Source organism: Arthrobacter senegalensis (assembly GCF_059091765.1).
In genome coordinates this window covers 172,127-284,145 of sequence record NZ_JBNHGZ010000003.1, presented here as the reverse complement: position 1 = coordinate 284,145, position 112,019 = coordinate 172,127, and the positions used below count along the sequence as shown (strand labels likewise).

The window sequence follows — 112,019 nt, the reverse complement described above, 5'->3', positions numbered from 1 at the left end:
TGGACGAACGCCCGGCCGCGGCGCTGCCCGACTTCACCGACGGTGCCGTCCAGGTGCGCGGCAGCGGCCTGGCCATGGGTGCGTCGCTGGACGACGCGCTGAACGGCCTGCTGGGCCAACTGGGGCCGGACGGCTACGTGAGCGTGCAGGCCTACCTTGACCGCTTCGGCCAGGCCGAGTTGGAACGGATCCGGCCCCTGCTGGCCGAGGCGACCGGACGGCCCGTCACCTTCGGCTGGGGCCCGCGGTTCCTGCACTCCACCGGGCAGTTCCACAAGGGCGGGCCGGGCATCGGTGTCTACCTGCAGCTGACCGGCGAGGCCGCGACGGACATCCCCATCCCGGGACGCGAGTTCAGCTTCGGCGAACTGATCGATGCCCAGGCCGCCGGAGACGCCAACGTGCTGCGGGAGGGCGGCCGCCCCGTCCTGCGCCTGCATTTGGCCGACCGGGCCGCCGGTGTGCGCCAGGTGATGGACGCGGTGTCCCGACTGGCTGGAAAGCAGTAATGGCCCCTTCCGAACGACGGCGGCGTCCGGCCAACCCTCTCCGGGACCCGCGCGACCGTCGGCTCGACCGCATTGCCGGCCCCTGTTCCCTGGTGCTGTTCGGGGTCACCGGAGACCTTGCCCGCAAGAAGCTCATGCCGGCGGTGTACGACCTGGCCAACCGCGGGCTGCTGCCGCCGAGCTTCGCGCTGGTCGGTTTTGCCCGCAGGCCGTGGGACGACGACGAGTTCGCGGCCCAGGTAAAGGAATCGGTGCAGCGGCATGCCCGCACCCCGTTCCGCGAGGACATCTGGACGCACCTGGCGGCGGGCATCCGGTTCGTCCAGGGCGCGTTCGACGACGAGGATGCCTTTGAGCAGCTCCGCGGCACCCTGGAAGAGCTGGACGAGCAGCGCGGGACGCAGGGCAACCACGCGTTCTACCTCTCGATTCCGCCCAAGGCCTTCGAGCAGGTGTGCAAGATGCTCTCCTCGCACGGCCTGGCGCAGGCACCGGAGGAAGTTGACGGCATGCCCTGGCGGCGGGTTGTCATTGAGAAGCCCTTCGGGCATGACCTTCAGTCCGCACGCGAACTGAACAACATCGTCGAATCGGTCTTCCCGCCGGACGCGGTGTTCAGGATCGACCACTATCTGGGCAAGGAGACGGTCCAGAACATCCTGGCGCTGCGCTTCGCCAACCAGCTGTTCGAGCCGCTCTGGAACGCGAACTACGTGGACCACGTGCAGATCACCATGGCGGAAGACATCGGGATCGGCGGCCGCGCAGGCTATTACGACGGCGTCGGGGCGGCGCGCGACGTCATCCAGAACCACCTGCTGCAGTTGCTCGCCCTGACCGCCATGGAGGAACCCATTTCCTTCAACGCCGAGGACCTGCGGACGGAAAAGGAAAAGGTGCTGGCCGCCGTCAAGCTCCCCGAGGACCTGTCGGCCCATTCGGCCCGCGGCCAGTACACCGGCGGGTGGCAGGGCGGTGAGAGAGTGGCCGGGTACCTGGAAGAAGAAGGCTTCAACCCGGACTCGGTCACCGAGACCTATGCCGCGCTGCGGCTGGACATCCACACCCGGCGCTGGGCCGGCGTGCCGTTCTACCTGCGTGCCGGCAAGCGCCTGGGCCGCCGGGTCACGGAGATTGCGGTGGTGTTCAAACGCGCGCCGAACCTGCTGTTCCCGAACCACCACGAGGACGACTTCGGCCAGAACGCGGTGGTGATCCGTGTCCAGCCGGACGAGGGCGTCACCATGCGCTTCGGGTCCAAGGTGCCCGGCACGCAAATGGAGGTCCGGGACGTCACCATGGACTTCGGCTACGGGCACGCGTTCACCGAGTCCAGTCCGGAGGCCTACGAACGGCTGATCCTGGACGTACTGCTCGGCGAGCCGCCGCTGTTCCCCCGCCACCAGGAAGTCGAGCTGTCCTGGAAGATCCTGGACCCGTTCGAGGAGTACTGGGCCAACAGCCGCACCCGGCCGGAGCCCTACTCCCCCGGCAGCTGGGGACCGGCGTCGGCCGATGAGCTGCTGGCCCGCGACGGACGTACTTGGAGAAGGCCGTGATTAAAGAGCTCAAGGACACCACGACGTCGAAGGTCTCCAAGGAAATCGTGGCCATGCGGGAGCAAGGCGGCGTTGTGGCCCTGGGGCGCGTGTTGACCCTGGTGGTCGTGACCTCGCTCGGTTACGAAGAAGAGGCCATCTTCGCCGCCAACGCCGCGAGCCGGGAACATCCCTGCCGTATCATCGCCCTGGTGGATGCCGGGTCGGAGGCGGAGACCAAGCTGGATGCCCAAATCCGGGTAGGCGGCGACGCCGGAGCGGCCGAGGTGGTGGTGCTGTACGGCTACGGCCAGCTGGCAGCCGAGAGCGAGTCCCTCGTGGCCGCGCTGCTGCTGCCCGACGCCCCGATCGTCGCCTGGTGGCCGCACGGCATGCCGAAGGATGCTTCTCGCACGTCCATCGGCCGGATTGCGCACCGCCGCATCACCGATTCAGACAAGGAGCCGGACCCGCAGCAGGCGCTGTTCAGCCTGCGCGAGACCCATACCGCCGGCGACACGGACCTGGCCTGGACGCGGCTGACCAGTTGGCGCGTGCAGCTGGCCGCCGTCTTTGACCAGCTGGAACCTGCCCCGGTCACCTCGGTTGCCGTGGAGGGCGCGTCGGACTCCCCCAGCACGGTCCTCTTGGCGGCGTGGCTGACGCTGGCACTGAACGCGCCGGTGACCATCGTGGAGGACACGGCGGGGACCGGCATCAGGGGCGTGCGCATTTCACGGACGACCGGCGACATCCAGATCCTGCGTCCCGGCCCGTCCGTGGCCGAACTGATCATGCCCGGCCTGCCGGTGCAGCGTATTACGCTGCCGCGCCGCCCGCTGGAGGAATGCCTGGCTGAGGAACTGCGCCGGCTGGACCCGGACGAAGTGTTCGGCGAGGTGCTGATACACGGATTGCCCCGAACCAATTTGAGGAGCGTGCGCCGCAGTGACCGCTGAACCACACGTCATAGTCCACCCCGACACCGCCGCCGTCGCCGGCTCGGTGGCCCGGAGGCTGGTGGAGCGCCTGGCGGCGGCCCAAGCCGCCCACGGCGACGCCACGGTGGTGCTCACCGGCGGCAGCCTGGGCATCAACACCTTGAAGGCTGTAGCCGCCGTCGATACCCCCGCAGGCTTCGATTGGTCCAAGGTGAACATCTGGTGGGGCGACGAGCGGTTCGTCCCCAAGGACAGCCGCGACCGCAACGAACGGCAGGCACGCGAAGCGCTGCTGGACGCGCTCCCCCTGGATCCGGCCCGGGTGCACCCCTTCGGGGCCACCGGAGAACACGCCGACCCCGACGCGGCCGCCGTGGCCTATTCCGCGGCGCTGCGCCAGGCCGCGGCCGAGGAGGGCACCAGCGGCCCGGTGCCGAGGTTCGACGTGCTGCTGCTGGGCGTCGGGCCGGATGCGCACATCGCATCGTTGTTCCCCGAGATGGGCGGCATCCGCGAGGAAGAGCGGTCCGTCATCGGCGAGACCGATGCGCCGAAACCACCTCCGGAGCGCGTGTCCCTGACGCTCCCTGCGATCAACTCCGCGGACGAGGTCTGGCTGGTGGTGGGCGGCCAGGACAAGGCCGGCGCCGTGGGACTCGCCCTGGCCGGCGCCAATCCGGTGCAGGTTCCCGCCGCCGGTGCCCGCGGGCGCAAGCGCACCGTGTGGCTGCTGGACCGGGACGCCGCGTCCAAGCTGCCCGACGCACTGCTGTCTGCGGCCGAGAGAGGCGACGGCTGACAGCGGTTGCTCCGGGCGCCGGCCGGGCCGGCGGGTTCGACCGCTAGCGCGCCTCCCGGCGCCGGCGCCGCAACTTCTCGAGCGCCTGTTCCACCACGGCCTCCGCCTCGTCCGGGCTCCGCCGTTCCTTCGCGTACTCCAGATGGCTCTTATAGGGCTCGTCGCTGCTGCGGGCGTCGGTGACGTACGCGCCCGGTTCCCTGGCCGCCGTCTGGCCGCAGTGCGGGCAGTCCCAGGACGGCGGGATGTCGGCTTCGCTCAGATTGGCAAAGACCGGCGTGGTCTCGTGTCCCTTCGGACACCAATACGTGACGGGAACCTTGGTCACCGGAACTACCGTCCGCCCGGTCACGGCCTGCCAGCCTGCGAGCCCGGCACCCGATTCGGAGCCCACCCGGACCGCGCGGAAAGAATTCGACGGATCAACCATGTTTGCTCCCCCGCTGAGAAGAATCGATGCCCCCTGCATCGGGCACCAGTCTACGGGGCGAACAGCGAAGGGTTAAGGGGTTGGGCCAAGTCGTCGGCCCGCCGGTCCCGGACAGCGGAGCCGGGAGCGGCGCCGGGCCCCGGAAGCGTCGGTCAGGATTCCGCGCTGAAACGCATCATGAGGCCCAGGGCCACGATGACCGTGCCCCAGACCAGCCCCAGGACCACCGTGAACCGGTTGAGGTTGCGCTCCGCGACGCCGGACGATCCCAGGCTGGTGGTCATGCCGCCGCCGAACATGTCGGACATGCCGCCGCCGCGCCCCTTGTGGAGCAGGATGAGCAGGGTCAGCAGCAGGCTCGTGATGCCGAGCAGGATTTGCAGCGTGATCTTCAGAGCTTCCACAGTGGCCTTTCGTCAGCTGTCGGGATATCCCAGTGGCGGGCAGACATCACTTTGTCAGCAGGTGTTGTTCGAACCTGACAATATTAGCAAATTCGCCTGCATCCAGGCTGGCGCCACCGACCAACACGCCGTCCACGTCGCGCTCGTTCAGGATCGCGGCCGCGTTCGCCGCCTTCACGGAGCCGCCGTAGAGCAACCGCACCCCGGCCGCCACGCTGTCATCGAAGAGGACGGCCATCTCCGCGCGGATGGCGGCGCACATCTCCTGGGCGTCCTCGGGACCGGCCACTTCCCCGGTGCCGATCGCCCACACCGGTTCGTAGGCGATGACCAGTCGGGCGGCCTGACCGGCGTCCAGGCCTGCCACATCGGCCCGCAACTGACCCAGCGTGTGCTCCACATGGTTCCCGGCCTGGCGCACCGCGAGGCCTTCGCCGACGCACAGCACCGGGGTCAGCTTGTGCCGGTAGGCCGCCTTCAGCTTCCCGTTGAGCAACGTGTCGTCCTCGCCGTGGATCTCGCGCCGCTCGGAATGCCCGACCAGCACGTACCGGCAGCCCAGCTTGGCCAGGAACTGCCCGGAGATGTCACCGGTGTAGGCGCCGGCGTCGTGCGGCGAGAGGTCCTGGGCGCCGTAAACCAGCTTCAGATCGTCGCCATTGACCAGCGTCTGCACGCCGCGCAGATCGGTGAACGGCGGGAACACGGCGACCTCGACCCGGGCATAGTCGTGCCGGGCATCGCTGAGCGTCCACGCTAGTTTCTGCAAGAGGGTGATGCCCTGGACATGGTCCATGTTCATCTTCCAGTTGCCGGCGATCAGCGGGGTGCGGTCGAACTTTCCGTTGGTCGAGCTGGTCACTGAGGTCTCCATCTGTCGGGGGCGCCGCGGTGGACGCCGTGCTGAGCGGTGTGGCGGGGCAATCCGGAGGCGCCGCGCGGCGGCGCGGGCCTGGGCGATGCCGGCATCTCCTGCCGCCGGGGGCAGGAGATGCCGCTCGATCAGTTCTCCAGTGCCGCCAGGCCGGGCAGGGTCTTGCCCTCGAGGTATTCGAGGCTGGCGCCGCCGCCGGTGGAAATGTGTCCGAAGGCGCCGTCGTCAAAGCCGAGGGCACGCACAGCGGCGGCGGAATCGCCTCCGCCGACGACGGTGAAGCCGTCGCTGCCGGTGAGGGCCTTGGCGACCGTGCGGGTGCCGTTGGCGAAGGCGGCGAACTCGAACACGCCCATCGGTCCGTTCCAGAAAACGGTGTTCGCCGAGTGGATCTGGTGGGCGAAGGCCTCGGCCGACTCCGGGCCGATGTCCAGGCCGATGCCGGCGGAGCCAAAGGATGCCGACTCGATGCTGTCCGCTGGAACTACTTCCCAGGCCGCATCGGCGGCGAACTTCTCGGCGACCACGATGTCGGTCGGCAGGATGAACGTGCAACCCAGTTCCTTGGCGCGTGCGAGGTAGCCGCGCACGGTGTCCAGTTGGTCCTGCTCCAGCAGGCTGGAGCCGACCTTGTAGCCCTGGGCCGCCAGGAAGGTGAAGACCATGCCGCCGCCGACCAGCAGGTAGTCGGCCTTGCCCAACAGATTCTCGATCACGGCCAGCTTGTCCGAGACCTTGGAACCGCCCAGGACCACCACATACGGCCGCTGCGGCGCCTCGGTGAGCTTGTTCAGGACCTGGAGCTCCGTTCGCACGAGGTCGCCCTGGTAGGCCGGAAGCCGGCGGGCAATGTCGAAGACCGAAGCATGCTTGCGGTGGACGGCACCGAAGGCGTCGTCCACGTAGGCTCCGTCGGCGCCGGTCAGGGCGGCGAGTTCGGCGGCGAAGGCCTCCCGGTCGGCGTCGTCCTTGCTGGTTTCCCGGGGGTCGAACCTCACGTTCTCCACCACCAGCACTTCCCCGTCCTGCAGCCCCGCGGCCGCCTCCCGGGCGGCCGGGCCCACCGTGTCCGCGGCGAACTTGACCGTGACCGGTGCCAGTTCCTTCAGCCGGGCGACGGCGGGGCGCAGCGAGAACTTCTCTTCGGGTGCGCCCTTGGGGCGGCCTAGATGGGCCGTCACGACCACCCGCGCCCCGGCTTCCGCGAGCTTGACAATGACCGGCAGGGACGCCCGGATCCGCCCGTCGTCGGAGACCGCCAGGTCCGGGAGTTCGCCCTCCAGGGGGACATTCAGGTCCGAGCGGACCAACACGTGGCGTCCGCGGACCCCGGCGGCCAGCAGGGCATCAAGAGAATGTGCAGTCATTTCTTCCTTCGTGCGGAGGACGGGACGGGCGGGACCTAGGCCAGCTTTGACGCAATCAGAGCTGTCAGGTCCACCAGGCGGTTGGAGTAGCCCCACTCGTTGTCGTACCAGCCAACAACTTTCACCTGATTACCCATTACCTTAGTCAGTCCCGAGTCGAAGATCGAAGACGCCGGGTCTGTGACGATATCGGAGGACACGATGGGGTCCTCCGTATACGTGATGATCCCGGCCCAGTGCGGGTCGCCGGCGGCCTCCTTGAACGCAGCGTTGACCTCTTCCACGTCGGTTTCGCGGGACACGGTGACGGTCAGGTCGGTCATCGAGCCCGTCGGCACGGGCACACGGACCGCGAAACCGTCCAACTTGCCCTGCAGTTCCGGCAGGACCTGCCCGATGGCCTTCGCCGCGCCGGTCGATGTCGGCACCAGGTTGATGGCCGCCGCCCGGGCGCGCCGCAAGTCCCGGTGCGGCCCGTCCTGCAGGTTCTGGTCGGCGGTGTAGGCGTGGATGGTGGTCATGAGGCCGTGCTCGATGCCGAACTTCTCGTGCAGCACCTTCGCCATGGGCGCGAGGCAGTTCGTGGTGCAGGAGGCGTTCGAAATCAGGTGGTGGGAACCGGCGTCGTACTCGCCGTCGTTGACGCCCATCACGATGGTGATGTCCTCGTCCTTGGCCGGAGCCGAGATCAGGACTTTCTTCGCCCCGGCGTCGAGGTGCTTCCGGGCGCCGCCGCCCTTGTTGAACCGGCCGGTGGATTCGATCACGATGTCGACGCCTAGGTCGCTCCACGGCAGCGCGGCGGGTTCCTTTTCGGACAGGACGCTGACCTTCCGGCCGCCGACGATCAGGTTGCCGGCATCCACCTCGACCGTTTCTGCCAACACGCCGAGCACGCTGTCGTATTTGAGCAGGTGGGCCAGGGTATGCGCATCGGTCAGGTCGTTAACCGCCACGACCTCCAGATTTGTGTACTGCGCCAGGACGGCGCGGAAGTAGCTGCGGCCGATCCGGCCAAATCCGTTGATTCCAACTCGAGTAGTCATGAGCCTCTACCTCGTGGATGGGCCGTGACCGGAAGGGCTCCCCCGGTCCGTGCCCTTGTTGTTGGCCTGCTGGCCGGGTGGTCAGCGCGGAAGCGCCGGTGCGGGCGGCGGCGAAGCGGGCGGCGACGTCGGCCCGGTGGACGGTACCGGCGCGGTGTCCGCGCCGGCCCCGTGGCTGGCATGCATGAAGTCGTTCAGTTCCATGATCCTCGCCCGGACGCGCCGTTCCAAGGCCGCGCAACCGTGGCCGGGGTGCAGTTCGTGCGTGCCCATGGTTCCCTCCAAACTGACGTGCCGTGCCTAGTCGTCCAGCATCTCCGGCGTCACGTTGGCTTCGGTCCCCGGGATGCGCAGCTCCAGCGCCCGCTTGTCCGCCATGGCCAGCAGGCGGCGGATCCGGCCGGCGATGGCGTCCTTGGTCATCGGCGGGTCCGCCAGGCGCCCGAGCTCGTCCAGGGAGGCCTGCTTGTGCGCCACCCGGAGTTCACCGGCGTAGCGCAGGTGCTCCGGCACCTCGTCGTCGAGGATCTCGAGGGCACGCTCCACGCGCGCGCCCGCCGCGACGGCGGCCTGGGCCGAGCGCCGCAGGTTGGCGTCGTCGAAATTGGCCAGCCGGTTCGCGGTAGCCCGTACTTCCTTGCGCATCCGGCGTTCTTCCCACACCATCAGCGCGTCATGCGCGCCCATCCGGGTCAAGAGCGCCGCGATGCTGTCGCCGTCGCGGATGACAACCCGGTCCACGCCGCGCACCTCCCGGGCCTTGGCCGCGATCCCGAGCCGGCGGGCCGCGCCCACCAGCGCCAGCGCCGCTTCCGGGCCGGGACAGGTGACCTCCAGGGCGGAAGAGCGGCCGGGTTCGGTCAGCGAACCGTGCGCCAGGAAGGCTCCGCGCCAGACCGCCTCGGCATCGGCCGCCGAACCGTTGACGACCACGGAGGGCAGGCCGCGGACCGGCCGGCCGCGGCCGTCCAGCAGGCCGGTCTGCCGGGCGAGGGACTCCCCGTCCTTCACCACGCGCACGACGTAGCGGTTCCCGCGGCGCAGCGCACCGCCGGAGACCACGATGATGTCGCCGCTGTGGCCGTACACTTCCGAGATGGCGGTGCGCAGCCGCCGGGCGGTCGCAGCCAGATCAACTTCGGCCTCGATGACGATGCGGCCGGAAATGATGTGGAGTCCGCCGGCGAAACGGAGCGTCGACGAGACCTCCGCCTTCCGGACCTGGGACTTCTTGATGTCAAGGCGAGCGAGCTCATCCTTGACTGCTGCGGTCAGCGCCATGCACCTTGTCCTTACCTAATCCTTGTGGCCTTCGAAAATGTCGTGGTAGGCACTCGCCAGTCTCAACGGATCGTGTACGGGGCGTCCGCCTGAACTTCCTACTCTACCGAAGACCACGCGTGCTCCCAGCGCGGCCGCGGCATCCTCGAAACGCCCCTTGTCGTCAATCACGGCCGGATCGGCCAAGACCACGTCGAAACGCATCCCGGGGGCGCAGCGCCTCACCGCGGCCAGGTGGTCCGAGGCCGTCATCCCGGACGTTTCCTTGGTGTCCACCGACAGGTTCATGGTCAGGCAGCGGCGCGCCGGGGTGTCGCAGAGCGCCTCGCGCATCTCCTTCAGCATCAGGTGCGGCAACACCGAGGTGTACCAGGAGCCGGGCCCGAGGATCACCCAGTCGGCATATTCGACGGCGTTCAGTGCCTCGACGCAGGCCGGGGCGTCGTCGGGCAGCAGGCGCACGTCGTGGACGTGGCTGTTGCGTCCGGCCGCCGCCAACCGCGACTGGCCGGAGATCAGTGCGGTGCGCAGCCGCCCGTCCTCGCCCTCCACCAGCACGTCGCCCTCGATGGTCAGCGGCACGGTGGCCATCGGCAGCACCTCCCCGCGGGCCCCCAGCAGGGCGCCGGCCCACTTCAGGCCGGCAACGGGGTCGCCGAGCAGCTCCCACAGGGTCACAATCAGCAGGTTTCCGAGGGCGTGGTTGTCCAGCGACGGCTCGGCGCCCGGGGATGACTTGAAGCGATGCTGCATCACATCGCGCCAGGTCCGCCCCCAGTCGGTGTCATCGCACAGCGCCGCGAGGGCCATCCGCAAATCTCCCGGCGGGAGGACGCCGAACTCCTTGCGCAGGCGGCCGGAGGATCCGCCGTCGTCAGCCACCGTGACGATGGCTGTCAGTTCCGTGGTGAGCAGCCGCAGCGCGCCCAGCGAGGCAGAGAGCCCGTGCCCGCCGCCCAAAGCCACCACGGAGGGAGGCGCGCCGCTCTTCCCGGTCCGGCTGCGGGAGGTCCCCGGGGCGGGAACCAGCGGCATCGGTCCGGTCAGGATCGCCACTATTCGCGCCCCAGGTCCCGGTGCTGGACGGTGACTTTGACGCTCGGCAGCTGGGCCAGCCGCTTCCCGATTTCCTCGGCGACCGCCACGGAGCGGTGCTTGCCGCCGGTACACCCGATGGCGATGGTGCCGTAGTGCTTGTTCTCGCGGCGGTAGCCCTCCAACACCGGCTCCAGCGCGTCCACATATCGGTTGACGAATTCATCGGCCCCGGAGTCCACCAGCACGTAGTCGCGGACCTTCTCGTCCAGCCCGGTGTGCGGGCGCAGCGCGGGGACCCAGTGCGGGTTGGGAATGAAGCGGGCGTCGGCGACGAAGTTGGCGTCCACCGGCAGCCCGTACTTGAAGCCGAAGCTGACCACGTTGATGCGCAGCACGATCGGACCGGATTCGGTGAAGAGTTCCGTGATGGCAGTGGCCAGGGCGTGGACGTTCATCTCGGTGGTATCCACCACCAGGTCGGCCGAGTCCTTGAGGCTGCTCAACAGTTCCCGTTCGGCGGTGATGCCGTCGGATATGCGGCCGTCACCCTGCAGCGGGTGCGGCCGGCGGCCCTGTTCGAAGCGGCGGACCAGGACGTCCCCGGAGGCGTCCAGGAACAGCACCCGGTAGTGGATGCCGCTGGCCGCCAGGGCATGCAGCGCCTCACGGATGTCGCGGAAGAGGCTCTGGCTGCGCACGTCCACGACCACGGCAAGCTTGGGCAGCGACTGCGGCATCCGCGAAACCAGTTCGGCCAGCGTGCCCAGCATCTGCGGCGGCAGGTTGTCCACCACGTACCAGCCGTGGTCTTCGAGGGCATGCGCCGCCGTGGTCCGGCCGGCCCCGGACATGCCGGTGACCACCAGGAGTTCGGATTCCACCGGCTTTTCCGGCGTCAAGTCCTCATCCACCGTCATCGTCATTCCATCCATCCCGACCCCCGCTCCTCGATTCAAGCTCTAGCCTAACTAAGATTCGATGATTTCGCCGGTCGCCATATTTACCGCCGGCGCGGGCTCCTCCGCGGCACCGGCAGCTAGCTGGCGCTTCAAGGAAGCCGCCAGCGCCGGGCCGATGCCCGGAACCTGCTGCAGCTCTTCGGCGCTGGCCGCCTTGAGTTTCTTGGCCGAGCCGAAATGTTTCAGCAGCGCCTTGCGTTTCGCCGGCCCGAGGCCCTGGATGCCGTCCAGCACCGAGACGGTCATGGCCTTGCCGCGCTTCTGCCGGTGGTAGGCAATCGCGAAACGGTGGGCCTCGTCGCGGATCCGCTGCAGCAGGAACAGGCCCTCGGACGAACGCGGCAGGATCACGGGGAAATCGTCGTCGGGCAGCCAAACTTCCTCCAGCCGCTTGGCCAGGCCGACCACGAACACGTCGGTAATACCCAGGTCCGACAGCGCGCGGGAAGCGGCGGCCACCTGGGGCGGCCCGCCGTCCACCACCACCAGGTTGGGCGGATAGGCAAACTTGGTTTTGGGCGCCGGCGTGAGCGTCTCTTCAAGCACGACGGCGGTGTCCGCGCCGTCCCCGGCAGGGGTTTCGCCTGCATCGGCGGCCGCCGGGATGCCCTGGTGGCCTTGTTCCGCCAGATAGTTCCGGAAGCGCCGGCTGATCACGTCATACATCGCCGAGGTGTCGTCCCGGGCGGCCTCGCCGGTGATCGCGAAGCGGCGGTAGTCGGACTTCTTGGGCAGCCCGTCTTCCACCACCACCATGGAGGCCACCACGTTGGTGCCCTGCACGTGGGAGATGTCGTAGCATTCGATCCGCAGCAGCGCCACGGGCAGATCCAGTGCCTCCTGCAACTGCTGGAGGCCGGCCGAGCGCGTGGTAATGTCGCCGGCGCGCCGGCTCTTGTGCAGGGCCAGGGCCTGCTCGGCGTTCTCCCTCACGGTGGCCAGCAGGGCAGCCTTGTCACCGCGTTTCGGCACGTGGATCTGCACCCTGCTGCCGCGGAGTGCGCTGAGCCAGGCCTGCAGTTCGGCGGCATTCTCCGGTTCCTGCGGCAGCATGACCTGGCGCGGGATCCGGTCCGGCCCGTCGGCGTCCCCGTAAACCTGCTGCAACAGGTGTTCGGCCAGGTCGGCGTCGCTCTGGTCCTCGACCTTTTCCACCACCCAGCCGCGCTGGCCGCGGATCCTGCCGCCGCGGACGTGGAACACCTGGACGGCCGCCTCCAGTTCGTCCTGGGCCAGGGCGAACACGTCGGCGTCGGTGTCTTCAGTGAGCACCACGGCATTGCGTTCGAAGACCCGGCGCAGCGCGGCGATGTCGTCCCGGTGACGCGCCGCCGTCTCGTAGTCGAGTTCGGCCACCGCCGCGGCCATCTTCTTTTCGAGGTCCCGGATAAACCGGTCGGCTTCCCCGCCCATGAACGCGCAAAACTCGGCGGCCAGGGCCTTGTGGTCCTCGGGCGAAATCCGTCCCACACAAGGCGCCGAGCACTTGTCGATGTAGCCCAGCAGGCACGGCCGGCCGGTGCGCTGGGCCCGGTTGAAGACGCCGGTGCTGCAGGTGCGGACCGGGAAAACCCGCAGCAGGGTGTCCACGGTCTCGCGGATCGCTTTGGCCGGGTAGTAAGGACCGAAGTACTTCACGCCCTTGCGCCGCTCGCCGCGCATCACCTGCACGCGCGGGAACTTCTCCCCCATGGTCACGGCCAGGTAGGGATAGGACTTGTCGTCCCGGAACATGATGTTGAAGCGCGGTGTGAACTCTTTGATCCACGTGTACTCGAGCTGGATGGCCTCCAGTTCGCTGCCCACGATCGTCCACTCCACCGAAGCCGCCGTGTGCACCATCGCATGGGTCTTGGGCGGCAGGTTCTTGGGGCTGGCGAAGTAACTGTTGAGCCGGGACCGCAGGTTCTTCGCCTTGCCGACGTAGATCACCCGCCGGTGCTCGTCCCGGAAGCGGTAGACGCCGGGATTGGTCGGGATCTCCCCCGTCCGCGGACGGTAGGAAGCAGGATTAGCCATGGCCGGTCACTCCCTTCCTCGCCTGGGCCCTGGGTGCCGTCCGGCCGGTCAAGCCGACGGCGTCTTGTTGTAGCTGTTCGAGCGTTCCTGGCCGGTCAGGTCGGCGATCGCGTCCATGATCTGGTCGGTGGCCGACCGGCGCGCCGGCAACGAGTGCTCCGGCCCGGTCCGCTTGAAGTACAGCGGCTTGCCGATCCGGACCGTGAAATGGCTCGGCCGGATCATCATCCTCCCGGCGGGCTGCAGCTGTTCGGTGCCGATCAGCCCGACCGGCAGCACCGGCGCCCCGGTCGTGAGGGCCAGCCACCCCACGCCGGTGCGGCCCCGGTAGAGCTTGCCGTCACGGGACCGTGTTCCTTCAGGATAAATCCCGAAAGCCTCGTTGCGGTCCAGTACGTCCAGGGCGCTCTGCAGCGCGGCCACGCTGGCGGCCTGTTCGCCCCGCTCCACCGGTATCGAGCCGACGCTGTGAAAAAACCACCGCATCGCAGCACCCTTGGGACCGCGGGTGGTGAAGTATTCGGCTTTGGCGAAAAAGGCCACCTTCCGCGGCATCATCGCCTGGATGATGACGCTGTCGAGGAAGGACAGGTGGTTCGGTGCCACAATCACCGGGCCGGTCGCGGGAAAGTTCGCGATGCCTTCAATCGTCGGCCGGCAGCTGAGCCGCAACCCGGCCCGGAACGAGGCGCGGGTCGCTTCGAACGTCCTCATGCGGCCGGTCCGGGGCGTCCGGCCAGGGCGCCCTCGGGCTCGGCGGCGGTCAGCCGCCCAATAGCGGCCTCAAGTTCTTCGGCGGTATCCACGACGACGGCGGCGCCGGCGGCTTCCAGTTCCCCGGGGGCTGCGAAGCCCCAGCCGACCCCGACGGCGGGGATGCCGAGCCGGAGAGCAGCGGCCGCGTCGTAGAGCCGGTCGCCCACCATGACCACCGGGCCGCACGCGTCGCTGAAAGCGTCCAACGCGGCCTGCAGGATCGGCACCTTGCCCAGTCCGGGTTCCGCCGGGGCGGGATCGTCGCCCTCGGCTCCGTAAATCCCCGCAAAGTACTGCTCCAGGCCCTGCAGCCGCAGCAGCTCCCGCGCCAGCCCGGTCGGCTTTTGCGTGGCGACGGCGAGGATCGCGCCGGTGGAGAGGAGCCGCTCCAGCAGGCCGGTGATGCCCGGGTACACGCGGCTTGCCGCCATTCCGGACCGGCGGTAGCCCGCCCTGTACAAGGCGATCACCTCGCCGAGCCGGTGCTCCGGGACGCCGGCGCCGCGGAGGGATTCACCCAGCGGCGGCCCGACCAGGGATCCGAGTTCTTCCTGCGGCGGGACCGGCAGGCCGGCCGCCGCGAGGGCGCCGGCTATTCCGGTGGTGATGGCACCTGCGGGGTCAACCAGGGTTCCGTCGAGGTCGAAAAGTACCAGCGCAGGCAATTGAGTCACCCGGGCATTTTCCCACAGATCCGCGGATCCGCCGGAATCCATTCCTGCTGGGGAATACCTTTTTCCGTCCGGCAGGCTCACTGGTGGCCGAGCGCCTCCGCCAGAAAGCGGCCGGTGTGGCTTCCCTCGACTGCCGCCACCTGCTCGGGAGTGCCGCTGGCGATGATCTGGCCGCCGCCGGAACCGCCCTCGGGCCCCATGTCCACAACCCAGTCGGCGCTCTTGATCACGTCGAGGTTGTGCTCGATGGTGATCACCGTGTTGCCCTTGTCCACCAGCCCCTGCAGCACCTGCAGCAGCTTGCGGATGTCCTCAAAGTGCAGGCCGGTGGTCGGCTCGTCCAGCACGTAGATGCTCCGCCCGTTCGAGCGGCGCTGCAGTTCGCTGGCGAGCTTGACGCGCTGGGCCTCCCCGCCCGACAGCGTGGTGGCCGGCTGTCCGAGCCGGACGTACCCCAGGCCGACGTCCACCAGGGTCCGCAAGTGGCGGGCGATCGGGGTGAACGCGGCAAAGAATTCCGCTGCTTCCTCGATCGGCATGTCCAGGACTTCGGCAATCGTCTTGCCCTTGTAGTGGACTTCCAGCGTCTCGCGGTTGTACCGCGCGCCGTGGCAGACCTCGCACGGAACGTAGACATCGGGCAGGAAGTTCATCTCGATCTTCAGCGTGCCGTCGCCGGAGCAGGCCTCGCAGCGCCCGCCCTTGACGTTGAACGAGAACCGGCCGGGCAGGTAGCCCCGGAGCTTCGCCTCGTTGGTCTCGGCGAACAGTTTGCGGATGTTGTCGAAGACACCGGTGTAGGTGGCGGGGTTGGAGCGTGGCGTGCGGCCGATCGGGCTCTGGTCGACGTGGATGACCTTGTCCAGCTGGTCCACGCCTTCCACCCTGGTGTGCCGGCCGGCAACATGCTTGGCTCCGTTGAGCTTGTTCGCCAGCACCTTGTAGAGGATGTCGTTGACCAAGGTCGATTTTCCGGAGCCGCTGACGCCGGTGACCGCGGTGAAGATTCCCAGCGGGAACGAGGCATCGATGCCGCGGAGATTGTTTTCCCGGGCACCCACCACCTTGATCTGGCGCTTCTTGTCCATCTTCCGGCGCTTGGCCGGCAGTTCGATGCGGCGCCGGCCGGACAGGTAGTCACCGGTGATGGAACGCGTGTTGTCCAGCAGTTCCTGAAGCGAGCCGGAGTGCACCACTTCGCCGCCGTGCTCGCCGGCGCCCGGTCCGATGTCCACTATCCAGTCGGCCTCGGCGATGGTGTCCTCGTCGTGTTCCACCACTATCAGGGTGTTGCCGAGGTCGCGCAGCCGTGTGAGGGTCTCGATCAAACGGCGGTTGTCCCGCTGGTGCAGGCCGATGGAGGGCTCGTCGAGCACGTAGAGCACGCCCACCAGGCCGGAGCCGATCTGCGTGGCCAGCCGGATGCGCTGGGCCTCCCCGCCGGACAACGTGCCGGCGGCGCGCTCCAGGTTCAGGTATTCCAGGCCCACGTCCAGGAGGAACCGCAGCCGCGCCTGGATCTCGATGAGTACCTGGTGGGCGATCTGGGTTTCGCGGGCCGAGAGCTCCAGGCCCGCGAGGAACGAACTCGCCTCGCGCAGCGGCAGGGCAGACACATCCGCGATGGACTTGCCGTTGATCAGCACGGACAGCGACGCGGGGTTCAGCCGCGCGCCGTTGCATTCCGGGCACGGGACCTCGCGCATGTACTCCTTGTAACGGTCCCTCGCCCACTCGGACTCGGTTTCCTCGTGCTTTCGGTGGATGTACTGGAACGCGCCCTCGAATCCGGTGCTGTATTTCCGTTCCCGGCCGAAGCGGTTGCGGTACTGCACCACGACCTTGAAGTCCTTGCCGTGCAGTACGGCCTCCCGGACCTTCTTCGGCAGGTTCTTCCATGGCTCGTCCATGGAGAACCCCAGCTCATGCGAGAGCCCTTCGAGCAACCGCGTCCAGTACTCCTGGGTGGCTTTGCCCAAGGACCACGGGGCAATGGCGCCCTCGGACAGGCTCCGGTCGGGATCCGGGACCACAAGGTCCACATCTACTTCAAGCTTGCTGCCGATACCGGTACAGGCCGGACAGGCGCCGAACGGATTGTTGAACGAGAACGAGCGCGGCTCGATCTCGTCGATGGCGAGCGGGTGTTCGTTCGGGCAGGCAAGGTGCTCGGAGAAGCTACGCGTACGGCCCGGGTCGTCCTCGTCAATGTCGACGAAATCGGCCAGCACGCGGCCCTCCGCGAGGGCCAGGGCGGTTTCCACCGAGTCGGTCAGGCGCTGGTGGATGCCTTCCTTGGCCACCAGCCGGTCCACCACCACCTCAATGGTGTGCTTGTACTGCTTCCCCAGCTTCGGCGGTTCGCTTAGCTGCACCTGCTTGCCGTCCACCTTTGCGCGGGAAAAGCCCTTGGTGCTCAGTTCCTTGAACAGGTCGACGAACTCGCCCTTGCGCCCGCGCACTACCGGGGCCAGGATCTGGAACCGGGTCCCTTCGGGAAGCTCTTGCAGCTGGTCCACGATTTGCTGCGGGGTCTGCTTTTCCACCGGTTCACTGCACTGCGGGCAAAAGGGGCGGCCGACGCGGGCCCACAGCAGGCGCAGGTAGTCGTAGATCTCGGTGATTGTTCCCACGGTGGAGCGCGGGTTGCGGCTGGTCGATTTCTGGTCGATCGAGACCGCCGGCGACAGGCCCTCGATGAAGTCCACATCCGGCTTGTCCACCTGCCCCAAGAACATCCGCGCATAGGAAGAGAGCGATTCCACGTACCGGCGCTGGCCCTCGGCGAAGATCGTATCGAAGGCCAACGACGACTTGCCCGAGCCGGACAGGCCCGTGAAGACGATCATGGCGTCGCGGGGCAGGTCCACGCTGACGTTCTGCAGATTATGCTCGCGGGCGCCCTTGACGACCAGCCGGGACATATCCGCGGAGCGGGAAACGGAGGTGGCAGACTCGGAATCGGTCGCCGGGACGGACGCTTCGCTTGCTTTTAGCACGGTATCTACTCTAATCGAAAATTCGTTCGAACTTGTATTACATCGGTCACGGCGGACGGCACCTGCGGACAGAGAGCGTCCGCAATCGTCGGCTCCCCGGCCGGCGCCAGACGACGCATGATGCCGCCTACTTGATGCCGTGGCGCTCCAACGCGGCCTTGGCGGCGGCGAGTGCTTCCTTGCCGCCGATCCCTTGACCGTGAACGGCGCGGGCGAATGCTTCGGCGGCATCGCCCAGTTGTTGCCGGGCCTTGCCGGCTCCGGCGCTGACCACGGTGCCGGCCCGGCCGTGGGTTTCCACCCGCCCGGCAGTTTCAAGCTCCCGGTAGGCGCGTGCCACGGTATTCGGGACCACACCCAGATGGTCGGCCAACCGCCTGACGGGCGGCAGCTTCGTGCCTACCGGGAGTTCGCCGGCATCGGCCGCTTCGATGATCCGCAGCCTCAACTGCTCGAAGAGCGGCACGGCGCTGTCGCGGTTCATCCGCCAGTCAAACTCGCTCGCTTCCATCGTCTGCGCCCGCTCCTCGTCGTGTCCCCAGCATCGCGCTGCCTGTCCGCTGCTACAACCAGAATGACATCCTGAGCCGTCCGGGTCGACTGTCGGTAGGCTGGGAAGCATGTTGCTTCACGAAGATCCTGCAGTCACCATCCGCGGTATTTCCGTTTCCGAGATGGACAACAACGTCTATCTGCTGACGGCCAAGGCTTCCGGCACCCAGGTGTTAATCGACGCCGCCGATGACTTTCCGGCCATCCGGCAACTGCTGCGCGAGGGCGCCGCGGATGCCGGGCGGCCGGCCGAGGTTGCCCTGATCGTGACCACGCACAGCCACTGGGACCATGTCCGGGCCCTGCCGGAGGCGGTGGCCGCTACCGGCGCCAAGACGGCGGCCGGCGTGGAGGATATTCCGCAGATCGAGGTGCGGACCGATGTTGCGCTCGAGCATCAGGACGTTGGCCGGTTCGACGGATTCTCGTTGGAAGCCATCAAGCTGCGCGGGCACACGCCGGGTTCCGTGGCGCTGCTCTACCGCGCACCCGAGGGTCCGCCGCACCTGTTCACCGGAGATTCCCTGTTTCCGGGCGGGCTGGGCAACACGCAGCAGGATCCCGAACGGTTTGCAACCCTCTTCAACGATGTGGCCGAACGGGTGTTCAACTACCTGCCCGACGACACGGTGGTCCATCCGGGCCATGGCGCCGGCACCACCCTCGGGGCAGAACGGCCCCACCTGGACGAGTGGAAATCGCGCGGCTGGTAGGGCGCATTCAACCCCGACAGACGTGGACGTTGGGGGGAATCCCGCCTGCCGGGGCTCTCTAATTCTAGCGCCGCGGGCTGCTTTCGCTCCCTTGCCACCCGAGGAAGGATGGCAGGCTGCCCCTGTCAGGCCAGGAAGGACGGCAGGCTGCGTTCCGCCGCGGAGTACGTGGCGGCGTCCGGAATCTGTCCCGCCATAAAGCGGTCCACGAGCCGCGGATCCACGTACGACTTGCGGGCGACGGCGGGCGTATTGCCCAGCCGCTCCGAGACGGCGTGCATGGCTGCGACCACGGCCTTGCGCCGTCCGGTGAGATTCGGCCTGCCGGTGTAGCCGGCCAGTGCCACGGCGGCCGTTACCGTTCCCTGCCACGTCCGGAAATCCTTGGCACTGAACTCCGGCCCGCAGAGTTCGTGGATAAACTCGTTCAACTCCGACGCGCCCAGCCCCGACCAGTCTCCGGTGCCGTTGCGGTAACCGATGGCCGGATCGTCGGCCTTCAGGGTCCGCACCGCCGCCAGCTGGACGGCGATATCCGGATCCTTCAGTTCCACGTCCCACTGCAGTCCGCTCTTCCCGGGAAAATGCAGCCGGACGGTATCTTCCCGCACCTGCACGTGGCGAACCAACAACGTCGTAACCCCGTAGGATCCGTTATCTTCGGCGTAGACTTCCGAACCGATCCGCAACGACGCGCTGTCCAGCAGGCGGAAGGCAACGGCACAGGCCACTGGGCGGGTTCGTTCGCCGGACCTCAGCAGCCTCGTCACCTTGCGGCGCGCGGTGGTCAGGGTGGCTCCGAACGCCAGGGAGCGGTCGAACTTTTCCCGATCCCTGAGTTCCCGCCAACGGGCATGGTAGATGTATTGCCGCCGCCCGGCGTCGTCGGTTCCCGCGGCCTGGATATGCCCGTTGGGTGCCGGGCAGATCCACACATCCGACCACGCCGGCGGGACCGCCAACGCCTTGATCCTTCGGAGCTCGTCCCCGGCAGGCCTCGAACCGTCGGGGTTGCGGTAGGAAAACCCCGTCCCGTGGCGCCGGCGGGTGATGCCGGGTGCACGGACGTTGCTGCGCCTTAGCCTCAGACGGGCACCTCCATCTTGAATCCGCAGCTGCAGCGAAGGATTTCGACGTCGACCCGCACGGTCGGGAGCGGCCCGGTTTCCGGGGAGCCTGCATCCACGGGATCAACGATGGAGTGGTCGATGCGTTCCACCGGCTGCATGGGCTCCCCGCAGTGCATGTAGCCCTCGGCGCCGAAATCGATTCCGACGCTCTCGGATTCCGTGGCCGGCACCTTGAAGGTTTCGTGCCCGTAGTAAGCGTCGCAGCGGCTGCACCAGTAGCTGACGTCCCATCGCGGCAGTGCGGGCGCCCCGGCCTGCGGCGGCAGCAGCGTTACGGCATCGAAGACCAGGTACTCGTCGGTGCTGCAGGCAGAGCACGAGGGATCGGGCAACGCGCTTCCCGCTTCCCGGTCCTGGCCGGCATGGGCACTTGAACTGTCATTGGCAATCATGATCGTCTGCCCTTCCAATCTGCAATCCAACTAATGATAAGTATACTGTTTGTAACCCATCATACTGAGGTTGGAAAAGCAGCATAAGCGCCGCGGCGGCGCCCCCGGAAGGGTCTACGGCCACCCGCGGCACTGGCCGCTTGGATCAGCCGCCAGGGAAGTAGCCCCGGGCGGGGCTAACTGGTGCCGTCATACAGCGAGTCCGGCGGTTCGCCCCCAGGTTTGCCGTACAGGCCACGGACCCGCCGCTTGCTGGCCTGCAGCGCGTCCCTGCTGTCGCGCCGGTCCAGTTCGACCCGCAGCTCCTCCAGGCGGAACTCGGTCTCGGGGTCGGCCGCGCCGAACTGGATGCTTTCCCGCTCGAGCTGGCGCATGGCCCTGCCGTACAGTGCCAGCAGTTCGGGGTCGCCCAGGGGAGCCAGATCCATGGGAAATTCGTCGGCGGGTGACAGATGGCGGTGCCGCATCAGTTCCGCCCCAAACCGAGGAAACCCCCTGCATACCGACCGGCATCGGACCTGTCCATGCGCAGCCTCCAGATAGCCCGGGAGCCGATTCGGCTCCAACTGCTGCGAGCTTACAAGCGCTTCCCCCCTCCGGCAACGAATGACTGTATTATCGCGCCGGCGCGGTTAATTTTACGCCTTGGTCTTGACAGGCGGCAGCCCGGGATGCCGTGGGCATCCCGGGCACCCGTCCGCCGGGGCGGCGGAATGATTATTCGTCGTAGCGTTCTTCCCGGATGGTTCCGAACGGGACCTCCTCGGTCGCCATGGCTTGCACTTCGTTGGGGAGGAAGCGGACCAGCACGCCGCGATCGCCTTCGGCGGCCGATTGCTTCAGCACCGGCAGGATCGCGTCGGCCTGGGTCGGCTCACATCCGGCCAGGTACTTGGCATACGCCTCCGGCAACTGCTCCGACATCATGGCCGCCGGGATCAGTAGGAGATGAACTCGACCAGTTCACCCACCCGGTCCTCCGGATAGTTGCGGGCGACGTCGGCCTGGCTGAGTATTCCGACCAGGTCGTGTCCATCGATGACCGGCAGCCGGCGCACCTGATGGTCCTGCATGGTTCTGATGGCCTCTTCGATGCTGTCGTCCGCGCCGATGGTCACCGGCTTGCCTTGGCCCAGTTCGCCCGCTTTCACCTCGCGCGGGTCCCGCCCGTCGGCCAGGCACTTGATCACAATGTCGCGGTCCGTGACCATGCCCTTGAGCCTGTTGTCCTCACCGCAGATGGGCAACGACCCCACGTCGAGGTCGCGCATTTTTTGCGCGGCCAGCTCCAGCGTCTCGTTCTCGCCAATGCATTCAACACCACCGGTCATGATTTCCCTTGCGGTTGTCACGGATATCAGTCCCTTCAGGTAGTTCGAGCCGCTTCGCGCACCGTCCGGCCAGCGGGGACGAGCACGCCAAGCTGATCTATAAGGTTACTTACAATTACCACAGGGCGCGGGGGAATTGAAGGGCGGCCCGCGCCTTAAGCCACGGAGCCCCCGTGAACCAGCGGCTCACGGGGGCTCAGTGACAAAGGAACCGGATCAGCGCCTGGCGCCGCCTTCGGTGTCGTCGGCAACACGGTCGGCGTCCTCGTTCAGGTGGGCCTTGGCGTCGGCGATCTTGTCCTTGGCCTCGCCCTCGACCTGCTGGCCCTTGCCCTTCAGCTGCTGGGACTTGTCATCCCTCGCCTCGCCGACGGCTTCGTTGACCTTGCCGGTCACCTTGTCCTTCGCAGCATCGAACTTGTCGCCCATACCCATATCAGCACCTCTTTCGGTTCAGGTTTTCCTACAGGTCCAGCCAGAGTATCGCGCCGCGGGCCAAGTAGAAAGCTTGCTGACCTTCGGGCCGGTTCGCCCGGGGCTGACCCTTCGCGCTTCCGGATCCTCACGGGAGGGCAGGCCCCTACCCGGCTGTACGACCCGATGCGCGACAGCGTAGGGTGGCATCACGATCAGCATACTGACCATACCGGCCGCTCCCCGGCCACGCCTTCCACTCCAGTGGAGCACCAACGGTGCCGGCGGAGCCTTCACAGCGGCCGTTAGAAGGGAGCCAGACATGACGGATCAGTACACCTTCCAGAATCCGGTCGACCGTTTTCCCAGCATCTCGCCGCCCAAACAGAGCCAGCCGGAGCCCGGGCTGGACAAAGAGCTGGAGCCCGAGACCGACCGCGGCGAAGAGTCGTACCGCGGCACCGGCAGGCTGACCGGCCGCAAAGCCCTGATCACGGGAGCGGACTCCGGCATCGGCGCCGCCGTCGCCATCGGGTTCGCCCGCGAGGGAGCCGACGTCGCCCTCTCCTACCTTCCGGCGGAGGAATCCGATGCCCGGCACGTCGCTTCGGTCATCGAGCAGGATGGCCGGAAGGCGGTGCTGCTTCCGGGCGATATTTCCGATGCCGAGGCGTCCCGCGAGCTGGTCGCCAAGGCGGTGGAACAGTTGGGCGGGCTGGACATCCTGGTCAACAACGCAGGGCGCCAAATCGCCGTCGAGAAAATCGAAGACATCAGCGACGAACAGTTCGAGGACACGTTCCGCACGAATGTTTTTGCCATGTTTTGGATCACCAAGGCGGCCGTGCCGCACATGGCGCCGGGCTCGACGATCATCAACACGACCTCGGTCCAGGCCTACAATCCCTCGCCGGTCCTGCTGGACTATGCCTCCACCAAGGCGGCCATCAACAACTTCACCAAGGGTCTTGCGCAGCAGTTGGCAAGCCGCGGCATCCGGGTCAACGCCGTGGCCCCCGGCCCCTTCTGGACCCCGTTGCAGGTCAGCGCGGGACAGCCGAAGGAAAAGCTGCCGGAGTTTGGCAAGAACGTTCCCCTCGGCCGCGCCGGGCAGCCCACAGAACTGGCGCCGGCCTACGTCTACCTGGCCTCGCCGGAGTCGAGCTACGTTTCCGGCGAGACGCTGAACGTCAACGGCGGAACGCCCACGCCGTAGAAGCGAAACGCCCGGCCTTCGAGGACCGCCCCTGCGCCGCCCACCGGGCCGCGGGGCGGTCGTCCGGAGGAAAGCGGAGAACAGAAGACTCAGCCGAGCTTGCGTCCCACCGCGAAGATCCGGCGGAATCCGAACACGGTTCCGTGTTCGCCGGCCGGGTAGGCGTCGCGCAACAGCGTGGCGTACTCGGATTCGAACTTGGCCGCTTCTGCCGCCGGCAGGGCGGCCAGGACGGGGCGCAAACCGGTGCCCCTGACCCACTCCAGCACCGGGTCCGGCCCATGGAGCAACTGCTGGTAGGTCGTTTCCCAGACGTCGGCGTCACAGCCTTCGTCCCGTAGCAGCATGAGGTAGTCCTCGGGTTCGGAGACCGCGTCCTCGTGGCGAAGCACCCCGTCCAGCCGGCGATGCCACCGCGGCGAGCCGGCGAGCGCCCGCATGAGCGCGTGCGACGGCGCGGCGAAGTTGCCGGGTACCTGCACGGCGAGCCAACTGCCGGGCTTCATGGCGCGCAGCCAGGAACGCATGAGGTCCTGGTGCCCGGGCACCCACTGCAGCGCTGCGTTGGACACCAGCACGTCCAGCTCCGCCGGAGGGGTCCAGGTCCGGATATCCCCTGCCACGAATGCCAACCTGGCTGAGGTGTGCCGCTGCTGTGCCTGCCGGATCATCTCGGGCGAGGAATCCACTCCGGTGACGCTGGCGGCGGGCCAGCGGTCGGCGAGCGCCGCCGTCAGGCCGCCCGGGCCGCAGCCCAGATCCACCACCACTGCGGGGTCGTCGGCGGCGATCCTTCCGGTCAGGTCAAAAAACGGCCGGTCGCGGTAGCCTGCGAATTCCACATACTTCTGCGGGTCCCAGTGCATGGGCAGTACGTTACGCCACGCCCCCGCCGGGGCACGCACCGGGTGCCCGCATGGCGGGGCACAATCACCGCATAAGCTGGAAACAACATGAATCTTCTCCAGCTCCTGCCGGGCACCGGCACTGCCTCAGATCCCGACGACGTGTACACCTGGTTCACCGAGTGGGTCGAATCCCGTGGAATGTCGCTCTACCCTGCCCAGGACGAAGCGGTCATGGAGTTGGTCACCGGCAACAACGTCATCCTGGCTACCCCCACCGGGTCGGGGAAGTCGTTGGTCGCGATCGCGGCCCACTTCCACGCCATGTCCGCCGGGACCGTCAGCTATTACACGGCACCTATTAAGGCGCTCGTGTCGGAAAAGTTCTTCGCCCTGTGCGACATCTTCGGCCCGGAGAACGTCGGCATGGTCACCGGCGACTCGTCGGTCAACCAGGACGCCCCGATTATCTGCTGCACCGCCGAGATACTGGCCAACATCGCGTTGCGCGAGGGCTCCGCCGCGGACCTTGGCACGGTGGTCATGGACGAGTTCCACTACTACTCCGACCCGCAGCGCGGCTGGGCCTGGCAGGTGCCGCTGCTGGAACTGCCGCAGGCGCAGTTCCTGCTGATGTCCGCGACGCTGGGCGACGTGACCCGGTTCGAGAAGGAACTCACCGACCTCACCGGCAGGGCGACGGTCACCGTCAGTTCGGCCGAACGCCCCATTCCGCTGCATTACTACTATGTGCAGACCAGCGTGCAGGAGTCGCTGGAGGAACTGCTCTCCACCAAGCAGGTACCCGTCTACGTGGTGCACTTCAGCCAGTTGGAAGCCATCGAGCGCGCACAGAACCTCATGAGCATCAACGTCTGCACCCGGGAGGAGAAGGACCGCATCGCGGAACTGATCTCCGGTTTCCGGTTCGCGGCCGGATTCGGCAAGACCCTCAACCGCCTGGTCCGGCACGGCATTGGCGTCCATCACGCGGGCATGCTGCCCAAGTACCGGCGGCTCGTGGAGCAGTTGGCGCAGGCCGGGCTGCTGAAGGTCATCTGCGGCACCGACACCTTGGGGGTGGGCATCAACGTGCCCATCCGCACCGTGCTGCTGACCGCCTTGAGCAAGTACGACGGCGTGCGCACCCGCCTGCTCAACGCGCGCGAATTCCATCAGATCGCCGGGCGCGCGGGCCGGGCCGGCTATGACACGGCGGGCACCGTCGTCGTGCAGGCCCCGGAACACGTGGTGGAGAACACCAAGGCGATGGCCAAGGCGGTAGCCAAGTTTGGCGATGACCAGAAAAAACTTCGCCAAGTGGTGAAGAAGAAGCCGCCGACCGGCTTCGTGAGCTGGGGCGAACCGACCTTCCACAAGCTGGTGGAGAGCGATCCCGAACCGCTGACGTCCAGCTTTACCATCAGCCACGCGATGCTGCTGAACATTCTCGAGCGCCCCGGGGACCCGTTCGCCGCCGCCAAACGGTTGCTGACGCGCAACCACGAAACTCGCGCATCCCAGCTGAAGCTGATCAAGAAGGCACTGGGCATTTACCGGGAGCTGGTGGTTTCCGGCCTGGTGGAACGCCTGGACGCTCCGGACGAGAACGGGCACCTCGTCCGACTGAAGGTGGAGCTGCAGCCGAATTTCGCGCTGAACCAACCCCTTTCCCCGTTCGCCGTGGCCAGTCTGGACCTGCTGGACCCCGAAGACGGCGGCTATGCCCTGGACGTGGTCTCCATCATCGAGGCCACGCTGGAGAAGCCCCGCCAGATCCTGTCCGCGCAGGAGAAGAAGGCACGCGGCGAAGCAGTGGCTGCGATGAAGGCCGACGGCATCGAATACGACCAGCGGATGGCCCTGCTGGACGAGGTCACCTACCCGCAGCCGCTGGCCGAGCTGCTCGAGGCCGCCTTCGAGACCTACCGCCACGGTGCGCCCTGGCTGGGCGATTTTGAACTTGCGCCGAAGTCGGTCATCCGTGACATGTACGAACGGGCGATGAATTTCGGCGAGTTCGTGCAGTTCTACGGGCTGGCCCGCAGCGAGGGCATAGTGCTCCGCTACCTGACCGACGGCTACAAGGCACTGCGGCAGACCGTGCCGGCCGAGGCCCTGCGCGAGGACCTGGCCGACATCATCGCCTGGCTGGGCGAGCTGGTGCGGCAGGTCGACTCCAGCCTGCTGGACGAGTGGGAAGAACTCGCCGCGGGCAAGGGCGCCGCAGATCTGGCGGCCGAGCACGCCGCCGAGTCGGTGTTCACGCAGGAGCCGCCGAAACTGACGGATAACATCCGGGCCTTCCGCGTGATGGTGCGCAACGAGTTGTTCCGCCGGGTGGAACTGTTCGCCGAGGAGCAGGAAGAGGACCTCGGTGCCCTGGATGCCGATGCGGGCTGGGACGCCGACCGCTGGGCGGACGCCATGGACGCCTACTACGAGGAGTACGACGACCTCGGCATCGGGCCGGATGCGCGCGGACCGGCGCTGCTGATCATCGAGGAGCAGCCGGCCGTCTGGAAGGTACGGCAGATCTTCGATGACCCGGCCGGCAACCGGGACTGGGGCATCAGCGCCGAGGTGGACCTTGCCGCCAGCAACGAGACGGGAGCGGCCGCGATCCGGATTCTCGACGTCGGACCGGCCGGCGGCTGAGGCCGGCGGGTCGGCCCGATGCGAGGGCCAGCGGGGCGCACGACTGCTGCCCGGGCCGGCCGGCGGCTTCCGCTTGCAGGCGGTTGGCAGCGACCCTAGGGTGGTAAGCACACTTACCTTCCGCGGGGCGCGGTCCGCGCTCCCCCGGGCGGCGCGACAGGCGGACAAGCGTGAAAGCACTGACCTGGCAAGGCAAACGGAAGCTGAGCGTCGAGCAGGTTCCGGACCCGGTGCTGCGGGAACCCACGGACGCCATCATCAGGGTCACCTCCACCGCCATCTGCGGATCCGATCTGCACCTCTACGAGCTGTTTGGCCCGTTCCTGTCGCCCGGCGACGTCCTGGGCCATGAACCCATCGGGATCGTCGAGGAGACCGGAAGTGCCGTGCCGGGGCTCAAGCCCGGCGACCGGGTGGTGGTTCCCTTCAACATCGCGTGCGGGCGCTGCCACATGTGCAGCCGGGGGTTCCAGTCGCAGTGCGAAACCACGCAGGTCAAGGACAAGGGTTCAGGCGCCGCATTGTTCGGCTACACCGAGCTCTACGGCTCCGTTCCGGGCGGGCAGGCCGAGTTCCTGCGCGTCCCGCACGCGGACTACGGCCCCATCAAGATCGAGGACAGCCAGGCGCCGGACGAGCAATACCTGTTCCTCTCCGACATCCTCCCGACCGCGTGGCAGGCGGTGGCCTACGCCCAGGTTCCCGACGGCGGCACGCTGGCGGTTTTCGGGCTCGGGCCGGTCGGTCAGTTCGCCGCCCGCATCGGCCGCCACCTGGGCCACCGCGTGATCGGGATCGACCTTGTTCCGGAGCGGCTGGAGATGGCCCGCAGGCACGGCGTCGAGACCCTGGTGTGGGGACCCAAGATTGCCGACGAGCTGCGTGACGCGACCCGGGGCCGCGGTCCGGAGTCGGTGGTCGACGCCGTCGGCATGGAGGCGCACGGCGCGACGGCGGCGGCCACCGCGCAATTCGCCGTCGGACTCCTCCCCGACCCCGTGGCCAGGAAGCTGATGTCAACGGCGGGCCTGGACCGCCTCTCCGTCCTGCACGCCGCGATCGACGCCGTGGCCCGCGGCGGCACCATCTCGCTGTCCGGCGTCTACGCCGGCCAGGCCGACCCCATGCCGATGCTGACGCTCTTCGACAAGCAGGTCACGCTGCGGATGGGCCAGTGCAACGTCCGGCGCTGGATCGACGATGTGCTGCCGCTGGCGGCTGATCCGGCGGATCCGCTCGGCGTCGGCGACCTGGTCACGCACACGGCCCCGCTGGACCAGGCCCCGGAGATGTACGAGAAATTCCAGAAGAAGGACGACGGCTGCATCAAGGTGGTGCTCAAGCCGTAGCGCCCGCTCCGGGACGCTAGGCTTTTGTCATGTCTGTGATCCGCCCGGCCGACGAAGCCGATGTCCCCGTTATCCTCGACCTGATCCGCGACCTGGCCGTGTACGAGAAGGAACCGTACGCGGTCAAAACCACGCCCGAACAGCTTAAGGACGCCCTGTTTTCCGCCCGGCCGTCGGTCTTCGCGCACGTCGCGGAAGACGACGGCGGTGTGCAGGGTTTCGCGCTCTGGTTCCGGAACTTTTCCACGTGGGAGGGTGTGCACGGCGTCTATTTGGAGGACCTGTATGTACGGCCCGAGGCTCGCGGACGAGGTTACGGCAAGGCCCTGCTGCAGACGTTGGCCAGCCACGCGGTGGCTTCCGGGTACGCCCGGGTGGAGTGGTCGGTACTGAACTGGAACCGCCCGTCCATCGACTTCTACCGCAGCCTCGGCGCCCGGCCGCAGGAGGAATGGTCGACGTTCCGGCTGGCCGGCGACGCCCTCGCCTCGTTCGGCTCGGGCGCCGGCCGGGTGCACCCGTGACCGGACACCGGGTGACCGGAACGCACCGCATCCGCGGCATGCGGACGGCCGGGTATTTCTTTGACGTGCCGCTCGACCATGCGGATCCGGACGGCGAAACCCTCGAGATCTTCGCCCGCGAGTATTCATCCCTGGAACACGACGACGGCGCCGCGGCGCGTCTGCCGTGGCTGCTGTTCCTGCAGGGCGGGCCCGGCGGCCGAGGCAACCGGGTGACGTCGTTGTCCGGCTGGATGAAGGAGGCGGCCAAGACCTTCCGCATCCTCATGCTGGACCAGCGCGGCACCGGCCTCTCCTCCCCCGTGAACCGGCAGACGCTGCCGTTGCGCGGCGACGCGGCGGCGCAGGCGGCCTTCCTGGCCCATTTCCGTGCGGACTCGATCGTGCGAGACGCCGACCTGATCCGGCAGGAACTCGGCAGCGGACCGTGGAGCATCTTCGGGCAGAGCTACGGCGGCTTCTGTGCGCTGACCTACCTCTCCCTCGCACCCGAGGGGCTGCGGGAAGTGTTGATCACCGGCGGCCTGGCCCCGCTGGCGGGAGGAGCCGAGCAGGTCTACCGGGCCACGTTTCCCCGGGTGGAAGCACGCAACCGGGAATACTTCGCCCGCTACCCGGAAGACCGGGCCCGGGTCACCGCCGTCGCACGACACCTGGAATCGGTGCCCGAATACCTGCCGTCCGGCGAGCGACTGACCACCGGCCGGTTTCAGATGGCCGGGTCGTTTTTGGGCGGCAACACCCGGATCGACGCCCTGCACTACCTGCTGGAGGACGCCTTCGTCCCGACGCCGTCCGGCCGGCGGCTCTCGGATACCTTCCTGGAGCAGGTCTCCGCGCTGGCGGGCCGTGCTTCCAACCCCCTATATGCCCTGATGCACGAATCCATCTATGCCCAGGGCGAAGCGACCGGGTGGGCGGCGTGGCGCGTGCTCCGGGAGTTCCCGCAGTTCGCCCCGGAGGCGGACGAGCCGCTGCTCACCGGCGAGATGGTCTATCCCTGGTACTTCGAGCAGGACCCGGCCCTGGTGCCGCTGCGGGAGGTGGCCGAGCTGCTGGCGGCGAAGTCGGACTGGCCGGCGCTCTACGACGCCGACCGGCTGGCCGGGAACGACGTCCCCGCCGCCGCGGCCGTCTATCGCGACGACATTTACGTGGAGCGCGGCCTGTCCCTGGAAACGGCCGCGCGGGTGAAGGGGCTGCAGGTCTGGGAAACCGGTGAGTTCCATCACGACGGCATTGCGGACGACGGCGAGGCCGTCTTCCGGCGCCTGCTCGGCATGGTCCGGGGCTGACTGCCGTCCCTCACGGCCCGGCAAACGTGCCCGAATGCGCTTTTACCCGATGGCTCACGATGGGCTCCTGTCGCCGGCACCCACGCCTGCCGGGATGCCCCGGCTGCGGGCGGCGAAAGCCATCGCCAGCAAGACGCAGGCAACGACGGCGGCCGCCGCGTTCAGGCCGCCGAACCCCAGGGCGGCCAGCAGCGGGCCGGACAGGGCTGCCCCCATGGCCCCGGCGGCGCCCATCAGCGTGTCGGACAGGCCTTGGGCCGGCACGCGGCCGGACTCCGGCACCGACTCGGCCAACAGCGTGGAGCCGGCAATCACCGAGGCCGACCACCCCAGGCCCAGCAACACCAGACCGGCACCCACCAGCCACGTGTCCTGCTGTCCCACCCCGGCCAGCGCCGTCGCGGCCAGGAGGACCAGTTGCCCGCCCGCTATGGTGCGGGTTCGTCCCAGCCGGTCGGTCAGCCAGCCCATCAGCGGCGAGAGTGCGTACATGCCGGCCAGGTGCAGCGAGATCGTGAAGCCGATGATGGCGAACGTGTCTGTCTGGCTGTGCTGGTGCCCGCCGGCATGGTCCAGCGCCTGCAGGTGCACGGGCGTCATCGACATCACCGCTACCATCACCAGCTGGGCGCCCACCACGGACGCCAATCCGAGCGCGGCCATGGGATGGTGCCGGATCGCCGCCACGCCCGTCCGCAGGGTTCCGCGGTGGTTGACCGGCAGGGCTTCCCCGCCGCCGCGTGCACGCGCATAGCCCAACGGGTCCGGCCGCAGGCCCACCAGCAGCAGCGCCGCGCCGATGGCCATGCCCGCCATCGAGAACAGGAATGGTCCGGAGGATTCGGGCAACCCGAGCGCAGCGCCCAATTCGGCGCCCGGGCGGATCAGGTTGGGGCCGGCCACGGCACCGACCGTGATGGACCAGACCACGAAGGCCAGGTCCCGGCCGCGATGCTGTGGCACGGCCAGGTCCACCGCCGCGAAACGGGCCTGCAGGTTGGCTGCGTTGCCGACCCCCAAGAGGGCGGAGCCGGCCAGCAGCACCGCAAAGGATCCGGTGACCGGTGCCAGCGCCATCAACGACGAACCCAGCAGGGCCAGCAGCAGACCGGTGACCAGCGCCCGCCGGCGTCCGGAACGGGCGGCGACACCGGCCAACGGCAGCGCCGCCAGCGCGCCCGCCAGTGCTATCGCCATCGTGGACGTTCCCGCCAGGGCCTCGCTGCCGGTGAGCTCCACGGCCAGCAGCGAGCCGATGGCCAGCCCGGCGCCGTGGCCCAAGCCGCTGAACAGCTGGGCCAGGGACAGGGAAACAACGACGCGGCGCTGAACGGCCCTCGTGCGAGGGTCTGCGTTCAGCGCCGCGTCTGGTTGCTGGGTCACACGCCGATCCTAGTCGACCTGCAACCGGTTAAACCGCCGTTACTCGGTGTCGGACTTGGCGCGCTCAGCCTCCGACTGGACGCGCTCAGCGTTGGACCGGGCCGGCTCGGCGTCGGCCCGGGCGGCCTCGCTGTCGGCCCTTGCGCGCTCGGCGTCCTTCGCCAGCCGCGCATCGATGGCTGCCTGACGGCCGGCCGGGCTGAGCAGGCTGGCCACCGTGGCGACCACCAGGGTGCCGATGATCACTCCGAGCGACAGCTGGGTGCTGATCTCCGGGACCCACTCGACGTGCTGGCCGCCGTTGATGAACGGCAACTCGTTCTCGTGCAGCGCGTGGAAGATCAGCTTCACGCCGATGAAGGCCAGGATGACCGACAGCCCGTGCTTGAGGTAGACCAGGCGGTCCATCAGGCCGCCCAATAGGAAGTAAAGCTGGCGCAGACCCATCAGCGCGAAGATGTTCGCCGTGAAGACGATGAACGCGCTCTGGGTGAGGCCGAAGATCGCCGGGATGGAGTCAACCGCGAACAACAGGTCGGTCATGCCGATGGTGATGAAGACCATGACCATGGGGGTGAACAGGCGCTTGCCGTCGACCGTGGTCCGCAGCTTGTTGCCGTCGTAGTGCTCGCTGACCGGCAACTTCTTGGTCAGCCGGGAAATCAGCCCGGACTCGGAGCCCTCTTCCTCGTCCTCGCCCGAGTCTGTTGCCTGCTTCCAGGCGGTCCAGAGCAGGAACGCCCCGAAGATGTAGAAGACCCAGCTGAACTGGGCGATCAGCGTCGCGCCCAGCAAGATGAAGATGCCCCGCAGGATCAGCGCGATGATGATGCCGAACATCAGCACTTCCTGCTGGTACTTCCTCGGCACGGAGAACCTGGCCATGATGATGATGAAGACAAACAGGTTGTCCACGCTGAGGCTGTATTCGGTGATCCAGCCCGCCACGAATTCCTGGCCATAGTCGGGGCCGGCCTGCCAGAACAGCATGCCCGCGAAGATCAGCGCCAGGGTGACGTAGAAACCGACCCAGAGGCCGGCTTCCTTCATGGACGGCTCGTGCGGCCGCTTGACCACGTACAGCAGGTCGAACAGCAGGATGGCGCCCAGGACCACGAAGGACGTGATCTCAAAGGACAGCGATAATTGGTCCGACACGGAACCTTGCCTTTCACAGAAGATGCCGCGCGGGTGCGGTGCGCGGGTGCGAGTGTTCGCCGCAAGTCTCTCCGCCTGCCGCTCTGCGGCCAGGCCACTGCGCCCGGCGGGGCGTCGATGCCCCGCGTGTTGACGTCCACAGTGTTCGGGATACTCCCCTACGCTCGGTCAAGTGTAGCGCAGGTGCGCGACACGACGGCGGGTGCGCACCGCCGTCGTCGTTTCACCGCCGGAAGTCCGAGCGGCAGCTGTTGAGGGCCTAGGCGTGGCCCGCGGCGCGCATCTGCCGGAGGTCCTTCTTCAGGTCGGAGACCTCGTCGCGCAGCCGGGCAGCCAGCTCAAACTGCAGCTCCGCCGCGGCGGCGTGCATCTGCTCCGTCATCTGGGCGATCAGCTCGCCCAAATCCTCGGCCGGTGCCGCAGCCAGGCCGTCGCGGCGGATCTTGTCCTTGGGCACGGCGGCGGACAACCCCCGCTTGCCCTTGCCGTAGTCGAACTCCTTGAGAAGTTGCTGGGTGTCGGCGTCCTCGCGGGCCAACTGGTCGGTGATGTCGGCGATCCGCTTCCGCAGGGGCTGCGGGTCCACCCCGTGTCTCTTGTTGTGCGCGACCTGGATCTCCCGGCGGCGGTTCGTCTCCTCGATCGCCTTGGCCATCGAGTCGGTGATCTTGTCCGCGTACATGTGCACCTGCCCCGACACGTTGCGGGCGGCACGGCCGATGGTCTGGATCAGCGAGGTGCTGCTGCGCAGGAAGCCTTCCTTGTCCGCGTCCAGGATGGCGACCAGCGAGACCTCCGGCAGGTCCAGGCCCTCGCGCAGCAGGTTGATGCCCACCAGCACGTCGAACGTGCCCATCCGCAGCTCGCGGAGCAGTTCGACCCGGCGGAGGGTGTCCACGTCGGAGTGCAGGTACTGGACCTTCACGCCGTGCTCGTTCAGGTAGTCGGTGAGGTCCTCGGCCATCCGCTTGGTCAGCGTGGTGACCAGGACGCGTTCGTTGCGTTCCACGCGCGCGTTGATCTCGCCCAGCAGGTCGTCGATCTGGCCCTTGGTCGGCTTGACGATGACCTCGGGGTCCACCAGGCCCGTGGGCCGGATGATCTGCTGGACATAGCCGTCGGACTTGGACAGCTCGTACTTGCCCGGCGTGGCGGAGAGGTAGACGGTCTGGCCGATCCGTTCCAGGAACTCGTCCCACTTCAGCGGCCGGTTGTCCATCGCGGACGGCAGGCGGAAACCGTAGTCCACCAGATTGCGCTTGCGGGACATGTCGCCCTCGTACATCGCGCCGATCTGCGGCACAGTAACGTGCGATTCGTCGATCACCAACAGGAAATCGTCCGGGAAGTAATCCAGCAGGCAGTGCGGCGCGGTGCCCGGACCGCGGCCGTCGATATGCCGCGAGTAGTTCTCGATGCCGTTGCAGAACCCCATCTGCTGCATCATTTCGAGGTCATAGGTCGTACGCATCCGCAGCCGCTGCGCCTCCACCAGCTTGTTCTGCGACTCCAGGACCTGCAGCCGGTCGCGCAGTTCGTCCTCGATGTCCCTGATCGCCCGGCTCATCCGGTCCTCACCGGCCACATAATGCGACGCCGGGAAGACGTACATTTCAGTCTCTTCGCGGATGATCTCCCCGGTAACGGGATGCAGCGTCTGGATGTTCTCGATTTCGTCACCGAAGAACTCGATCCGCACGGCCAGTTCCTCGTACATCGGAATGATCTCCACGGTATCGCCCCGGACCCGGAACGTGCCCCGGTGGAAGTCGATGTCGTTGCGGGCATATTGCATGGCGACGAACCGGCGCAGCATGTCATCCCGGTTCATTTCCGCACCCTTGCGGAGCGTGACCATGCCCGCGATGTATTCTTCCGGCGTGCCCAGACCGTAGATGCAGGACACGGTGGCCACCACGATGACGTCGCGCCGGGTCAGCAGCGCGTTGGTGGCAGAGTGGCGCAAACGTTCGACTTCCTCATTGATGGAGGAGTCCTTCTCGATGAAGGTATCCGTCTGTGCCACGTAGGCTTCCGGCTGGTAGTAGTCGTAATAGGAGACGAAGTACTCCACGGCGTTGTTGGGCAGCAGCTCACGGAACTCGTTGGCCAACTGCGCGGCCAGGGTCTTGTTTTGCACCAGCACCAGGGTGGGCCGCTGCACCTTTTCCACCAGCCAGGCGGTGGTCGCGGACTTGCCGGTGCCGGTGGCACCGAGCAGCACGACGTCCTTCTCGCCCGCCTGGATCCGTTCGGTCAGTTCCGCGATGGCGGCCGGCTGGTCGCCGGCGGGCTGGAATTCGCTGACGACTTCGAAGGGCGCCACAACGCGTTTGATGTCCTGCGCAAGACTCATGACGTTAACGGTAGACCCGATTGCGGTCAGGGTGGGTCCGGAATCGCTCTGGGCCTAACCCGGGCAGCGGATCCGCGCCTGCCTTGCCCGCTGCCATTGCCCGGTACCCGCCGCGTGCGGTAGATGTGTGGGTGCAGCCGACGACGAACGGAAGGCACGCCATGGACCTGGTCCGGACCTATCCCGAGGGTGTGACGTCGTGGATTGACGTCGAACACCGTGACCTTGAGGCGGCCAAGGACTTCTACGGCGGGATCTTTGGCTGGACCTTCGCCGAGGCCACTCCGCCGGGGGTATCTCCGCGCTATGTGATCGCCAGGCTAGACGGCCGGGACGTTGCCGGCCTCGGCGAGGGCACAGCGGGCGCCACCCCCGCGTGGAACACGTACGTCGCCGTCTTGGATTCGGAAGCGGCGGCGGAGAGGATCCGCTCCGCGGGCGGTCAGGTGCTCTCCGGCCCGGCCGACGCAGGTGACGGCGGCCGGGCGACGCTGTGTGCGGATCCGGCCGGCGTCCCGTTCCGGCTCTGGCAGGCGCGGAACCGGCCGGGTGCCCAGGCGGTCAATATGCCGGGCGCCTGGAACTTCAGCGACCTGCACGCCGCCGATCCCGCCGCAGCGTCGGCCTTCTACGGAGAGGTCTTCGGCTGGCGCTTCGACGACGTCGGTTTCGGCAGCATGATTCGCGTCCCCGGCTATGGCGACCACCTGCAGGCGACCAGTGATCCCGGCATCCGCGAGCGCCAGTCGGGCATCAACGTCCCGCCGGGATTCGCCGATGCCATCGGGTGGCTCACGGGCCTGCAGCCCGGCGAGACGGCACACTGGCACGTGGCGTTCACGGTCGCCGACCGCGACGAGACCGCCGCCGAGGCTGAACGCCGGGGCGGGACGGTGCTTGGCCAAACCACGTCCGACTGGACCCGGGATGCCCTGATCCGGACCCGCAGGGCGCCGTGTTCACCGCCAGCCAGTTCGCCCCGTCCGCGGGGTGAGGCGGGCGCCGCTAGCTGCCGACGGCGGGCGGTTTCCACCCGGTGTCCCGGGCCCATTCGTTCATCTGCGGATCGGCCGTCCGGCTGAACCAGTCGTCCTTCGCACGTGCGTAGGCGCCGGTGGAGGGGTCGGACGCATGCAGGCCGGCGAGCCGACGCTTCTCGGCCAGATAAGCCGCAGCCGCGCGGGGGTTGGCCCGCAGCCAGTCCCGGAACAGCAGGGCGTAGCGCCACCCCGGGGAACCTGCTGCCCGGATGTGGACGTTGACGGCGCGGCCCGGGTCGGCGTTGCCGTGCAGTCTTTTCTGCCAGTCCCCGGGCTCCGGGTGCTGTGGTCTCGGGGTGTCGCGCCAGGTGCCGGGCCAGCGCGGGAAGCCGGCGGCCGCGAGTGCGTCCGCGGCGGAGTCGGCGTCGTCCAGGCTGCCCACGGTCACCTGCAGGTCCAGCACGTCCTTGGCCGGCAGCCCCGGAACGGCGGTCGAGCCAACGTGGTCGACGGCAAGGATGCGCGGGTCGGTGCGGCTGATCCGCGCCGCGAGCAGGGCTGCCTGCTCGGGCCAGTGTGGCTGGGGGTCGAGCAGGACCGGCGGGCCGTTGCGCGGAGCCAGCCGCCCGGCCAAGAGGTTGCGGTTGAAGGGCACCAAGCGTTCCGCCCAGAGCGCGTCCAGCGCCGCTGACAATTCCTCCCGGCTGCCGTTGTTTTCCAGCACGACGTCGGCGGCGGCCCGGCGTTCGGCCGCCGAGGCCTGGGCGGTCATGCGGGAGCGGGCGTCGGTTTCGCTCATGCCGCGGTCCTCCACCATCCGCCGCAGCCGCTCGGCTTCGGGCGCATCGATCACCAGCACCAGGTGGAAGGAGGGGCTCTGCCCGGTTTCCACCAGCAGCGGGATGTCCTGCACCAGGATGGCGCCCTCGCCCGCCGCCGCCGCCCGCGCGGCAGCGGTGGCGCGGACCAGCGGGTGCACGATCCCGTTCAGGCGCTCGCGGTGTGCGGGATCGTTGAAGACCAGGGCACCGAGCGCCGGACGGTCAAGCCGGCCGTCGGCCGTGAGGATTCCGGGGCCGAACGCGTCGACGACGGCGCGCAGGCCGTCGGTGCCGGGCTCTACGACTTCCCGGGCGATGGCATCGGCGTCGATGAGGGTGGCGCCGAGCTCGGCCAGCCGCCGGGCAGCCAGCGATTTTCCGGCGGCGATGCCTCCGGTGAGTCCGATTCTGAGCACGGCCTTAGTCTAGCCAGCACGCGGACAGGCAACGCCACCGCCGGCCCAACGTGCTGCGGGCGGTCCGGGCGCCGGCCCGCCCGCGTCCTTCCTCCGCACCGGGCCCGCCGTCGTCCTGCCCGGGCACTGGCCCGCCGTCGTCCTGCCTCCGCGGGCCTCGGTGCCCTGCCTCCCCCCGGGCTTTGGTGCCCGGGCCCGCTACTCCTCGTGCCCTTGGTCTGCGCTCATCTGGTCTTCGGCGGGCGGCGTTTCTCCGGGCGGAACGCCACCGCCGGGTTCCAGTCCGGTGATGTTCTGGCTCTCGGGATCGGGGTTGGCCGAGTCGCCTTGGTCGGCCGAGACCCGGCCTTCGTTGACGCCCTCGGGCGCGGCCGGGCCGTGGCCCTTTCCGCCTGAAACACGCGGGTCGAATTCCGGTTGGTTTTTCGCCATGGTTCCGCCGTTCGTTGCGCTTTCCGGCCGCACCGCGGGCGCGGCCCTGTGCACCCACACTAGGCACGCGTGGGCCCGCCGGACAAGGGACCCGGGCGGGCGCACTAGGCTGGATCCTATGGTTCCCCCGTCCCCCGGCAGCAGCTACACCACCGTAGCCGGCGAGCACCGGCATGAGATCGAGGTCAAACGCTCGAGGTTCATCACGGTGCTGCGGCGGGTGGAAACGGAGCAAGAAGCCCGCGGCCTGGTCGCGGAGCTGCGCCGCGAATTCCACGACGCCCGGCACCACTGCAGTGCCTTCCTGCTGGGCCCGGACCGGGGCGTCCAGCGCTCCAACGACGACGGCGAGCCCGCCGGCACGGCCGGGTCGCCCATGCTGGAGGCCCTGCTCAAACGCGAGACGGCGCCCGGGGTGACGGACCTCAGCGACGTCGCGGCCGTCGTCGTCCGCTATTTCGGGGGCATCCTGCTGGGAGCCGGAGGACTGGTGCGGGCGTATTCGGAGTCGGTGTCGCAGGCCGTGGCGGCCGCGCCGCTGGTCCGGCGGCGCCGGATGCGCCTGTTCGCGGTGCCGGCGGCGCATGCCCACGCCGGGCGTTTGGAAAATGACCTGCGCGCGGCCGGCACCGTGGTGCTTGGCAGCGAGTACGGAGCCGACGGGGTCCGGATCAGCCTGGCGATCGACGACGAGCCGGCAGTCATTTCCCGGTTCGAGGAGCAGCTTGCCGCGCTGACCTCGGGTGGTCCGGGCGCGCAACCGCTGGGCACGAAATGGGTGGACCTTGACTGAGCGGCCCGCGTTCGATTTTTCCGAGCTTCGGCGCTGGCCGGATGTGGATGCTGACAACCTCTTCGCCTACGACGCGGCGGACAGGTTGCTCCTGGACACCGCCGCGCCCCTGTTGGACGGCGTGGACGGCAGCCGGATCACGGTCGTCAACGACCACTACGGGGCGCTGACGCTGGCCCTCGCGGCAGCCGGCAAGCAGGGCATGCGCGTGGTCCAGGATCCGCTCAGCTCCGAGCAGGCCCTGGCCAACAATGCCGCGCGGAAGGGACTGACGGGCTACCGGAATGTCCTGCTGGAACCGGCGGCGTTCGACGGCGCACGGCTCGTGCTGCTGCAGTTGCCCCGCGCGCTGGATGCGCTGGAGGAGATCGCCGGCTGCATCGCGGCGGCCGCCTCGCCGGGCGTCACCGTGCTGGCCGGCGGGCGCGTCAAGCACATGACCACCGCGATGAATTCCGTACTCGGCGCCTCCTTCTCTTCCGTGACCGCGGGGCTGGCGCGGCAGAAGGCACGCGTGCTCACGGCCACGGGTCCGCTGCCGGCGACGGGCGGGCGCTTCCCCCTGGCGGAAGAGCATGACGTCGGGCTGCCGGTTCCGCTGCGGCTGCTTGCCTTCGGCGGCACCTTCGGCGGGCCCAAGCTGGATCCCGGTACACGGTTCCTGCTGCCCTTGTTGGCGGGCGCCCGGCAGGCGGACCGCGCCGTCGATCTCGGTTGCGGCAACGGATCCATCGCCGCCTATCTGGCCCTCTCACGCCCGGGCATGCGGGTGCTTGCAACCGACCAGTCGGCCTCCGCCGTCGCGTCGGCACGTGCCACGGCGGAAGCAAACGCCGTGGCGGACCGCGTGCAGGTTTGCCGGGACGATGCGTTGTCCACCCTGCCGGCGGCCTCCGAGCAGCTGGTGGTGCTCAACCCGCCGTTCCACATTGGCAACGCCGTGCACGCGGGCATCGCGCTGAAGCTCTTCGCCGACGCCGGGCGGGTGCTGGGGCCGGCCGGGGAACTCTGGACTGTCTGGAACAGCCACCTGGCCTATAAGCCGGCGCTGAACCGGCTCGTGGGTCCCACCCGGCAGGTGGCGAGGAACTCCAAGTTCACGGTCACCGTCAGCGCACGGCGCTGAGGAGCGGCTCCCGCGTGCCTGGGCGTCTGCTGCCGTTTCCCCGGCCGGGCAGCCCTAGGTCCCGTAGTACCTGCGTAACTCGGCCTCTTCCTCCGGGGTGAGGCTGTCGGACGCGTCCGGCGAGGGCGAGTCCTTGATGGTGTCATGGCTGTAGGCGACATACACGTCGCGTGACTCGATGCGGGCTCCGGCGACCGGCACGAACTTTTCGCGGGTGTCGGCCAGGCCCAGGCCAACCGTGAGCCAGGTGATGGTTCCGGTCTCCGGATCCTGGTGGACCTGCCCCACCACGCCCAGTTTCTGCTGCTCGCTGTCCCACACTGTGGATCGCTGCAAGGCGTGAATGTCGACTTTTTCTGCCATGTTCTCTCCATTCCGGCCAACGGCCTGCGTGGGTGTGCGTACGTTCCTCACCCTAAATCCCACGCCTGGACCGGGCAAGGACCGCAGCAACCCCCGGGCGGGCACCGGCCGCGCAGCGACGGTCTTCCGGCGCTTAGGGAAAGGCGCCGGAGACGGCGGAACCCCCGCGCCCTAGGGGTGCGGGGGTTCCTCAGTCAGCGATGCCGGGTTGCCCCGGCGCCGAGGGCCGTTGTTACTGGCCGGTCAGCTTCTCACGCAGTGCAGCCAGGGCTTCGTCGGAAGCCAGGGTGCCGCCGCTGGAGGCCGGAGCTGCCGGGGCGTCGGAGGAGTAGCTGGTCGGTGCGGCCTCGGACTCGCTCGGAGCCTCGGCTTCCTCTGCCATGGAGGCAGCAACCTGCTTCTTGTGGGCTTCCCAGCGCGCCTGGGCGTCGGCGTACTGCTGCTCCCACGCGGCGCGCTGCGCCTCGTAGCCTTCGAGCCACTCGTTGGTCTCCGGGTCGAAGCCCTCCGGGTACTTGTAGTTGCCCTGCTCGTCGTACTCGGCAGCCATGCCGTACAGGGCCGGGTCGAACTCGGAGCCCTCCGGATCGACGCCCTCGTTGGCCTGCTTCAGGGACAGCGAGATGCGGCGGCGTTCCAGGTCGATGTCGATGACCTTGACGAAGACCTCGTCGTTGACGGAGACGACCTGCTCGGCCAGCTCCACGTGGCGCACGGCCAGCTCGGAGATGTGGACCAGGCCCTCGATGCCGTCTTCGACGCGGACGAACGCACCGAACGGAACCAGCTTGGTGACCTTGCCCGGGACGATCTGGCCCAGAGCATGGGTGCGGGCGAAGGTCTGCCACGGGTCTTCCTGGGTGGCCTTCAGGGACAGGGACACGCGCTCGCGGTCCAGGTCCACCTCGAGCACCTCGACGGTGACTTCCTGGCCAACCTCGACGACCTCGGACGGGTGGTCGATGTGCTTCCAGGACAGCTCGGAGACGTGCACCAGGCCGTCGACGCCGCCCAGGTCCACGAAGGCACCGAAGTTGACGATCGAGGAGACGACGCCCGGGCGGACCTGGCCCTTCTCGAGCTTGTTGAGGAAGGTGGAGCGGACCTCGGACTGGGTCTGCTCGAGCCATGCACGGCGGGACAGCACAACGTTGTTGCGGTTCTTGTCCAGCTCGATGATCTTCGCTTCGATCTGCTGGCCGATGTACGGAGCCAGGTCGCGCACGCGGCGCATCTCGACGAGGGACGCGGGCAGGAAGCCGCGCAGGCCGATGTCGAGGATCAGGCCACCCTTAACAACCTCGATGACGGTGCCGGTAACAACGCCGTCCTCTTCCTTGACCTTCTCGATGTCGCCCCAGGCGCGCTCGTACTGAGCACGCTTCTTGGACAGGATCAGGCGGCCTTCCTTGTCTTCCTTGGTCAGCACCAGGGCTTCGACCTCGTCGCCGACGGAGACAACTTCGCCCGGGTCGACGTCGTGCTTGATGGAAAGCTCGCGGGAGGGAATGACACCTTCGGTCTTGTAACCGATGTCGAGCAGGACTTCGTCGCGGTCAACCTTGACGACAGTGCCTTCGACCAGATCGCCATCATTGAAGTACTTGATGGTCGCGTCGACGGCTGCGAGGAAGTCTTCAGCGGTACCGATGTCGTTGATGGCGACCTGCGGGGTACCGGGCTTCTCGGTGGAGGTGATGGTCATGTAGTAGGGGCTCCGATGTGGATAGTTTTCTGAGTTCCGCTGCTGCCCTGCTTCCCGGCGCGCAGCAGCATTGAACCGCTGCAGCACAAGGGATGCATTGCCGTTTACGGAAACGGACTGATGTGTTTTGGTGAAGCTCATGGAGCCTGCCCTTCACCGAAGGGCTCTCCATACGCATTACGCGCCCAATAAGTCTAACTGGTCGCGCCAATCCCGGCAAAGCGACTCGCCTCGTCAAGGCGCAGGTGCACGCCGAAACTGTGCCCGCGGCCCCTCTCCCGGAAGGGTCAAAAATGCGTGATGCAATACGGAGCGGTGTCCGTTGCGAACAGTCGGTCCATCCTGGACACTGCCTCCGCTGACGTACCGGAGAAGTGGCCGCCCGCCGCCAGGGTCCGCGCCCGGACTCCGCCCAGATAGAGCGACCCCAGGGAATCCACGGGCACTGTGGCGTCGACGTCCGCGTCCTCCGGCAGCACGTCGACCACTCCCCGGCCATCCTTGACGGTCAGCCGGTAGGCGCCGCCGCAGATGTCCAGCGGATCGGTGATCCGCAGTGTGCACGAGCCGTCGTGCAGGTACGGCCTGGCTTGGAGGGCCGCTACCGGGTCCAGCACGCGCAGCCACAACACATCTTCGACCGCCGCCACCTCGTAGCCGCGGCTGTCCGCCAGTCCCCACGCCAGCGGATCTTCCACCGGCCCGAGCGGGAACTTGATCCGTTCCACCAGGTCCAGCGACCCGAGGTAACGCCACAACTCCACGTACGCATCCTGTCCGGCGGCAACCAGGTCAGCCACTTTCACGGTGTAGGGCTTGCTGTCCCAGCCGGCAAAGCGGTAGCTGACATAGCCGTCCGCCCGGCCGTCGCCGTCGTAATGGACGGCCGCCCGCAGCGACTTGTCTTCCGACGTTTTGTCCTCGCTCCAGCGGCCGGAGACGCGGAAGGCGTAACTGGCCTGGCGTCCGACCGAGCCAGGGGTCCGGGCGTGGAACCCGTTGAATATTTCCGGCGCCAGGTCCTGGAGCGAAGCCGGGTCGGCCAACTCCATCGTCCCCGTCGCCGCGGCGCGCAGCCCGAACCGTTCGCGGGCATCGATTTCCACTTCGCGGATGAACGTCGCCGCGCCAAACCCGAAGCGTCCGTAGATGGTGGCCTCGGAAGCGGTGAGCGCCGCCATCGCGAGTCCCCGGCCGGCCGCCTGTTTCAGGTCGTCGGTGATCATCCGCCGCAGCAGGCCGCGGCGCCGATGCGTCGCCCGGACCGTCACCGCGGTGATCAGGTGGGTGTCCAGCAGCTGCCCGCCGCCCACGTTCAGGGTGTTGACCATGGTGGCGTAAGTAGCGACAGGTACTTGGGGGTCCCACACGCCAGGGCGCTGCGTGTCGTCGTAGGCACCCCACAGGATCCGCTGGTCCATCCCGTAGACCCGGGCGTAGGCGGCGATGTCGGAGGCATCGGGCTTGCCGTCGTGGAACCCGAACCTGACCGCTTCGAACCAGCCGAGGGTCCTGGCGTCGGGCCGGTCGCCGTCGAGCCCGGCGGCAAACCGGTCGATGCGGATGTCCTGGCGGGTTTCCTGAGTGCGCGTGGTCACGATCTACGAGCCTAGCGGCACCTCCCCCCGGTCCACCAGAGGGAGCCGCAGCCATCGCACAGAACCGTCACCGCCTCCGCGTGCCGGGACACTGGAGGCTGGACGTGTCTAGTGTCCGGCTTCCTGCCAGTTGGCGCCGACGCCGACGGACACGTCCAACGGCACGGTCAGTTCCGCGGCGCCGCCCATTTGGGCGCGCACCAACTTCTCCACCTGTTCCCGCTCCCCCGCCGCTACTTCGAGCACGAGTTCGTCGTGGACCTGCAGCAGCATCCGGGACTTCAGTCCCTGGTGGCGCAGCTCCTCCGAGACGCCGAGCATGGCCTTCTTGATGATGTCCGCCGCCGATCCCTGGATGGGCGCGTTCAGCGCGGCCCGCTCCGACATCTCGCGCAGCTGGCGGTTGTCGCTGGCCAGGTCCGGCAGGTAACGGCGGCGGCCTTCGATCGTCGAGGTGAACCCGTCCACCCTGGCCTTGTCCACCACTCCGCGCAGATAATCGCGGACGGCGCCGAACCGCGAGAAGTATTCCTTCATCAGCGTCCGCGCCTCGTCCACGGAGATGTTCAGCTGCTTGGACAGCCCGAACGAACTCAGCCCGTACACCAGGCCGTAGGACATGGCCTTGACCTTGGCGCGCATCTCGCTGGTGACGTCCTCGGGCGCGACCCCGAAGATGTGCGCGCCGACAAACCGGTGCAGGTCCTCGCCCGAGCGGAATGCCTCGATCAGGCCTTCGTCTCCGGACAGGTGGGCCATGATGCGCATTTCGATCTGCGAATAGTCGGCGGTCAGAAGCAGCTCGTAGCCCTCGCCGACGACGAACGCTTCCCGGATGCGCCGGCCGGCCTCCGACCGGACCGGGATGTTCTGCAGGTTCGGGTTGATGGAGGACAGCCTGCCGGTGGCGGCCACCGTCTGCGCGTAGGTGGTGTGGATCCGCCCATCATCCGCCACGGTCTTGCGGAGGCCTTCCACCGTCTGCCGCAGCTTTGAAGCATCGCGATAGGCCAGCAACTGGACCAGGAATTCGTTGCCCGTCTTGGCGAACAGGTCGTTGAGCGCATCGGCGTCGGTCGAATAACCAGTCTTGATCTTCTTGGTCTTCGGCAGCCCCAGCTCCTCGAACAACACCGTCTGCAACTGCTTGGGCGAGCCCAGGTTGATTTCCTTGCCGATGATGCCGAAGGCCGCCGAGCTGGCTGCGTCGATGGTCACGGTGAAGTCGTCCACCAGCCGGTCCAGCGCGCCGGCGTCCACGGCAATGCCGTCCAATTCCATCCGCGCCAATACCAGCGACAGGGGCAGGTCAAGCCCACCCAGCAGCTGGTTGGCGCCGCGGTCCACCAGTTGTCCGGCGAAGTGTTCGCTCAGCTGCAGCGCGGCGAATGCCTGCACGACGGCCGGTCCGGCCTTGTCATCCTCGGACAGGCCGAGCTCCAACTGTCCGTTCGCCGCGGCTTCGGGGGCCGCCACGGACATCTTCAGGTGGTACTGGGCCAGGTCCGCCAGTTCGTAGCTGCGCCGGTCCGGCTGGATGAGATAGGCCGAAATCGCGGTGTCGTCGACGACGCCCAACAGCTCGAACCCGCGCCGCGAGAGAACCTTGTAGGCGTACTTGAAGTCGTGGACGACCTTCGGCGCGTCAAGGTCGGACAGCCAGTGTGCCAGCAACTGCTCGGCGTCGGCGTCCAGCGAAGTCAGCGGCACGTAGGCGGCCTGGGCGTGGGCCACCAGGGCCAGCCCGACGGCGTCGTCCCCGCCTTCCGCGGTTTCGGCCACCAGCTGCAGGGCGACGTTGTGCTGGTTGGTCTCCTCCAGCCATTCCTTCAGGGCGGCCGCATCGGTGACCACCGTGTGGGCGGGGGCATTGACCTCCGTCTCGCGGACGGCGTCCTCCTCGCCGAAAAGGTCAAAGAGCCGCTTGCGCAGGGTGTTGAACTGGAGCGCATCGAAGAGTTCCTCGATGGCGGTCCGGTCGGGGTGCTGCAGCACCATGTGCTCCAGCTTCACGGGGAGGTCCAGGTCCCGGAGCAGGTGGTTCAGCCGGCGGTTGCGCTTGACCGAATCGACATTGGCCCGGAGCGCCTCGCCGACCTTGCCGCCGATCGAATCCAGGTTCTCCAGGATGCCTTCGACGCCGCCGTAGAGGTTGATCCACTTCGCCGCGGTCTTTGGGCCCACGCCGGGGACGCCGGGAAGGTTGTCGGCGGTCTCACCGACGAGCGCCGCGAGATCGGCATACCGTTCAGGCCGGACGAAGTACTTGGCTTCGACCGCGTCGGCGTCCATCGGCGGGATGTCGCTGATGCCCTTCTTCGGGTACAGCACGGTGACTTTGTCCGTGATGAGCTGGAACGCGTCCCGGTCCCCGGACACCACCAGAACCTCCCAGCCGGACTTCTCCGCCCGCTCACTCAGGGTGGCGATGACGTCGTCGGCCTCGTACCCGTCCAAGGTGACGGTGGGGATCTGCATCGCCTCCATCACCTTGACGATCAGGTCCACCTGGCCGTGGAATTCCTCGGGCGTTTTGTTACGGCCGCCCTTGTACTCGGAATACTCCTCGGTTCGGAAGGTGGGAGTGTCCAGGTCAAACGCCACGGCGATGTGGGTCGGTTCGCGCTGCTCGATCATCTTGATCAGCATGGAGGTGAAACCGTAGACGGCATTCGTGTGCTGGCCGGTATCCGTGGAGAAGTTTTCCACCGGCAGGGCGTAGAACGCGCGGAACGCCATCGAGTGGCCATCGATCAGCAGCAGGCGCTTTGGCCCCGATGCTTCGCTCTCCGGGCCGGAAACGGGGGCTCCCTCCGCCTCTACTGTCACGGTCGCTGCTGCCGGTTTGTTAGTTTCACTCACACCTGCCAGCCTAGTTCCCATGAGCGACAAATTCACACCCGGCGACAGTGCTGCGGGACACTCGCAGGGCGCGCTTCCGGCCACGGCCGCGGCCACGATCGCCGAACTGGTCGACGCCGGTGTCCCGGAACACTTGCACCGGTGGCTGATACACACCGGGGTGGGATCGCTCGTGGTGAAGATGGGCATCGTTTTCAGCGAGATGACGCCGCAGCGCATGGTGGCAACGATGCCGGTGGAAGGAAATACCCAAGTGGCCGGCATCCTGCATGGCGGCGCACACGTGGTGCTGGCTGAAACGCTGGGGTCCTTCGCGGCGACTCTACACGCGGGCGCCGGCCGACACGCCGTCGGCATCGAAGTCGGCGCCAGCCATCACCGCTCCGTCTCCTCAGGACTGGTCACCGGCACTGCGACGGCCATCCAGCTGGGGCGTTCGCTGACCGTGCACGAAGTCGTGATGACCGATGAGGACGGGCGGCGCCTCTCCACGGCGCGGATCACCAATTTGATCCGCGACAACGGGTAGGCACTCTTCGAAACCCTGGCCCGCGAGCCCGGAGGCCAGATCGGCGCACTGCTGGGATCGGCGCCAGCGCCATTCCCCCTTGCGCTGGTCAGCGCCACTCCCTCTTGTGCTGGCTATTTAGGCGGCCGACGGCGCGAGCTTGTCCCTCGGGATTTTCACTACTGCCCAACCGCCCGCAGTGCAGGCGCTCCGCCGGGCGCCGTCGTCGGCGTCGTCATCGCTGTTCGCCGCGGCAGCGGCCAACGCGCCGTGAATGATTTCTGCGCTCGATGCCAAGGATGGCTGGGCGGTCCCTGCGGCCGACATCACTGTGCCCGGCGGCACCGTCTCGGTTCTGGCCTTATCGGTCTCTGACGCTCCGGTTGGCGGGGTGCCTGGTAGTGGTGGCGGGGTGGAGGTGTAGGTGTGTCCGGTGGGGGTGATGGTTTCCACCGTGTGGTGGGGTCCATCAACAGGGCGGCTGGACCAGCCTTCGGCTTCCTTTGACTGGTTGCATTGTTCGCACAGTCCCTGGCCGTTGGCCATGGTGGTTTCACCGCCTTGCGTCCAGGGCACGATGTGGTCGATGTGCCGGATCGGGGCGTCGCACCAGGGCCTTGCGCAGACCGCGTCGCGGGCGTGGATCATCCGGCGCATCCCATCCGGGAATCTCCGTGCGGCCGAGTCCATCCCCAGCAGTTGCCCGGTCCCCGGCGCGGTGTAGAGGCGGCGGATCCAGACGTCTTCCACGCTGGCCTGTTTCAACACCTTGTTGCGTTGGGCCTGCTCGCGGGCGGTCTTCCACCCCGGTTCGGTCCCGGCCGGCGGCGCCTTCTGCCCGACCCCGCCCGGCGGGCTGCCGTCGGTTGCCGGCTGTTGCGGCGGGCCGGTGAGGTTGCGGGCGTAACGGGCCGGGACGATGCCGTGCCCGGTCAGCCAGGCCGGTTCGGCCTCACCCTGGAGCAGGGCACGGTCGGTCATCACCAACTGGATTTCCAGCCGGGCCGGGTCAGCGGTGCTGCGGCCGGTGACCCGTTCGAACACGGTATCGGCCATCATCTGGCCCCGCGACCGGGGGTCGCCCGTGCTGCGCAGCCGGTCCGCTTCCTTGTGCAGGGCAGCCATCACCGCCACCCCCTGGATGACCGGCAGCAGGGTCCGGACCGAGACCATCGTGTCGGGCTCAGGCCGGGAGGACACATGCCGGTCCGCTTCGGCCTTCGCCGCCCGGCCCACCACCGAGCGGGGATCGAGCCGGTAGGCCAGGCGCTTGGCTTCGGCCCGCAGCGCCCGGTTCCCGAGCCCGTGCAGCCGCTCCCGGTTCCCGGCCAGTTCCCGGTCCACCCGTGCCCGGTGCTCCCGGGACAGGCAGCCGGTCTCCTGGGCCAGGATCTCGGCCCGGTATTCGTTCAGGTCCCCCGCGGCCAGGGCGGCCAGGGTGTGCGGCATCTGTGTGACCAGGGTCCGGGAGAGGTTCAGCAGGACCGCGGCACGGTGCGGGGACTCGCGCCGGGCCAACCCGATCTGGGCGGCCACCCCGGCGCCCTGCCGGTCTTTCGGGATCCCGGCGCTGGCACGGCGGGCACGCATTGATTCCTCCAACGCGACCTGGACCCTGGCCTGCGCGGCCGCGGCGGCCGCCTTCAAACCCTCCAGCGCCGTCAGCTCCTCCACCAACTCCCGCTCCGGCGCACCCACGTCGATGCCCTCGAGGGCAGCGGCCGCAGCCCGAACAGCGGCAGAATCCAGCGGTGCCGAGGCCGGTCCGGGCTCCCGCCTCGAACCGCTGCCGGCAGGTGATACCGGGGCGGCCGGGGTTGTGACAGACGGGGTTTCGGCAGGAGATGCTGCGGCGTCCCCGGTTGCGGCAGACGACGTTACGGCAGACCGGGCTGGGGCAGACGGGTCTCCGACAGGTCCTGCAGCAGGCGATGCTGCGGCGGGAGGATCGGGTACGGCCGGATCAAACATCTCAGCGTCTCAATCTTCAGCATGCATACTGCATGGCTTCGACTATGAACGGTCACGAACCCTGCACGGATCCGCAGACGCCGCCGGCAAACCCACTACCCGGCGGCCAACGATGGTGCTCAACTGCTACTGAAAACATGCTATCGGCCGCCACTGACAGTTTCGGGCGATGCGGAAATTCCCCGCTGAGAGCCGCGGATGAGTGGTATCGTGCCGTGAGTCTGGATAGTCGAGCAGGGACACAGGCGGTGCAGGGACGCCGGAGGACGACATTGGGGGAAGGCGGAGGCCCGAGCGTCCTTGGTCAACATTGGAAGACTGAAGGCGGACTGCGGAGGCTGAAGGACAAAGCGGCGCAAGGCGCGCCGCTGAGCTGGAGGGCGGTAGTTGTGGTTGCAGCAGGACCGCGCGGGGGCCCCGCCCAGGCGCGAGGCTAGACCGCCACCGGGTTGAGGTCGTAGTGCATCTCTACCAAGTCGCCCAAGGTGCGGCTGCCGCGCAGCCGGGCGGGCGCCGTCGTGCTGGTAACCGGTAGCAGCGGTTGTCCTCCGCCCAGCATTACCGGCACCAACGTCAGGATGAGTTCGTCCAGCAGGCCGGCCGACGCATACTGCGCGGCAAGTTGACCGCCGCCGACCAGCCACACGTCTTTCTCGCCGGCGTCGGCGCAGATGTCGTCGTGGAAGATACCCACGTCGCCTCGCACAAACGTGATGTCCGCTCCGGGGATGCCTGGCAGTTCGTGATGCGTGAAGACCCAGGTGGGTGTTGAGCCGTAGGGCCACTCCTCCGGTGCCTGCTCCAGCACGAACTTGTACGTCTCGGAGCCCATCACGATGGACCCGATGCGCTGCATGAAGGTTTCGAAGCTGTCCTGGACGCCGGCGGCGTCGTTGAATTGCGTGAGCCAGTCGAGCTTGTTGCTGCGGTCGGCGATATACCCATCCACCGAGCTGCCGACGTAGTAGATATTCCGGGCCATGGGCCCCATGCTAGCCAGCGGGTTCAACCAGCGGAAGCGTGGCATGCGGCCCGCGGGAAAGACGGGGTTATCGGTCCGCACGCGGCCCGTGGGGATGCCGGGGTTGTCGGCCCGCGGCCGCCGCAGTACAACGGTGGGATGGATGGGAAGACGGCGGCGTGGATCACCGCTTACCGGCAGGCGTGGGAAACCAATGACCCGGATCAGATCGGAGCCCTGTTTGCCGACGACGCCGAGTACCGGCCGGAGCCGTGGACGGACCCGTGGCGTGGCCGGGACAGCATCGTCCAGCAGTGGCTGGCCCGCAAGGATGAGCCCGGCGCGGCGACCTTCGAGTGGCACGAAGTCGCCGTGACCGACGACGTCTCCGTGGTGGAGGGAACGACTGCCTACCACCGGGACGGACGCACCTACAGCAATTTGTGGGTGATCCGGTTGAACGGCGAAGGCCGGGCAACCCACTTCACGGAGTGGTGGATGGACCAGTCGGTCCCTTCCTGAGACCGACGCCCGCACAGGATGCTCCGCTCATGCATCAACCGCGCCCGTGGCCGTAAGCTCGGGGAATGGCGAGATACTTCGACGTACACCCCCAGGATCCCCAGCCGCGGTCGATCGGCCAGATTGTTGGCCTTGTTCAGTCGGACGCGTTGATCGTGTACCCGACCGACTCTTGTTATGCCTTCGGCGCGCAGCTGGGCAACAAGGACGCCCTGGAACGGATCCGGACCATTCGCCGGCTCGACAACAAGCACCATTTCACCTTGGTCTGCAAGGACTTTGCCCAGCTGGGCCAGTTCGTGCACGTCGACAACAAGGTTTTCCGCAGCATCAAGGCGGTGACGCCGGGAAGCTACACCTTCATTCTGCCGGCCACCGCGGAGGTTCCCCGCCGGCTAATGCATCCGAAGAAGAAGACCGTGGGCGTCCGCATTCCGGCGAACAACGTCGCGCAGGCGATCCTGGCGGAGCTGGGCGAGCCGCTGCTCTCCAGCACGCTGCTGCTGCCGGGCGAGGAGGAACCGCTGACCCAGGGCTGGGAGATCAAGGACCGGCTCGACCATGTGGTGGACGCCGTGGTGGATGGCGGCGACTGCGGGTCCGAGCCCTCCACGGTCGTCGACTTTTCCGGCGGCACTGCCGAAGTGGTCCGTTACGGGGCCGGCGACCCGTCCCGGTTCGAATAGGGGCCGGGGGCGGCGGTCGCCGAGGGCGGTATCCGTCAGGTTGGCGGGCCCGCTAGTCCTTCTTGCGCGCCCGGCTGGGCTGCACCCGCGGCGGCTCGCCCGGCATCTTCGGATAGTCGGGCGGGAAGGGCATCTCCCCCAGGCCCGCGGCGAGGTCGCGTTCCCACCACTGGAGCAGGACGTCGATCTTGCCCGGCTCATCATGCATGCGGGCCCATGGGTCGCCGGTTGTCTTCAGCCTGTCCGGAACCGTGGCGATCGTGAAGTTCTTCGGATCGGCCGTCTCGAGTTCGTCCCATGCGATGGGGCAGGACACCGCCGCGTTCGGCAGGGCCCGCGGGCTGTAGGCACCCGCCATGGTCCGGTCGCGGTTGGCCTGGTTGAAGTCCACGAAGATCCGCTCCCCGCGCTCCTCCTTCCACCACGACGTCGTCACTTGTTTCGGCATCCGCCGCTCGATCTCCCGCGCCGCGGCGATGACGGCGTGGCGCACGTCCAGGAATTCGTGCGTCGGCTCGATCGGCGCGAACATGTGCAGCCCGCGGTTTCCGGAGGTCTTGATGAACGCGTTGAGTCCGGCCTCCGCCAGCACCGACCGCAGTTCGATCGCCACCGGGATGGCGTCGTCGAACGAGGTCCCCGGCTGCGGGTCCAGGTCGATGCGAAGCTGGTCCGGGTTGTCGGAGTTCCCCGCGCGCGACGGCCACGGGTGGAACACCACGGTGTTCATCTGCACCGCCCACACCGCCGCGGCGGGCTCGTCGAGGACCAGTTGCGGGTGCGACCGGGCGCTCGGATACACCACCATCACCGACCGCACGAACTCGGGCGCACCCTTGGGCGGATTCTTCGAGAAGAACTGCTCGCCGTCGACCCCGTTCGAGAACCGTTGCAAGGACACCGGCCGGTCGCCGTTGGCGCGGACGAAGGCCTCGCCAACCTCCGCGATGTAGCGCGCCAGATCCAGTTTGGTGATCCCGAGTTCGGGCCACATCACCCGGCTCGGGCTCGAAATGCGCACCTCGCGCTCGCCGTGCGGTCCGTCGACCGTCAGCGTTGTCTGTTCGCTGGCCATGGGAACACCTAAACACACACACTCGCTTCTGGCGAGGGCATGATGGGAGCATGCCTATCACCGAGTCCACCGTGACCATCGACGTCGGCGACACCACTGTCTCCGGTATCTACGCCCGCCCCGAGTCCCCCTTCGCTTCGCTGGTGGTGGCCCACGGGGCCGGCGCGGGCATGGACCACCCGTTCCTGTCCGGTTTCACCCGCGCCTTGAACGACGACGGCGTAGCCACCTTGCGCTTCAACTTCCCCTACCGGGAGGCCGGCAGGAAGTTTCCGGACCGCCCGCCGGCTGCCATCGTGGCGTGGCGTTCGGCCATGCGGGAAGCGGCAGCGCGGTCCGAAGGTGAACCGCTGTGGGCGGCCGGCAAATCCTTCGGCGGCCGCATGGCGTCGATGGCCGTGGCGGAGGGAATGCCGGCCGCCGGCCTGGTGTACCTCGGCTATCCGTTGCACCCGCCGGGGAAACCGGACAGGCTGCGCGACGAGCACCTGTATGGCCTCACGCTGCCCATGCTGTTCCTGCAGGGCACCCGCGATACCTTCGCAACCCCGGAACTGCTCGAGTCCGTCGTCGCACGCATCGGCCCGAATGCCGTGCTCGCCTGGCAGGAAGGCGGCGACCATTCCTTCGACGTCAAGGGCGGGAGAAGAGGGGCGGCGGAGATTGGGGCATCGCTCGCCGGCCCTGCTGCCGAATTCCTCCGCTCGAGGGTCAGCGGCGCCTGACCGCCGGCCGGCTGCCGGCCAGTGCCCGACGATGGAGTCGAGGGCCCGCGGCGCCTGCCGCCGGCCGGCTGCCGGCTACTGCTCGACGATCGAATCGATGGTCCGCGGGGAGGTGATGGGATCGGCGTGACGGTGGATGATCTTCCAGTTGCTGTCCTCCAGCCGGAATATCGTCGTGACCCGCAGCGAGATCGGGGACGCCGAATCGGACACGCTGACCTTCACCCGGGTCCGCTCGATTTCGACGATGTAGGCCAGATCGGTCGCGACGTAGGTCGAAATCCGTTCAAACCGGATCGGCTCGCCCTCCCTGAAATGCGATACCGCCCGGTCCATGGCCGCCTCGACCTCCGCCCAGCCACGGGCAGGCGGCCCCAACGGATTGGCAAGCGTGACCTCCTCCTGCCGCGAAAACAGGTCCTTCGCCAAAGCGGGGTTTCCCTGGACGAACGCGTCCAGCGCTCGGTGATACCGCTCGGCAACAAGTTCGAGATCGGGCCCTGGCATGATTCCTCCAGCCGCTGCCTCCCGCCGGGGCCGTGCGGCCGGGGCGCGAATACAGCCATGCTCCCACCGGCATCCGGGGATGTCCATGACCGGTGTCGACCCCGGGCTCCTGCACGGGGCCGGCCGGCGGGACTACGATGGCCGGGCCGGCGACCGCACGCCGGGACTACGATGGTCGGACAAGGGGCCCCCACGCCTTCAACTGCGGGGTCGGTGCCGGAAGGGGCCGCGTCCGATGAACGAGCAACCCGGCGGTTTCGTGCTGGAGCTGAAGGTGGTCCTGGCCGCGCCGTGCGACAAGGTTTTCCGCATGCTGACGGAGGCGGGTGAATTGGCCACATGGTGGGGTCCCGAAGGTTTCACAACACCCGACGCCGTGCTCGACGCCAGGCCGGGCGGCACCTACCGGCTGACGATGAAACCGCCCGACGGCCCGCCCTTCCACCTCGCCGGTGAGTTTCTCGAATTCTTCCCTCCGCGCCGCCTCGCCTACACCTTCCGGTGGGAGGAGCCCGCGCCCGATGACCGCGAAACCGTCGTCACGCTCTCCCTCAAACCCTCGGAGGACGGCACCCGCCTCGCCCTCCGGCAGGGCGGGTTCGCCACCGAGGAACGTCTCGGCCTGCACCGGGCCGGCTGGACGGACGCCCTGGGAAAACTCGCCCGCGTCCTCCGCTCCGGCGGGTGACCGGACCCGTCCCGGCCGAAGACCTTACCGCTGCCCGACCCCCGTCGCCGCCGCCGAAGGCACCGGGTCGTGCCTCAGGTAGGCCCGCCGGAAACGCCCGGTGCCGCCGGTCAGCGCACGAAGATCGATGGCGTAGCGCAGCAATTCCTGGTCCGGGACTTCTGCACTGATTTCGGTGAGGTCCCCGCCGGCCGAATCCGATCCGGTCAGCCGTCCGCGCCGTGCGGACAAGTCGCTCATCACAGTTCCCACGTAGTCGTCGGGCACCGTGATCGTCACGGCGGAGACCGGCTCGAGCAACTGGATGCGCGCCGCCGCTGCGGCTTCCCGCAGGGCCAGGGCACCCGCGGATTGGAAGGCCGCGTCGGAGGAATCGACGCTGTGGGTCTTGCCGCCGACCAGTGTCACGCGGATGTCGACGACGGGGAAGCCGGCGGAGACGCCTTTTTCCATCTGCGCCCGGACACCCTTCTCGACGGACGCGATGTACGGCCCCGGGATGATGCCGCCCACGATCTTGTCCACGAATTCAAACCCGGCGCCCCGCGGAAGCGGTTCCACCTCGATCTCGCAGATGGCGAATTGGCCGTGCCCGCCGGACTGCTTGACGTAGCGTCCGCGTCCGGTGGCCCCTATCGCGAACGTTTCGCGCAGGGGCGTGACGACGTCGACGGTTTGCACATTCACGCCCTGCCCGCGCAGCCGGTCGAGCACCACCTCGGCGTGCGATTCGCCCATGCACCACAGGATGAGTTGGTGGGTCTCAGTGTGCCGCTCCACCCGCAGGGTCGGGTCGCCCGCGGCCACCTTGGCCAAGCTTTTCGCCAGGGCGGCCTCGTCGTTGCGCGTGGCCGCCTCCACCGCGACAGGCAACAGCGGTTCCGGCATCTCCCAGGGTTGGATGAGCATCGGCTGCTCCCGCGACGACACCGTGTCGCCGGTCTCGGCCGTGCCGATCTTCGTCAACGCGCAGATGTCGCCGGCGATGCACAGGGACACCGACCGCAGGGTCGAGGCGAGCGGGGCGTGCAGATGCGTGACCCGTTCGTCGCTGTCGTGGTCGGCGTGGCCCCGGTCGGCGAGCCCGTGCCCGGACACGTGGATGGCGGAGTCGTCCCGCAGGGTGCCCGAAAAGATCCGGACCAGGGAGACCCGGCCCAAAAACGGGTCCGTGGTCGTGCGGATCACTTCGCCGGCGAGCGGTCCGTCGGGGTCGCAGCGCAGCGGGGTGCTGCGCGAACCGTAGAGTCCCGTCGCCGCCGGCATCGGGCGCTCGAGCGGGGACGGGAATGCCCGCTGGAGCATGTCCAGCAGCTCCGGGATGCCCAGCCCGGTTTCCGAGGAGGTGGCCAGCACCGGGTAGAAGGATCCGCGCGCGACGGCGGTCTCCAGGTCGGAGAACAGCACATCGAGGCCGATTTCCTCGCCGCCGAGATAACGGTCCATCAGGGACTCGTCCTCGCTCTCGGCGATGATGCCTTCGATCAGGGCGCTGCGGGCCTCCTCGGCTCCCGCGAGCTCCCCGGCGCCCGCGGGACGGACATCGGGCTTTCGTTCCCCGGCACTGTAGTCCGATACGATGCCGGACAGCAGGGCGTGCAGCCCCGTCAGGTCCGCCCCGCTCCGCACCGGCAGGTACAGCGGCTGCACGGACTCGCCGAAGGCGCGGCGGCAGCCGGCCAGCGCCGCTTCGAAGTCGGCCCGCGGGTGGTCCAGCCGGCTGATGGCCACCGCCCTCGGCATCCCGACGCTCTCGCATTCGCCCCACAGCGCGGTGGTCGCGGCATCGATCCCGTCCACGGCGGACACGACGAACAGGGCGGCGTCGGCGGCACGAAGACCGGCCCGCAGCTCGCCGGTGAAGTCCGAATAGCCCGGAGTGTCCAAGAGGTTGATTTTGACGTCGTCGAACATCACGGGAAGGACGGAGAGCACGACGGAACGCTGCTGGCGGATCTCGGAGGGATCCGAGTCGCTGACGGTGGTGCCGTCGACGATCGAACCCATCCGGTTCGTGGCCCCCGCCGCCAGCAAGAGGGCCTCCGCGAGCATCGTCTTCCCGGCACCGGAGTGGCCCACCAACGCCACGTTGCGGATCTGCTCCGGCCGGGACACCGTTGCCGCGGCGGAGACCTCCGCCCGTCGCAGATCCGCGCTCCGTCCAGAACCCTTCGCCAACCCGTTGGCCGATTTCCCCGACATGAGCGCCTCCTGGCGTCGTAGGCAGCCTCGTCCCTGCACACTCGCGTGCTGTTAACTGATTCGACACCCAGAAGGGGTACACCGGCAAGGGTTGGACCGCATCCCTGTGCAAACAAGACCAGGCCGGGCTGCCGCGCAGCTGGTCTGGTTGGGACATCCGATCGTTGCTAGCGTGGCGGAATGAACCCGTCGAAGGCCCCAGCCGAGATCCTTAACATTGCCGGCAGCGAGGTTCGCATCTCGAGTCCGGACAAGGTGGTGTTCCCACAACCCGGGCTGACGAAGCTCGACCTGGTTCGCTACTACCTTGCCGTCGCGGATGGTGCACTGCGCGGCGCCGGCGGCCGCCCAATGGTGCTCAAGCGCTTCCCGAAGGGCATCGATGCTGAGCCATTCTTTCAGAAGCGCGTGCCTGAAAACCACCCTGACTTCATCCACACGACAACGCTGCACTATGCGTCGGGGACATCAGCCGAAGAGGCCGTCCTTAGGGATGCTGCGGGCCTAGCGTGGGTCGTGAATCTTGGATGCCTGGACCTCAACCCGCACCCCGTGCGCGCCGAGGACCTCGAGCACCCCGACGAGCTGCGGGTCGACCTCGATCCGATGCCGGGAGTCGACTGGTCGCAGATCGTCGACGTCGCCTGCGTCGCACGGGAAGTGCTCAACGACGTGGGACTGGTGGGTTGGCCGAAGACGAGTGGGTCGCGGGGACTCCACATCCTTGTGCGCATCGCGCCTCAATGGTCGTACCGCCACGTGCGGCTCGCCGCAGAGACCCTCGCTCGCGAGGTCGAGAACCGCGCTCCCGGCCTCGCCACCGCACGGTGGTGGAAGGAGGAGCGCGGCGAGAGTGTGTTCGTCGACTTCAACCAGAACGCCAAAGACCGCACCGTGGCTTCCGCGTACTCGATCCGGCCCCTGCCCGACGCCCGGGTTTCGACGCCGCTCACATGGGACGAGGTCACCTCCGCCCGGCCGGAACAGTTCACTGTGCGCTCGGTGCTCGAGCGCTTCGCCGACGTGGGCGACCCTCACGCCGGCATCGATGACGCGGTCGGCACCCTCGACGGGCTCCTCGCCTTGGCGGCCGAGCTCGGCCCCGCCGAGAAACCGCCGGGCGGTGGCGACGGCTCCGGCCGCCGGAAGTCGATGATGCCGCTCATTGAAGTGGCCCGAACCAAGACCAAGCCCGAGGCGTACGCGGCGCTCGATGAGTGGAAGACTCGGCATGCGGACGTCGTCCCGGCCCTGCAACCGGCTGATGTGCTCGTCGACGGAATGCGCGGATCAAGCTCGCTCTGGTACAGGGTGCGAGTGAACTTGCAGCACGTCCCCGTAACGAAGCGGCCGCCGCAGGAGGAGCTCATCAGCGACTACGACCCATGGGCCGGCAAGGACTGGCCGGGGCGCCCGGGGTCCTAACCCACTGACCAAAAACCGGAAGCGCACAAAGCCAACGGAACAGCCGGTGTCTGCAAGGTGCAGCTTGTCCCCCAGCCAATGTCACGTCTTGCAGTTCCGACGCGGAACAGCTCCGCCATGACCAATCTGCAGCGCCACTGCGCCAAAACCAAGCGAGGAGCCGGCTGCCCCGGCAACGGCCGACAAATGAAAGACCCCGAAGGGGCCCACAAGTCAACATTTGTCCACTACCAGAGACCTACATGCCTCCGCACAGTAAAAACGTGCCCGAGGTGGGATTCGAACCCACACGAGTTTCCCCGCCGCATTTTGAGTGCGGTGCGTCTGCCATTCCGCCACTCGGGCCTGCATCGGTCGCGAAGCCGGTCTCCAACTGTGAAAACCGTCATGCTGCCCGGTGCGCGAATCTACTCTACATGCCGATAGGCTATTTCACGGAACCGACGCCATGCCAATGGCAACGCAACACTCTAGGAGCGCCAGTGTCTGAACAAACCGAGTCTGTCCCCGCTCGCCGCGTCGTCGTCGCGGAGGACGAGACACTGATCCGCCTGGATATCGTCGAAATTTTGAGGGGCGAGGGCTACGACGTCGTTGGCGAAGCCGACAACGGCGAAAAGGCCGTGGAACTCGCCCAGGAACTAAAGCCGGACCTGGTCCTCATGGATGTGAAGATGCCCGTGATGGACGGCATCTCGGCCGCGGAGCAGATCGTCAAGGCACGCATCGCCCCGGTGGTGCTGCTGACCGCGTTCAGCCAGAAAGAGCTCGTGGAGCGCGCCCGCGACGCCGGTGCCATGGCGTACGTGGTGAAGCCCTTCACGCCGGCGGACCTGATCCCGGCCATCGAGATCGCGCTCTCCCGCCACGAAGAGATCGCCGCCCTGGAGTCCGAGGTGTCCGACCTGCAGGAGCAGTTCGAGACCCGGAAGCTGGTGGAGCGGGCCAAGAGCCTGCTCATCACCAAGATGGGCCTGACCGAGCCGGAAGCGTTCCGCTGGATCCAGAAGACGTCGATGGACCGCCGGCTGAGCATGCGCGAAGTCGCCGAGACCATCATCAACCAGGTGAACTAAGGCAACGCGAACGGCCAACCAAGGTTGGCGAACCCAGACTACGGGAACGGCCTCCGGAATGATCCGGAGGCCGTTCTGTTGTCCGTGGACTGCGCCGGCCCTTCGCCTACGACGTCGGCCAGGGGCCGACCCGCTCGGGCCGGGGGTGCGGCTGGCCGTCCAGCAGCTCGCCGGCATCCGCCAGGTCGCCTACCCGGTGCACCTTCAGGGAGTTGGTGGAACCGGCCTTGCCCGGGGGCGAACCGGCGGCGATGACGACCAGGTCATCAATCTCCACCAGCCCGCGCTCGTAGAGGATCCGGTCCACCTGGGCGGTCATATGATCCGTGTGCTCGACGAACTCCACGACCAGCGGCTGAATGCCCCAGGTCAGCGACAGCACGTTCAGGGTGGACTGGAGCGGGGTGAACGCGAATACCGGCCGCCCCGGGCGCAGCCGGCTGAGCCGGCGGGCCGAGTCGCCCGACTGGGTGAACGTACAGATGTACTTGGCGTCGAGCTGGTCGGCGATCTGTACGGCCGCCCGGGTGATGGCGCCGCCGCGGGTCTTCGGCTGGCTGCCCAGCGGCTGGATGCGGTCCAGCCCGTGCTGCTCGGTGGACTCGATGATCCGGGCCATGGTCCGGACCGTCTCCAGCGGGTACTTGCCCACACTAGTTTCGCCCGAGAGCATGACCGCGTCCGCACCGTCCAGCACGGCGTTGGCGCAGTCCGATGCCTCGGCCCGGGTGGGCCGCGGGTTATCGATCATCGATTCGAGCACCTGGGTGGCCACGATCACCGGTTTCGCCCAGCGGCGGGCGAGTTCGACGGCGCGCTTCTGGACCAGCGGCACGTCCTCCAGCGGCAACTCCACGCCCAGGTCGCCGCGGGCGATCATGATGGCGTCGAACGCGTCGATGATCTCTTCGATGGCGTCCACGGCCTGCGGCTTCTCGATCTTGGCGATGACCGGGGCGCGGCGTCCCTCCTCGTCCATGATCTCGTGGACCCGCCGGACGTCGCCGGCGTTGCGCACGAAGGACAGGGCCACCATGTCGACGCCGGTCTTGAGCGCCCAGCGCAGGTCTTCCTCGTCCTTCTCGCTCAGGGCTGGGACGTTGACCGCGACGCCGGGCAGGTTGATGCCCTTGTTATTGGACACCGCACCCGCCACGGTGACTTCCGTGACCAGCTTGACGTCGTCGACCTCGATGGCCTTCAGCGCCACCTTGCCGTCGTCGATCAGCAGGGAGTCGCCCACGTTGACGTCGCCCGGCAGGCCCTTGTGCGTGGTTGAGCATTGCTCGGCGGTTCCCTCCACGTCCTCGGTGGTGATCGTGAAGCGGTCCCCCACCGCGAGGTGGTGGGGGCCGTTCACGAAGCGCCCCAGGCGGATCTTGGGGCCCTGCAGGTCGGCGAAGATGCCCACCGGCTTGGACAGTTCGGCCGACGCCTTGCGGACGTTGTCGTAGGTCTGCTGATGCACGCGGTAGTCGCCGTGGCTCATGTTCATCCGGGCCACGTCCACGCCCGCCTGGAGGACGGCCAAGGTGCTCTCGTAACTGGCGATGGCTGGGCCGAAGGTTGCAACGATTTTTGCGCGTCTCATATACCTACCCTAATCAGAATGCGGCCATCGCGCAGGCGGGCCGCCGCTAGGGCAGCACCGCGATCGCACGGTCTTGCGGGGCCACCGGTGCAGGCAGCCGCGTGGTACCGGTCAACCACCGGTCGACGGCGGCGGCGCAGGCGCGCCCCTCGGCGATCGCCCACACGATCAAGGACTGTCCGCGCCCGGCGTCGCCGGCCACGAAGATGCCCTCTGCGCCGGTCATGTAGCCGCCGTCGCGGGCGACGTTCCCGCGCTCGTCGAAGGACGCGTTGACCTGCGCGTCGATCCCGGCATGCTCCGGACCGGTGAAGCCCAGGGACAGGAACACCAGGTCCGCCGGGATCTCCCGCTCCGTTCCCGGCTTGGGGACCCGCCTGCCGTCCACGAACTCGGTCTCGGCGACCTTCAGTGCGGTGAGCACGCCGTTCTCGCCCACGAACTCCACGGTGGAGGCGAGGTAGGTCCGCTCGCCGCCTTCCTCGTGGGCGCTGGCCACTTCGAACAGCGTGGGGAACGTCGGCCACGGCTGGTGCGAAGCACGCTGGGCCGGCGGCTGCTTGCCGATGGCCAGGGTGGTGACCGAGGCCGCCTGCTGCCGGTGCGCGGTGCCGAGGCAGTCCGCGCCGGTGTCGCCGCCGCCCAGGATCACCACGTGCTTGCCCCGGGCGTCGATCTGGTCCGGGACCGCCTCGCCGGCCACCACCCGGTTGGCCTGCACCAGGTAGTCCATGGCGAAGTGCACGCCGGACAGCCCGCGCCCGGGGATCGGCAGGTCCCGTGGCACGGTGGCACCGGTCGCGATCACCACGGCGTCGTAGCGGCGGCGGAGCTGATCCCAGCTGATGTCCTTGCCCGCCTCGATGCCGGTGCGGAACCGCGTGCCCTCGGCCCGCATCTGCTCCAGCCGGCGGTCCAGGTAGTGCTTCTCCATCTTGAAGTCGGGAATGCCGTAACGCAGCAAACCGCCCACCTTGTCGTCGCGCTCGTACACCGCCACGGTGTGGCCGGCCCGCGTCAGCTGCTGCGCCGTGGCCAGCCCCGCGGGGCCGGATCCGACGACGGCGATCGTGTGACCGGTCAGCCGCTCCGGCGCGTGCGGAGTCACCCAGCCCTGGTCGAAGGCTTCCTCGATGACGGAGACTTCCACCTGCTTGATCGTCACCGCCGGCTGGTTGATGCCCAGCACGCAGGCCGCCTCGCACGGCGCCGGGCACAGCCGGCCGGTGAATTCGGGGAAGTTGTTGGTGGCGTGCAGCCGCTCGATCGCTTCCTGGTCCTTGCCGCGCCAGGTCAGGTCGTTCCACTCCGGGATCAGGTTCGCCAGCGGGCAGCCCTGGTGGCAGAACGGGATGCCGCAGTCCATGCAGCGTCCGGCCTGGCTGCGGAGCACGCCCTTTTCCTGCGCCTCGTAGACTTCCTTCCAGTCCATGATCCGCACGGGAACAGGACGGCGGGGCTGGGTCTGGCGTTCTCGAACTTTCATAAATCCGCGTGGGTCAGCCACCGGTTACCTCCAGGATTCGGGTCCAGACAACATCGCCGTCGGGGTCGAGCCCTTCGGCTTCGGCGTTCGCCCGGGCTTGCAGCACCGCCGCGTAGTCGCGCGGCAGCACCTTGGTGATGCGGGCCAGGGTCCCTTCGAGGTCCTCGAGCAGGCGCCCGGCGAGCCGGGAACCGGTCTCCTCCGCATGTTTCTTCAGCAGGGTAGCGATGGTCCCTTCGTCCGCCGGGTCCGGCCGCAGCAGCTGCAATTCGCCGTTGCCGGTGCTCTGCGTGTTCAGCTTGCCCGGGTCCAGGTCCAGCACGTAGGCCACGCCGCCGGACATGCCGGCGCCGAAGTTGCGGCCGGTCGGGCCCAGGACCAGGGCCAGTCCCCCGGTCATGTACTCGCAGCCGTGGTCGCCGATTCCTTCGACGACGGCGGTGGCACCCGAGTTCCGGACCAGGAACCGCTCGCCCACCTGGCCGCGCAGGAACAGCTCGCCGCTGGTAGCGCCGTAACCGATGACGTTGCCCGCAATCACGTTGCGTTCGGACGCGAACGTGTTGGCCCGGTCCGGCCGGACGATAATCCGTCCGCCGGAGAGCCCCTTGCCGACGTAGTCGTTCGAGTCGCCGAGCAGCCGCAGGGTGATGCCGGCGGGCAGGAAGGCGCCCAGCGACTGCCCGGCCTGTCCGGTCAGCGTCACGTCGATGGTGTCGTCCGCCAGGGTTTCGATGCCGAAACGCCTGGTCACTTCGTGGCCGAGCATCGTGCCCACGGCCCGGTCGGTGTTGATCACGTCCAGGCTGATCCGCACCGGTTCGCGGTTGGTCAGCGCGTCCGAGCTCATGGCGATCAGCTGGTTGTCGAAGTGCTTGTCCAGTTCGTGGTTCTGCATGGTCATGTTGCGCAGCGGGATGTCGGAATCGGTGCCGTAGCCGCGCAGGATCGGTGACAGGTCCAGGCCGTCGGCCTTCCAGTGGTCGAGTGCTTCGCAGGTGTCCAGCAGCTCCGCGTGGCCGACGGCCTCGGCCAGGCTGCGGAAGCCCAGTCCGGCCAGCAGTTCGCGCACTTCCTCCGCAATGAACTCGAAGAAGTTCACCACGAACTCGGGCTTGCCGGTGAACCGCCGGCGGAGTTCCGGGTTCTGCGTGGCAACCCCCACGGGGCAGGTGTCCAGGTGGCAGACGCGCATCATGATGCAGCCGGAGACCACCAGCGGCGCCGTCGCGAAGCCGAACTCCTCGCCGCCCAGCAGCGCCGCGATCACCACGTCGCGGCCGCTCTTCAGTTGCCCGTCCACCTGCACGACCACCCGGTCCCGCAGGCCGTTGAGCATCAGCGTCTGCTGCGTCTCGGCCAGCCCCAGTTCCCAGGGCGCTCCGGCATGCTTGAGCGAGTTCAGCGGGCTCGCCCCGGTGCCGCCGTCGTGCCCCGAGACGAGGACGACGTCGGCCTTCGCCTTGGTCACGCCGGCCGCCACGGTGCCGATCCCGACCTCGGACACCAGCTTCACATGCACGCGCGCCGAGGGGTTGGAGCGCTTCAGGTCGTAGATCAGCTGCGCCAGGTCCTCGATCGAGTAGATGTCGTGGTGCGGCGGCGGCGAGATCAGGCCCACCCCCGGTGTCGAATGCCTGGTCCGGGCCACCCACGGGTAGACCTTCTGGCTCATCAGTTGGCCGCCCTCGCCGGGCTTGGCTCCCTGGGCCATCTTGATCTGGAGGTCCTCCGCGTTGGTCAGGTACAGGCTGGTGACGCCGAACCGGCCGGAGGCCACCTGCTTGATCGCCGAACGGCGCTCCGGGTCCAGCAGCCGGTCCACGTCCTCGCCGCCCTCGCCGGTGTTCGATTTCCCGCCCAGCCGGTTCATGGCGATGGCGAGCGTTTCGTGCGCCTCCTGCGAGATGGAGCCGTAGCTCATGGCCCCCGTGGAGAAACGCTTGACGATGCTGGAGACCGGTTCGACCTCCTCCAGCGGCACGGGCGGGCGGGCGCCGGCCTTGAACTTCAACAGGCCGCGGAGCGTCATCAGGTCCTTCGCCTGGTCGTCCACGCCGCGGGTATACGCCTTGAACACGTCGTAGCGCCGTTCACGTGTGGCATGCTGCAGCCGGAACACCGTTTCCGGGTTGAACAGGTGCGGCGGTCCTTCACGGCGCCACTGATACTCGCCGCCGTTCTCAAGCGACCGGTGGGGGTCTTCGATCCCATCGGCGGGGTAGGCCTGGGCGTGCCGCGCCGCGGCCTCGGCGGCGATGACGTCCAGGCCGACGCCGCCGAGCTGCGACTGGGTGCCGGCAAAGTACTGGTCGACCAGGGATTGGGCGAGCCCGATCGCTTCGAACGTCTGGGCACCGCAGTAGGAGGGGACGGTGGAAATGCCCATCTTGGACATAATCTTCAGGACGCCCTTGCCCAGGCCCTTGATCAGGTTCTGCACGGCCTGGGCCGCGGTGACGCCCTGGAGGTCGCCGTTGCGCACCAGTTCCTCGCAGCTTTCCATCGCCAGATAAGGATTGACGGCGGAAGCGCCGTACCCGATGAGGGCGGCCACGTGGTGGACCTCGCGCACGTCGCCGGCTTCCACCAGCAGCGAGATCTTGGTCCGGTTGGCGCTCTTGAGCAGGTGGTGGTGCACGGCGCTGGTCAGCAGCAGCGACGGGATGGGCGCCCATTGGGCGTTCGAGTCCCGGTCCGAGAGCACGATGAACTTCACGCCGCGGTTGACGGCGCCGGAGACCTTTTCGCAGATCTCCTGCAGCCGGGCGGCCAACTCGGCGGCGCCGCCGTCGGGCCGGTAGAGGCCACTCACCTTCAGCGCGAGCCGGCTGCCCTCCTCGTCTTCCATCGCGGCGATCTTGGCCAGTTCGTCGTTGTTGATCACGGGGAAGTTCAGCGCCACCTGGGTGGTGCGCACCTGGCCGGTCGCCAGCAGGTTGCCGTCGGGGCCGATCGACGAACGCAGCGAGGTCACGAGTTCTTCGCGGATGGCGTCCAGCGGAGGGTTGGTCACCTGGGCGAAGGACTGCACGAAGTAGTCGAACAGCAGCCGAGGGCGCTTGGACAACACCGCGATCGGGGTGTCGGTGCCCATGGCCCCCAGCGGTTCGGCGCCGGTGCGGGCCATCGGGCCCAGCAGGATCCGCAGTTCTTCCTGCGTGTAGCCGAAGGTCCGCTGGCGGAGGTTGACCGACGCGGCGGTGTGCACCACGTGCTCGCGTTCCGGCAGGTCTTCCAGCCGGATCATGTTGTCCTTGAGCCATTCGCCCCACGGGTTGGCGGCCGCGACGTCGGCCTTGATCTCCTCGTCCTCGACCAGCCGGCCGGCCTCGGTATCCACCAGGAACATCTTCCCCGGTGAGACCCGGCCCTTCCTGACCACCGTGGCGGGATCGATGTTGACGACCCCGACCTCCGAGGCCAGCACGACCAACCCGTCCTCGGTAACCCAGTAGCGGGCCGGGCGCAGGCCGTTGCGGTCGAGCACGGCTCCAACGAGCCGGCCGTCGGTGAAGGAAACGGCCGCTGGGCCGTCCCACGGCTCCATCAGCATCGAGTGGTACTGGTAGAAGGCGCGGCGCTCAGGGTCCATCGTGGCGTGGTTCTCCCACGCCTCCGGAATCATCATCATGATCGCTTGCGTAATCGGGCGGCCCGCGAGCATCAGCAATTCGGCGACTTCGTCAAAGGAAGCGGAGTCGGAGGCGCCGGGCGTGCAAATGGGGAACAGCTCTTCCGGCGTGTCGCCCAGCAGGGGGCCCTTCAGCTGCGACTGGCGGGCCCGCATCCAGTTGCGGTTGCCCTTGACCGTATTGATCTCGCCGTTGTGCGCGATGGTGCGGAACGGCTGGGCCAGCGGCCACGAGGGGAACGTGTTGGTGGAGAAGCGGGAGTGGACGATACCCAGTTTCGTCTTGAAGCGAGGGTCGGAGAGGTCCGGGTAGAAGGGTTCCAGCTGCGCGGTGGTCAGCATTCCTTTGTAGACGATGGTCTTGGACGACAGCGACGGGAAATACACGCCGAACTTGTTTTGGGCGCGCTTGCGGACGCGGAAAACGCGGGCATCCACATCGCTGCTGCCGGCAGCGGCCGGGTCGAGGCCCAGGAACACCTGGGCAAAGTGGGGCATGCAGGACCGCGCCATGGCGCCGACCAGTTCGGCCACCACCGGGACGTCGCGCCAGCCGAGGACTGTGAGGCCTTCGGAGGCGGCGATGGCCTCCACGCCGTCCCGCGCTACCGCCGCCTCAGACTCGTCGCTGGGCAGGAACGCGGTTCCTGCGGCATAGCGGCCGGCCGCCGGCAGTTCGAAGCCCACCACCGCGCGGAAGAATTCATCGGGGATCTGTGTGAGCAACCCGGCGCCGTCGCCGGTTCCTTCGTCGGCGCCGACCGCGCCGCGGTGTTCCAGATTGCGCAGCGCCGTCAGCGCCGCGTCGACGATGTGGTGGCCCGGCCCGCCCCGCAGGGTGGCAATCACCGCCAGGCCGCAGGCGTCCTTTTCGTGGGCGGGGTCGTACAGCCCGGTTTTTTCCGGGTAGGCGGCGAAACGACTGAACGGCGAGGGCACCGTGGTGTGCCGGCGTTCGTGTCCGCCGCCGAGGCTGCGCGGGGTACTCGACCCCTTGAACGGAGGAGTCATCTGAACTTCCTTCTCCTGGATGTAGGTGAGAAGGGGACGGCGCTGGCCCCGCCCGGGCCCGCTCGAGCAAGCAGGCCCGTGATCCATGGATTCTGTGGCCAGCTCACCCCGCACAGCGCATTCGGTGTCCAGGGGTCGGATGGGGGCCGCCAGGATGAACTGTGCGGTCGATCGGCCACGGCCGCCGGGACCGCACTGGGTGGTGCGCCTGTCCGGCGGAGAATCCACGTCAGTGTGGTCGGTACGCCGCATGCCTGCGCCCGGTTGGTGGTCCGGGAGGTGCGTACTGATGGTTCGGACCGACGGTGAGGGCGGACCGGCCGCGGAGCGAGTCTGTTCTGCGGTAGAGCGACGATAGCACGGCGGGGACCCCGCAACACAGGCTTTTCCGGTTTTTTACCGACCGCTTTTCGGATTGCCGGCGCCAGCCCGGAGCGCACGAAGCCGCCGGAACGTCAGATTGCTGCGTTCCGGCGGCTGCGCGGGGAAACTAGTTCTGGCTGCGGTTGTTGTCCGCCCTGAGCGGGTCGTTCCCGGCCGCGGCATCGGCGGCTTTGGGGGCATTCGCCGCATCGGCGGGCTTGGCAGCATCCGCGGGCTTGGCGGCGTTCTCGGCTGAAGGAGCTTCGTCCGCGGCAGGCTCCCCGGCCTTCGCGTCGGGCGTCCCGGCAGCGGTTTCGGCCTTCTCCCCCGCGATCACGGAGGATCCTGCCCCGCCGGCGCGGGGTCCGCCGTCGTGCTTGGCGGCGTTCTCCTGCCGAGCCGCGGCCTGCCCGGATTCGGCCTTCTCCCCCGCGACTGCCGAGGGCTCGCGGCCCGGCAGGTACAGGGAGTCGGTCTCCGCGGTCCGCGGACGGCGCGCCAGCACGATGAAGATCACGACGGCGGCGACCAGCAGCAGCAGCGACGTCCAGACGTTCAGCCGCTGGGTGATGCCGAAGATCGTGATCATTTCGGCATCGTCGATGCGCAGCATTTCGATCCAGACCCGGCCGAGGGTGTAGAACGCGACGTACAGCCAGAACAGCATGCCGCGGCGGAACTTGAAGCGCCGGTCCAATAGCAGCAGCAGCGCCACGCCCGCCAGGTTCCACAGGGACTCATAGAGGAAGGTGGGGTGGAACAGCGTGCCCGGTTCCGCGTCGGCCGGGAAGTTGGGGTTGTCGGCGTCGATCTCCAGGCCCCAGGGCAGCGTGGTGGGGGCGCCGAAGAGTTCCTGGTTAAACCAGTTGCCCCAGCGGCCGATCGCCTGTGCCAGCAGCACGCCGGGTGCGGCGGCATCCATGAAGGCCGGCAGCTTGAAGCCGGCCCGGCGGCAGCCGATCCAGGCACCGACCAGGCCCAGTGCCACCGCGCCCCAGATTCCGAGCCCGCCGCGCCAGATCTGCGGGATCAGGCCGAGGTCGCCGTTCGGCCCGAAGTAGGCGTCGGGCGAGGAGAACACGTGGTAGAGACGGCCGCCGACGATGCCGAACGGGATGGCCCAGATGGCCACGTCCCAGATGAATTCTTCCGGCCCGCCGCGGGCCTTCCAGCGGCGGTGGGTGAGCCAGATGGCCGCGACGATGCCCAGCAGGATGCACAGCGCGTACGCGTGGATGGTGAGCGGGCCGATGCTGAATCCGGACCAGCCGGGGCTGGGGATGGAGGCCGGTACGGCCGTTGCGATAGTCGTGCTGTACACCAGTTGAGTCCTCTTGGCCGGAGTTGCGGGTCGGGCGCGGCCCGCGGCAAACCGCTGGCCACCGGTTATTGTGTCAGGCCCGGGCTGTGCCTTCGCTTAGCCGCGCCGCGAGCTTGCCCAGTGCCGGCACGCCGGCGTTGCCGAGTTCGGCCACCAGCGCGGTGCCCACGATGGCGCCCTCGGCATACGCGCCGATCTCGCGCACGTGCTCGGGACTGGAGACGCCCAGGCCGACGCAGACCCGTTCGGCTCCGGCCTCGTGCGCCGACCGGACCACGCGCTCGGCGGCGCCGGAAACGCTCTCTCGGGCGCCGGTGACGCCCATGATCGACACCGCGTAGACAAAACCGCGGCTGGCCTTGACCGTCATCGCCATCCGCTCCGGGGAGGACGACGGGGCGACCAGGAACACGCGGTCCAGCCCGTACTTGTCCGAGGCCTCGAACCATTCGGCCGCCTCGTCCGGAATCAGGTCCGGGGTGATCAGCCCGGCGCCGCCGGCCTCGGCCAGCCGGCGGGAGAACTCGTCGACGCCCATCCGCAGCACCGGATTCCAGTACGTCATCACCAGCACGGCGGCGCCGCAGCGGGCGGTGATGCCGGCGACGATGTCGAACACCTGGCTGACGCGGAAGCCGTCCTTCAGCGCCTGCACAGTGGCGGCCTGGATGACGGCGCCGTCCATCACCGGGTCGGAGTACGGGATGCCGATCTCAATGACGTCCACGCCGTTCTCCGCCAGCGCGACGGCGGCGTCGATGGTGGTCTGGACGTCGGGGTAGCCGGCGGGCAGATAGCCGATCAGGGCGGTCCGGCCGTCGGCCAGGGCCCGGTCGATGGCCGCGGCCGATTTGCTGGCGGTGGCGGTATTGTTCACAGCTGCTCTCCTTCGGAGCCGATTTCGGCCTCGGGCGATTCGTCCGGCAGCAGGCCGAACCACTCCGCCGCGGTGGCGACGTCCTTGTCGCCCCGGCCGGAAAGATTCACGACGATGATGACATCCTGCGGATGATCCTTGCCCTCGGTCAGGCGCTTGCCCACCCGCAGCGCCCCGGCCAGGGCGTGCGACGACTCGATGGCCGGGATGATGCCCTCGGTGCGGCAGAGCAGCCGGAAAGCCTCCATCGCCTCGCTGTCGGTGACCGGCTCGTAGCTGGCCCGGCCGATGTCCGACAGGTAGGAATGCTCGGGCCCGACACCGGGATAGTCCAGCCCGGCCGAGATCGAATGCGACTCTATGGTCTGGCCGTCTTCATCCTGCATGAGGTAGGAGCGCGCGCCGTGCAGCACGCCGGGCCGGCCCAGCGTGATGGTTGCGGCATGGCGGCCGGTGTCGACGCCGTCGCCGCCGGCCTCAAAACCGTACAGCGCGACGTTCCGGTCGTCGAGGAAGCCGTGGAAGATGCCGATGGCGTTCGAACCGCCCCCGATGCAGGCGCAGACGGCGTCCGGCAGCCGGCCGGTCTGGTCCAGGATCTGCGCGCGGGCTTCCTCGCCGATGACTTCGTGGAAATAGCGGACGAGCGCCGGGAAGGGGTGGGCGCCGGCGGCGGTGCCCAGCAGGTAGTGGGTGTTGTGCACATTGGCCACCCAATCGCGCAGGGCCTCGTTGATGGCGTCCTTGAGCGTCTGCGACCCGGCGGTGACGGGCACGACGGTGGCTCCGAGGAGCTCCATCCGGGCCACGTTCAGGGCCTGCCGGCGGGTGTCTTCGGCGCCCATGTAGACCACGCACTCCATGCCGAGCAGTGCGGCGGCGGTGGCACTGGCCACGCCGTGCTGGCCGGCACCGGTCTCCGCAATGATGCGCGTCTTGCCCATGCGCTGGGCCAGCAGGGCCTGGCCCAGCACGTTGTTGATCTTGTGCGAGCCGGTATGGTTCAGGTCCTCGCGCTTGAGGAAGATCCGGGCGCCGCCGGCATGCAGGGAGAAGCGCTTGGCTTCGGTCAGCAGCGAGGGCCGGCCCGAATAGTTCTTGTTCAGCTCGGCGACCTGGGCAATGAACTCCGGGTCTGCCTTGGCCTTGTCGAAGGTGTCTTCCAGTTCGTCCAGCGCAGCAATCAGGGATTCCGGCATCCAGCGCCCGCCGAAGGCACCGAAATAGGGGCCGGGGGCATGGCGGAGGCTGCCGCCGGCCAGGAAGGCATCGGCCGGTTCCTGGGTGTTTCCGGGCTCCGCCGGGGTATCGGGGCTCTGCGTCATGGCCGTCCTGTCTGTTACTGGAGGCAGGACGGCCAGCCGCAACCGGCCCTGCCTGCCCCTGGGGGATTCTTAAGTTGTGTGGCGCGTTGGTTCAGCCGCGCGCGGCAATGGCCTCGGCGCCCGCCGCGCCGAACTCGGCCACGGCGGCTCCCGGATCGCCCGTGATGACGAGCGCCTCGCCCACCAGGACGGCGTCGGCGCCCTGCCTGGCGTAGTCACGCACGTCGTCCACTCCGCGGACTCCGGATTCGGCCACCACCACGGCGCCGGCGGGGATCCGGCCCGCCAATCCGGCGAACACCGAGCGGTCCACGTCCAGGGTCTTCAGGTTGCGGACGTTCACGCCGATGATGCGTGCGTCCACGGCGACGGCGCGGTCGATTTCTTCGGCGGTATGCGTCTCCACCAGGGCCTCCATGCCCAGTTCGTGGGTCAGCGCCAACAAGGCCTTCAGCCGCTCGTCGTCCAATGCGGCGACGATCAGCAGCACCAGGTCGGCGCCGTGGGCGCGTGCCTCGAAGATCTGGTACTCGTCGACGTTGAAGTCCTTGCGCAGCAGCGGAACGTCCACCGCGGCGCGCACCGCGTCGAAGTCGGCCAGCGAGCCGTTGAACCGGCGCTGCTCCGTCAACACGCTGATCACGGCGGCACCGCCGCGTTCGTAACCGGCGGCCAGTTGGGCCGGATCGGCGATGGAGGCCAGATCGCCCTTGGAGGGGCTCTTGCGCTTGACCTCGGCGATCACCTTGAGCGCCGTTCGCGGCGAATCGTTGCCGCCCAGGGCCGCGTAAGCATCACGCGGGGCCGGCGCGGCCGCGGCCAGCCGCTGGATCTGCGCCAGCGGAACCTGGGCGCGCCGGGACTCGAGGTCTTCGCGGACTCCAACGATAATGTCGTCGAGAACGGTCACGTTCAGTGTCCGCTGCCCTGGATCTTGCTGCCGTCCACGCCGTAGCCGACCTTCTTCATGATCCAGCCGACGATCAGGCCGATGAACATGATTGCCACGCCGGCCCAGAAAACCGGGGACGAGGCCATGGCGAAGCCGATGCCGCCCACGATGGAGCCCAAGATCATGATGAGCACGCAGGTCCAGGCGGCGGGGCTGTTGCCGTGGCCGATGACCTCGTCGTGGATGCTGCCTGCCGGGTCCGTCTTCATCGCGGTTTCGGTGGCGGTGGCCTGGTTGCCCATGGTGTATCTCCCTCTAAAAACGGTTCTGCTACTTCATTCTGCCATTGTTTGCGGGCGCGGCAGGCCAGTGTGACACGGCTGCCGGCGGCCCTGCTGCCCGGTGCCGGCGCGGCCGGCGGTTCAGTCGGTCGGGTCGTTGCCCCGGCTGAGCTGGTCCCAGCTGTCGATTTCGTCCACGCTGCCGGCCCGGTCGGACGGCATGCCGTCGGCCTGCCGCTCGGTTGCCGGCACGTACTTCTTCGACGCGGCCCAGGAACGCCCGGCCGCCAGCAGCCAGACGGCCGTCAGCAACAGCAGGACACCGGCGGCGGCGCCCAGGTAAGGGAAGACCGTGATGCCGACGGCGGCTTCTCCCCCGATCTGCCCGGTCGCCTCCCCGATGGCCGCCGAAGCGGCCCCGGCCGGGTTGGCGATCACCGTGAGGCTGGCGGCAGAGATGCCGATGCCGGCCGCGGCCAGCAGCACGGCGATCACGATGCGGGCGATCCGGCCGGCGATGGAAGCCGCCAGGGCGGCGGCCAGTGCCACCAGCGCCAGGGCCGTCACCGCGGTAGCGGCGTCGCTGCCGGGCACGCTCACGTCGGGGGTCTGCACCCGGGTGCCCGGGAACCGGGCCGTGAGCCAGGTTTGCGTCGTGGTGCCAAAGGCGGCCAGCGACATCACGACGGCGGCGAGCACCACCGTGCCCTTGCGCCGCCAACGCGCGGCGGCAGGCCGTGGCGCCGGTGCCGCGTCCCGGGCCGGGGAGGTGTTCTCTTCGCTCATTGCTGCCCCTTGACCGGTACGTGTGCCGGGTTGGCCGGGTGGAGCCGCGATGCCAGGGTCACTGCCCGCAGCGGCGCCGCCGCCTTGTTCACGGTCTCCAGCGCCTCGGCCTCCGGCTGGGAGTCGGCCACGATCCCGCCGCCGGACTGGACGTAGGCGACGCCGCCGCGCAGCAGCGCCGAGCGGATGGCGATGGCCATATCCATGTCCCCGGCAAAGTCCAGGTAGCCCACCACGCCGCCGTAGATGCCCCGGCGGTGCGGTTCGAGTTCGTCCAACAGCCTCAGGGCGCGGGGTTTGGGCGCACCGGAGAGCGTGCCCGCCGGGAACGTCGCGGCCAGCACGTCGTAGGCGGTCTTGTCCGGCGACAGCCGGCCGACCACGGTGGAGACCAGATGCATGATGTGGCTGAATTTCTCCACCTCCATAAACTGAGTGACGTCGACGCTGCCGGGCGTGCAGACCTTGGAGATGTCGTTGCGGGCCAGGTCCACGAGCATCAGGTGCTCCGCGCGTTCCTTCTGGTCGGCGAGCAATTCCTCGGCCAGTTCCTTGTCATGCTCCACGCTGTGTCCGCGGGGCCTGGATCCGGCGATCGGGTGGGTGATGACCTCGTCGCCGGTCAGGGTGACCAGTGCCTCCGGGGAGGAACCCACGATCGAGTAGCCCACGCCGTCGGCGTCTTCCAGGCTGAACAGGTACATGTAGGGGCTGGGATTCAGGTTCCGCAGCACGCGGTAGACGTCGAGGGCCTCGGCAGAACATTCGGCCTCGAACCGGCGCGAGATTACCACCTGGAACACTTCGCCGTCGACGATTGCTTCCTTGCCGCGGTCCACGGCCGCCAAATACTTCTCCCGGGCCCAGCGGTGGGTCACGCTGTTCATCAGGTCGGCGGTTTCCAGGGCGGCGTCTTCCAGCACCGACACCTGCTGCGCGAGCGGTTCAGCGAGCTGCGCCAGCAGGTGTTTGGCGCGTTTCACGGCGTCCAGCCATGCCTCGTCCACGCGCTCGTCGCGGTTGTCGAAGTTGATGGCGTTGGCGATCAGCGTGACCGTGCCTTCGGCGTTGTCGTGCACGGCGAGGTCGGTAACAAGGTTCATGGCCAGTTCCGGCAGGTTCAGGTCGTCTTCCGGCGGGGACGTCAGCTTTTCCCAGTGCCGCACGGCCTCCCAGCCGACGAATCCCACCAGCCCGGACGTCAGCGGCGGGAGCGAGTCGAACCGTTCGGTCCGCAGCGCCTCCACCGTGCCGCGCAGGGCCTCCACCGGGTTGCCGGTGCGCGGCACGCCCACCGGCGGCTCCCCCAGCCAGTGCGCCTGCCCGTCCCTGGTCGTGAGCGTGGCCCGCGAGTTGGCACCGATGAAGGAATAGCGGGACCAGACTCCGCCGACGGCGGCCGACTCCAACAGGAAGGTTCCCGGCCGGGAATCGGCCAGCCTGCGGTAGATGGAAATGGGAGTCTGGTCATCGGCGAGCACCTTGATGGAGACCGGGATGACCCTGCGGTCGCGGGCCAGCGCGCGGAATTCCTCCAGGCTGGGGCTGATGACGCCAAGGTCCTGCATGCGTTATCTGTCTTTCGCTTCAGTGGCTGATACTGCGGTGGTCAGGGGGCCGGTTCAGGTGCCGGATGCTCCTTGGCTTGCGTCCGGTTCGGCGCTGTGGCCGGCGACGGCGTCGAGGCCCCGGCCGTCAAAGCAGGTGCGGGTGCCGGTGTGGCAGGCGGCGCCGACCTGGTCTACCCGGACCAACAGGGCGTCGCCGTCGCAGTCCAGGGCCACCGACTTGACGAACTGCACGTGGCCGGAGGTGTCGCCCTTGCGCCAGTACTCCCGGCGCGAGCGCGAGTAGAAGGTAACGCGGCCGCTGGTCAAGGTGCGGTGCAGCGCCTCGTCATCCATCCAGCCCAGCATCAGCACCTCACCGGAGTCGAACTGCTGGACGATCGCGGCGACCAGGCCGGCGGAGTCGCGCTTGAGCCGGCCGGCGACGGCTGGGTCGAGGGCCGTTGCGCCGGCCCCGGACGGCACTGTTGTGGGGTAATCAGACTCGGAAGGCATCCCTACAAGTCTAGTGCCAAGTCCCGGAGGCCCCCGCCCGCGCCGGCGCGGGCGCACGTACACATTTATCGGCCCGCAAGCGCCTCCTTCGTGCTAGGTTCAGAGAGATGCATTACGTAAATCCGTCCCGTGAAGTCCTGGCCGAGACCTTGCTGGCTGCCGGGCCGGATTCACCCACCCTGTGCGAGGGGTGGAAGACCGCAGAACTGGCCGCCCATCTGTACATCCGTGAACATCGAGTGGGTGCCGCCCTCGGCCTGGCCTTTAAGCCGCTGGCCAGGGTTTCGGACGAGGCCACCCGCAAGGTGGCGGACACAGCCCGGGAACCGGCCGGCTACGCCAAGCTGGTGGAAGCCTTCCGCGCGGGCCCGCCGGCCTGGTCCCCGTTCAGGGTTCCGGCCGTGGACACGGTGGCCAACCTGGTGGAATTCTTCGTCCACACCGAAGACATCCGCCGGGCCACCGACCGCTGGGCGCCGCGGGCGCTGGACGAGGACTATTCGGCGGCACTGTGGGACGAACTGGTTAAGCGGGCGGCCTTGCTGTACCGGGGAGTGGACCTGGGCATCGTGCTCGTGCGTCCGGACGGCCCGCGGCACGTGGCCAAGCGGGCACCCGTCTCGGTGGCCATCGGCGGAGAACCGGGCGAACTGCTGATGCATGCGTCCGGCCGGACCAGGCATGCGCTGGTCACCTTCGAGGGCCAGGCCGATGCCGTGGCCCTGCTGGACAGCGCCGAAATCGGCCTCTGACCCTTCCGCTTCCCCGGCTCCGGGACTCACCGGACCGGGTAGCCCGCGTCCCGGATCGCCTGCTTGACCTGCGCGATGGCGTCGTCGGGCCCGAAATGGAAGACCGAGGCGGCCAGCACCGCGTCCGCCCCCGCGGCGACGGCCGGCGGGAAATGCGCGGGCTTGCCGGCGCCGCCGGAAGCTATCAGCGGGACCTTCACCGCCGCCCGTACCGCCCGGATCATCTCCAGGTCGAACCCGTCCTTCGTTCCGTCGGCATCGATGGAGTTGAGCAACAACTCCCCCACTCCCCGGTCGGCCGCCTCGCGGGCCCACTGCACCGCGTCGATCCCCGTGCCCTTGCGGCCGCCGTGCGTGGTGACTTCGAATCCGGAGGCCACCGAGGGGTCATCGGTCCGGCGGGCATCCAGCGAGAGCACCAGCACCTGGGAACCGAAATGGCGGGTGATTTCGTCGATCACATCGGGCCGGGCGACCGCGGCGGTGTTGATGGCGGCCTTGTCCGCCCCGAAGCGCAGCAGTTTGTCGACGTCGGCGACCTCGCGCACGCCGCCGCCCACGGTCAGCGGGATGAAGACTTCCTCCGCGGTGCGGGCCACGACGTCGAACGTCGTCTCGCGGTTGCCGGAGGAGGCGGTGACGTCCAGAAAGGTCAACTCGTCGGCTCCGGCACGGTCGTACCGGTGCGCCAGTTCCACCGGGTCACCGGCGTCGCGCAGGCCTTCGAAATTAATTCCCTTGACCACGCGTCCGGCGTCGACGTCCAGGCAGGGGATCACACGGATGGCAACAGTCATGGCGTACTCCGGGGCAGTCAGATGCGGCAGGCGTGGATGGTGCTGACCAGGATGGCCCGGGCACCGAGATCGTAGAGCTCGTCCATGATGCGGTTGGTCTGCGTGCGGCGGACCATCGAGCGCACGGCCACCCAGCCGGTATCGCGCAGCGGCGAGATGGTCGGTGACTCCAGCCCCGGGGTCAGCGCCGCGGCGGCGTCCACGAGGTCCTTGCGGATGTCGTAGTCCATCATGACGTACTCGCGGGCAACAATCACGCCGCGCAGCCGGCGCATCAGCACGTCCAGCCCATTGGCCGGGGTCTCCCCCGCGCGGCCGATCAGCACGGCCTCGGACTTCAGGATGGGGTCCCCGAAGATTTCCATCCCGGCGGCCCGGAGCGTGTTGCCGGTCTCCACAACGTCTGCAATCGCGTCGGCAACGCCGAGGCGCACGGAGGACTCCACCGCGCCGTCCAGCCGGACGACGGAGGCGTCGATCCCGTGCTCGGCCAGGTAGCTGCGCAGCAGCCCGTCATAGCTGGTGGCCAGGCGCTTGCCGTTCAGTTGCGCGGCACTGGTGAACTCGCCGAGCGGACCGGCGAACCGGAACGTGGACGCCGCGAAGCCGAGGTTCATCAGCTCGACGGCGTCCACCTGTGCGTCCAAAAACAGGTCACGTCCGGTGATCCCGACGTCAAGGGTGCCGGAGCCTACGTAGACGGCGATGTCGCGCGGGCGGAGGAAGAAAAACTCAATGTCGTTGTCGGCATCGGTCATGACCAGTTCGCGGCTGTCGCGGCGCTGGAGGTAGCCGGCCTCGCCCAGCATGGCGGAGGCGGCTTCGGACAGGGAACCTTTGTTGGGAACAGCTACACGCAGCATGTGGGGGTCTTTCTGGGATCGTCTCGGCCGCAGCAGGGCCTCGCAAGTGTGGAATAGGCCTGGGTCTGGGCGGGGCGCCGCGCAGGGGCGGCGTCCCGCTACAGATGCTTGTAGACGTCTTCCAGCCGCAGGCCCTTGGCGATCATCAGGACCTGCAGGTGGTAGAGGAGCTGGGAGATTTCCTCGGCGGCGGCTTCGTCGGATTCGTGTTCGGCTGCCATCCAGACTTCGGCGGCCTCTTCGACGACCTTCTTCCCGATTCCGTGGATGCCGGAATCCAGCTCGGCTACCGTACGGGAGCCCTCCGGGCGCTGCTGCGCCTTTTCGCTCAGTTCCGCAAACAGGGATTCGAAGGATTTCACGCCCTTTAGACTACGTCAGGAGCGCGTGGGGGCGGCAAACCGCCGTTCCCATTGTGACGAATGCCTCCGGCGCCGCGCGGCGGGCCGCTTCCAGATGCGGCGCCGCGCGACGGTCCACTTCGGACGCCGCGCCGCGCCGCGCCGCGGCCCGCCTTAGACGCCGAGGCCTCGGAGCGTGGCCGCGGTCGCCAGGGCGGCGGTCACCGCTTCGTGGCCCTTGTCCTCGCTGGAGCCCGCCAAACCGGCGCGGTCCAGGCCTTGCTGCTCGGTGTCGCAGGTAAGCACCCCGAATCCCACCGGCGTGCCGGTCTGCACGCTGACGCTGGTCAGGCCCTCGGTGGCGGCCTGGCAGACGTACTCGAAGTGCGGCGTCCCGCCGCGTATCACAACGCCGAGCGCCACCACGGCGTCATAGTGGGGCGCCAGCCGGGCGGCGGCGACGGGCAGCTCGAAAGCCCCGGGCACCCGGACCAGGGCCGGTTCCCCGATGCCCGCCTCGGTTGCCGCCCGCAGCGCGCCGTCGACCAGCCCGTCCATGATCTCGGTGTGCCAACTGGCGGCGACTATGGCGAGCTTTAGCGCGCCGGTCTCCGCCTGCAGGCCGGTGATGTCGATGGTGGGTGCTCCGTGTCCGCTCATGTTCTTCCTTCGTGAAACTCTCGTCGGTGGTTGTTGGTGGGTGCTTGCGCGCAGGCGTCAGCTCTGCTGCACGGGCGTTGTCTGCAGGACGGCCAGCCGGTGGTCCATCCGGTCCCGCTTGGTCTCCAGGTAGCGGCGGTTCTGCTCCCGGAAGGGAACCTCCGCGGCCACCATCTCGACCACATCGATGCCCAGCGCCGCCAGCATGCTGCTCTTGGCAGGATTGTTGCTCAGCAGCCGGATGGCGCCGATGCCCATCGCCCGCAGGATGGCGGCGGCGGCGGAGTAGTCCCGCGCGTCCACGGGCAGGCCCAGCTGCTCGTTGGCCTCCACCGTATCGGCGCCGGCTTCCTGCAGCGCGTAGGCCCGCATCTTGTTGGCCAGCCCGATGCCGCGCCCCTCCTGGCCGCGCAGGTACAGGACCGTCCCGCCGTGCTCTCCGATCATGGCCAGCGCCTGCTCCAATTGCTCGCCGCAGTCGCAGCGGTAGGAGGCGAACACGTCGCCGGTCAGGCATTCGGAGTGCAGCCGGACCAGAGGTTCGGCCGCCGGACTGACCTGCGAGGTGATGCTCAGGTGCTCCACGCCGGTGGCGGCATCGGTCCACGCCTGGGCGGTGAAGCTGCCGAAGGCCGTGGGCAGCTGAACCGCGGGCCCGCCCTCGACCGTGGCGGCCGGAGTCTTTTCGCGGATGTCCTTACCGTCCATGGTTCGCCGCCTTCGGCAGGCCGGCGGTGTCCGCGTTCCCGGCCAGGTGGTTCGCGAGGTCCTCGATCGAAACCAGCGGGCAGCCGTGCTCGTCGGCAAAGGCGCGCAGCGCCGGCAGGCGCATCATGTCCCCTTCATCGTGCACCAGTTCCGCGATGACGCCCACCGGCGCACGCCCGCCCAGCCGGCACAGGTCCACGGCGGCTTCGGTGTGTCCGCGCCGCGCGAGCACGCCGCCGTCGACCGCCCGCAGCGGGAAGACATGCCCGGGCCGGGTCAGGTCGGCGGCAGTGCTGTCCGCCGCCGCCAGCACCACGGCGGTGCGCGCACGGTCGGCGGAACTGATGCCAGTGGTCACGCCGTCGGCCGCGTCGCAGGAAACCGTGTAGGCCGTTCCCTTGGCATCCTGGTTGACTTCGACCATGGGCGGCAGCCCCAGTTCGTCGGCCCGCGCCGCCGGCAGTGGCACGCAGATGACGCCCGAGGTATAGCGGATGGTCCAGCCCATCAGTTCGGGGGTCGCGGCGTCGGCGGCAAAGATGATGTCGCCTTCGTTTTCCCGGTCCTCGTCATCAACGACGACGACGGGGCGGCCGGCGGCGACCGCCGCCACAGCGGCTTCGATCGTGTCGAGCGCGATCCGCGGCTCCACCGCGGCGCTCATGCCCTGGCTCCGGTGGTGAAGGCCAGGAGCCGTTCGGCGTACTTGGCGAGGACGTCCACTTCCAGGTTGACGCTGTCGCCGGGCTGTTTCGCGCCCAGGCCGGTGTCGGCCAGCGTGGTGGGAATCAGGCCGACTTCGAAGAACTGCGTCGCGGCACCGGCATCGCTGACGTTCGTGACCGTCAGCGAGACGCCGTCGACGGCGATGGAGCCCTTCTCCGCGATGTAACGGGCCAGCTCCACGGGAACGGTGAAGCGCAGCCGCTCCCAGTCGCCCAAGTCCTCGCGTTCAGCCAGCGTGCCGACACCGTCCACGTGCCCCTGAACCACATGTCCGTCCAGCCGTCCGCCGGCCGGGACGCAGCGTTCCAGGTTGACCGGCTGCCCCGGACGGAGCGAACCGGTGGTGGTGCGTGTGAGGGTCTCCCCCATCACGTCCACGCTGACCCGGCTGCCGTCCAGCGCGACTGCGGTCAGGCACACGCCGTTGACGGCGATCGATCCGCCGAGCCCGAGCCCGGCAGCCGTTTCGGGTGCGGTGAAGGTCAGCACTGCGCTGTCAGTGGCCGGACTCAGGTCCAGCGATTCAACGCGCCCTTGTTCCGCGATGATTCCGGTAAACATTCATTTGCCTTTCTGAGTGCCGTGGGACGGCAGGGGTTCCAGGTGCAGGCGCAGGTCCGCGCCCAGGATTCGGGTGCTGCCGCCGGCCGTGTCCCAACGCCAGCGGCCGGCCTCGGACAGCGTCCCGATGCCGAGGTCGGCCACCGCACGGGTGCCGGCGCCGAGCATCAGGGGTGCCAGGTAGAGCACGAGTTCGTCGACCAGGTCGGCGCGAAGGAAAGCCGAGGCGACGGTAGCTCCGCCCTCGATCATCGCGTGGCCGATGCCGCGCCGTGCCAGTTCGGCCAGGACTTCGGCCGGGTCGTGGGTCGCCAGTTGCAGGAAGCGGCCATCGGTGCCGCGGACCGCGGCGTCTGCCGCGACCTTTCGGCGCCCCATCACCACGCGCAGCGGCTGGCCCGGAGTTTCGTGTCCGGCCCGGTCGCGGGCGGTGAGCCTCGGGTTGTCGGCCGCGATGGTTCCGTTGCCGGCGATGATGGCGTCCGCGCGGGCGCGGATGCCGTGGCTGTCCGCCCGCGCCTCTTCCCCGGTGATCCATTGGCTGGTGCCGTCTGCCGCGGCAATCAGGCCGTCCACGGTCTGCGCGACGTGCAGAGTGGTGAACGGCCGCGCTTCCCGCCGGGCCTCGAACCAGCGATGGTTCAGGTCCAGCGCCTGCTCCCGCAGCAGTCCCGTGCGCACGGCGACGCCGGACTCGGCCAGCCGCTGCGCCCCGCCGGCGGCCGCCTCGGTGGGGTCGGCCGTGGCGTAGACCAGCGAGCCGATGCCCGCGTCCAGGATGGCGCCGGAACAGGGGCCGGTGCGGCCGCGGTGGTTGCACGGCTCCAGGGTCACCAGCATGGTGCAGTCCGCCAGGTCCGCGGCGCGCTCCGGGGACACGTTCGCCAGCGCATCGACTTCGGCGTGGGGTGTGCCGGCGCCCCGGTGGTAACCGATGCTGACCACCTCGCCCCGCGGGTCGATGATGGCGGCGCCCACGAGGGGGTTTGCTCCGCGCACGCCCTGCCGCGCGGTATCCAGCGCAAGCTCCATGGCGCGCTGCTCGGCCGGCGCGAAATCCCTGGCCGTGCCGACTGCCGCCTGGCCCATCACGCCTGCACCTGCTCGCCGGCCGGGCGCCCGATGCGCGGATCGGGATGCAGGGTTTCGACGCCGGGCTTGGCCTGCGCGTTGGCCCGCCACCAGACGAAGAATCCAACCAGCGTGAAGCCTCCGTAGAAGAGGTACATAAAGGCGCTGGCGTAGTAGCCGGCGCTAAACAGCAGCGGCACGCCCACAATGTCGACGGCCACCCAGATCAGCCAGAATTCGACCCAGCCGCGTGCCATGCCGTAGGTGGCCAGCAATGAACCGACGAAGGTCCAGGCATCGGCCCAGACCGGCTCGTAGGAGCCGAGGGCCGCGAAGACCGGGGTCAGGGCGACGGTGCCCAGGAGCAAGGCGGCGACCAGGCCCAGGCGCGCCTTGCCGCCGGCCCACTGCGGGGTGATGGCGTGGCCCTCGCCGCTGCGTGCGGAGCGCCAACGCCTCCAGCCGTAGACGGCCACGGCGATGAACATGACCTGCCGGCCGGCCTGGCCCAGGAGGTTGGCGGTATTGGCGGAGCCGAAGAGCGACCCGAGGAATACGGTCAGCAGCAGCACGTTGCCGATGATGCCGACGGGCCAGGCCCACACCTTCCGGCGCATTCCGCCGAGCGCGCTGAGCAGGCCGAAGACGTTGCCCAGAACTTCGCGCAGCAGCAGAGCGCTGCCGGCTACGGGAATCTGGGCTTCAAAGAGCCACCGCAGAAAATCCATGCCGTTCCTTTCGAGCCGCGGCGGCTCCGGGGAACGACAGAGCGGAAGCTTCGGGGTCTCCGGGTCGCGGTCATCGACCGTACCCGGTGGCCCCATGGCTGCCACCTGTACGTGCTTCTCCCATCCAGACTTTAACTGTCGGTACCGGAATTTCACCGGTTCAACCGCTGCGTCAAGTTCCGGGCGGAACTCTCGGCAGCGGGTCGCGGACTATAACCGCCGGTTCGGACTTACACCGACCCCGGAGCACGTTTGTGTTTGCGTAACTATGCTCTCACAACTGCCTTGTGGCACGTTCCATTCCCGTCACAACCTGTAACACCGGTCACAGGAGCCTCAGGAATGGGGTTGCCGGCCGGCCGCGGCCCGCAGCGAGGCGATGGCCTGCTCCGGATCGTCCTTGCCGTACACGGCGGATCCGGCCACGAAGACGGTGGCGCCGGCCTCGGCGGCCCGCACGATGGTCTCTTCGGTGACGCCCCCGTCCACCTGGATCGCAACCGGGAGCCCCGAACCTGCCACGGCGCGCGCGGCCTTGCGGATCTTGGGCAGGGTCACGTCCAGGAAAGACTGCCCGCCGAAGCCCGGCTCGACCGTCATGATCAGCAGGAGGTCCATCTCCGGGAGCAAATCCAGATAAGGCTCGACGGCGGTGGCCGGCTTCAGCGCCATGCCCGCCTTGGCCCCGCGGGACCTCAGCTCCCTGGCCAGCCGGACCGGGGCCGCCGCCGCTTCCACATGGAAGGTCACGGATTCGATCCCCGCCTCGGCATACGCCGGCGCCCAGCGGTCCGGGTCGGCGATCATCAGGTGCGCGTCCAGGGGCAGGGTGCTGACTTCCCGGATCCGCTGCACCACCGGCAGCCCGATGGTCAGGTTCGGCACGAAATGGTTGTCCATCACGTCCACGTGCACGGCATCGGCGGTACTGATGCGCCGCAGTTCGGCTTCGAGGTTGACGAAATCGGCCGAGAGGATGCTGGGGTTGATGCAGCACTGTGCCATCGGTTGCTTGCCTGCCTGTCTGTGTGTCGAGGGATGTCGGAACCGGTGTTGGCCTAGTTGGTTCGGCGGAGCAGCGCCATGAACATGGCATCGGTGCCGTGCCGGTGCGGCCACAGCTGCGCCGTCGTCCCGCCGGCCCGGCCCACGGCGTCGCCGCCGGGTTGTCCTGCTTCCAAATGCCCGGGGAGGCTGACCCCGTCGAGGACGGAGGAGGTGTCCAGCAGTTCCAGCCCGGGATTCCGGCGCAGCAGGTCGGCGACCACCGCCGTCGTCTCCGCCGGGTGCGGGGAGCACGTCACGTAGGCGATCAGGCCCCCCGGCTTTGCGGCGGCCACGGCCGCGCCGAGCAGTTCGCGCTGCAGCGGCCCCAACTGGGCCACGTCGGAGGGCTTCCGGCGCCACCGCGACTCCGGGCGGCGGCGCAGGGCCCCCAACCCGGTGCAGGGCGCGTCCACCATGATCCGGTCGAACTGTCCGGCATACAGCTCGCCCACGTCGCGGCCGTCGCCGGTGCGGATCTCCCACACCCCGGCCGGTACCGGCGCCAGGGCCTTCCGGACCAGCTCGGCACGGTGTTCGGCCACCTCGTTTGCCAGCAGCGTGGCGCCCCGCTCGGCGGCCAGCGCGCCCAGCAGGGCGGCCTTGCCGCCGGGACCGGCGCACAGATCCAGCCAGCGCTCGCCCGGCGTCACCGGCGCGGCGGCGGCCAAGGCCAGCGCCACGAGTTGGGAGCCGGCGTCCTGGACGCGGGTGGTTCCGGCCCGCACGCTGGCCAGCCGGCCGAGGTCTCCCCCCGCATACAAGGCGGAGCCCGCGACCAGTTCCCCGGGCTCCGCGCCGGCGTCGATCGCCTCGTCCAGCGAGCCCAGCCCGGGCAGCGCCACCAGGTTCACGACCGGCGCGGCGTTGTCGGCCGCCAGCAGGTCTTCCAATTCGTCCACGCGGCGTCCGTGCCCCGCCAGGGATTGCCGCAGTGCCCGCACCACCCATTCCGGATGGCTGTGTTCCAGAGCCGCCGCCTTGACCGGGTCGGTCTCACCGGCGGTCAGCTCGGCGGTCCAGCCGTGCAGGTCACGGGCGGTGACCTTGCGCAGGACGGCGTTGATCAGCGAGCCGGGGCCAGCGCCGATCACGGCGCGGGCCAGGCCGACGGTCTGGTCCAGGGCGGCATGGGCCGGCACCCGCATGGCCAGCAGCTGGTGGGCACCGAGCCGGAGCGCATCGAGGATCGCGGGGTCCAGCTGGTCAAGCGGCCGGTCCACGCAGCGGGCGAGGATGGCATCGTATGTGCCCAAACCGCGGAGGGCGCCGTAGGCCAGCTCCGTGGCGAAACCGGCGTCGCGCTTGTCCAGCCGGTGTTTGCGGATGCTCGCCGGCAGCACCAGGTTCGCGTACGCGTCGTCCCGTTCCACGGCGCGGAGCACCTCGAAGGCCGCCAGCCGGGCCGGGTCGGCCGCCCGCGTCCGCTGCGACGGAGCCGACCGGGAGTACTGCCTGGCGCCGCCGCGGTTGCGCTCCCGCCCCGCAGCATCACGGCGGCCGGCCCCCTGGCCGCCGCCGCCTTGGCGTCCGCTGTTCCGGCTGCCTTCATTCCGGCCGCTCATTCGAAGTGCACGTCCTCACGCTGTCCGAGCCCGCGGGCCCAATCTGCTGCATCCATCATTTTCTTGCCCGCCGGCTGGACCCTGTCCAGCTCCACGGCATGGGAACCGGTGCCCACGAGCGCCGAGGCCGCCGAGCCGCCGGACAGCCTCACGGCCCCGGGCGGCAGCCCGCGGTGCTCCGGCCGCAGGCGTACCGGGCCCAGCTTGAAGCGCTGGCCGTCGAGCATGGTCCAGGCACCGGGCTCGGGGGTGACGCCGTTAATGCGGCGGCGGACGGCCAGCGCCGGCTGCCGCCAATCAATGTGACCGTCCGCCAGGGACAGCTTGGGCGCGAGGCTGACATCGCCGGACTGCGCCACCGCCACCGCTGTGCCCGCGCCAACGGCCGCCAGGGTTTGCGACAGCAGCACGGCGCCGCTGTGGGAGAGCCGCTCCAGCACCTCGCCGCTGGTGTCCGCGGGGCGCAACGCCTCGGTCAGGGTGCCGTACACCGGGCCCGTATCCAGCCCCTTCTCCAGTTGGAAGGTGGAGGCGCCGACGACGTCGTCGCCGTTGATGATGGCGTGCTGCACCGGCGCGGCGCCGCGCCACGCGGGCAGGAGTGAGAAGTGCAGGTTGATCCAGCCGTGTTCGGGTATGCCGAGCGCGGCTTCCGGGACGAGGCCGCCGTAGGCCACGATGGCCGCCACATCCGGGGCGGCTGCCCGGATGGCATCGGCCGCGGCCGGCCCGATCCGGTTGGCCCGGATCACCGGCACGCCGAGCTCCGCGGCGCGGGCCGCCACCGGCGAGGCGGTCAGGACGCGTTTACGCCCTATCGGCGCGTCCTCCCGGGTGAGCACGGCCACAATCTCGAAGCCGTCCTCGACGAGCTGGTCGAGGGAGGGCACGGCCACGCCGGGAGTGCCGGCGAAGAGGACCCGCAAGCGCCTGCCGCCGTCCGTCATGCCAGCGGCTGCCCGAAGGAACCGGTGCCCGCCGCGGCCGGCCCGCGGCTGAAGCCGGAGCCGACGTGCGCCGCGCGCTGGGCCTGGGTTTCGCCGGCCACACCGTTGTATCCGGCGTTGCGGATGGAGCGCAGCGCGTTCTTCCGGTTCTCGCCGGTGAGGTGGTCGATGTAGAGGATTCCGTCCAGGTGGTCGGCCTCATGCTGGAAACAGCGGGCCAGCATCCCTTCGCCCTCGTACTCCACCGGGTTGCCGTGCATGTCCTGGCCGGTCACCCGCGTCCAGCGGCGCCGGCGCACCGGGTAGCCCAGCGCGGGTATGGACAGGCACCCTTCGGCGACGTCGTCCTGGAAGTCGTCGCTGAGCTCGAGCACCGGGTTGACCACGTGGCCGCGCCGGCCGTCCACGCGGAAGGTGAAGACGCGCAGGCTCACGCCCACCTGCGGGGCGGCCAGCCCGGCGCCGTCGACGTCCTCCATGGTTTCGTCCATATCCGCCACCAGCTTGGCCAGCTCCGGCCCGAACACGGTGACCGTTTCCGCCTTGGTCCGCAGCACGGGGTCGCCGATAATCCGGATGCTCAGGATCGCCATGTAGTTCTTGTCCTCACTGTTGCCGCTTCAGTACGCTGCCGTTGGTTCCGGTCCAGTTTAGTGGGCCTGCTGGACCGCCTGCAGGGCCGCCGCAGGGGGCGGCGCGATCGGCAGCAGCGCCCGGCCCGCCTCGGCTACCTGCAGATGCGTCTCCCACGCCCGGCGCAGCGAGCAGAAGCGGTACCAGTGCCATCGAAGCACCTCGGGGTTGGCGCGCATCGGCCGGACTTCCGTCTCACCGATCGCCACGCCCAGCAGCAGCGGATCGTCCCCGTGGGCCCACGGCTCCCAGCGCCCCGTCGCGGCGTCGACCAGCGACTCCTGTGCCTTCATGCCGGCCACCAACTGCATGACCACCTTGTCATTGAGCGCCTTGACCTGACCGTTGCGGTCCGTGCCCTTGGTCTTGAAGTCGATCAGGCAGGTGCGCCCCGCAATCCGGGCCACGAGATCCAGCGTGCCGGCGTATCCGACTTCCTGGTTCCAGACAGTGATCTCCGGGGCTATCGGCTCCACCCCGTAGAGCTGCCACCATTCGTCGAACCTGGCGGCGAAAGCCTCTTCGCCGTTGGCCTTGAGCGCCTCCCGGGCACCCGCAACGTCGTGCTCCCTGTCCAGCGCCCGCAGTGCCACCTGTTCGCAGTAAGCGTGGACGCGGTCCCCGCGCAGCGCGGCGGCATCCCGGTAGCGGTCGGCAGCCAGGGTCGCTTCCTTCGCCAGCGACCGCAGCCGCCCCGGGTCTCCGGCGGCCTCGGCCAGCCTGGCATCGGAGGCCAGGGAGGTGGCTGCCATGTGGGCGAACCAACCGTCCAGCGTGGTCGGCTCCTGCGCGATCACGGTGGTGATGGAGGGAACCGACGGCGGCTCCGAGGTGGAGCGCGCGTACATGCGGCCGTTGGCGGTGGCATGCGCAAGAAGTGGTGCAGTCATAAGGAAATCTTCTCAGGTTCCACTGACCGTTCCGGTCCGCAAGGCACAGCGCGGGCGCAACGGCGGTCGGCCTCCGCGCCGTTAACGAAAACATCCCCGGCCAGGCGATGCTGCCTGGCCGGGGATGTTTTCCGTGGTGGGCGATACTGGGTTCGAACCAGTGACCTCTTCGGTGTGAACGAAGCGCGCTACCACTGCGCCAATCGCCCCGGGTTTGCTGCGGATGCGCGGGCGCTTCCTGCAACGTCTAGAAATGCTAGCCCACCGAGGCGCTGAAACAAAAATCGCCCGGCTACGGCGCCTGGCCACTTGTTACGGGTGTGGTCTTTGGGGCGGGCGAGGAACGGGACCGCGGGTGGGCCACGGAACGGGTCGCCGGGCCAGCCGCCGCGTTCACCGCCTCCGGGCCGAACGGCCCGCGTCGTTTCACCCGCCGCAGCGTCGATTGGACGAAGCGGGAATCGTCCTATAGAGTTTTTACTCGTTGGAAATCACAGCGACGCCGCGAGCCGTTTGATGAAGGATCGCGGAAAAAGTGATGGAAAACTTTTGCGGACGTAGCTCAGCTGGCTAGAGCACCACCTTGCCAAGGTGGATGTCGCGGGTTCGAATCCCGTCGTCCGCTCGCAAGTCACTGTAACGTGCCAGCGTCGCTGGCCGGTCCTAGCGCAACTGCGAATAGGCACGGTGGGGTGGCCGAGAGGCGAGGCAGCGGCCTGCAAAGCCGTATACGCGGGTTCGAATCCCGTCCCCACCTCGTTTGCGGCGACACAGCAAACATCTCGTGAGAGATCACGGGCGATTGGCGCAGCGGTAGCGCGCTTCCCTGACACGGAAGAGGTCACTGGTTCGATCCCAGTATCGCCCACTGGAACGCAGTCCGGAGTGATCCGGAAACCGTTTCGCGCGGACGTAGCTCAGCTGGCTAGAGCACCACCTTGCCAAGGTGGATGTCGCGGGTTCGAATCCCGTCGTCCGCTCTCTTTTTCAGCGTTTTCTCCAGCGGCCCGCCTCGGGCACACCGGGGCGATTGGCGCAGCGGTAGCGCGCTTCCCTGACACGGAAGAGGTCACTGGTTCGATCCCAGTATCGCCCACCACTCCACGGCTCCCCCGGCGGGAGCCCTCCTTGTTTAAGCCGTCTACTCCGTTGAGCGCCCGCGGCGCGGTGCCTACGATGGATGTGCAGGGGCGAAAGGCCCCCCGTCGGAAAGGAGGTGGCTGTGTCTGTATTTGACGAGCTCAAGGGCAAGGCCGGAGGACTCAAGGACAAGGCAGCCGGTCTCGTGGGAGAACACTCTGGCAAGATCAAGGGTGCCGTCGGCAGCACCGGTGACTACATCGACGCCAAGACCGGCGGTAAGTATTCCAAGCAGGTAGGCGGCCTGCAGGCCAAGGCATCCCGTTTCGTCGACACGTTCGGTGACAGGGATGGCCAGGCACCGTCCGACGGGAACACTCCGTCCGCCTAGTCCTGGGCACGCCAAGGAGGGTGCCGGACCGCCGGGAGGCGAGCCGGCACCCTTTGTCGTGAGGCCGCTTATTCGCCCGTGCGTGCCTTGCGGTCCGGCGGACCCGTCAGCCCGTCCCATTCCTGCGCCGCTGCTCGGCAACTGATAGCTAACCGGGTGGGAGCCTGGAGGCCAAGGCGCGAGTGTAGCTCTCGGGATCGTCATGGGTCTGCGCCGAGACGACGAGATGCCTTGGGCTGATGCGCTTGGCGTAGTCCCCCTGATAAGGCATGACCAGGACGGTGTCCAAGCCTGTTTTCCAAGCGGCAATCAGAGCCGGCAGACAGCGGCGTTCGGGGTGTAGTTCAAGAGGGAGCATGTGGTTGGGCTGCAGCTGGATTTGCCAATGGTTGAAGCCGTCGATGTCCACGCCATCCCAGCCGTATTCGGTTGTCCAGCCCGGCGGGAAGGCCACGTGCCTCTCCTGATCGGAGCGGATTTCCGGCGTTGGATGCTGGTTCTTCTGGTCCCCCGTGTCGTACCAGGCCCAAGCTCGTTCCCAAGCCTGCTGCCAACGGGCGCCCCACTCAGTCCTGTCTGCAGTGGCAGGCAGTCGCGAGGCACCGGGCTTCGGTGCCGGATTCAACTCGGGAATGTTGACATCCGGGGCAATGTTCCAAGCGCTACGGATGAAGAGCAGGAGCGATAGGTGGTTCGGCGCGACTTTCACAGAGATGACCATGTCCTGCGGCCAGGGGTTATCTGGCAGGGGCTGATTGGATCTCATGAATTCCCTTTCGAGATTTTGATTCCTCGTCCGCTCCAGCTCGGTCAGGTAAGTGTCCCACCATAGGACCGGCACAGAACCGCACAGAGCCTCCTGCACCTACTTCTCAGCAAGCTCCAGATCCTCCACATCCTCTGTCCCCAAGAAATCCACTGCCTCGGCCCAGGCCCTGGTCATCTGGCCGCATCAACAAGAAGTTATGCTTCGCAGCGTCCCACCCTTCCTCTCCATGCTGTTCCGCCGCTACCGTGACGCAGACCGTTGTACATCAAACAAGGGGCGGTCATGCATGCGATAGCCAAACTGACGACTGGGGTTGTCGTACTGCTGGCGTTGTCCGGCTGTGGAAGTTCAACATCCGGAGGAACCGCCGTCCAAGAACCAGCCGGCACGGCAGGGGTGAACGATCCAGACGCGCAGATGCATCCCGAACTGCTCGAAGTCTCGCCGTCTCCTACTAAACCGGGGCAGACCATCAAGGTCCGATTCCCCGAGGAAACTTCCCGGGGAATCCCCTGGGTTCTGGAAGAACAGGACGGCAACAGCTGGCTTGTCCGCTACTACCTCATTGCCACGACCGATGACGACGGCGGCTCTGGTTCCCCAACATGGTGGCCTGCGAACGACCCCAAGGGCCAAACCTGGAAGGATATTGGCGTCGAGGGATCTGGCCCAGACACCCTCATCATTCCGGACAGCATTCGCCCCGGAACGTACCGGCTGTGCACGGCCAACAGCATGCCGAACATCTGCACCATGCTCGGCATCACGGAGTAGGGGCGCCCGGTCTCGGCCATTCGGCGGGGTCGCGTAGTTGAACACCGCGTCGGTCGCGTCGGTTGCCCGGTCGTATCGTCATCAGGCGCAGGGCATTACTCCTGCACAGTGGCGGCATGTGCGCGCCCGGCTGCGGGAGCTAGGCCGCTGGTTCGCCGGCCTGGCCCTCGCGGGCCAGCGCGGTCAGGCGTGATACCGCCCGGAAATACTTCTTCATGTAGCCGCCGGACATCATTTCCGGAGTGAAAAGCTCATCGAACGGCACGCCGCTGGCGATGATCGGCACGTCCTTGTCGTAGAGCCGGTCGGCCAGCACCACGAACCGCAGGGCCACGGCCTGCTCGGTGATCGTGTGCACGTTATGCCAGGCCACCGCGTCCACGCCGTCGAGAAACTGCTTGTACCGGCTGGGATGCACCCCGGCCAGGTGGTTGACGAGATCGGAGAATTCGTCGGCGGCCACGACCTTGCCATCGAAATCATGCAGCCGCCGCTTGAGTTCGTGGTCGCTGAGCGGCTCGGGGGCGGCCGGAAGCCCCCGGTGCCGGTAATCCTCGCCGTCCACCCGGATGACCTCGAACTGGTCGGACAGCACCTGGATTTCGCGTTGGAAATCGACGGCGGCAAAGCGTCCCTCCCCCAGCGAACCCGGCAGGGTGTTGGAGGTTGCCGCAAGCTTGACCCCGGCGTCGGCGAGCTCGCGCATCAGCCGCGACATCAGCACGGTGTCGCCGGGATCATCCAATTCAAACTCGTCGATGCACACGAGGCGGTAGCTGCTGAGCGCTTCCACGGTTTTGCGGAACGACAACGCGCCGACCAGGTTGGTGTACTCCACAAAGGTGCCGAAGGCCTTCGGGCCGTCGACGGCGTGCCACAGCGAGGCGAGCAGGTGGGTCTTGCCCACGCCGAACCCGCCGTCGAGGTAAATGCCGGAGTGGCCCTCCGGCTTGCCGCCGCCAAACAGCTTCTTCAAGCCCTTGGGCTTGGGCCGGTCGACCACAACCGCAAAACGCTGCAGCGCAGTCACGGCCTCGCTCTGAGACGGCTGGGCCGGGTCCGGGCGGTAGCTGGCGAAGGATACTTCGCCGAAGCGCGGCGACGGGTGCAGGCCCGCCAGCAGTTCGTCCACGGACACCTTCGGCGTCCGGCGTGAAAGCTGTTCAATCTGGGGCACGTAGGCTAACCGCTGCCTTCCTGACATGGGCTCGGAGAATGCACAGCGGCCGGAATGCCGCCAGCAAAACGATACGCTACCCCGCCCGCCGGCGGCAGCCGGTGTAAGCCAGGCCACAGCGGGTCCGGCGGGCCCCGGTGCTCCTGGGCCGGCGGGCCACGGTGCTCCGGCCGGCGCACCCAGGCGCTCCTCCCGGCGGGCCCAGGCGCTCCGCCCGGCCACGATGTGACGCGGGGTGCGGCCCCGGAAGCTTTTGCCTGCTCCGGTGGTTAGGCTAAACAGAAGTCCCCCGGCCGTTTTGCACGGCCGTCTGCACGCTATGGAAAGCTGCACGTCAAGGAAAGGTTTGCCATGCCCATTGCCGCCGAGCACAACGAGAAGTTTGCCGCCTATGCCAACCCCGACCGCCTGGTCTCCACGCAGTGGCTGGCTGAGAACCTGGGCGCGGACGGGCTGGTGGTCGTGGAGTCCGACGAAGACATCCTGCTATACGAGACCGGCCACATTCCGGGCGCGGTGAAGATCGACTGGCACACCGACCTGAATGATCCGGACACCCGCGACTACGTGGACGGCGAGGGCTTCGCCGCGCTGCTCGGTTCCAAGGGCATCAGCCGGGACACCACCGTGGTGCTCTACGGGGACAAGAGCAACTGGTGGGCGGCCTACGCGCTCTGGGTCTTCACCCTGTTTGGCCATGAAGACGTGCGGTTGCTGGATGGCGGCCGTGACAAGTGGATCGCGGAGGGCAGGGAACTGACCACCGACGTGCCGCGGCCCCAGGCGGTTGACTACCCCGTGGTCGAGCGCGACGACGCGCCCATCCGGGCCTTCCTCACCGACGTGCTGGACCACTTCGGCAAGCCGCTGGTGGACGTCCGCTCCCCGGAGGAATACACCGGCGTGCGCACCACCATGCCCGCCTACCCCGAGGAAGGGGCGCTGCGCGGGGGCCACATTCCGACGGCGGCGTCCGTGCCGTGGGCGCGGGCGGCGGCCGAGGACGGGACGTTCCGATCACGCGAAGAGCTCGAGACCATCTACCTGGACGACGCCGGGCTGAAGCCGGGCGACGATGTGGTGGCTTACTGCCGGATCGGCGAGCGGTCCAGCCACACCTGGTTCGTACTCAAGTACCTGCTGGGCTTCGACACGGTCCGCAACTACGACGGCTCGTGGACCGAATGGGGCAATGCCGTGCGCGTGCCGATCGTCAGGGGCGCCGAGCCCGGCGGGATCCCCGCCTCGGCCCGCTGAGGAATAGCCGGCGGGCACGCAACGTTGACGTAACGAGCCCGAAACTGCAAGAGAGAGCGCAAGTATGACCGTGACCGAGCAGACGATTCCCGAACCGCTGGCAGAAATCATCGACGACTTCCAGGCGGTCAGCGAGGCCGAGCGGCTGCAGCTGCTGCTGGAGTTCTCCCGGGAGCTGCCCGAGCTGCCGGAACGCTTCGCCGGGCATCCGGAACTGCTGGAGCAAGTGGTGGAATGCCAGTCTCCTCTCTTCCTGACCCTGGAGCTGGGCGATGACCCGGACCAGGACGTGCAGATCTTCTTCTCGGCTCCGCCGGAAGCCCCCACCACTCGCGGCTTTGCCTCCGTGCTGCACGAGGGGCTCAACGGACTGCCGGCAGAGGAGATCCTGGCCGTTCCCGACGATATAGCCGAGCACCTGGGCCTGACCCGTGCCATCACCCCGCTGCGGATCCGCGGCATGTCCGCCATGCTGTACCGCATCAAGCGCCTGATCACCGAGGCACGGCAACTGCGCGCCGCCTCGGCCTGACGGTGGCCAGGCACAAACCATCCGCCGGAACCCCCGCCACCACGCTGCTGCAGCGGGCGGGGGTTCCGCACGTGCTCCACACCTATGCCCACGACCCCGCGGCGCCCAGCTTCGGCCTCGAGGCCGCGGAGGCGCTGCGGATGGATCCCGCCCGCGTGTTCAAGACCCTGATGGCCGTCGTGGACGAATCGCTGGCGGTCGCCGTCGTGCCGGTCAGTTCCAGCCTGGACCTGAAGAAACTGGCCGCGGCGTTGGGTGGGAAGCGCGCGGCCATGGCAGACCCGCAGGTGGCCCGGCGGCGCACCGGGTATGTGCTGGGCGGGATATCGCCGCTGGGGCAGAAACACGCCAGCCCCACGGTGCTGGATTCCACCGCCCGGGACTTCGGCGCCATCCTGGTCTCGGGCGGCCGCCGCGGGCTGGATATCGAGATTGCCCCGGCGGACCTGGCCGCGCTGACGGGCGCGTCCTTCGCCCCGCTGAAGGCGGGTTAGCCCTGGCCGCGCTGACGGGCGCGTCCTTCGCCCCGCTGAAGGCGGGATAGGGCCCTAGCCCACCGGACGGAGCACCCGGGTCAACCAGGACGTGACGACGCGCTCCCAGCGTTCCGGGTCCACGTTCCATTCGCGCGTGTGACCGGCCCCGCTGAAGGGCTCGAACGTGACCAGCGGGTTCTTCTCGGCCAGCGCCGCGGACGGGCCGTGCGGCACGAAGTCGTCGTCCTCGCTGTGCACGATCAGCGTCGGCACCTGCAGCTCGTCGGCCCGGGCCACCCAGTTCATCATCTTCAGGTCCAGCGGGGCGGCGAGGCCGGTCAGCAGCCGTCCGGCCTTGTTCGAGATCAGCCACTGCGAGAACTGCCCCACGGCATCCGGTATCCGGTTCAGCTTCGCCTGGTGGGCCAGCACGTCGGTCCAGTCAATCACCGGGGCGTCCAGCACCAACGCACGGATCCGGCTCCGGTAGCGGGACTGGTCGGCTGCCTGCAGGCTGATGGCCCCGCCCATCGACCAGCCGAACAGCACTACATCCTCCGCCCCGTTCGCCAGGGCGAACCCGATCGCCGCCTCGACGTCGCGCCATTCGGTCATGCCCAGCCCGTAGCGGCGGTCCGGGGCGGACGGGGCTTCGCCGTCGTTCCGGTAGGAGATCAGCAGCGACGCCATGCCCAGCCCGCGGACCGACCGGACGGCGCGGATGCCCTCGGCCCGGGACGCACCCCGGCCGTGCACCATGATGGCCCAGGTTTTCGCCTCCGCCTCGGCGCGGACCAGCCAGGCCGGCGCAATGCCGCCTTCCACCTCGATGTCGACTTCCTCGTTGGCCAGCCCGACGGCGGCCGGGTCCGGGTAGGCCGCACCGCCCCACCAGCCGCGCGTGGCGGCGGCGAGGTCGCCGGCATACACCTGCTCGACCCTGCGCTGGACCGTGCCTTCCCGCGGCGAGTAGGACGTCACCTCGCCCACCCGCGCCACGGATCGTCCGCCGTCGAAATAGACGCTGTAGACGCCCGGCGCCGTGGTGTCCGGGGTGGCCGGCAGGATGATTTCCTGCTGCGGGCCGGTTCCGACGACGGCCAGGATTTCCAGGTCCTGGACGTGCTCGCGGACCGGAGTGAGAACCTGGCGGGCGAAATAGGAGGCCAGTCCCGACGTCGCTCCGGCCAGGACTGATCCGGCTCCGGCTCCCGCCAAGGCACCGAGCAGCAGCCAGCGGGCACGGGGCAGCTGGCCGTCGCCGGCGGAGGTGTTCCGGCCGGACCGGTCTGAGCGTTCGAACACAGCCATGGGTCCATTCTTGCCGGTGCCGGTGCCGACCGCTAACCGGCGCCGCCGTCGGCGCGCCGCGTTGTTGTCCCCCGCTTGTGCTGCTGATTAGGCTGGGCGCATGACCGAAACCATCGTCGTGCTGACCGAGGAACCGCTCAATGACGCCGACCTGCAGAATTTCGGCTGGCTGGCCGGCGAGCAGACCGCCGCCGGGCAGACTACCTTCCGGGTGCTGATTCCCGAGGACACCAAGCGGAACCTGCTGCTCGATTTCGTCGAGCGGCTGAGCCTGCTGGAGGTCGGCACCGCGTTCCGCGAGCTGGCGCACGGCCAGCCGACGCCGGAAGAGGCCCGGCACGAGGCCGACGAAGCCAGGCGCATCTCCGCCAGGCTGCTGGCGGAAGCAGGCTTCAACGCCACGGTGGACATCGTCGAGGACGACGGCGTGTCCGCCCTGGTCAAGTACGTCGCGGAACATCCGGCAGACCGGGCCGTTGTCATCACCCGGCCGCATTCCATTTCCGATACCTTCCATACCGACTGGGCCAACCGGGCGCAGGACAAGCTGGGCATTCCGGTCCTGCACCTGTACTCGGGCTCGGGATACATTGGCGACTCGTGAACGTTGGAGAGACTATGAGCAACACAGAGGCCGGACAGTTCCCGGTGACCAAGACCGACGATGAATGGCGGCAGGAGCTGAGCCCGGAGGAATACCACGTGCTCCGCGAGGCCGGCACGGAGCGCCCCTACACCGGCGAATACTGGGACACCCATACCGAGGGGGTCTACAGCTGCCGCGCCTGCGGAGCCGAATTGTTCACCAGCAAGGAGAAGTTCGACTCCCACTGCGGCTGGCCGTCCTTCTGGGCGCCGCTGGCCGAGGGCACGGTGCGCTACCTGCGGGATTCGACTATGGGGATGGAGCGGATCGAAGTCCGCTGCGCCAGCTGCGACTCGCACCTCGGGCACGTGTTCGAGGGCGAGGGCTACGGGACCCCCACGGATCAGCGCTACTGCATAAACTCGGTGTCCCTGACGCTGAAGGACACGCAGTAGCTTTTCGTACCGCGCCTCCCCTCACCCCTTCGGCGCTTCCACGTTTCATCTGATTCAAGCCCGGCCAGCACGAGCCGGGCTTAATCATTCCCGCCCGCCGAGGGGCTGAGCATTACAGTTCCTTACTTAGGGCCGCTTTTGACATAAGTAGTGCTGTTGCCTTGCTACGCTCGCTGCATATTCCACATGAGGCGCCGGGAGACCCGGCCCGACGGAAAGGCGAGGCGACGATGACCATCACCCCCACCCGCAGCAACTCCAGTGCCGCCGTGCACGGCAACCCGGCGCAGCACCCGGCATGGCTGCGCCTGAAAGAGGCGGCCACCGCACTGCGCGGACTCCAGGTCCACGACGGCTCGGTACCGGACGACGGCAACAAACCCGCTGCCGCCGGGCACACGGACGTGATCATCGACGCCATCGGCCAGCTGGCCCCGCTGTTCGAACACGACGCCGACTACCTGGAGAAACTGGTGGTGGATTTCCGCCGCTGGCGCGACGGCGGATTCGGCGTCCCGGACTTCCTGGACTCGCTCCTGGCGTTCCAGCCGCAGCAGCACCGGATCAACGGCCTGCGGCACTTGGTGGTTTTCCCGATGTACACGCAGAACGGCAGCAGCGACCGGTTGGTCGAAGCCGTGCTGATCGAAGTCATCTGGCCGGACTTCATCGGCGAACTGGAATCGGGCTCCTACTCCAACAAGCTGTTCGTGCCCATCCGCTTCCTGGACTTCACGGCCGGCTACGACACCAACTCGGCCGTACTCTTCCCGGAGACCGTGGCCGTGCGGGAAACCCCCGCCTTCACCTGGGGCGCCATCTTCGCCGACCGCGAGGCGGCCCGGTTCCGCAAAGTGGTCCGCGCCGCGGCCGACATCACCTCGCTGGACCTGCCGGAAGAAGCTGCGGCCCTGCTCGATGACCAGCAGTTGACGCAGGAAACCTTTGTCATGTGGGACCTGATCCACGACCGCACGCACATGCGCGGCGACCTGCCCTTCGACCCGTTCATGATCAAGCAGCGGATGCCGTACTTCCTGTACTCGCTGGAGGAACTGCGCTGTGACCTGACCGCCTTCCGCGAGTCGGTGCGCCTGGCCCAGGACGCCACCGCGTCCGATGAGGTCCGCAGGCACGCCCGGCTGGTGCAGTACGCGGTGATCTTCGACCGGATCTTCCGCTTCGCCATCACCGGCAACCGGGTGCGCAACTACGACGGTCTGGGCGGCCAGCTGCTGTTCGCCTGGCTGCACCAGCACCGGGTGCTGCACTGGACGGACGGCAAGCTTTCCATCGACTGGGACAACGTCGCGGACGCCGTCGTCGCCCTGGGCGGGGAAATCGAGGAGCTGTACTGGCGCTCCATCGACCGGCCCAAGGTGGCCCACTGGCTGGCCGCCTACGAGATGCTGACCAAGACGCTGACCCCGCACCCGGCCTCGGTCTGGGCCAAGGGCCCCGATGCGCTGCCGCTGACGGGGCTGCCGCGCGAGGTCACCGACCAGGTCATGGACGACGAGTTCCCGCTGTCGATGTTCTACGAGGCCCTCTCGCGGAAGATGAAGCCGGTGATCGAATCCACCTCGGGGATCATCGGAGAGTCGGCCTGACATGGCCGCCGCCGAACACCAGCGCAACGGCGACGGGCCGCCCGATGCCGAACGGCTGCTGGCCGCCGCGCCCGGCCCCGGCCGCCTCGCCGGCCTCACGGTGGTCGTCGCCGGCGCATCCGGCGCCTCCGGCCAGGCCGTCACCGCTGCCCTGACCGGCGCGGGTGCCACCGTGCTGGCGGTCGGCAGCAGCAAGGACCGGCTCGACGCCGCCTACGCGGAGAACGACGCCGTGGCCTCCTTCCAGTGCGACCTCGCCGACCGCCGGGCCGTGGAAGAGCTGGCCGGCGCCGTCGCCGCCGAGCACGGCGGGGCCGACGGCCTGATCCACCTGGTGGGCGGCTGGCGCGGCGGCCAGGGCCTGACGGGGCAGTCGGACGAGGACTGGGACTTCCTGCACCGGCAGCTGATCAGCACGCTGCGCAACACCACCCGCGCCTTCTATTCCCAGCTGGAGGCCTCCCCGTCCGGCCGGGCGGCCATCGTCTCGAGCACGGCAACGGATTCCCCCACCGCATCCGGCGCCAACTACGCTGCCGCCAAAGCCGCCGCCGAGAGCTGGATGTTCTCGGTCGCCGACGCCTTCCGCCGGGCCCAGTCCGGACGCAAGGAGGATCCCGCCCCCCAGCGCTCCGCCGCCGTCGTCCTCGCCGTCAAGGCCCTGCTGGACGACGCCATGCGCCGGGCCGATCCGGAAAAGGCATTTGCCGGTTTTACCGACGTGGCCGACCTGGGCCGCGCCGCCGCCTCCCTGTTCACGCTGGACGCCGCCCGCCTCAACGGGGAACGCATCCGGCTGGCCTGACCCGGGTCCGGCTGTGACGGCACCCACTCATTAAGGAATACTGAAACACGTGACTGACTCCCCCCTGCTTTCCGGTTCCCTGCACGACACCGACCTGCGCGGCTTCGCCTCGGACAATTACTCCGGCGTCCATCCGGAGGTCCTGACCGCGCTGGCCCACGCCAACACCGGGCACCAGGTTGCCTACGGCGAGGACGCCTACACGGCGCGGCTGCAACAGGTGATCGCCGGACACTTCGGCGACGCCGCCCAGGCTTTCCCGGTGTTCAACGGGACCGGCGCCAACGTGCTGTCGCTGCAGTCGCTGTTGCCGCGGTGGGGCGCCGTCATCTGCACCTCCTCCGCGCACATCAACGTGGACGAAAACGGTGCGCCCGAACGCGTGGGCGGGATCAAACTCCTGGCGGTGCCGGCCGACGACGGCAAGCTCACCCCGGACCTGATCGACCGCGAAGCGTGGGGCTGGGGCGACGAACACCGCGCGCAGCCGCTGGCCGTGTCCATCACGCAAAGCACCGAGCTGGGCACGCTGTACAGCATTGAGGAAATCCGCGCCATCGCCGACCACGTGCACGAACGCGGCATGAAGCTGCACATGGACGGGGCACGGCTGTCCAACGCGGCCTCCTCCCTAGGCACCGACCTGCGCAGCTTCACCACCGACGCCGGGGTGGACATCCTCTCGCTCGGCGGCACCAAGAACGGCCTGCTCTACGGCGAATGCGTGGTGGTGCTGAACCCGGATGCGGCCCACGGGCTGCAGTACCTGCGCAAGATGAACATGCAGCTGGCCTCGAAGATGCGGTTCATCTCCGCCCAGCTCATCGCCCTGTACGACGGTGACCTGTGGCTGCGCTCCGCTTCCCACGCCAACGCGATGGCCGCGCGGCTGCGCGCCGCCGTCGAGGGCGTCGAGGGGCTGTCCCTGACCCAGCCGACCCAGTCCAACGCCGTGTTCGCCGCGCTGCCGCCCGGGGTGGCGGACCGGCTGCGGCAAAAGTTCCGCTTCTACGACTGGGATTCGTCGCGCGGGGAGGTCCGCTGGATGTGCTCCTTCGACACCACCGAAGACGACATCGACGCCTTCGCCGCGGCCATCCGCAGCGAACTCTCCTAGTCCCGCGCGGATGCCCTCCGCTCCCCGGCGCGCCTGCCTGACGTCCTGCGGCATCAGGGCCTAATCTGGCTGTGTGAGTGCGATTGATCTCTCTGCAGTGCCGCCTGAGTTCATGCGCGCGCTGTCGGACCTGCGCCAGGCGCAGTGCCGGAATGAACTGCGGCTGGAGGAAATTCCGGCGCCCTCCCGGCTGGCCCCCTTCGCCGTGGCCCTCGGCGCGGAAGTCATCGCCGAACCGGGCCCCCGGCCGCTCCACGGCCCGGTGGTCACCGCCCTGCAGACCGCCGACGGCCCGGAACTGGCCACCGGCCGCTTCATCCTGCTGCACGACCCGGAAGGTTCGGCGGTCTGGGACGGAACCTTCCGAATCGTCACCTACATCCGCGCCGAGCTCGACGCCGACATGGGCAACGACACCATGCTCGGCTCCGTCGCGTGGGACTGGCTGGTGGAAGCCTTGGAGAACCACGGCGCCCCTTACCGCAACGCCGGGGGCACCGCGACCCGCATCCTGTCCGAAAGCTACGGCACGCTGAGCGGGCGGCAGGACTCGATCGACATCGAACTTCGCGCGTCCTGGACGCCTGCCTCCGCCGACATCCGCTCCCACCTGGAGGCGTGGAGCGACATGGTGTGCACCTATGCCGGGTTGCCGCCACTGCCGGAAGGTGTTGCCGCCCTGCCGCACCGCCGCCGCAACTGACCAGCCGACGCCCGCCTGCAGGGCAGCCCGTGTGCCGGCGCGTCCCGCCATTCGGCCGGGCACGAGCCACACGTTACGGACCGGCACCGGGCCGTGGCGAGTTCCCGGGTCAGCGCGGCAACGTGCGCGGCGTAGGGGTAGACCTGCCCAGGCGGCGGTCTCGTAGGAGTACACGATGAGGTAGCTGACAGTGGCCTGCTCATTCTTTTTACCGGACGGAAGCCGTTATGGCGGCATGGGCTCGCTTCCCGGGGTCTTGGCGCGTCTCGACGTCGAGCACATCGAAACCTGCTTCGCTGAGCAAGTGCCCCATCTGCTCGATGGAGCAGTAGTACGCCGTTGTAACAGCGTGTGGGAAAGGCTTGCCCGAAAAACCCTCGAAGAATCCGACGAGTAGTTGCCCGCCCTGGGCAAGGGCACGAGCGATCTCCTTGAGCACGAAGGACAACTCGTCTGGTGGCATGTGGATGAGGGAGTACCAGGCCAGCACACCATCCAGTGATCCATCTGGTACGTCTAGATTACGTAAGGAGGCAACGCGAAAAGGCACATCGGGAAAGCGTACGCGGGCACTTTCAATGAATTCGGGAACAAGGTCGATCCCTTGCACATTGGCACCGCATTGGTAGAGGAAGTCGGTCCAATGGCCGGGTCCACACCCGGCATCAATCACGCAGCCGTCAATACTTGTTGCCCAACGTCCGATGCGTTGCCGATCCAGCTCGTGCATGTCCTCAACGGAACCAAGAATGCGCGTGTACTCGGCGGCACGTGCCCTATATGCGGCTCGGATAGATTCACTCCCCATGCTGACGAGCGTAGCGGTCAGGGAACAACACCGAACGATACATGGGCCTGCGCCTCTATGCCGCTCTTTAACCGGGCACTTCGCCAGCATGGCGGCTAGCGTCAAGGACGCCGTGCCGGGCCCCTTACTCTTTGCGTCCCGCCACATGACTCCCAGGTGCCTGCTAGCCGTTCGTTTATCGGGCGTCAGGCCTCATCACACGTCGAGATGAGACGCTCAACCTCATCCGCCAGTTCCGGAACCGGTCGACGACCATCCAGTTCGTGGGACGCCCCTTTCCGAAGCAACGGTTCGACGTCGAGAACGTATTGGCGGATCACGGACTGGTCTGCCTCTGAGCTGCCGTAGGGATTGTTCTTACGAACCGAGACTCGCTCGATGAGGACTTCTACGGGTGCGCTCAGGAGAACAACAGCGGCGAAACGGTCATAGAAGCGACCTTGATTCTCGACAGTCCCCGAGACAACCAGAGACGAATGAGATGCCAGAAGTGCCGTCATCCGCGGTTCATCCCACGTTCCGTCAGGAAGCACCCAGGCGTCGTAGTCGGTGTCGATCGTTCGGTAGCCCCGCCGGGACAACTCGTGCAGCACCGTTGTCTTTCCCACGCCTGGCATGCCGGTGATCAAAACTCGAGACATGACAGCCGGCGTAAACGGTGCGCGAGAGTGCCCGGTAACCGAGATGCACGCACCAAATCAGCGCCCGCAACAGTTATCGAGCAACTGTCGCCTGTTCAGGTGCCCAGTAGGCGGCGTTCGTGGGCGAAGGCGACCAACTGGAGGCGGGTGCGCAGTTCGAGCTTGTCCAGCACGCTGCGCAGGTGGGTTTTGATGGTGGCTTCAGAAACGAACAGACTCTCCGCCATTTCACCGTTGCTCAGGCCTTTTGCCGCGAGCAGGAAGACGTCCCGCTCCCGCACCGACAACACATTAAGTACGGACAAGTCCGGGCCGATAGCGGGAACGGTGCGGGCTGCATGCTCGAAGAGAGAGTGAATGGATCCCGGGGCGATGACGGAGTAGCCGGAATGAACGGTCCGGATCGCCGCCAGTAGAAATTCCGGTTCCGCGCTCTTGAGCAGATACCCGCTCGCCCCGGCCTGCACAACCTGAACCACTGCCTGATCCCTGTTGAACGTGGTCAACGCAATGATCTTCGGCTTATCGATGCCGGCCGCCGCGGCGTGCTGCACGATCCGCCGGGTGGCTTCGACGCCATCCATTACCGGCATACGCAGGTCCATCAGCATCACGTCCGGACGCCGTTCGATTGCAAGGGCCACCGATGCTTCCCCGTCACCGGCCTCTCCCAAGAATTCCAGATCCTCCTGGCTCTCTATCAGCATGCGGATACCCGCCCGGAACAAGGGCTGGTCGTCCACCAGGGCCACGGTGATACGTGTCCCCTCCTCAACCACGGTGGTCCGCTTCCCGTGCGGCCCCTGCCTGCCCGGGAAGGCCCGCTGCGGCGAGAGCCGGCTGGACTTCCGCACTCGAAACGTCACCGAAGGTGTCCCTGGCTTCGGCGCCGACTGCATCGTCCCCCGTCGTCGCTTCCATGGTTCCGTAGGGGATAAAGGCCGTCACCCGGAAGTGTTCGCCGTCCGGCCCGGCCGTCAGCCAGCCACCGGCCAGATGGGCGCGTTCGCGCATACCGGGAAGTCCCCTCCCCACCCGGGACGTGGCCGGATTCGCGGCATCTTCTTGGCCGGTTGCGGCGCCGGACGAGGCCACGTGCAGAGTCAGGCCCGGCCCGCTCCAGTCAAAGTGGAGCTGCACATCGGTGCCGCGCCCGCCATGTTTGAGGGCGTTGGTCAGGCACTCCTGAACGATTCGGAAGACGGCCATCTCCTGCCCGGCAGACAGTTCCACCGGTGTCCCAGACTCGGTCGGGTGAATCTTCAAACTTCCGCGCTGCATGCCTTCGATGAGTTCCGGGATGTCACTCAGCAGCGGCTGGGGCGCCACCATACCGTTATCGTGGACGCCCTCGATCACGCGTTGCGCATCCACCAAGGCGCTCCGGGCGGATCGGGCGATCGTGTCCAGGGCGCTTAGGACGGCTTGGGGCTGGTCCTTGCTCAGGTAGCGGGTTCCATCGGCCTGCGCGGCGACGACTGCCAGCGAATGAGCGAGGACGTCGTGCAAATCCCTGGCGATGCGTGTCCGTTCCTGCTCCACGATCAGGTCGATCTCGGTCTCCTGCAGACTGTTTTGCGCCAGTTCGCGGGCCCGGAACAAACCTCCCCGTTCCTGATACAGCGCCGCCAGTCCGCCGACGGCGGCGCACGCCCCGGCTATCAACAGGAGGAGCGCGAACAACTGCCAGCCATAGTCCTGCAGCATCCACCGGTCGCCGGCCTGCGCCGGGGGGAACCAGCCGACACCGTCGCCGTATCGCCACGAAAGCATCAGGAACGCCATGACGGCAGCGGCGGCCACGTTCACGCCCACAGCCATGTACCGCTGCCGGGCCGGGGCAATCCACACGATAAAGCCCAGAGCGACAAACGAGCCAAGGTAAATGGCCCAGTGATTGGCTTCCATCGGCGGCAAAATATGACTTATCTGTCCGGTAAGAAGTGCAACCGTGAACCCAAGAGAGACCAAAGGCTTCCAAGCGGCAGTGGCAACCGCCAGTGTCATCAGCACCAGCGGCCAGTTCCCTGGCCATGACTGCCAGGATCCTCCCATCCTTCCTGCCTCCGCAATACACCACAGTGTAAAGAAAAGGACGGCCGCCACAGGGGCGCCCCAATTCCGCACAAATTTCAAAACCGGTTCCATGCCAGTCACCATATCCACGGCAATCACACAGATCCCGCCGAAATGCTGCAAATCAACCTATTAGCCAAATGAATCATTCTTTGAGCCAGATTTGGTCCGCACCGCACTTCTGGTCTGGTCAGACCCCCCCGATCGACCCGCACAGCCCGATGATGATCCTTGGTCTGCACAGAAAGCATGCAAACGCTTCCCGGAGCGTAGAGCCAGCATAAGGGAACCCTTTATGTACAGAAGTCTGGTGGCCGTAGTGTTTCGAGGAACAGATGGACGGAGCCATTGGCGTGCTCGCACAAAGTGGGTTCAGTCTCAGGTAAAGAAGTAGGTTTCCAAACCGTGCAATCATCCGCAGCAGATATTTTAAGGGGCAACTCTCCCTGGTGGTCATCCATCTGGGCGAGAACGCTAATCGGCTTGGCCCTGCCTCCCGCGTATGTGCACATCCTGCATCATTTTGTCTACCTCTCCTCGGACGCTGTCCAGACCCCCTCCCAAGAAATTGGGGCCGAGGTGGGTGACGCTGTTCTATGGGGCGCGGTTGCATTGGCAGGTTTCGGATTGCTCGGGATCCTCGTCACGATCTACTTCCCCAACAAACGTCTCGTCGTCCCTGCCTGGTCACTCGGAATCTTGGTGCTGATTATGCTGGCTGACATTTGGCTCGTGACGCTCCTGGGCATAGGAGTTTTCAACGTGCCTCACATGTACGCCCCGGTGACACTTATCGTCACTTGCACTGCACTGGCACAACGGATGACAGCCGAACCTGAACACGGACGATGGCCGTGGATCGGGTTTACACTCGGCGCGGCCCCCTTCTTTGCGGCCACCCTGCTACTAGTAACCGAAATCATTTCCGGTTCCAGATGAGGCAACGACAGGCTCGGAGTGGTCCACCCTCCGGCCCGCGCCAGCGGAGCCGGTAGGGCTTAGCCGCTTGTCTTGCGCACTCTTTGGAAGCTTTTCCTAGCCAAACTTCCCCGCCATTACTTTGATGCAAGGCTAATGGCTGGGGAACCTTACTACTGGGGCACACCGCTCCTAGGCCAAGTGTCCGGCAACACCGTCCGCACCGGGTAGGCTGGGCGAAAAATCGATTCGTCCCCGCTCGCACAAACCGGGGTTGATGCGAGGGGGAACAAATGGCTAAGAAACCGTCCATCCTGTTGACTACAGTCTTCTTTCTGACTGCCGGCCTAATCCTTGGCATCAGCACCCTTCCCAGCCAGAGCCCTGCAATTGACACGCCGGATGCCCACCAGCCCTTCGTCGAATGCTCAGCTGACTACGCGGACGGTGCAGGCGCAGAACTGGACCGGAAGAATATGATCGGCGCGGAGAACAGTGTCATCATTTCCCCCGAAGAAATGAAGGTTCTGGGTTTCTCCGAAGCCCAGATCCAAGCCCAGACAGCGAAATGGAACGAGCTTTCCCCGGAAGAACGTGAAGAGCAGTTGTGCCGTGCAGCGCAACAGAACCCGGCCAGCACTCAATAACGCAGAGCGGGCCCTTTCAACCGAAAGTAACCGTTCCTGCGCCGGGCTGAACATAGCCTGACCGAAAGTCCATCGGGCCGGCAAGGATGCAACAAGTACCAAGATCCCTGCGACGACGCCGCTGGAGGCGCTGGCCGAGAAATGTGCGAACACATCCGGCCCGCCGTCGTCCTGGCGCAACCCAGATGAGGGCTCATCCGCAGGAACCCATCCGCTAGCGAAGTCAATTGCAAGTTTGTAATCACCCGGGAGCTGCGGATGCATCAGAAATGGCTGTGGGCTGCCAGGAAGTCGGCGTGCGGCGCTTCATCGCCTCCGATTACGGCATGGCGCGTCCCCCCATTCGGCCGGGCGCATGCTGCTGGCCTAAACTGAACGGATCATGAGCTCCTTGACTTCGGACACGTCCGGGCAGAACAGCCCTGACCAGAGCACTTCCAACGACGCCGCAGAACACCGGGAGCAGACCCCCCAGCTGATCCACCTCGACGCGCCTCGCGACGGCGTTCCGCTGGTCGTCGCCAGCGAGTCGGGGTTGCAGCGGGCCGCCGCTGCGCTGGCGGCCGGCACCGGTCCGGTCGCCATCGACGCCGAGCGGGCCTCGGGCTTCCGCTACGGGCAGCGCGCCTTCCTGGTCCAGTTGCGGCGCGAGGGTGCCGGCACCTGGCTGATCGACCCCGAGCCGTTTGAGGACCTGAAGCTGCTCAATGACTCCCTGCGCGGCGTCGAGTGGATCCTGCACGCCGCCAGCCAGGATTTGCCCTGCCTGTCCGAGCTGGGCATGTGGCCCGACAAATTGTTCGACACCGAACTCGCGGCCCGGCTGGCCGGCCTGCCCCGGGTGGGCCTGGCCGCCGTGATCGAATCCCTGCTCGGCTTCACGTTGGCCAAGGAGCACTCCGCGGCGGACTGGTCCACGCGTCCCCTGCCCGAGCCGTGGCTGCGCTACGCCGCACTGGACGTCGAGGTGCTCATCGAGCTCCGCGAGGCCCTGATCGACAGGCTGCGCGACGCGGGCAAGCTCGAGTACGCGCTGGAGGAATTCGAGGCGGTGCGCGCCGCCCCGCCTTCGCCGCCGCGCATCGACCCCTGGCGCCGCACCTCCGGACTGCACCAGATCCGCGACCGGCGGCAGCTGGCCGCCGTGCGCGAACTCTGGAACGAACGCGAAGCCCTGGCCGCCAAGCGCGATGTTGCACCGGGCCGGCTGATCCCGGACTCGGCCATCGTCGCCGCGGCCAAGGCAATGCCCGCCACCGTCCCGCAACTGCTGGAGACGCACGGGTTCCACGGCCGGGCCGCGCAGCGTGAAGCACCGCGCTGGCTGCGTTGTGTCGCCACGGCCCGGGGCGAGACGGACCTGCCTCCCCTGCACCTGCCCACCAACGCTCCCCCGCCGCCGCGCTCCTGGGCCGACAAGGACCCGGCCGCCGCGGCCCGGCTGCAGACCGCACGCCCCCGGCTGGCAACCCTCGCCGAGCAGTTGGACATGCCGGTGGAGAACCTGCTCACCCCCGACTACCTGCGCCGCACCGCATGGCGTCCGCCGGAACCCGCCACGGAACAGTCGGTAGACGCCGCCCTGGCCGAACTCGGCGCCCGCCCCTGGCAGCGGAAACTGACGGCCGGGCTGCTTGCCGAAGCGTACGCCAACCCGGAGCCGCTGGCACTCAAGGAGAACCCTGAGCCCGAGGCCGCCACCGGCGGCGGCGCCGTCGGCACCTCCGCGCGCCGGCGGACTTCCACGGCAACTGTTGCAGGGCCCGCCGATTCTTCAGCGGGGGCGGTGTCCGGCTCCATCCGGCGGCGCCGGCGTGAACGGCATTCCCCTGCCTGACCGCCCTTGCCGCGCCGGCGTGGGAGCCGGGCGGCGGCCGGGCACCGTCAGGACGGCGAGGCTCGCGATGACCAGGGCGACGCCGATCCAGCCCGCGGGCGGCAGCCGCTCGCCCACCACCAGCACGGCCAGCACGGCGGCCACGACAGGCTCCGCCAGCGAAAGCGTTGTGGCCGTGCTCGCGCGGACCCGCGCGAGGCCGAGGCCGAACAACACGTAGCCGGCGAACATCGGGACCAGTGCCATGTAGGCCCCCACGACCGCGTTGCCCCACGAGGCCAGCAGCGGAGCGCCCGTGGCCAGCAGCACCGGCATCAGCAACAGTCCGCCCAGGCCGAACATGGCGCCCATGGCGGCGCGGGCGGACACACCGCCGCCGATGATCCGATGCGCTGCCCAGGAGTAGAGGGCGTAGGTCAGTCCCGCCAGCAGGCCCAGGGCAATGCCCGCAATCGTGCCGCCCGCACCCCCGGCAGCGTCGCCGTCCGCGGCACCGTTGCCGCCGCCGCCCGCGGCCGCGAAACACAGCAGTGCGGTTCCGGAGAGCCCCAGCACGGCGGCGCCGGCCCAGCGGGCCCCCAGGATGTGCCGGTCGGCAGCCCGTTCGATGAGCGCGGAGGCCAAGGGAGCGGAGCCGATGCTCACCACCGTGCCGACGGCAACGCCGGCCAGGCGCATGGAACTGTAAAAGGCCAACGGGTACACGGCAACGGCCCCCGCCCCCAGAAGTACCAGCTTCCACTGCACCCGCAGTTGCGGCCGGGCACGATTCATCGGCCACAGCGCGGTCAGCGCCTGAAAAAGCCCGCCCACTCCCATGGCCACCGCGCCGATGGCAAGCGGTCCGACGCCGGGCGCGAAGGTGGCGGCCGTTCCGGTGGTTCCCCACAGCACCGACGCCGCCAGCACCAGAAAGGCGCCGGCAGGGGCCTCCGCCGGACGATACCGCTGTTCTTCCGCTTTCATGTCTCCTCGCCGCTTGCCTGCCGCCCAGCGTAGCCGCCGGACCGCACCCGCTGCATTGTTCCGGGGCACCACTACGGCGTGCTTGCTGCTTAAGTTACCGGCGGGTAACATCATGGTCAGCACTGTGTTCCGCATCTCATGGAGGTATCAGGTGAGCCCCACGTCCCCGCCCCGCGCCCTGCGCGATGTCGTCTTCGTCGACGGCGTGCGCACCCCGTTCGGGAAGGCGGGTGAGAAGGGGATCCACGCCGGCACCCGGGCCGACGACCTGGTGGTCAAGTGCATCCGGGAACTCCTGCGCCGCAATCCGACGCTGCCGCCCGGCCGCATCGACGACGTGGCCATTGCCGCCACCACGCAAACCGGCGACCAGGGCATGACCATCGGCCGCACCGCCGCGCTTCTTGCCGGCTTGCCCCGTTCCGTCCCCGGCTTCGCCATTGACCGGATGTGCGCCGGCGCCATGACCGCCGTGACGACGACGGCCGGCGGCATCGCCTTCGGCGCGTACGACGTGGTGGTGGCCGGCGGCGTGGAACACATGGGCAACCACCCGATGGGCCAGGGTGCGGATCCGAATCCGCGGTTCGCCAGCGAGCGCCTGGTGGACCCTGCGGCGCTGAACATGGGCAACACCGCCGAAAACCTGCATGACCGCTTCCCCGCAATCACCAGGGAACGCGCGGACGCCTATGCCGCGGCCAGCCAGGCCAAGCTAGCCGCGGCCTACCGGAACGGCAGCATCCAGCCCGACCTGGTGCCGGTGGCCGGCCGCAAACCGGGCGAAGGCTGGTCGCTGTACAGTGCGGACGAACCCCCGCGGCCGGACACCACCGTGGAAGACCTGGCCGGGCTGCGGACCCCGTTCCGCCCGCACGGCCGGGTCACCGCCGGCAATGCCGCCGGCCTCAACGACGGCGCCACGGTCTCGCTGCTGGCCTCTGCGGAGGCAGCCGGCGAGCTTGGCCTGCCGGTGAAGATGCGCCTGGTCTCCTACGCCTTCGCCGGAGTCGAGCCCGAGGTCATGGGCATCGGGCCCGTCCCTGCCACCGAAAAGGCCCTGAAGATGGCGGGCCTGGACATCGCGGACATCGGCTTGTTCGAGATCAACGAGGCCTTCGCCGTGCAGGTGCTGTCCTTCCTGGACTACTACGGGATCGCCGATGACGATCCCCGCGTCAACCGCTACGGCGGGGCCATCGCCGTCGGCCATCCCCTGGCCGCCTCCGGCGTGCGCCTCATGACCCAACTGGCCCGCCAATTCGAAGACGACCCGTCGGTCCGCTACGGACTGACCACGATGTGCATCGGGCTGGGCATGGGAGGAACGGTGATCTGGGAGAATCCGCACCATGCAGATTATTCGGGCGGCACCGCCGATACGGCCGCCGCAATTGTCGGAACCGCCGCCCCCGCGGCAGCACAGGCACGAGAGGACCACGCATGAACGCCGAGTACACGGCCCTGGCCGCGAAGTTCCCGGACGAGACCGTCACCCATTCCTACGTGCAGGATGTGGAACTGCCCGGTGCCGGCACCCTGGCGCTGCTGACCCTGGACAACGACCTGGACCACCGTAAGCCGACCACCCTGGGCCCCAACAGCCTGCTGGAACTCGGCACGGCACTCGAAGGGCTCAAGGCGCGGGCCGCGGCGGGCAGGATCTCCGCCGTCGCCATCACCGGCAAGCCGTACTACCTGGTGGCCGGGGCCGACTTGAGCGCCGTGGGCAGGCTCACCGGCCCCGAAGACGGACGGGCCATGGCCAGGCTGGGCCACGATGCCTATGCCACGCTCGCCTCCCTGGGCGTCCCGACGTTCGCCTTCATCAACGGAGCAGCGATGGGCGGCGGGCTGGAGATCGCGCTCGCCGCCGACTACCGCACCATCTCCACCGGCGCCGGCGCCATCTCGCTGCCGGAAGCCTTCTTGGGCCTGATCCCCGGCTGGGGCGGGGTCTACCGGCTCCCGCGGCTGATCGGCCCGGCGAATGCCGTCAAGGTCATGGTCGAGAATCCGCTGAGCAACAACAAGGCGCTCGACGGCGCGGCCGCCTACCGGCTGGGCATCGCCGACGTCCTCTTCGAACCGGCCGATTTCCTGGAGCAGTCGCTGGCCTGGGCCACGCGGATCCTCACCGACGACGACGCCCGCCGGCTGGTCGCGGACCGCCGCGCCGAGACCTCCGCGGCCACCGACGCGGACTGGGACAAGGCCATCGCGGCCGGTCGGAAGTTCGTGGAGGCCAAGACGTCCAACGCCGCGCCGGCACCGGCCAAGGTGCTGGACGTCCTGGACGCCGGCCGGGGCAAGAGCCAGCAGGAATCAGCCGACCTTGAAGTCGAGGCGCTGGCGGAATTGATACAGACCCCGCATTTCCGCGACACGGTATACGCCTTCCTGGAGCTGGTGCAGAAGCGTTCCAAGCGGCCGGCCGGCGCACCGGACCCCAAGCTCGCCCGACCTGTCACCAAGGTGGGCGTGGTCGGCGCCGGCCTGATGGCCAGCCAACTGGCCTTGCTGTTCGCCCGCCAGCTGAAGGTTCCGGTGGTCATGACGGACATCGACCAGGCCCGGGTGGACAAGGGCGTGGGGTACGTCCACGCCGAAGTGGACAAACTGCTGGCCAAGCAGCGCATTTCGGCCGACGCTGCCAACCGCACCAAGGCCCTGGTCACCGGCTCGGCCTCCAAGGAAGCGTTCTCGGACGCCGACTTTGTGATTGAGGCCGTGTTCGAAGAACTGGCCGTCAAGAAGCAGGTCTTCGCCGAGGTCGAGGCGGTAATCTCCGAGGACTGCATCCTCGCCACCAACACCTCATCGCTGTCGGTCACGGAGATGGCAGCGGACCTGCTGCATCCCGAACGCGTGGTCGGCTTTCACTTCTTCAACCCCGTGGCCGTCATGCCCCTGCTGGAAATCGTCCGGGCGCCGAAGACCAGCGACGAAGTGCTCTCCACCGCCTTTGTCCTGGGCAAGGCCCTCAAGAAGACCACCGTGCTGGTCCAGGACGCCGCCGCCTTCGTCGTGAACCGCGTGCTGCTGCGGCTGATGGGGGAAGTGTCCAACGCCTTCGACGAGGGCACGCCCGCCGACATCGCCGACAACGCGCTCAAACCCATGGGCCTGCCGATGACCCCGTTCACCCTGCTGGCCATGGTCGGCATCCCGGTAGCCCAACATGTCACCGAGTCGCTGAATGCGGCCTTCGGCGACCGCTTCCGGGTCTCCGCCAACCAGCAGCGTCTCATCGACAACGGCATCACCTCCCTCTGGATCACCGACGACGACGGCCGGCAGGTTATTCCCGAGTCGACCCTGGCGCTGCTGGAGTTCGGAGACTCCCCCAGCAGCTCCGAGCAGCTGCTGCGGCGCACCCAGGACGCACTGGCCGAGGAGATCGGACTCATGCTGGAAGAGGGCGTGGTGGCCGCGCCGGAAGACATCGACCTGTGCATGATCATGGGTGCGGGGTGGCCGCTGCATTTGGGCGGCATCACCCCGTACCTGGACCGGGTCGGCGCCTCCGAACGGGTCAACGGCCGAAAGTTCCACCCGGAGCGGTAACGGCAGTCGCCGAAGCCGCGCACCGCCGTCGTACCGCGCCTTCAGGACGACGGCGGTGCCGGCTCACCGGAGGAAAAGACGTCGTTACCCGGGAGCGCAGGCCCGGGGCATTCCAGTCACGCGACAGCACGTTCGTGGACGTCGTTTCCCATTAGAAACCCCAGTGCCTTGGCTCTCACACTGAACGCAACGGGCACAAGGGCGAGAGAGACCAGCAGTCCGAACAACATCGGTGGTCCGCCGACGTTTGCGACGCTTCCAGCGTGGACAAAAACGCCTGCAAAGATCAGCGACATGAAGCATAGCGAAGCCGCCATGACGGTGGCCCATCGCTTTGACCGACTGGTCGACACGTTGCCCGCCACCGCGGCCGAAAGCAGCTGCCAGGACGCCAGCAAGGCCACCTCGAAACCGCCGATGGCAATCACGATTGCCGTGACGTACGGGGGCGCCAGGTACGCAACCTCGGGGTAGGCGCCGGCGTACTCTGCGGCGACCTGCGGAACAATCAGCAGCTGAGCCAGCAGTGCCCCAACAGCAAGGCCTCCGAGGATGATGCGGAAGGGTGTGGCTCGCTGGCTGATCATAGGGCAATCATCACCGACGTGGACTGAATGGCGGAAGCGCTAGGCGCAAGTGAACAGGCATAATGCCAGTAAATGAAAGGTGAGGCCATGGCGGCAGTCGTTACCCCAGAGCGGCGACCTACTGCCGGACCAATAGCGGCGACGGTTGTGCTTTTGGTTTCGCTGGTCCTCTTTTTCGTAACCGACAACGCGCTGGTGGTTGTCGCCGTAGCCGGTGCCGTGGTGTTCTCACTATTCGGACTACAGATGTCCAAGTGGTACTGGATCCCGTCTACCCTCGGCGCATTGCTGCTGCTCTTGCTGCTTGCGCTCATGATTCCCCTGTGGACTGGAGGCTAAATGGTGGGTTGGGAACCCCAAACAGGGTTTACAACCCTACGTCCCTGCCTCCGCGAACGCCGATAGCAGAACAATTGCCTAAATGCAGTTGTGCGCTCGTGAATGTTCCGGTTGAGAATTCTGTATCGATACACCTGCCTGGCATTTAGACGGTCATCGGCTTGGGAAGTTCTTCAGAAAACCCGGGGGATGCACCAGTGCTGCAGTGATCATGCGGCGCATGATGAACTTGTGAAAAGGCCAAATCAAGTTGAAGTAGAGCCGCCCCGTCCAACGGCGGTA

At 67.9% G+C, this 112,019-nt stretch carries 108 protein-coding genes, 7 tRNA genes and 1 riboswitch (2 of these 116 running past the window's edge); of the genes, 43 read left to right on the top strand and 72 right to left on the bottom strand.

All coding sequences use genetic code 11. The annotated features are described in order from the left end of the window. The 4 genes in view from AC5RVG_RS11450 to pgl are tightly spaced (at most 53 nt apart) and all read left to right on the top strand, a layout consistent with a single transcriptional unit that may run on beyond the window. A protein-coding gene (locus AC5RVG_RS11450) for a phosphoglucose isomerase-related protein (RefSeq protein ID WP_494013925.1) crosses the window boundary here: on the top strand, positions 1-509 show its end. The gene continues 1,105 nt to the left of window position 1, outside the view; 509 of the gene's 1,614 nt are visible here — the last part of the coding sequence; its start codon lies beyond the left edge, outside the window; the stop codon is at positions 507-509. After that, positions 509-2,068, top strand: a complete 1,560-nt coding sequence (gene zwf / locus AC5RVG_RS11445) for a glucose-6-phosphate dehydrogenase (RefSeq protein WP_494013924.1) — start codon at positions 509-511, stop codon at positions 2,066-2,068. The genes AC5RVG_RS11450 and zwf overlap by 1 nt, the downstream gene beginning before the upstream one ends. A 53-nt stretch (positions 2,069-2,121) precedes the next feature. After that, on the top strand, positions 2,122-3,006 hold the full coding sequence (locus AC5RVG_RS11440; RefSeq protein ID WP_494014129.1) for a glucose-6-phosphate dehydrogenase assembly protein OpcA: 885 nt from the start codon (positions 2,122-2,124) through the stop codon (positions 3,004-3,006). Continuing rightward, a complete protein-coding gene (gene pgl, locus AC5RVG_RS11435) occupies positions 2,996-3,787 on the top strand; it encodes a 6-phosphogluconolactonase (protein ID WP_494013923.1) in 792 nt (263 codons plus the stop codon). Before AC5RVG_RS11440 ends, pgl begins: the two co-directional genes overlap by 11 nt. A 43-nt stretch (positions 3,788-3,830) precedes the next feature. Here the strand turns inward: pgl and AC5RVG_RS11430 are convergent, their stop codons facing one another. The 14 genes from AC5RVG_RS11430 to AC5RVG_RS11365 form a co-directional block, all read right to left on the bottom strand. Then, positions 3,831-4,217, bottom strand: a complete 387-nt coding sequence (locus AC5RVG_RS11430) for an RNA polymerase-binding protein RbpA (RefSeq protein WP_493999641.1) — start codon at positions 4,215-4,217, stop codon at positions 3,831-3,833. A 152-nt stretch (positions 4,218-4,369) separates the two neighbouring features. Beyond that, positions 4,370-4,621, bottom strand: a complete 252-nt coding sequence (gene secG, locus AC5RVG_RS11425; protein WP_127515609.1) for a preprotein translocase subunit SecG — start codon at positions 4,619-4,621, stop codon at positions 4,370-4,372. A gap of 46 nt (positions 4,622-4,667) precedes the next feature. Beyond that, complete coding sequence (tpiA, locus tag AC5RVG_RS11420) at positions 4,668-5,483, bottom strand: triose-phosphate isomerase (RefSeq protein WP_493999640.1); 816 nt, start codon at positions 5,481-5,483, stop codon at positions 4,668-4,670. A 140-nt stretch (positions 5,484-5,623) separates the two neighbouring features. After that, positions 5,624-6,862, bottom strand: a complete 1,239-nt coding sequence (locus tag AC5RVG_RS11415; protein WP_493999639.1) for a phosphoglycerate kinase — start codon at positions 6,860-6,862, stop codon at positions 5,624-5,626. A 35-nt stretch (positions 6,863-6,897) separates the two neighbouring features. Then, entirely contained in the window at positions 6,898-7,908 is a 1,011-nt protein-coding gene (gene gap / locus AC5RVG_RS11410) for a type I glyceraldehyde-3-phosphate dehydrogenase (RefSeq protein WP_494013922.1), read from the bottom strand. An 81-nt stretch (positions 7,909-7,989) separates the two neighbouring features. Then, positions 7,990-8,181 (bottom strand): hypothetical protein, encoded by a 192-nt coding sequence (locus AC5RVG_RS11405; RefSeq protein ID WP_494013921.1) that lies wholly within the window; start codon positions 8,179-8,181, stop codon positions 7,990-7,992. Positions 8,182-8,208: 27 nt separating this feature from the next. After that, complete coding sequence (gene whiA / locus AC5RVG_RS11400; protein ID WP_493987300.1) at positions 8,209-9,189, bottom strand: DNA-binding protein WhiA; 981 nt, start codon at positions 9,187-9,189, stop codon at positions 8,209-8,211. Between the two features lie 15 nt (positions 9,190-9,204). Continuing rightward, positions 9,205-10,245 carry a gluconeogenesis factor YvcK family protein gene (locus AC5RVG_RS11395; RefSeq protein ID WP_493999636.1) on the bottom strand — a complete coding sequence of 347 codons (1,041 nt, stop codon included), beginning with the start codon at positions 10,243-10,245 and terminating at the stop codon, positions 9,205-9,207. After that, positions 10,245-11,159, bottom strand: coding sequence for an RNase adapter RapZ (gene rapZ, locus AC5RVG_RS11390; protein WP_493978538.1), 915 nt, complete (start codon positions 11,157-11,159; stop codon positions 10,245-10,247). Before rapZ ends, AC5RVG_RS11395 begins: the two co-directional genes overlap by 1 nt. 36 nt (positions 11,160-11,195) lie before the next feature. Then, the gene (gene uvrC, locus AC5RVG_RS11385) at positions 11,196-13,205 is read right to left on the bottom strand and encodes an excinuclease ABC subunit UvrC (RefSeq protein WP_493999635.1); all 2,010 of its coding nucleotides are present in this window, start codon (positions 13,203-13,205) and stop codon (positions 11,196-11,198) included. 48 nt (positions 13,206-13,253) lie between these two features. After that, on the bottom strand, positions 13,254-13,919 hold the full coding sequence (locus tag AC5RVG_RS11380) for a lysophospholipid acyltransferase family protein (protein ID WP_493999634.1): 666 nt from the start codon (positions 13,917-13,919) through the stop codon (positions 13,254-13,256). After that, entirely contained in the window at positions 13,916-14,635 is a 720-nt protein-coding gene (locus AC5RVG_RS11375) for an HAD hydrolase-like protein (RefSeq protein ID WP_494013920.1), read from the bottom strand. Before AC5RVG_RS11375 ends, AC5RVG_RS11380 begins: the two co-directional genes overlap by 4 nt. Before the next feature lie 77 nt (positions 14,636-14,712). Further along, positions 14,713-17,559, bottom strand: a complete 2,847-nt coding sequence (gene uvrA, locus AC5RVG_RS11370) for an excinuclease ABC subunit UvrA (RefSeq protein ID WP_494014128.1) — start codon at positions 17,557-17,559, stop codon at positions 14,713-14,715. A 202-nt stretch (positions 17,560-17,761) separates the two neighbouring features. Further along, positions 17,762-18,145 (bottom strand): GntR family transcriptional regulator, encoded by a 384-nt coding sequence (locus AC5RVG_RS11365; RefSeq protein WP_493978542.1) that lies wholly within the window; start codon positions 18,143-18,145, stop codon positions 17,762-17,764. 109 nt (positions 18,146-18,254) lie between these two features. Between AC5RVG_RS11365 and AC5RVG_RS11360 the strand changes: the two genes are divergently transcribed. Beyond that, entirely contained in the window at positions 18,255-18,899 is a 645-nt protein-coding gene (locus tag AC5RVG_RS11360) for an MBL fold metallo-hydrolase (RefSeq protein WP_494013919.1), read from the top strand. Positions 18,900-19,024: 125 nt separating this feature from the next. Here AC5RVG_RS11360 and AC5RVG_RS11355 read toward each other — a convergent pair whose 3' ends face one another. From AC5RVG_RS11355 to AC5RVG_RS11330, 6 genes are all read right to left on the bottom strand, one after another. After that, positions 19,025-19,951, bottom strand: a complete 927-nt coding sequence (locus AC5RVG_RS11355) for a DNA topoisomerase IB (protein WP_494014127.1) — start codon at positions 19,949-19,951, stop codon at positions 19,025-19,027. Positions 19,952-19,983: 32 nt separating this feature from the next. Beyond that, positions 19,984-20,439: a hypothetical protein gene (locus AC5RVG_RS11350; protein ID WP_494013918.1), complete on the bottom strand. Its 456-nt coding sequence runs from the start codon at positions 20,437-20,439 to the stop codon at positions 19,984-19,986. A 158-nt stretch (positions 20,440-20,597) separates the two neighbouring features. Continuing rightward, positions 20,598-20,849, bottom strand: coding sequence for a hypothetical protein (locus AC5RVG_RS11345; protein WP_493999630.1), 252 nt, complete (start codon positions 20,847-20,849; stop codon positions 20,598-20,600). A 289-nt stretch (positions 20,850-21,138) separates the two neighbouring features. Then, positions 21,139-21,348 (bottom strand): hypothetical protein, encoded by a 210-nt coding sequence (locus AC5RVG_RS11340; RefSeq protein WP_494013917.1) that lies wholly within the window; start codon positions 21,346-21,348, stop codon positions 21,139-21,141. Positions 21,349-21,359: 11 nt separating this feature from the next. Continuing rightward, positions 21,360-21,773 carry a CBS domain-containing protein gene (locus AC5RVG_RS11335; RefSeq protein ID WP_494013916.1) on the bottom strand — a complete coding sequence of 138 codons (414 nt, stop codon included), beginning with the start codon at positions 21,771-21,773 and terminating at the stop codon, positions 21,360-21,362. Between the two features lie 195 nt (positions 21,774-21,968). Next, entirely contained in the window at positions 21,969-22,187 is a 219-nt protein-coding gene (locus AC5RVG_RS11330; protein ID WP_493999627.1) for a CsbD family protein, read from the bottom strand. Between the two features lie 301 nt (positions 22,188-22,488). Between AC5RVG_RS11330 and AC5RVG_RS11325 the strand changes: the two genes are divergently transcribed. Next, positions 22,489-23,382, top strand: a complete 894-nt coding sequence (locus AC5RVG_RS11325) for a glucose 1-dehydrogenase (RefSeq protein WP_494013915.1) — start codon at positions 22,489-22,491, stop codon at positions 23,380-23,382. An 89-nt stretch (positions 23,383-23,471) separates the two neighbouring features. Here AC5RVG_RS11325 and AC5RVG_RS11320 read toward each other — a convergent pair whose 3' ends face one another. Continuing rightward, the gene (locus tag AC5RVG_RS11320) at positions 23,472-24,248 is read right to left on the bottom strand and encodes a trans-aconitate 2-methyltransferase (protein WP_494013914.1); all 777 of its coding nucleotides are present in this window, start codon (positions 24,246-24,248) and stop codon (positions 23,472-23,474) included. An 87-nt stretch (positions 24,249-24,335) separates the two neighbouring features. On the opposite strand from AC5RVG_RS11320, the gene AC5RVG_RS11315 reads away from it, so the two are divergent. From AC5RVG_RS11315 to AC5RVG_RS11300, 4 genes are all read left to right on the top strand, one after another. Next, positions 24,336-26,885, top strand: coding sequence for a DEAD/DEAH box helicase (locus tag AC5RVG_RS11315; protein WP_494013913.1), 2,550 nt, complete (start codon positions 24,336-24,338; stop codon positions 26,883-26,885). A 170-nt stretch (positions 26,886-27,055) separates the two neighbouring features. After that, on the top strand, positions 27,056-28,234 hold the full coding sequence (locus tag AC5RVG_RS11310; RefSeq protein ID WP_494013912.1) for a zinc-dependent alcohol dehydrogenase: 1,179 nt from the start codon (positions 27,056-27,058) through the stop codon (positions 28,232-28,234). Positions 28,235-28,263: 29 nt separating this feature from the next. After that, positions 28,264-28,758, top strand: a complete 495-nt coding sequence (locus tag AC5RVG_RS11305; RefSeq protein ID WP_494013911.1) for a GNAT family N-acetyltransferase — start codon at positions 28,264-28,266, stop codon at positions 28,756-28,758. Between the two features lie 38 nt (positions 28,759-28,796). Beyond that, on the top strand, positions 28,797-30,053 hold the full coding sequence (locus tag AC5RVG_RS11300) for an alpha/beta fold hydrolase (RefSeq protein ID WP_494014126.1): 1,257 nt from the start codon (positions 28,797-28,799) through the stop codon (positions 30,051-30,053). A gap of 54 nt (positions 30,054-30,107) precedes the next feature. Here the strand turns inward: AC5RVG_RS11300 and AC5RVG_RS11295 are convergent, their stop codons facing one another. From AC5RVG_RS11295 to uvrB, 3 genes are all read right to left on the bottom strand, one after another. After that, a complete protein-coding gene (locus AC5RVG_RS11295) occupies positions 30,108-31,436 on the bottom strand; it encodes an MFS transporter (protein WP_494013910.1) in 1,329 nt (442 codons plus the stop codon). Between the two features lie 39 nt (positions 31,437-31,475). Next, complete coding sequence (locus AC5RVG_RS11290) at positions 31,476-32,594, bottom strand: TerC family protein (RefSeq protein ID WP_494013909.1); 1,119 nt, start codon at positions 32,592-32,594, stop codon at positions 31,476-31,478. 259 nt (positions 32,595-32,853) lie between these two features. Then, positions 32,854-34,950 (bottom strand): excinuclease ABC subunit UvrB, encoded by a 2,097-nt coding sequence (uvrB, locus tag AC5RVG_RS11285; protein WP_494013908.1) that lies wholly within the window; start codon positions 34,948-34,950, stop codon positions 32,854-32,856. Positions 34,951-35,111: 161 nt separating this feature from the next. Here uvrB and AC5RVG_RS11280 point away from each other — a divergent pair, with 161 nt between their 5' ends. Further along, positions 35,112-36,032: a VOC family protein gene (locus AC5RVG_RS11280; RefSeq protein WP_494013907.1), complete on the top strand. Its 921-nt coding sequence runs from the start codon at positions 35,112-35,114 to the stop codon at positions 36,030-36,032. Here the strand turns inward: AC5RVG_RS11280 and coaE are convergent. Together coaE and AC5RVG_RS11270 are read right to left on the bottom strand one after the other, a co-directional pair. Continuing rightward, positions 35,956-37,167, bottom strand: a complete 1,212-nt coding sequence (gene coaE, locus AC5RVG_RS11275) for a dephospho-CoA kinase (RefSeq protein ID WP_494013906.1) — start codon at positions 37,165-37,167, stop codon at positions 35,956-35,958. The two genes, AC5RVG_RS11280 and coaE, sit on opposite strands and share 77 nt — an antisense overlap. A gap of 198 nt (positions 37,168-37,365) precedes the next feature. Continuing rightward, positions 37,366-37,599 carry a DUF6480 family protein gene (locus AC5RVG_RS11270; RefSeq protein WP_493999616.1) on the bottom strand — a complete coding sequence of 78 codons (234 nt, stop codon included), beginning with the start codon at positions 37,597-37,599 and terminating at the stop codon, positions 37,366-37,368. Between the two features lie 118 nt (positions 37,600-37,717). Between AC5RVG_RS11270 and AC5RVG_RS11265 the strand changes: the two genes are divergently transcribed. After that, entirely contained in the window at positions 37,718-38,392 is a 675-nt protein-coding gene (locus AC5RVG_RS11265) for an IMPACT family protein (RefSeq protein WP_494013905.1), read from the top strand. Further along, complete coding sequence (locus tag AC5RVG_RS11260; RefSeq protein ID WP_494013904.1) at positions 38,385-39,518, top strand: class I SAM-dependent methyltransferase; 1,134 nt, start codon at positions 38,385-38,387, stop codon at positions 39,516-39,518. The genes AC5RVG_RS11265 and AC5RVG_RS11260 overlap by 8 nt, the downstream gene beginning before the upstream one ends. 54 nt (positions 39,519-39,572) lie before the next feature. Here the strand turns inward: AC5RVG_RS11260 and AC5RVG_RS11255 are convergent, their stop codons facing one another. From AC5RVG_RS11255 to polA, 4 genes are all read right to left on the bottom strand, one after another. After that, positions 39,573-39,881: a PRC-barrel domain-containing protein gene (locus tag AC5RVG_RS11255; protein WP_494013903.1), complete on the bottom strand. Its 309-nt coding sequence runs from the start codon at positions 39,879-39,881 to the stop codon at positions 39,573-39,575. Between the two features lie 232 nt (positions 39,882-40,113). Then, complete coding sequence (gene rpsA / locus AC5RVG_RS11250) at positions 40,114-41,586, bottom strand: 30S ribosomal protein S1 (protein WP_493980210.1); 1,473 nt, start codon at positions 41,584-41,586, stop codon at positions 40,114-40,116. A gap of 287 nt (positions 41,587-41,873) precedes the next feature. Further along, on the bottom strand, positions 41,874-43,184 hold the full coding sequence (locus AC5RVG_RS11245; protein WP_494013902.1) for a GNAT family N-acetyltransferase: 1,311 nt from the start codon (positions 43,182-43,184) through the stop codon (positions 41,874-41,876). A 108-nt stretch (positions 43,185-43,292) separates the two neighbouring features. After that, positions 43,293-46,067, bottom strand: coding sequence for a DNA polymerase I (polA, locus tag AC5RVG_RS11240; RefSeq protein WP_494013901.1), 2,775 nt, complete (start codon positions 46,065-46,067; stop codon positions 43,293-43,295). On the opposite strand from polA, the gene AC5RVG_RS11235 reads away from it, so the two are divergent. Next, positions 46,066-46,575 (top strand): hotdog fold thioesterase, encoded by a 510-nt coding sequence (locus AC5RVG_RS11235; protein WP_494013900.1) that lies wholly within the window; start codon positions 46,066-46,068, stop codon positions 46,573-46,575. The two genes, polA and AC5RVG_RS11235, sit on opposite strands and share 2 nt — an antisense overlap. A 117-nt stretch (positions 46,576-46,692) precedes the next feature. Here AC5RVG_RS11235 and AC5RVG_RS11230 read toward each other — a convergent pair whose 3' ends face one another. Further along, on the bottom strand, positions 46,693-48,252 hold the full coding sequence (locus AC5RVG_RS11230; protein WP_494013899.1) for an HNH endonuclease: 1,560 nt from the start codon (positions 48,250-48,252) through the stop codon (positions 46,693-46,695). A 706-nt stretch (positions 48,253-48,958) separates the two neighbouring features. Then, a complete protein-coding gene (locus AC5RVG_RS11225; protein ID WP_494013898.1) occupies positions 48,959-49,507 on the bottom strand; it encodes a dihydrofolate reductase family protein in 549 nt (182 codons plus the stop codon). Between the two features lie 138 nt (positions 49,508-49,645). On the opposite strand from AC5RVG_RS11225, the gene AC5RVG_RS11220 reads away from it, so the two are divergent. Together AC5RVG_RS11220 and AC5RVG_RS11215 are read left to right on the top strand one after the other, a co-directional pair. Beyond that, positions 49,646-50,008, top strand: a complete 363-nt coding sequence (locus AC5RVG_RS11220; protein WP_494013897.1) for a nuclear transport factor 2 family protein — start codon at positions 49,646-49,648, stop codon at positions 50,006-50,008. 65 nt (positions 50,009-50,073) lie between these two features. Further along, complete coding sequence (locus AC5RVG_RS11215; RefSeq protein ID WP_494013896.1) at positions 50,074-50,694, top strand: L-threonylcarbamoyladenylate synthase; 621 nt, start codon at positions 50,074-50,076, stop codon at positions 50,692-50,694. 52 nt (positions 50,695-50,746) lie between these two features. Here AC5RVG_RS11215 and ligD (AC5RVG_RS11210) read toward each other — a convergent pair whose 3' ends face one another. Beyond that, positions 50,747-51,769 (bottom strand): non-homologous end-joining DNA ligase, encoded by a 1,023-nt coding sequence (gene ligD / locus AC5RVG_RS11210; RefSeq protein WP_494013895.1) that lies wholly within the window; start codon positions 51,767-51,769, stop codon positions 50,747-50,749. 50 nt (positions 51,770-51,819) lie between these two features. Here ligD (AC5RVG_RS11210) and AC5RVG_RS11205 point away from each other — a divergent pair, with 50 nt between their 5' ends. After that, positions 51,820-52,494, top strand: a complete 675-nt coding sequence (locus tag AC5RVG_RS11205) for an alpha/beta hydrolase family protein (RefSeq protein ID WP_494013894.1) — start codon at positions 51,820-51,822, stop codon at positions 52,492-52,494. Between the two features lie 75 nt (positions 52,495-52,569). Here AC5RVG_RS11205 and AC5RVG_RS11200 read toward each other — a convergent pair whose 3' ends face one another. After that, positions 52,570-53,001, bottom strand: a complete 432-nt coding sequence (locus AC5RVG_RS11200; RefSeq protein ID WP_494013893.1) for a YybH family protein — start codon at positions 52,999-53,001, stop codon at positions 52,570-52,572. A gap of 235 nt (positions 53,002-53,236) precedes the next feature. Between AC5RVG_RS11200 and AC5RVG_RS11195 the strand changes: the two genes are divergently transcribed. After that, positions 53,237-53,689: an SRPBCC family protein gene (locus AC5RVG_RS11195; protein ID WP_494013892.1), complete on the top strand. Its 453-nt coding sequence runs from the start codon at positions 53,237-53,239 to the stop codon at positions 53,687-53,689. A gap of 24 nt (positions 53,690-53,713) precedes the next feature. Here the strand turns inward: AC5RVG_RS11195 and AC5RVG_RS11190 are convergent, their stop codons facing one another. Next, positions 53,714-55,891, bottom strand: a complete 2,178-nt coding sequence (locus AC5RVG_RS11190) for an elongation factor G-like protein EF-G2 (protein WP_494013891.1) — start codon at positions 55,889-55,891, stop codon at positions 53,714-53,716. Between the two features lie 180 nt (positions 55,892-56,071). Between AC5RVG_RS11190 and ligD (AC5RVG_RS11185) the strand changes: the two genes are divergently transcribed. Continuing rightward, complete coding sequence (ligD, locus tag AC5RVG_RS11185) at positions 56,072-57,316, top strand: non-homologous end-joining DNA ligase (RefSeq protein ID WP_494013890.1); 1,245 nt, start codon at positions 56,072-56,074, stop codon at positions 57,314-57,316. Positions 57,317-57,580: 264 nt separating this feature from the next. Here ligD (AC5RVG_RS11185) and AC5RVG_RS11180 read toward each other — a convergent pair. Further along, a tRNA-Leu gene (locus tag AC5RVG_RS11180) sits at positions 57,581-57,661 on the bottom strand. Between the two features lie 137 nt (positions 57,662-57,798). On the opposite strand from AC5RVG_RS11180, the gene AC5RVG_RS11175 reads away from it, so the two are divergent. Further along, a complete protein-coding gene (locus AC5RVG_RS11175) occupies positions 57,799-58,392 on the top strand; it encodes an ANTAR domain-containing response regulator (RefSeq protein ID WP_493977830.1) in 594 nt (197 codons plus the stop codon). A gap of 106 nt (positions 58,393-58,498) precedes the next feature. On the opposite strand, the gene pyk is transcribed toward AC5RVG_RS11175, so the two are convergent. The 11 genes from pyk to hisI all read right to left on the bottom strand — a co-directional run bounded on the left by pyk (position 58,499) and on the right by hisI (position 74,022). Continuing rightward, complete coding sequence (gene pyk, locus AC5RVG_RS11170; protein ID WP_494013889.1) at positions 58,499-59,983, bottom strand: pyruvate kinase; 1,485 nt, start codon at positions 59,981-59,983, stop codon at positions 58,499-58,501. A gap of 46 nt (positions 59,984-60,029) precedes the next feature. Continuing rightward, the gene (locus AC5RVG_RS11165) at positions 60,030-61,490 is read right to left on the bottom strand and encodes a glutamate synthase subunit beta (RefSeq protein ID WP_494013888.1); all 1,461 of its coding nucleotides are present in this window, start codon (positions 61,488-61,490) and stop codon (positions 60,030-60,032) included. Further along, entirely contained in the window at positions 61,483-66,114 is a 4,632-nt protein-coding gene (gltB, locus tag AC5RVG_RS11160) for a glutamate synthase large subunit (protein WP_494013887.1), read from the bottom strand. The genes AC5RVG_RS11165 and gltB overlap by 8 nt, the downstream gene beginning before the upstream one ends. A gap of 490 nt (positions 66,115-66,604) precedes the next feature. Beyond that, positions 66,605-67,798: a prolipoprotein diacylglyceryl transferase gene (gene lgt, locus AC5RVG_RS11155; RefSeq protein WP_494013886.1), complete on the bottom strand. Its 1,194-nt coding sequence runs from the start codon at positions 67,796-67,798 to the stop codon at positions 66,605-66,607. Between the two features lie 73 nt (positions 67,799-67,871). Beyond that, positions 67,872-68,675, bottom strand: coding sequence for a tryptophan synthase subunit alpha (trpA, locus tag AC5RVG_RS11150; RefSeq protein ID WP_494013885.1), 804 nt, complete (start codon positions 68,673-68,675; stop codon positions 67,872-67,874). Next, the gene (gene trpB, locus AC5RVG_RS11145; protein WP_494013884.1) at positions 68,672-70,000 is read right to left on the bottom strand and encodes a tryptophan synthase subunit beta; all 1,329 of its coding nucleotides are present in this window, start codon (positions 69,998-70,000) and stop codon (positions 68,672-68,674) included. The genes trpA and trpB overlap by 4 nt, the downstream gene beginning before the upstream one ends. Before the next feature lie 91 nt (positions 70,001-70,091). Beyond that, positions 70,092-70,910 carry an indole-3-glycerol phosphate synthase TrpC gene (trpC, locus tag AC5RVG_RS11140; RefSeq protein WP_494013883.1) on the bottom strand — a complete coding sequence of 273 codons (819 nt, stop codon included), beginning with the start codon at positions 70,908-70,910 and terminating at the stop codon, positions 70,092-70,094. Positions 70,911-70,912: 2 nt separating this feature from the next. Continuing rightward, entirely contained in the window at positions 70,913-71,194 is a 282-nt protein-coding gene (locus AC5RVG_RS11135; protein WP_493999592.1) for an HGxxPAAW family protein, read from the bottom strand. 120 nt (positions 71,195-71,314) lie between these two features. Next, the gene (locus AC5RVG_RS11130; RefSeq protein ID WP_494013882.1) at positions 71,315-71,959 is read right to left on the bottom strand and encodes a Trp biosynthesis-associated membrane protein; all 645 of its coding nucleotides are present in this window, start codon (positions 71,957-71,959) and stop codon (positions 71,315-71,317) included. Further along, entirely contained in the window at positions 71,956-73,527 is a 1,572-nt protein-coding gene (locus tag AC5RVG_RS11125) for an anthranilate synthase component I (RefSeq protein ID WP_494013881.1), read from the bottom strand. Before AC5RVG_RS11125 ends, AC5RVG_RS11130 begins: the two co-directional genes overlap by 4 nt. A 54-nt stretch (positions 73,528-73,581) precedes the next feature. Then, complete coding sequence (gene hisI, locus AC5RVG_RS11120) at positions 73,582-74,022, bottom strand: phosphoribosyl-AMP cyclohydrolase (protein ID WP_494013880.1); 441 nt, start codon at positions 74,020-74,022, stop codon at positions 73,582-73,584. Positions 74,023-74,129: 107 nt separating this feature from the next. Here hisI and AC5RVG_RS11115 point away from each other — a divergent pair, with 107 nt between their 5' ends. Beyond that, positions 74,130-74,774: a TIGR03085 family metal-binding protein gene (locus tag AC5RVG_RS11115; protein ID WP_493999588.1), complete on the top strand. Its 645-nt coding sequence runs from the start codon at positions 74,130-74,132 to the stop codon at positions 74,772-74,774. Positions 74,775-74,800: 26 nt separating this feature from the next. Here AC5RVG_RS11115 and hisF read toward each other — a convergent pair whose 3' ends face one another. The 15 genes from hisF to AC5RVG_RS11040 form a co-directional block, all read right to left on the bottom strand. Next, on the bottom strand, positions 74,801-75,571 hold the full coding sequence (gene hisF / locus AC5RVG_RS11110) for an imidazole glycerol phosphate synthase subunit HisF (protein WP_493999587.1): 771 nt from the start codon (positions 75,569-75,571) through the stop codon (positions 74,801-74,803). A 17-nt stretch (positions 75,572-75,588) separates the two neighbouring features. Beyond that, positions 75,589-76,434: an ATP phosphoribosyltransferase gene (gene hisG / locus AC5RVG_RS11105; RefSeq protein ID WP_493999586.1), complete on the bottom strand. Its 846-nt coding sequence runs from the start codon at positions 76,432-76,434 to the stop codon at positions 75,589-75,591. A 98-nt stretch (positions 76,435-76,532) separates the two neighbouring features. Beyond that, positions 76,533-76,796 carry a phosphoribosyl-ATP diphosphatase gene (locus tag AC5RVG_RS11100; RefSeq protein WP_493977843.1) on the bottom strand — a complete coding sequence of 88 codons (264 nt, stop codon included), beginning with the start codon at positions 76,794-76,796 and terminating at the stop codon, positions 76,533-76,535. A 153-nt stretch (positions 76,797-76,949) separates the two neighbouring features. Then, positions 76,950-77,435: a 6,7-dimethyl-8-ribityllumazine synthase gene (gene ribH, locus AC5RVG_RS11095; protein ID WP_493999585.1), complete on the bottom strand. Its 486-nt coding sequence runs from the start codon at positions 77,433-77,435 to the stop codon at positions 76,950-76,952. A 57-nt stretch (positions 77,436-77,492) separates the two neighbouring features. Beyond that, a complete protein-coding gene (gene ribA, locus AC5RVG_RS11090; RefSeq protein WP_493999584.1) occupies positions 77,493-78,143 on the bottom strand; it encodes a GTP cyclohydrolase II in 651 nt (216 codons plus the stop codon). Then, complete coding sequence (ribB, locus tag AC5RVG_RS11085) at positions 78,133-78,807, bottom strand: 3,4-dihydroxy-2-butanone-4-phosphate synthase (protein ID WP_493999583.1); 675 nt, start codon at positions 78,805-78,807, stop codon at positions 78,133-78,135. The genes ribA and ribB overlap by 11 nt, the downstream gene beginning before the upstream one ends. Next, positions 78,804-79,430, bottom strand: coding sequence for a riboflavin synthase (locus AC5RVG_RS11080; protein WP_493999582.1), 627 nt, complete (start codon positions 79,428-79,430; stop codon positions 78,804-78,806). The genes ribB and AC5RVG_RS11080 overlap by 4 nt, the downstream gene beginning before the upstream one ends. Continuing rightward, on the bottom strand, positions 79,431-80,519 hold the full coding sequence (gene ribD / locus AC5RVG_RS11075) for a bifunctional diaminohydroxyphosphoribosylaminopyrimidine deaminase/5-amino-6-(5-phosphoribosylamino)uracil reductase RibD (protein ID WP_494013879.1): 1,089 nt from the start codon (positions 80,517-80,519) through the stop codon (positions 79,431-79,433). Continuing rightward, the gene (gene pnuC / locus AC5RVG_RS11070) at positions 80,519-81,229 is read right to left on the bottom strand and encodes a nicotinamide riboside transporter PnuC (RefSeq protein ID WP_494013878.1); all 711 of its coding nucleotides are present in this window, start codon (positions 81,227-81,229) and stop codon (positions 80,519-80,521) included. Before pnuC ends, ribD begins: the two co-directional genes overlap by 1 nt. A 107-nt stretch (positions 81,230-81,336) precedes the next feature. Next, positions 81,337-81,483, bottom strand: a riboswitch (FMN riboswitch). A gap of 82 nt (positions 81,484-81,565) precedes the next feature. Then, positions 81,566-82,234 carry a ribulose-phosphate 3-epimerase gene (gene rpe / locus AC5RVG_RS11065; RefSeq protein ID WP_494013877.1) on the bottom strand — a complete coding sequence of 223 codons (669 nt, stop codon included), beginning with the start codon at positions 82,232-82,234 and terminating at the stop codon, positions 81,566-81,568. 53 nt (positions 82,235-82,287) lie between these two features. Then, positions 82,288-83,838, bottom strand: coding sequence for an RsmB/NOP family class I SAM-dependent RNA methyltransferase (locus AC5RVG_RS11060; RefSeq protein ID WP_494013876.1), 1,551 nt, complete (start codon positions 83,836-83,838; stop codon positions 82,288-82,290). Next, positions 83,835-84,764, bottom strand: coding sequence for a methionyl-tRNA formyltransferase (locus tag AC5RVG_RS11055; protein ID WP_494014125.1), 930 nt, complete (start codon positions 84,762-84,764; stop codon positions 83,835-83,837). The genes AC5RVG_RS11060 and AC5RVG_RS11055 overlap by 4 nt, the downstream gene beginning before the upstream one ends. Positions 84,765-84,781: 17 nt before the next feature. Further along, positions 84,782-85,378, bottom strand: coding sequence for a peptide deformylase (def, locus tag AC5RVG_RS11050; RefSeq protein ID WP_494013875.1), 597 nt, complete (start codon positions 85,376-85,378; stop codon positions 84,782-84,784). 57 nt (positions 85,379-85,435) lie between these two features. After that, positions 85,436-86,308, bottom strand: a complete 873-nt coding sequence (locus tag AC5RVG_RS11045; protein WP_494013874.1) for a cytochrome — start codon at positions 86,306-86,308, stop codon at positions 85,436-85,438. A gap of 134 nt (positions 86,309-86,442) precedes the next feature. After that, positions 86,443-86,517, bottom strand: a tRNA-Val gene (locus tag AC5RVG_RS11040). A gap of 342 nt (positions 86,518-86,859) precedes the next feature. On the opposite strand from AC5RVG_RS11040, the gene AC5RVG_RS11035 reads away from it, so the two are divergent. From AC5RVG_RS11035 to AC5RVG_RS11010, 6 genes are all read left to right on the top strand, one after another. After that, positions 86,860-86,933 (top strand) — tRNA-Gly (locus tag AC5RVG_RS11035). Between the two features lie 61 nt (positions 86,934-86,994). Continuing rightward, positions 86,995-87,065: transfer RNA gene (locus AC5RVG_RS11030), tRNA-Cys, on the top strand. Positions 87,066-87,104: 39 nt separating this feature from the next. After that, positions 87,105-87,176 (top strand) — tRNA-Val (locus tag AC5RVG_RS11025). A gap of 38 nt (positions 87,177-87,214) precedes the next feature. Next, positions 87,215-87,288, top strand: a tRNA-Gly gene (locus AC5RVG_RS11020). Positions 87,289-87,332: 44 nt separating this feature from the next. Continuing rightward, positions 87,333-87,407: transfer RNA gene (locus tag AC5RVG_RS11015), tRNA-Val, on the top strand. 123 nt (positions 87,408-87,530) lie between these two features. Next, entirely contained in the window at positions 87,531-87,779 is a 249-nt protein-coding gene (locus tag AC5RVG_RS11010; protein WP_494013873.1) for an antitoxin, read from the top strand. 148 nt (positions 87,780-87,927) lie between these two features. On the opposite strand, the gene AC5RVG_RS11005 is transcribed toward AC5RVG_RS11010, so the two are convergent. Then, complete coding sequence (locus tag AC5RVG_RS11005) at positions 87,928-88,545, bottom strand: hypothetical protein (protein WP_494013872.1); 618 nt, start codon at positions 88,543-88,545, stop codon at positions 87,928-87,930. Between the two features lie 285 nt (positions 88,546-88,830). Between AC5RVG_RS11005 and AC5RVG_RS11000 the strand changes: the two genes are divergently transcribed. Further along, the gene (locus tag AC5RVG_RS11000; protein ID WP_494013871.1) at positions 88,831-89,322 is read left to right on the top strand and encodes a hypothetical protein; all 492 of its coding nucleotides are present in this window, start codon (positions 88,831-88,833) and stop codon (positions 89,320-89,322) included. A 139-nt stretch (positions 89,323-89,461) separates the two neighbouring features. On the opposite strand, the gene zapE is transcribed toward AC5RVG_RS11000, so the two are convergent. Then, positions 89,462-90,499, bottom strand: coding sequence for a cell division protein ZapE (zapE, locus tag AC5RVG_RS10995; protein ID WP_493999572.1), 1,038 nt, complete (start codon positions 90,497-90,499; stop codon positions 89,462-89,464). Between the two features lie 351 nt (positions 90,500-90,850). Between zapE and AC5RVG_RS10990 the strand changes: the two genes are divergently transcribed. The 3 genes from AC5RVG_RS10990 (at position 90,851) to ybaK (ending at position 92,782) form a co-directional block, all read left to right on the top strand. Further along, entirely contained in the window at positions 90,851-91,756 is a 906-nt protein-coding gene (locus AC5RVG_RS10990; RefSeq protein WP_494013870.1) for a sulfurtransferase, read from the top strand. Between the two features lie 70 nt (positions 91,757-91,826). Next, the gene (locus AC5RVG_RS10985; protein WP_494013869.1) at positions 91,827-92,288 is read left to right on the top strand and encodes a SufE family protein; all 462 of its coding nucleotides are present in this window, start codon (positions 91,827-91,829) and stop codon (positions 92,286-92,288) included. 2 nt (positions 92,289-92,290) lie between these two features. After that, a complete protein-coding gene (gene ybaK / locus AC5RVG_RS10980; RefSeq protein ID WP_494013868.1) occupies positions 92,291-92,782 on the top strand; it encodes a Cys-tRNA(Pro) deacylase in 492 nt (163 codons plus the stop codon). Positions 92,783-92,836: 54 nt separating this feature from the next. On the opposite strand, the gene AC5RVG_RS10975 is transcribed toward ybaK, so the two are convergent. Continuing rightward, positions 92,837-94,075, bottom strand: a complete 1,239-nt coding sequence (locus AC5RVG_RS10975) for an alpha/beta hydrolase family protein (protein ID WP_494013867.1) — start codon at positions 94,073-94,075, stop codon at positions 92,837-92,839. 100 nt (positions 94,076-94,175) lie between these two features. Between AC5RVG_RS10975 and AC5RVG_RS10970 the strand changes: the two genes are divergently transcribed. The 6 genes from AC5RVG_RS10970 to AC5RVG_RS10945 all read left to right on the top strand — a co-directional run bounded on the left by AC5RVG_RS10970 (position 94,176) and on the right by AC5RVG_RS10945 (position 99,351). Next, complete coding sequence (locus AC5RVG_RS10970) at positions 94,176-94,679, top strand: hypothetical protein (protein WP_494013866.1); 504 nt, start codon at positions 94,176-94,178, stop codon at positions 94,677-94,679. A gap of 14 nt (positions 94,680-94,693) precedes the next feature. After that, positions 94,694-95,116 (top strand): peptide-methionine (R)-S-oxide reductase MsrB, encoded by a 423-nt coding sequence (gene msrB, locus AC5RVG_RS10965; protein ID WP_494013865.1) that lies wholly within the window; start codon positions 94,694-94,696, stop codon positions 95,114-95,116. Positions 95,117-95,346: 230 nt separating this feature from the next. Then, complete coding sequence (locus tag AC5RVG_RS10960) at positions 95,347-96,726, top strand: DUF6421 family protein (protein WP_494013864.1); 1,380 nt, start codon at positions 95,347-95,349, stop codon at positions 96,724-96,726. Between the two features lies 1 nt (position 96,727). Beyond that, positions 96,728-97,531 carry an SDR family NAD(P)-dependent oxidoreductase gene (locus AC5RVG_RS10955; RefSeq protein WP_494013863.1) on the top strand — a complete coding sequence of 268 codons (804 nt, stop codon included), beginning with the start codon at positions 96,728-96,730 and terminating at the stop codon, positions 97,529-97,531. A gap of 49 nt (positions 97,532-97,580) precedes the next feature. Beyond that, positions 97,581-98,648 (top strand): threonine aldolase family protein, encoded by a 1,068-nt coding sequence (locus tag AC5RVG_RS10950; RefSeq protein WP_494013862.1) that lies wholly within the window; start codon positions 97,581-97,583, stop codon positions 98,646-98,648. Positions 98,649-98,760: 112 nt separating this feature from the next. Continuing rightward, complete coding sequence (locus tag AC5RVG_RS10945) at positions 98,761-99,351, top strand: DUF3000 domain-containing protein (protein ID WP_494001247.1); 591 nt, start codon at positions 98,761-98,763, stop codon at positions 99,349-99,351. A 208-nt stretch (positions 99,352-99,559) separates the two neighbouring features. On the opposite strand, the gene AC5RVG_RS10940 is transcribed toward AC5RVG_RS10945, so the two are convergent. The 4 genes from AC5RVG_RS10940 to AC5RVG_RS10925 form a co-directional block, all read right to left on the bottom strand. Next, positions 99,560-100,081, bottom strand: a complete 522-nt coding sequence (locus tag AC5RVG_RS10940) for a class I SAM-dependent methyltransferase (protein WP_493999562.1) — start codon at positions 100,079-100,081, stop codon at positions 99,560-99,562. A 263-nt stretch (positions 100,082-100,344) separates the two neighbouring features. After that, on the bottom strand, positions 100,345-100,800 hold the full coding sequence (locus tag AC5RVG_RS10935; RefSeq protein WP_493999561.1) for an AAA family ATPase: 456 nt from the start codon (positions 100,798-100,800) through the stop codon (positions 100,345-100,347). Positions 100,801-100,895: 95 nt separating this feature from the next. Beyond that, positions 100,896-101,552 (bottom strand): response regulator, encoded by a 657-nt coding sequence (locus tag AC5RVG_RS10930; RefSeq protein WP_493999560.1) that lies wholly within the window; start codon positions 101,550-101,552, stop codon positions 100,896-100,898. Positions 101,553-101,571: 19 nt separating this feature from the next. Continuing rightward, positions 101,572-102,807: a sensor histidine kinase gene (locus AC5RVG_RS10925; RefSeq protein WP_494014124.1), complete on the bottom strand. Its 1,236-nt coding sequence runs from the start codon at positions 102,805-102,807 to the stop codon at positions 101,572-101,574. A gap of 552 nt (positions 102,808-103,359) precedes the next feature. On the opposite strand from AC5RVG_RS10925, the gene AC5RVG_RS10920 reads away from it, so the two are divergent. The 3 genes from AC5RVG_RS10920 to AC5RVG_RS10910 all read left to right on the top strand — a co-directional run bounded on the left by AC5RVG_RS10920 (position 103,360) and on the right by AC5RVG_RS10910 (position 106,278). Continuing rightward, the gene (locus tag AC5RVG_RS10920) at positions 103,360-103,815 is read left to right on the top strand and encodes a hypothetical protein (RefSeq protein ID WP_493999558.1); all 456 of its coding nucleotides are present in this window, start codon (positions 103,360-103,362) and stop codon (positions 103,813-103,815) included. Positions 103,816-104,087: 272 nt separating this feature from the next. Continuing rightward, complete coding sequence (locus AC5RVG_RS10915) at positions 104,088-104,441, top strand: hypothetical protein (protein ID WP_493999557.1); 354 nt, start codon at positions 104,088-104,090, stop codon at positions 104,439-104,441. A 382-nt stretch (positions 104,442-104,823) separates the two neighbouring features. Beyond that, complete coding sequence (locus tag AC5RVG_RS10910) at positions 104,824-106,278, top strand: HRDC domain-containing protein (RefSeq protein WP_494013861.1); 1,455 nt, start codon at positions 104,824-104,826, stop codon at positions 106,276-106,278. On the opposite strand, the gene AC5RVG_RS10905 is transcribed toward AC5RVG_RS10910, so the two are convergent. Then, positions 106,216-107,244 carry a DMT family transporter gene (locus tag AC5RVG_RS10905; protein WP_494013860.1) on the bottom strand — a complete coding sequence of 343 codons (1,029 nt, stop codon included), beginning with the start codon at positions 107,242-107,244 and terminating at the stop codon, positions 106,216-106,218. The genes AC5RVG_RS10910 and AC5RVG_RS10905 overlap by 63 nt on opposite strands. A 151-nt stretch (positions 107,245-107,395) precedes the next feature. Here AC5RVG_RS10905 and AC5RVG_RS10900 point away from each other — a divergent pair, with 151 nt between their 5' ends. Together AC5RVG_RS10900 and AC5RVG_RS10895 are read left to right on the top strand one after the other, a co-directional pair. Next, positions 107,396-108,691 (top strand): thiolase family protein, encoded by a 1,296-nt coding sequence (locus tag AC5RVG_RS10900; protein WP_494013859.1) that lies wholly within the window; start codon positions 107,396-107,398, stop codon positions 108,689-108,691. Further along, positions 108,688-110,811, top strand: coding sequence for a 3-hydroxyacyl-CoA dehydrogenase NAD-binding domain-containing protein (locus AC5RVG_RS10895; protein WP_494013858.1), 2,124 nt, complete (start codon positions 108,688-108,690; stop codon positions 110,809-110,811). The genes AC5RVG_RS10900 and AC5RVG_RS10895 overlap by 4 nt, the downstream gene beginning before the upstream one ends. Positions 110,812-110,927: 116 nt before the next feature. Here AC5RVG_RS10895 and AC5RVG_RS10890 read toward each other — a convergent pair whose 3' ends face one another. After that, positions 110,928-111,398 (bottom strand): DUF2975 domain-containing protein, encoded by a 471-nt coding sequence (locus AC5RVG_RS10890; RefSeq protein ID WP_494013857.1) that lies wholly within the window; start codon positions 111,396-111,398, stop codon positions 110,928-110,930. Positions 111,399-111,470: 72 nt separating this feature from the next. Between AC5RVG_RS10890 and AC5RVG_RS10885 the strand changes: the two genes are divergently transcribed. Continuing rightward, positions 111,471-111,737 carry a hypothetical protein gene (locus AC5RVG_RS10885; protein WP_494013856.1) on the top strand — a complete coding sequence of 89 codons (267 nt, stop codon included), beginning with the start codon at positions 111,471-111,473 and terminating at the stop codon, positions 111,735-111,737. Between the two features lie 153 nt (positions 111,738-111,890). Here AC5RVG_RS10885 and AC5RVG_RS10880 read toward each other — a convergent pair whose 3' ends face one another. Further along, positions 111,891-112,019, bottom strand: partial view of a DUF2867 domain-containing protein gene (locus tag AC5RVG_RS10880; RefSeq protein WP_494013855.1) — the 3' portion only. It continues 339 nt past the right edge of the window; 129 of the gene's 468 nt are visible here — the last part of the coding sequence; its start codon lies beyond the right edge, outside the window; its stop codon occupies positions 111,891-111,893.

What these genes read in the sequence shown, in the direction of transcription:
- zwf (WP_494013924.1), top strand. Translation starts at nt 509, where the DNA reads ATGGCCCCTTCCGAACGACGGCGGCGTCCGGCCAACCCTCTCCGGGAC.
- AC5RVG_RS11440 (WP_494014129.1), top strand. Translation starts at nt 2,122, where the DNA reads ATGCGGGAGCAAGGCGGCGTTGTGGCCCTGGGGCGCGTGTTGACCCTG.
- AC5RVG_RS11430 (WP_493999641.1), bottom strand. Translation starts at nt 4,217, where the DNA reads ATGGTTGATCCGTCGAATTCTTTCCGCGCGGTCCGGGTGGGCTCCGAA.
- AC5RVG_RS11415 (WP_493999639.1), bottom strand. Translation starts at nt 6,862, where the DNA reads ATGACTGCACATTCTCTTGATGCCCTGCTGGCCGCCGGGGTCCGCGGA.
- gap (WP_494013922.1), bottom strand. Translation starts at nt 7,908, where the DNA reads ATGACTACTCGAGTTGGAATCAACGGATTTGGCCGGATCGGCCGCAGC.
- AC5RVG_RS11405 (WP_494013921.1), bottom strand. Translation starts at nt 8,181, where the DNA reads ATGGGCACGCACGAACTGCACCCCGGCCACGGTTGCGCGGCCTTGGAA.
- whiA (WP_493987300.1), bottom strand. Translation starts at nt 9,189, where the DNA reads ATGGCGCTGACCGCAGCAGTCAAGGATGAGCTCGCTCGCCTTGACATC.
- rapZ (WP_493978538.1), bottom strand. Translation starts at nt 11,159, where the DNA reads ATGGATGGAATGACGATGACGGTGGATGAGGACTTGACGCCGGAAAAG.
- uvrC (WP_493999635.1), bottom strand. Translation starts at nt 13,205, where the DNA reads ATGGCTAATCCTGCTTCCTACCGTCCGCGGACGGGGGAGATCCCGACC.
- AC5RVG_RS11380 (WP_493999634.1), bottom strand. Translation starts at nt 13,919, where the DNA reads ATGAGGACGTTCGAAGCGACCCGCGCCTCGTTCCGGGCCGGGTTGCGG.
- uvrA (WP_494014128.1), bottom strand. Translation starts at nt 17,559, where the DNA reads ATGTCCCGGCTGGTCGTCAAGGGCGCCCGCGAGCATAATCTGCAGAAC.
- AC5RVG_RS11365 (WP_493978542.1), bottom strand. Translation starts at nt 18,145, where the DNA reads ATGGAAGCGAGCGAGTTTGACTGGCGGATGAACCGCGACAGCGCCGTG.
- AC5RVG_RS11360 (WP_494013919.1), top strand. Translation starts at nt 18,255, where the DNA reads ATGTTGCTTCACGAAGATCCTGCAGTCACCATCCGCGGTATTTCCGTT.
- AC5RVG_RS11345 (WP_493999630.1), bottom strand. Translation starts at nt 20,849, where the DNA reads ATGGATCTGGCTCCCCTGGGCGACCCCGAACTGCTGGCACTGTACGGC.
- AC5RVG_RS11340 (WP_494013917.1), bottom strand. Translation starts at nt 21,348, where the DNA reads ATGATGTCGGAGCAGTTGCCGGAGGCGTATGCCAAGTACCTGGCCGGA.
- AC5RVG_RS11330 (WP_493999627.1), bottom strand. Translation starts at nt 22,187, where the DNA reads ATGGGTATGGGCGACAAGTTCGATGCTGCGAAGGACAAGGTGACCGGC.
- AC5RVG_RS11325 (WP_494013915.1), top strand. Translation starts at nt 22,489, where the DNA reads ATGACGGATCAGTACACCTTCCAGAATCCGGTCGACCGTTTTCCCAGC.
- AC5RVG_RS11320 (WP_494013914.1), bottom strand. Translation starts at nt 24,248, where the DNA reads ATGCACTGGGACCCGCAGAAGTATGTGGAATTCGCAGGCTACCGCGAC.
- AC5RVG_RS11315 (WP_494013913.1), top strand. Translation starts at nt 24,336, where the DNA reads ATGAATCTTCTCCAGCTCCTGCCGGGCACCGGCACTGCCTCAGATCCC.
- AC5RVG_RS11305 (WP_494013911.1), top strand. Translation starts at nt 28,264, where the DNA reads ATGTCTGTGATCCGCCCGGCCGACGAAGCCGATGTCCCCGTTATCCTC.
- AC5RVG_RS11300 (WP_494014126.1), top strand. Translation starts at nt 28,797, where the DNA reads ATGCGGACGGCCGGGTATTTCTTTGACGTGCCGCTCGACCATGCGGAT.
- uvrB (WP_494013908.1), bottom strand. Translation starts at nt 34,950, where the DNA reads ATGAGTCTTGCGCAGGACATCAAACGCGTTGTGGCGCCCTTCGAAGTC.
- AC5RVG_RS11280 (WP_494013907.1), top strand. Translation starts at nt 35,112, where the DNA reads ATGGACCTGGTCCGGACCTATCCCGAGGGTGTGACGTCGTGGATTGAC.
- AC5RVG_RS11270 (WP_493999616.1), bottom strand. Translation starts at nt 37,599, where the DNA reads ATGGCGAAAAACCAACCGGAATTCGACCCGCGTGTTTCAGGCGGAAAG.
- AC5RVG_RS11265 (WP_494013905.1), top strand. Translation starts at nt 37,718, where the DNA reads ATGGTTCCCCCGTCCCCCGGCAGCAGCTACACCACCGTAGCCGGCGAG.
- AC5RVG_RS11255 (WP_494013903.1), bottom strand. Translation starts at nt 39,881, where the DNA reads ATGGCAGAAAAAGTCGACATTCACGCCTTGCAGCGATCCACAGTGTGG.
- rpsA (WP_493980210.1), bottom strand. Translation starts at nt 41,586, where the DNA reads ATGACCATCACCTCCACCGAGAAGCCCGGTACCCCGCAGGTCGCCATC.
- AC5RVG_RS11235 (WP_494013900.1), top strand. Translation starts at nt 46,066, where the DNA reads ATGAGCGACAAATTCACACCCGGCGACAGTGCTGCGGGACACTCGCAG.
- polA (WP_494013901.1), bottom strand. Translation starts at nt 46,067, where the DNA reads ATGGGAACTAGGCTGGCAGGTGTGAGTGAAACTAACAAACCGGCAGCA.
- AC5RVG_RS11225 (WP_494013898.1), bottom strand. Translation starts at nt 49,507, where the DNA reads ATGGCCCGGAATATCTACTACGTCGGCAGCTCGGTGGATGGGTATATC.
- AC5RVG_RS11220 (WP_494013897.1), top strand. Translation starts at nt 49,646, where the DNA reads ATGGATGGGAAGACGGCGGCGTGGATCACCGCTTACCGGCAGGCGTGG.
- AC5RVG_RS11215 (WP_494013896.1), top strand. Translation starts at nt 50,074, where the DNA reads ATGGCGAGATACTTCGACGTACACCCCCAGGATCCCCAGCCGCGGTCG.
- ligD (WP_494013895.1), bottom strand. Translation starts at nt 51,769, where the DNA reads ATGGCCAGCGAACAGACAACGCTGACGGTCGACGGACCGCACGGCGAG.
- AC5RVG_RS11205 (WP_494013894.1), top strand. Translation starts at nt 51,820, where the DNA reads ATGCCTATCACCGAGTCCACCGTGACCATCGACGTCGGCGACACCACT.
- AC5RVG_RS11200 (WP_494013893.1), bottom strand. Translation starts at nt 53,001, where the DNA reads ATGCCAGGGCCCGATCTCGAACTTGTTGCCGAGCGGTATCACCGAGCG.
- AC5RVG_RS11195 (WP_494013892.1), top strand. Translation starts at nt 53,237, where the DNA reads ATGAACGAGCAACCCGGCGGTTTCGTGCTGGAGCTGAAGGTGGTCCTG.
- AC5RVG_RS11190 (WP_494013891.1), bottom strand. Translation starts at nt 55,891, where the DNA reads ATGTCGGGGAAATCGGCCAACGGGTTGGCGAAGGGTTCTGGACGGAGC.
- ligD (WP_494013890.1), top strand. Translation starts at nt 56,072, where the DNA reads ATGAACCCGTCGAAGGCCCCAGCCGAGATCCTTAACATTGCCGGCAGC.
- pyk (WP_494013889.1), bottom strand. Translation starts at nt 59,983, where the DNA reads ATGAGACGCGCAAAAATCGTTGCAACCTTCGGCCCAGCCATCGCCAGT.
- gltB (WP_494013887.1), bottom strand. Translation starts at nt 66,114, where the DNA reads ATGACTCCTCCGTTCAAGGGGTCGAGTACCCCGCGCAGCCTCGGCGGC.
- trpB (WP_494013884.1), bottom strand. Translation starts at nt 70,000, where the DNA reads ATGACGCAGAGCCCCGATACCCCGGCGGAGCCCGGAAACACCCAGGAA.
- AC5RVG_RS11135 (WP_493999592.1), bottom strand. Translation starts at nt 71,194, where the DNA reads ATGGGCAACCAGGCCACCGCCACCGAAACCGCGATGAAGACGGACCCG.
- AC5RVG_RS11130 (WP_494013882.1), bottom strand. Translation starts at nt 71,959, where the DNA reads ATGAGCGAAGAGAACACCTCCCCGGCCCGGGACGCGGCACCGGCGCCA.
- AC5RVG_RS11125 (WP_494013881.1), bottom strand. Translation starts at nt 73,527, where the DNA reads ATGCAGGACCTTGGCGTCATCAGCCCCAGCCTGGAGGAATTCCGCGCG.
- hisI (WP_494013880.1), bottom strand. Translation starts at nt 74,022, where the DNA reads ATGCCTTCCGAGTCTGATTACCCCACAACAGTGCCGTCCGGGGCCGGC.
- AC5RVG_RS11115 (WP_493999588.1), top strand. Translation starts at nt 74,130, where the DNA reads ATGCATTACGTAAATCCGTCCCGTGAAGTCCTGGCCGAGACCTTGCTG.
- hisF (WP_493999587.1), bottom strand. Translation starts at nt 75,571, where the DNA reads ATGACTGTTGCCATCCGTGTGATCCCCTGCCTGGACGTCGACGCCGGA.
- hisG (WP_493999586.1), bottom strand. Translation starts at nt 76,434, where the DNA reads ATGCTGCGTGTAGCTGTTCCCAACAAAGGTTCCCTGTCCGAAGCCGCC.
- ribH (WP_493999585.1), bottom strand. Translation starts at nt 77,435, where the DNA reads ATGAGCGGACACGGAGCACCCACCATCGACATCACCGGCCTGCAGGCG.
- ribA (WP_493999584.1), bottom strand. Translation starts at nt 78,143, where the DNA reads ATGGACGGTAAGGACATCCGCGAAAAGACTCCGGCCGCCACGGTCGAG.
- ribB (WP_493999583.1), bottom strand. Translation starts at nt 78,807, where the DNA reads ATGAGCGCCGCGGTGGAGCCGCGGATCGCGCTCGACACGATCGAAGCC.
- AC5RVG_RS11080 (WP_493999582.1), bottom strand. Translation starts at nt 79,430, where the DNA reads ATGTTTACCGGAATCATCGCGGAACAAGGGCGCGTTGAATCGCTGGAC.
- ribD (WP_494013879.1), bottom strand. Translation starts at nt 80,519, where the DNA reads ATGGGCCAGGCGGCAGTCGGCACGGCCAGGGATTTCGCGCCGGCCGAG.
- pnuC (WP_494013878.1), bottom strand. Translation starts at nt 81,229, where the DNA reads ATGGATTTTCTGCGGTGGCTCTTTGAAGCCCAGATTCCCGTAGCCGGC.
- rpe (WP_494013877.1), bottom strand. Translation starts at nt 82,234, where the DNA reads ATGGCACAGTGCTGCATCAACCCCAGCATCCTCTCGGCCGATTTCGTC.
- AC5RVG_RS11060 (WP_494013876.1), bottom strand. Translation starts at nt 83,838, where the DNA reads ATGAGCGGCCGGAATGAAGGCAGCCGGAACAGCGGACGCCAAGGCGGC.
- def (WP_494013875.1), bottom strand. Translation starts at nt 85,378, where the DNA reads ATGGCGATCCTGAGCATCCGGATTATCGGCGACCCCGTGCTGCGGACC.
- AC5RVG_RS11045 (WP_494013874.1), bottom strand. Translation starts at nt 86,308, where the DNA reads ATGACTGCACCACTTCTTGCGCATGCCACCGCCAACGGCCGCATGTAC.
- AC5RVG_RS11005 (WP_494013872.1), bottom strand. Translation starts at nt 88,545, where the DNA reads ATGAGATCCAATCAGCCCCTGCCAGATAACCCCTGGCCGCAGGACATG.
- AC5RVG_RS11000 (WP_494013871.1), top strand. Translation starts at nt 88,831, where the DNA reads ATGCATGCGATAGCCAAACTGACGACTGGGGTTGTCGTACTGCTGGCG.
- AC5RVG_RS10990 (WP_494013870.1), top strand. Translation starts at nt 90,851, where the DNA reads ATGCCCATTGCCGCCGAGCACAACGAGAAGTTTGCCGCCTATGCCAAC.
- AC5RVG_RS10975 (WP_494013867.1), bottom strand. Translation starts at nt 94,075, where the DNA reads ATGGCTGTGTTCGAACGCTCAGACCGGTCCGGCCGGAACACCTCCGCC.
- AC5RVG_RS10970 (WP_494013866.1), top strand. Translation starts at nt 94,176, where the DNA reads ATGACCGAAACCATCGTCGTGCTGACCGAGGAACCGCTCAATGACGCC.
- msrB (WP_494013865.1), top strand. Translation starts at nt 94,694, where the DNA reads ATGAGCAACACAGAGGCCGGACAGTTCCCGGTGACCAAGACCGACGAT.
- AC5RVG_RS10960 (WP_494013864.1), top strand. Translation starts at nt 95,347, where the DNA reads ATGACCATCACCCCCACCCGCAGCAACTCCAGTGCCGCCGTGCACGGC.
- AC5RVG_RS10955 (WP_494013863.1), top strand. Translation starts at nt 96,728, where the DNA reads ATGGCCGCCGCCGAACACCAGCGCAACGGCGACGGGCCGCCCGATGCC.
- AC5RVG_RS10945 (WP_494001247.1), top strand. Translation starts at nt 98,761, where the DNA reads ATGCGCGCGCTGTCGGACCTGCGCCAGGCGCAGTGCCGGAATGAACTG.
- AC5RVG_RS10940 (WP_493999562.1), bottom strand. Translation starts at nt 100,081, where the DNA reads ATGCACGAGCTGGATCGGCAACGCATCGGACGTTGGGCAACAAGTATT.
- AC5RVG_RS10935 (WP_493999561.1), bottom strand. Translation starts at nt 100,800, where the DNA reads ATGTCTCGAGTTTTGATCACCGGCATGCCAGGCGTGGGAAAGACAACG.
- AC5RVG_RS10925 (WP_494014124.1), bottom strand. Translation starts at nt 102,807, where the DNA reads ATGACACTGGCGGTTGCCACTGCCGCTTGGAAGCCTTTGGTCTCTCTT.
- AC5RVG_RS10915 (WP_493999557.1), top strand. Translation starts at nt 104,088, where the DNA reads ATGGCTAAGAAACCGTCCATCCTGTTGACTACAGTCTTCTTTCTGACT.
- AC5RVG_RS10910 (WP_494013861.1), top strand. Translation starts at nt 104,824, where the DNA reads ATGAGCTCCTTGACTTCGGACACGTCCGGGCAGAACAGCCCTGACCAG.
- AC5RVG_RS10905 (WP_494013860.1), bottom strand. Translation starts at nt 107,244, where the DNA reads ATGAAAGCGGAAGAACAGCGGTATCGTCCGGCGGAGGCCCCTGCCGGC.
- AC5RVG_RS10895 (WP_494013858.1), top strand. Translation starts at nt 108,688, where the DNA reads ATGAACGCCGAGTACACGGCCCTGGCCGCGAAGTTCCCGGACGAGACC.
- AC5RVG_RS10890 (WP_494013857.1), bottom strand. Translation starts at nt 111,398, where the DNA reads ATGATCAGCCAGCGAGCCACACCCTTCCGCATCATCCTCGGAGGCCTT.
- AC5RVG_RS10885 (WP_494013856.1), top strand. Translation starts at nt 111,471, where the DNA reads ATGAAAGGTGAGGCCATGGCGGCAGTCGTTACCCCAGAGCGGCGACCT.